The sequence below is a fragment of the Amycolatopsis sp. MEPSY49 genome (assembly GCF_051337345.1).
Lineage (GTDB): Bacteria > Actinomycetota > Actinomycetes > Mycobacteriales > Pseudonocardiaceae > Amycolatopsis.
The window spans coordinates 1,162,052-1,274,923 of sequence record NZ_JBDLYJ010000001.1 but is presented as its reverse complement, the minus strand read 5'-3'; the positions used below and the strand labels follow the sequence as shown (position 1 = coordinate 1,274,923).

The window sequence follows — 112,872 nt, the reverse complement described above, 5'->3', positions numbered from 1 at the left end:
GCAGAGGAAATCCTGGAAGGCGCGAAGACGATCGCCGTCGTGGGCTTGAGCCGCGACCCGGCCAAGGCCGCGCACGGCGTACCGGCGGTCCTGCAGGCGCACGGGTTCCGGATCATCCCGGTCCACCCGACGGCGACCGAGTTGCTCGGCGAGAAGGTCTACCGGTCGCTGAAGGACATCCCGGAGCCGGTCGACCTGGTCGATGTCTTCCGGCCGTCCCCCGAGGCGCCGGGCATCGCGCGTGAAGCCGTGGAGATCGGCGCGAAGGCGTTGTGGCTGCAGCAAGGCATCGTCTCCGCGGAGGCGCGCCGCATCGCCGAAGAGGGCGGGCTCGAGTACGTCGAGAACCGCTGCACCGCCGTGGTGCGCGCGACGGCCGCGATCTCGAAAAACTAGGCGCCGCTCTTCGTCCGGCGGCCTATGCTCCGAGGCGATGACGAACCTGCTCACCACGCCACTGCGGATCCGCACCCTCGACGGCGAAGCCGACGCCTTCGCCACATTCCCCAGCCACGGGCAGCACCCCGGGGTGCTGATGTACCCGGACGGCTTCGGCATCCGGCCCGTGCTGCGGGACATGGCCCGCGAACTGGCCGGGCACGGGTACTACGTGCTCGTCCCCAACTTCTTCTACCGCACCGGCCCGGCACCGGTGCTCGACCTTCCCGAGCACATCGGGGAAGAAGCCCGGCCCGCGATCTTCGCCGAGCTGATGCCCTTGATCGAGGCGCACACCACCGAACGCGTCCGGCGTGACGCCGACGCCTTCCTCCGGTTCCTCCGCACCCGTCCCGAGGTCGGCCCCGGCCCCGTCGCGGTGACCGGCTACTGCATCGGCGGCCTCCTGGCGACGCGCACCGCCGCGGCCCACCCCGACCAGGTGGCCGCACTCGCCGCGTTCCACGCCCCGGTGCAGGCCGCCGGGCCCGACCTGCACCGGCTCACCGCCCGGGTCCACTTCGGCCACGCCGAATCCGACCTGACGCCCGAGGCGCTCGGCGAGCTGAACCAGACTCTGGACGCCGCGGGCATCGACTACACGTCCGAGATCTACCCGGCCACCGTCCACGGCTTCACGATGTCCGACACCGACGCCTTCGACCCCGCCGGTCTCCGGCTCCACTGGGACCGCCTGCTGCCGCTCCTGGCCGGACTCACCTAGGCCGACGCTCCGAAGTGGACAATGCGGTGGTTCCCGGTCTCGGCGACCCAGACCCCGCCCACGCCGTCGTCGGCCATGTCACGTGGGGAGCTGATCGGCTCGGCCGTGTCGGACAGCGCCACGCCCGTGCGGGTGTCGAAGCGGGCCACCCTGCCGGTGTCGTCGACCAGCAGCCGCCCGGCGTGGTCCAGCGCCACCCCCCGCGGCCGGTCCAGCCCGCCGAACTCGCGCACGAACCCGCCCCACCACGAGAACTGCACCACGCGCCGGTTGCCCGTGTCGGCGACGTACACGTGGCCCGCCGCGTCGACCGCGACCGCTTCCGGCGCCTTCAACCGCCCGGCCAGGACGCGGACCAGCGCGCCGTCCCGGGTGAACGCCTGGACGCGGTCGTTGCCGGTGTCCGCCACCCACACCCGGCCGCGGACGTCGACGGCGAGCCCGGACGGCGCGCGGAACTGGCCCGGGCCGGCGCCGGGCCCGCCGAACGCGCGCGGGAGCGCCGCGACTTCACTGGTGGCCACGGCGTCAGGATCGCCGCCCGCGAGCCACGGCGGCCAGTACCGGAACGAGTGTTCAGCGACTGTTCGGCCGTCGCTCACCAGGTCCACCGGGAGCACGTCCGCCGCTCCAGGAAGCTGTACGCGGGCAGCGGCCCGATCCAGTCGGCCTCGACGCCGCCGCGGGCGAGCCCGGTGACCGCGTCGCGCACGACGAGCAGGTCGCCCATCCCGACGAGGAACGCCCAGCGCTCGTCGGCGGACTCGCCCGCCGGCAGCGCCACGGAGTCGCGGGCCCGCTCGGCGACCTCGGAGAGCAGCACGTCGGAACGAGCGGCCCGCCACGCCGAGCCGGGCTCGGTGAACCGCAGGCAGACGTGCACTTCGGCCAGGCCGTCGAGCCGGTCGAGGTCGGCGCGGTAGGTGTCGGCCGCCGGCGCCAGCACGTCGGCACGGACGGCGTCCTCGTCGTCGGCCACCGTGCCGAACCGGACCGGCAGCACCGGCCCGCCCTCGACCAGCGCGGACACCACCGCCAGGTGCGCGGCCGGGTCCGGTTCGGGGTCGCCGACGACCATCGCCAGGTCCTCCCAGCCCACCGTCCGCGGCGCCCGCGGGTGCCCGGCCCGCACGACGCCGTAGAGCTGCAGCGTCACGGCTGGTCGACCGGGACGGCGGACTCCATCGGCACGGCGACCGCCGGCGTCGGCGGCGGAGGCGGGATGAGCCCGGTCGTCTGCCCGAGCCCCTGGGAGATCTGCCCGGGCGCGGGCGTGCTCTGCAGCCGCTGCATGGCTTCGAGGTAGCGGATGTAGGTGTCGACGCTGGCGATCACGATCCGCGCCTCGATCGCCAGCAACTCGATCCCGATCACCGACACGCGGACCGAGGCGTCGATGACGAGCCCCTTGTCGAGCAGGATGTCGAGCGTGTCGGCGAGCCCGCCGCCGGTCTGTCCCGGTCTGGTCACCTAGAACCTTTCGTCGAGAACCGCGCGGAGCTCCTCGAACCGGAGATCGAGCGCGATCAGGGCTTGGCCGAGGTCTTCGACCTGGGCGGGGGTGAGGGTCTCCATGCGCCGCAGCGCTTGGCGTTCGAGCACTTCGCGGAGGACGTCGAGCACGGTGACGACCAGGTGGCCGAGCCCGCGGCCGGCGTCGGCGGGGATCCGGACGGGCTCGCTCATGCGTCGAGCCCGAGCAGCAGCAGCCGCAGGTCGAGCCGGACCAGGTCGATCCCGGCGAGCGAGATGATCACGTCCCCGGTCACGACGGCGCCGCGGTGCACGACCCGGTCGAGCAGGTCGGCCACGGACTCCACGGCGGCGTCAGCCATCGGCCGTCACCCCGAGCTCGACGTCGGTGAACGAGTACGGCGGCCACGGCCCGGACGTCTCCACCGTGGCGCCCGCCGCGCGCAGCTCGCGGGCGAACCACTCGAACTCCGCGTGGAACGCGACCTCGCGCCCGGTTTCGACGAGGTAGGCGGTGTTCACCAGCACGCCGTGCGGCCGCGCCCGCTCGATGCTGTCGGCGGCGTGCCGGCGCAACGCGTTCTGAAGCCGCGCGGCCGCGCCGACGACGTCCTCACGCGCCTGCTGGAGCGCCTTCAGCCGCTCGCGCCGCCGGACCAGGTACTGCGTGCCGGTCAGGCCCGCGGTGTCCGGCCGGGTGGTCGCGGCGGGTTCGGTGTGCCGGACCCGGACGCCCCACTCGCGGTGCCCTTCGACCTCGTCGAGGCAGTCCCGGGCCTGGTCGTAAGCGACCTCCAGGAGCCGTTTCACCGAGGCTTCGCCGTCGAGGACCGTGCCGAACCGCAGCGGCAGCACCGGTTCGTGCCGGAAGACCGCGCGCACGACGGCGTCGTGTTCGCGGGCCAGCTCCGCGAGCGCGCCGTCCACCGGGTCGAGCGTGTCGATCCGGTCGAACCGCGCCGGGCTCACGTCCGAGACGACGACGCCCAGGTCGCGGTAGCCGACGAGCCGGGGCGCCGGACCGAGGTCCAGCCCGTCGCGGTTGCGGGTGATCGCGTAGGCACAGAGCCAGTCGCGGGTGGTCACCGGGGTTCTTCCCTCCCGCTCGGCACGGGCAGCCGAGCCTCGAGTTCGGCGACGCGCGCCGCCAGGTCCAGTTTTTTCCCGGCGCTGCCCGCCAGTTCGCTCCGCGCCGCGTTCGGCGCGAAGAACGGGTCGTTCGTCCACCAGTCCATGCCCATTTCCCGGGCGGTCTGCGCGGAGGCGATGAAGAGCCGGATCCGCAGCGTCAGCAATTCGACGTCGACGACGCTGACGCCGATGTCGCCGGCTATCACCACGCCCTTGTCGAGCACGCGTTCCAGAATGTCCGCCAATGAATCGGACGAAGCGGCCAATCGTGTCACCCTTCCTTTCAGGAATCGGTGGTGCCCCGCGTGAACCGCCGCAGCCGTTCGCACGCGGTCAGCTCACCGGCGGCGTCGACGTCGACCCGGTAGGTGGCCAGCACACTGGTGGAGTCCGGGATCCGGGCCAGCTCGACGACGTCGACGAGCACGGACCAGCCGCCGTCGGCGCGGGTCCGGACCCCGGTCACGGCGTGCGGGGTCATCCCCGTGACCACGCCGAACTGGGCCGTCGCTTCGCGAATGGCGTCGACGGCACGAAGCCGGGAAACGGATTTCCCGGAGGTTTCCGGTATATTGTTGTTTTGGGCAAGGAACGGTTGCGGCGATTCCGTCATCGCTTTCCTGGTCTCGGGTGGGTGCCCACCGTAGCAACGGGCACAACCGCGCGCAGGTGAGCTGCGGCACGGTATTTTTCACCGGTTCGCGGGAACGGCTGGGCGATCTGCGGCAACCGGCGGCGGCAAACGGCGCAACACCCGCACGCCCAGCGGCACCAATTCCGGGATTTCCCCCGGAAGATCACGATCGAGTAACGTCCACCAGCCGGTAGCCGACGCCCCGGACCGTCTCGATGGTCCGGGTGCCGAACGGGACGTCGATCTTGCGCCGCAGGTACCCGATGTAGACCTCGACGACGTTCTCGTCGCCGTCGTAGTGCGCGTCCCAGACGTGGCTCAGGATCTCGTTCTTCGTCAACGCGGTTCCCGGGCGCCGCAACAGGAACTCCAGCAACCCGAACTCGCGCGCGGTCAGCTCGATCCGCGTCTGTCCCCTGTGGACAGTCCGGGCCGAGGGGTCGAGCCGCAGGTCGCCCGCCTCCAGGACGGCGGGGCGGGCCGGCGCGCCGCGGCGCAGCAGCGCGCGCAACCGGGCGATCAGCACGACGAAGGAGAACGGCTTGGACAGGTAGTCGTCGGCGCCGAGGTCGAACGCGTCGGCTTCGTCGTACTCGCCGTCCTTCGCGGTGAGCATCAGCACCGGCGTCCAGTTTTCGGCCGCGCGCAGGCGTTTGAGCACCTCGTAGCCGGACAGCTCGGGCAGCATGATGTCGAGCACGACGACGTCGTACTCCTGCTCGGTGGCCCGCCAGAGGCCTTCGCGACCGGTGTGCGCGACGTCGACGGTGAAGCCCTCGGCGACCAGGCCGCGCCGCAGCGTCTCCGCGAACTCGCGCTCGTCCTCCACGATCAGCAGCCGCACTACTCCTCCTCGGGCAGTTCGAGCACCGGCAGTTCGAGCACGAACCGCGCGCCCGGCTCGTCCGACGCGGCGTAGCGCGCGCTCCCGCCGTGGCGCGCCGCGATGCCCGCGACGATCGGCAGGCCCAGCCCGGTGCCGCCGTGTTCGCGCTGCCGCGACGCGTCGAGCCGGACGAACCGTTCGAAGATGCGGTCGCGGTCGGCTGCCGCGACGCCGGGGCCGTCGTCACTCACCTCGACGACGGCGAGGCCGCCGCGCACCGAGCTGGCCACCCGGATGCGCGTGCGCGCGTGCCCGCGGGCGTTGTCGACCAGGTTCCGCACCGCCCGCCGGAGCTGGGCCTCGCTGCCGCGGACCTTCGCCGGCCCGGCGCGGACCTCGACCTCCAGCGCGCACTCGCCGCGGACCCGCTCGGCCTCGGCGCGCACGATGTCGTCGAGGTCGACCTCGGTGCGCGACGGCCGGTCGGTCGCGTCGTCGGTGCGGGCGAGCATGAGCAGGTCGTCGACGAGCTCGCGCAGCCGCGCGGTCTCGCGGGCGAGCACCGGCACCAGGTCCTGCGCGCTCTCCGGGTGCCGCCCGGAGACGTCGAGCGCGGTGCTGATCGTGGACAGCGGCGAGCGCAGTTCGTGGCTGGCGTCCGCGACGAACCGGCGTTGCGCCGCCTGCGCCGACGCGAGCCGGCCGAGCATCTCGTTGAGCGTCACGGCCAGCCGGTGCACCTCGTCGCCGCCCGGCGGCAGCGGGACGCGGGCGGCGAGGTCGCGCGTCGAGATCTCGGCGACGGTCCGGCGCATCCGCTCGACCGGGCGCAGCGCCGAGCCGACCGCGCGGTAGACGGCCAGGCCGGAGATCGCCAGCAGCGGGATCGCGATCAGGCCGAGCAGCAGCGTCAGCCGCGTCGACGCCTCGGTCACCGGCTCCAGCGACCGCGCCGAGATCACCGTGTACGGCCCGCCCGGCCCGTTGACCTGCTGCGACACGACGCGGTAGTCGTCGCTGTCGCCGTTGAGCCCGAGCGGGAGGGTCTCGATGGCTTCCTGCCCGACGGCCGGGCGCGCGGCGGTCAGCGGCGGGTGCCCGACGATCGCCGGGTCGCTCGCGATCGGCACGCCCCGCGCGTTGAGCACCTGGGTGACGGCCTCGGTGTCGCCGGTGCTGGCGACATCGGAGGCGCTGAGGTCGCGCGCGCCCTCGCGGACGAGCTGGATGGCGACCTGGCGGCCGGTGCTGCGGGCACTCTCGGTGACGCTGCGGTCGAGCGACTCTTCGAGCAGCACCACGACCACCGCGAGCGCGGCGGCGATGGCCAGCGCGAGCGCGAAGACGGCCACCGCGGTGGTCCGCATCCGCACGCCGGTCGCGGCGATCAGTTTCACCAACTCAGCGTAACCACGCGGAGCCGTCGTCACGACCGCCCCAATGTGGCCTTGGTTGCGTCTCGCGCACCGAAGGCCACATTGGTTGCGTGAGACGCACCGAAGGCCACATTGGGGCGCTGGCGGCCAGCCAACAGCAGGGGCGACGAACGGCATGTCGTCACGACGTCCGCCGACGGCGCGCGAGCCGTTCCCCGCGCAGGCGGTCGACCTCGGGCAGTTCCAGCGGCGGCAACGGGTGCCCGGCCGTCCACGCCAGCAGCAGGTCCGCCAGCGCGGGGTTGCGGGCGAGCGCCGGGCCGTGCAGGTACGTGCCGACGACGTGGCCGGTCACCGCGCCTTCGGTGCCGTCGCCGTTGCCGGTGCCGCGCACGACCTGCCCGAGCGGCTCGCTGTCGGCGCCCAGCTTGCTGACGCCGAGGTGGTTTTCGAAGCCGGTGAGCGGCTCTCCGATCCGCGGCGAAGTCGCGACCAGCTCGGAGACCGCCCGCTGCTCGCCGGGCTCGGTGGTGACGTCGAGCAGGCCGAGGCCGTCGTGGTCGACGCCGTCGAGACCGCGGAAGCGGGTGCCGAGCACCTGCAGGCCGGCGCAGACGCCGAAGACGACCGAGTCCGGGGTCAGGGCCCGCCGGTACTTCCGCAGGTGGGCCGCGGCGAGGGCCTGCGCGCCGTCCTCGCCGCCGCCGAGCAGGTAGAGGTCCAAAGTGGACGGCACCGGCTCGCCGAGCCCGACCGGCACGACCTCGGCGTCGAACCCGCGCCAGCGCAGCCGCTGGCAGAGGACCTGCGCGTTGCCGCTGTCGCCGTAGGTGCCGAGCACCTCGGGCAGCAGAAGTCCGATGTGGACGGTCGACTCAGGCACCGGGCAGCCTGCCGACGAGGTCGCGGAAGGCGGTGTAGTTGGCGACGAGCTCGACGCCACCGGGCGGCAGCGCGTCGATCGCGGCGACCGGGTCGGGCTCGGCCCAGTGCGCGACCTCGGCGTAGCAGAGCCGGACGGCGAGGTCGGCGCAGCGCTCACCGGTGACGACGACCTGGCGGCCGCGGAGCCGTTCGAAGTGGACGTCCCAGAGCCAGGACAGGTCGCGGCCGTCGGCTTCCTGGGCGTTGACGGCGACGACGACGGGGGTGTCCTCGTCGAGCACACGCAGCGTTTCCACCCAGCCGGCGGGGTTCTTGGCGAGCATGAGCCGCACGGAGTGCCGCGACCGCCGGATGGTCCGGTAGCGGCCGCCGATGTCGGTGATGGTCCGCAGCCGGGCGGCGGCGGTGTGCGGCGGAACCCCGAGCCGGTGCGCGGCGGCGAGCGCGAAGGCGGCGTTGGCGCGGTTGGCGTCGCCGGGGAGCCGCAGGTCCAGGTCGACGTGGCGGCCGCCGGGGGTGCGGACGAGGTCGCCGTCGAGGGTCCAGGCGGGCTCGGGGCGGGCGAGGCCGCAGGCGCAGCTCCAGTGGTCTTTGGTGTGCGCGATCAGGCCGTCGCAGCGGGGGCAGGCGGTGGAGTCGCCGGTCCAGCGGCGTCCGGTGCCGACCCAGAGTTGCTTGTCGGCGTCGGTCGCCGCGGAGGTGACGAGGATGTCGTCGGAATTGGCGACAATCGTGGTTTCGGGATGGTTTCCGATCGCGTTGCGGAGATCTTTTTCAGTGGCCCGGACCTCGCCGACGCGGTCGAGCTGATCGCGGCTGAGGTTGAGCAGGACGAGAACGGCGGGGTTCAGCTGATCGGCAACCCAGGGGACGTAGGTCTCGTCGACCTCGAGAACGGCGTAGGGCGCTTCGGGGCGCTTGGCCAGGGCGGCGAGGACACCGTCGGGCATGTTGGCGCCATCGCTGTTGGCGGCGACCTCGGCGAGGGCTTCGAGGGCTTTGGTGATCATCAGGGCGGTGGTGGTCTTGCCGTTGGTCCCGGTGACGAGCACGACGGTCCGGTCCCGGCCGACGCGCTGCAGGGCTTTCGGATCGAGGGCGAGAGCGACCCGGCCGCCGATGACACCGCCGTTGCCGAGGCCGGCGTTCCGCGAGAGCCAGGCGGTGAGGCGCCCGGCGGTCACGGACGCGCGGGTACGAAGGGGGCTGCGGGCGGTCACCGGCTGGATGGTGCTCGCTGGGCGCTGTGAGTTTGCTGAGTCCGTGACCCGGGCCACCGGTGGGCGCAGGCCCGCCGAAACGACGTGAATGACTCATTCCTGTCGTCAGGCGACAGGAATGAGTCATTCACGTCACCTGGCCGCCCCCCGTCTCTACTCCCTTCACGGCCCATTCACGAATCTGAACACCACCACTGTCGAACTTGTCGAACGCCGCTGGAACAAGCTCCGCAACCGCCATAGGTAGGAAACTTAACCATCGGAGGTTGTACCAATTAGCATCCACAGGTAACCGCATTATCCTGAGACGTTTCAAGATCTTCCGCCCATACATCGGAGGTGTTACCGTCCAACCCCACCCAGCGGAAATGCGTACCGCTGAGCGGAAACCGGGAACGTCCAACGGAGGGCAGCGTGGGACCGGAGCGCGGGCTGGAGAACAGCGGAACTCTCGAACGCGGGCTCGCGGTGCTCGAGCACGTGGGTCGGCACCAGGAGATTTCCACCAATGCGATCGCGCGGCAACTGGGGCTTTCCCGCAGTGCCGCCTACCGCATCGTCGGCACCCTGAAGAGCCTCGAATACCTCGAAGCCGACCAGGTCACCGGGCGGGTGCGACTCGGCACGCGGCTCGTCGAACTCGGGGCGCGGGCCATGGCCGCCACCGATCTGCACCGCTGTGCGCCCCGGTACCTCGCCTCGCTCGCCGAGCGGTCCGGGGAGACCACCTACCTCGCCGTTCCCGACAACGACACCATGGTCTACGTCGCCACCGAACGCAGTGCCAGCGCCGTCACCCTCGCCTGCCGCCTCGGGACGCGACGGCCGCAGCACGCCACCTCGCTCGGGAAAGCCTGGCTCGCCGCGCTGCCCGAAGCCGATCGGGCCGAACGCGTGCGGCGCATGAAACTCGACTCCCTCACGCTCAAGACGATCAACGATCCCCTGCGCCTGCTCGACGACCTGGCCCGGACCAGCCGCCGCGGGTGGGCGATCGACGAGGTCGAGAACGAGCCGGACGTCGGGTGCGTCGCCGCCGCCGTGCGCGACCACTCGGGACGGCCCATCGCCGCCATCAGCATCGCCGGGCCCGCGCCGCGCGTGCTGCGCCGGCTCGACGAGCTGGGCGCCTCCGTCGCCGGCACCGCCGCCGCCCTGTCGCTGCGGCTCGGATACGTCCGGGGGCAGCGCGCATGACCTGGATCCAGGACTACCAGCCGGCCGGCGGCCTGTGGATTTCCGCGCTGCTCGCCGCGCTCCCGATCGTCGTGCTGCTCGTCGCGCTCGGCGTCGTCCGCTTCTCCGCGCACCTTTCGGCCGCGCTCGCCCTGGTCACCGCGCTCGGCGTCGCGCTGCTGCTGTACCGGATGCCGGCCGCGCTCGCGTTCGACTCCGCGGCCATGGGCGTGCTCTTCGGCGTGTGGTCGGTCGCGTGGATCGCGTTCCACGCCGTCTACTTCCACAACGTCACCGTCGCCACCGGCCGGTTCGACGCCATCAAGCGCGTGCTCGCCGGCTTCAGCGAAGACCGGCGGCTGCAGGCACTGCTCATCGCGTTCGGGTTCGGCGCGCTGCTCGAAGGCGTCGCGGGCGGTGGGTCGCCGATCGCGATCACCGCCGCGATGATGGCCGCGCTCGGGTTCCCGCCGGTGAAGGCCGTCGTGCTGGCGCTGCTGGCGAACACCGCGCCGGTCGCGTTCGGCGGTCTCGGCAACCCGCTGATCGTGCTCGGCCGGCTGACCGCGCCGATCATGCACCTCAAGCAGGACCAGGCGACCGAGCTGTTCTCGGCTGCGGTCGGCCGTCAGGTTCCGGTGCTGGCGCTGATCATCCCCGCGTTCCTGGTCGTCGTCCTGGCCGGTTGGAAGCGCATGCTCGAGGTGTGGCCCGCGGTGCTGACCGCCGGGCTCGCGTTCGCGGCCATGCAGTTCGTCGCGTCCAACTACATCAGCGCGAGCCTGGTCGACGTCCTCGCCGCGCTCACCGCGATGGCCGCGCTGTGGGTCCTGACGCGGTTCTGGCAGCCGGCGTCGGTGTGGCGGTTCGACGGCGAAGAAAGCGCTGTCAAGAACCTGGGCGCGGCGCGGTCCGAACGCGGCGCGCTCTACGCGTGGATGCCTTACATCATTCTGATCCTGGCGATCTTCCTGTCCCGGATCGGCACGATCTTCAAGAACCTCCCCACCTGGCTCGACCTGACGAAGCTGCTGCACAAGGCGGACTGGATCTTCGCCTGGCCGGGGCTGCACAACCACGTCGTCCAGCACCCGCCGATCACGGCGAAGAACGCGCCTTATGCGGCGACGTTCACGGTCGACTTCCTGTTCTCGCCGGGGACGGTCGCGCTGATCGCGGCGGTCATCGCCGGCTTCGCGATGGGTGGCCGGGCGGGCTTGCTGCTCAAGACGTACCGCGAAACGCTGGTCCAGATGCGCTGGGCGCTCGCGACGATCTTCATGATCCTGGCGATCGCGTTCGTGATGAACTACTCGGGCGCGACCCAGACGCTGGGTCTCGCCCTGGCGACGACGGGCGCGGTCTTCCCGCTGTTCTCGGCGTACATCGGCTGGCTGGGCGTGTTCCTGACGGGCTCGGACGCGTCGACGAACAGCCTGTTCGGCCCGATGCAGGTGATTTCGGCCCAGCAGCTGAACCTGAACCCGATCCTGGCCGGCGCGACGAACACGTCCGGCGGCGTGATGGGCAAGATGATCTCACCGCAGAACCTCTCGATCGGCGCGACGGCGATCGGGCAGAGCGGCAAGGAAGGATCGTTGCTGCGGCAGACTTTCCTGTGGTCCCTGCTGCTGACCGCGGTCGTCGGCGTCATCTCCCTGCTGCAGGCGACGATCCTGACGGCGATGATCCCGACGCCCTAGGCTGGGCGGCATGACTTTCGAGAGGCTGGCCGCGTTCGGCTACGAGCTGGGCCTGCTGAAGCGCGTCCGGCGGTCGGGCTGGTGGCACGCGGGGGTCCGCGACCCGGAGTCGGTGGGCGAGCACAGCCTGCGGGCGGCCCAGCTGGCGGCGCTGATCGCGGCGGAGGAGGGGGCGTCGCCGGAGCGGTCGGCGTTCCTGGCGTTGTGGCACGACACGCAGGAGACCCGGACGGGTGATCTTCCGCTGACGGCGGTCGACTACCTGAAGAAACCGGAGCCGCGGGCGATCACGGCCGATCAGACCGACCGGCTCCCGGCCCGCTCGAAGGAACTGGTCCGGGCGGCGGTCGACGAGTACGAGACCCGTGAGTCGGCGGAGGCGTTGTGCGCCAAGGACGCCGACAAGCTGGAGATGCTGCTGCAGGCGCTGGAGTACCGGGACGTCGGGGTGCGGCGCGTCGACGAGTGGATCGAGTCCGCGCGGAAAGGACTGGCGACGGAGACCGCGAAGCGGATCGCCGAAGCCGCGTTGACGCTGTCGCCGATGGCCTGGCGGGACCGCTAGTCGCTCATCGCCGCGGAGCTGATGGTTCCGTCCGCGACGCTGTGCCCGATCAGGCTGTGCGCCTGGCGGAACCGCTTGCGTGACTGGGCGAACAGGTAGCCGTCGGCCAGCAGGACCGCGGCGATGATGAGCGCTTCGAGCCACGCCGGCGCGGTCAAGTTCACGCACACCGCCACCGCGAGCACGGGCAACGGCAGCAGGATGGCGTCGCGGAACTCGCTCTCCGCCTTGAACCGGCTGTACTCCGCGAACAGTTCGGGCTTCGCGACGATCAGCCGCGGCGACACGTGCAGGACCTCGCGCACCGCGTCGATCGCGATCCGGTCCACCTCGTGCGGGTTGACGCCGCGCGGCGTGGCGTCGGAGATCAGCTCTTCCTGGCGCTGCCGGTGCTCCTGCCGGATCCGGCCGCGCATGCGCTCGACGGTCCGGCCGCTCACCGGCCGAACACCACCGCGACGAAGCTCCCCGTCACCTCGCCGATCAGCAGGCACAGCACGCTGATCGCCGCGAGCCGGCCGCCGGTGCCGAACAGCTCCAGCAGTTCCAGCGCCGGCCGAGCCAGCAGCCCGGCCGACGGCGGGTGGTAGTGGCCGATCAGCAGCCAGCCGGCGCAGAACCACATGTAGCCCGCCACCAGCGCGCTGCGCACGTCCCGGAAGCCCGGCAGCAGCGAGGCGAGCATGGCGTCAGCGGCTGACCGCCGTCGCGCGGTCGAGCAGCAACGCCCGCTCGCGCGCGTTTTCCGTCATCTCCGCCGCCCGCCGGTACTCCTGCTCGGCCTCCTCCAGCCGCCCGAGTTTCTCCAGCAGATCCCCCCGGACGCTCGGGAGCAGGTGGTAGTCCTTCAACGCCGGGTCGTCGGCCACCGCGTCGACCACCGCCAAGCCCGCCGCCGGGCCGTGCGCCATCGCCACCGCGACCCCGCGGTTCAGCTCGATCACCGGGGACGGCTGGAGCTTGCCCAGCCCCTCGTACAGCGCCGCGATCCGCGCCCAGTCCGTCTCCGACGCCGTACGCGCACGCGCGTGGCACGCCGCGATCGCCGCCTGGGCCGAATAGGGCCCGTACGCGCCGTCGGCGATCTGCTCCGAGAGCGTCAGCGCCGCCAGGCCGTGCTGGATCAGGAACCGGTCCCAGCGGGTGCGGTCCTGGTCGAGCAGGAGCACCGGCTCGCCGTTCGGGCCGGTGCGGGCCTTCGCGCGCGACGACTGCAGCTCCATCAGCGCGACCAGGCCGTGCACCTCGGACTCGCCCGGCATCAGCCCGGCGAGGACGCGGCCGAGGCGCATCGCCTCCTCGCACAGCGCCGGGCGCATCCAGTCGTCGCCGCGGGTGGCCGAATAGCCCTCGTTGAACACCAGGTAGATGACCTCGAGCACGGACGACAGCCGGGCGACGCGCTCGTCGCCCTCCGGAACCTCGAACGGCACCTTCGCCGCCGCCAGCGCCTTCTTCGCGCGCACGATCCGCTGCGCGATCGTCGACTCGCGGACGAGGAACGCGCGCGCGATCTCGTCGGTGGTCAGGCCGCCGAGCATCCGCAGCGTCAGCGCGACGCGGGCCTGCGTGTTCAGCACCGGGTGGCACGCGACGAACAGCAGGCGCAGCAGGTCGTCCTCGATGTGGTCGTCCAGGCCCGCGTCGAAGTCGGGCAGCACGCCCTCGCCGACCCGCTCGCCGCGGCCGACCTCCTCGAGCTTCTCCGCGTACCGCTCGTTGCGGCGGAACTGGTCGATCGCGCGGCGCTTGGCGATCGTCATCAGCCACGCGCCGGGGTTGCGCGGCACGCCGGACTCCGGCCACTGCTCCAGCGCCGCGACGAGCGCGTCCTGCGCCAGCTCTTCGGCCAGCCCGACGTCGCCGCGGGCCATGCGGGCCAGGCCCGCGATGAGCCGCGGCGATTCGATGCGCCAGACCGTCTCGACCGTGCTCCGGGTGTCCGCAACCGTCACCCGGCCATTCGACAGGGTGATCGGTCGCGGTGCAACCCACTACTCGCTGATGGGGCGGATCTCGATGACACCACCCTTCGCCTCGGGGTTCGGCGCGCGCTTCATCAGCGCGACGACGTCCTCGAGGGATTCCCCGTTCAGCACCCAGATCCCGGCGACGAGCTCCTTCGACTCGGCGAACGGGCCGTCGATCACCTTCGGCTCGGCGTCGCCTTCGAAGAGGACACGCACGCCCTCGGAACTCGGGGTCAGGCCTTCGGCGAGGACGATCCGGCCGTCGTTCAGCAGCTCCTCGTTGAACTTCGACATCGTCTCCAGCTCTTCGCGGCTGGGGCCGACGCCGGCCTCGGACTCGGGGCTGGCCTTGACCATCACCAGGAAGCGCATCACGCCTCCTTGGCGCTCTGCGCGCGAAGCCGTCCTTCCAGCTCCTCGACCTCGGGCGTCATGTTTTCGAAGTCGGACGCCTCGGCGACGCGCCGGATCTCGACGACGCCGGCCTGGCCGTCGGGGTTCGGCATCCGCTTGATCCACTCGACGCACTCGTCGCGGTCGCGGCACTGGAGGATCCAGAAGCCGCCGACGAGCTCTTTGGTCTCGGCGAACGGGCCGTCGACGACCTTGGGGGTCTCCGAGCCCGAGAAGACGACCCGGGCGCCTTCCGAACTGGGCGTGAGGCCCTCGCCGGCGAGCAGGACACCGGCCTTGACCAGCTCTTCGTTGAACTTCCCCATCTCCTCCAGCAGCTCGGCGCTCGGGCCGTGCCCGGCCTCGGACTCCTCGTTCGCCTTGACGATCACCATGAACCGCACCGCGGTCTCCCTTCGCTCGGTTGCTGCTTACGCGTCGAACGGCCGCGCCCCGGATCGACAGCGTCCGCCAAAAACTTTTCGCGCCGGAAAACTAGCAGCTCAGGGCCACTTCGGCGGGACATTTCGGACAGGGCAGAATCGACGCTCGTGGCGGTACTCCCCGACGACCTCTCCTCCGCGCTCGACGACGAGCTGGCCCGGCACCCGTTGTCCCGGCTGACGCAGTCCGTCGACCGCCTGAGCACGCGCTACCGCCAAGGCGACGCGGCGACCTCACCGATCCTCAGCTCCGAAGCCGACGTCGCCGCGTACGCCGGCTACCGCATGCCGGCCACCTACGCCGCCGTACACGCTGTGCTCGCCGAAGCCGCTTTACGCGCGCCCGGCTTCGAGCCGCGGACCCAGATCGACGTCGGCGGCGGAACCGGTGCCGCGGTCTGGGCGGCCGCCGCCGTCTGGCCGTCGCTCACCCGGTGCACGGTCCTGGAGCAGGTCGCCGGGGCCATCGGGCTGGGCAAGCGGCTCGCGGCGGGCGCTTCGCTGCCGGCGGTGCGGGACGCGGAATGGCGGCGCGGGTTCGTCGACCCGGCCGCGCCGGCACCGGACGCCGACCTCGTGACGCTGTCGTACGTGCTCGGCGAGCTGCCGGACGCGACCCGCGCGGACGTCGTGCGCTGGCTGGCCGGGTCGGCCGGGGCGGTCGCGCTGATCGAGCCGGGGACACCGGCGGGCTACGAACGGATCCGCGCCGCCCGCGCGCAGCTGATCGAGCTGGGCCTGCACGTGGTCGCACCGTGCCCGCACGACGCGGCGTGCCCGATCGTGCCCGGCGAGGACTGGTGCCACTTCGCCGCGCGGCTCCCGCGGTCAGGCCTGCACCGGCGGCTCAAGGCGGGGACGCTCGGGTTCGAGGACGAGAAGTTCGCGTACGTCGTCGCTTCGCGGTCGGCGCCGGAGCGCCCGGACGCGCGGATCATCCGGCACCCGAAGAAGCACAAGGGGTGGGTCGCGCTCGATTTGTGCACTTCGTCGGACGGTTTGACGCCGGGGGTGGCCGTCTCGAAGAAGCAGGGCCCGCGCTACCGGGCGGCCCGCGACGCCGAATGGGGGGACGGCTGGTGACGGTCATCGCGGAGATCAGCGTGTCGGCGGACGGGATCGTCGCCGGACCGGAGACGAGCGCGGAACACCGCCTCGGCCGGGACGGCGAGCTGCTGCACGACTGGATCTTCTCCGGCACGGACGCCGACGCCGCGGTGGCGGCCCGGCTGTTCGACGGCACGGGCGCGTTCATCGTCGGCCGCACGATGTTCGAGGTCGGCGAAGAGCCGTGGGGTGCCGACGGGACGTTCAAGAAGCCGGTGTTCGTGGTGACCAACCGGCCGCACGAGCCGGTGGTGAAGGGCCCGACGACGTTCACGTTCGTCACGGACGGCCCGGAAAGCGCCCTGCGGCAAGCTGTCGCGGCGGCGGGTGACGAGAACGTGATGGTGATGGGCGGCGGCACGACGTTGCGGCAGTACTTGCTGGCCGGGCTGGTGGACGAGCTGCGGTTGCACGTGGTGCCGGTATTGTTCGGTGCTGGGGTCCGGCTGTTCGACGCGGAAGTCGGGGCGCACGTGAAGCTGGAGCGCGTAGCCGTCGAGGAGACGCAGAACGCGACCCACCTGACGTTCCGGGTGCTGAACTAAGGCATCCGCACAGTCCGCAGAAAGGCCGGCAACAGCCACGGCCGCGGCCCGCCGATCCGCACGCCCCCGCCCAGCACCGCGCGGACCCGGGAAATCCGGCCGAACATCATCGGCACCAGCACCGCCGGGTCGAACGTCAACCGCACGTCGGCGGTTCCGTCCGGCTCCTCGAAGCGCAACCGGCCGTGCTGCAGCGCCAGCACCGAAGGCGACGTCGACGCCGACCGGAACTCGACCGCGATCCGGCGCGGGGACGGGGTCGCGTCGTCGAGCAGGCGGCCCATGTCGTTGCGGACCATGCCGAACAGGAACAGCTCCAGGAACAGCGCCTCGTGCGCCGCCGGGATCGGCCAGGGGCGGCGGACCGCCCGGGCGATGTCCAGGCCGTGGATCAGCATCTCGTTGACCAGGTGCGCGAGCACCCCGGCCACCGGTACGCGCGAACCGCCCAGCCACCACACCGGCTTCTCCGGGTCCAGGTCCTCGCTGACCAGCAGCACCTCCGCGATGTCCGCGCGCAGCCGCTCGGCCAGCCGCACCGGGTCGCGTTCCGGGTAGAGCTCCAGCGCCAGCGCGTTCATCCGCGAGATCGTGTCGACGCTCGCCGCGTTGATCGGCTCCTCCAAGCCCGGCAAGGGCAGCGGACCGCCGTCGCCGCGGATCATCGCCGGGTACATCAGCGCGATCATGCCGACGTGCGACGCCGTTTCGGCGATCGTCCACTCGCCCAGCGACGTCGCGTGCCCGTAGCGCACGCCGGCCACCAGGTCCGCGAACCGGGCGCCGGTCTCCGGCAGCGCCGCGCGCACCGCCTGCCACTTCTCGAGCGTCACGGATTCGACGGTAGAAGCCCGGACGCCGTCGGAGGATCTCCGACAGTGCGGTTATCTTCGGAACATGATCCGGTTCCTGCCCCGGTCGACCCGGTGGCGGGTCGCCCTCTTCGCCGCGCTCGCGTCGGCGCTCGTCTTCGGCCTCGGGTCCTACTGGTTCGTGTCCGCGCTGCAAAGCCCCCTCGAAAAGAACGCGAGTGCCCGGGCGAGCGACAAGGTCGACACGCTGCTCGCCCTGCTGAATTCGGGGGTCGCCCCCGCCGACGTGCCGCGGCAGTACGCCAAGGGCGGCGGGTACATGATCAGCCGGGAGGCGGCCGACTGCTCGATCGGCCGGGCGAAGCGGTTCTCCGACGACGAGCCGGTCCGGGTCTACGCGCCGGACTGCGTCATCGTCCAGCCGTTCGGCCTGGACGACCAGCTGTACAGCACCGCGCGGACCAAGGACCGCCGTTACGCGGTCTTGGCGGCGGAGAAGCTCGACCCGGTCGGCCTCGAAACCGTCGCCACGGCCGAGCAGGTCCTCTGGGGCGGCGTGCCCGCGGCCGCGCTGCTCGTCGGCGGCGTCGCCTGGTTCGCCGTCCGGCGGTCGCTGCGCGCGGTGGGCGCGATCCGCGCCGAGGTCGACGGCGTGCGCGCGGGCGACCTCGGCCGCCGCGTCCCCGTGCCGGACTCCGGTGACGAGATCACCGAACTCGCCGTGACGATGAACGAAATGCTGGGCCGGCTCGACCGGTCGGTGCGGCGGCAGAGCCAGTTCACCGCCGACGCGTCGCACGAGCTGCGCACGCCGCTGGCCTCCCTGCGCACCCAGCTCGAGGTGCAGCTCGCCCACCCCGACCGGCTCGACTGGCGGCGCAGCTGCGAAAACGCCGTGCTCGACGTGACGCGGATGGAGACCCTCGTCGCGGACCTGCTCCTGCTCGGCAAGCTGGACGCCGAACAGCCGGGCAGCACGAAACCGGTGGCGCTGGCGGACCTGGTGACCGCGCACGGCGAAGCGCGGGACGCCGTCGAGGTGCACATCGAGGCGATGCCGGTGGTGCGTGGCCACGCGGGACGGCTGGAGCGCGTGCTGCGCAACCTCGTCGACAACGCCGAGCGCCACGCGAAGAGCCGCGTCACGATCACGCTCACCGCGTCCGACGGCCAAGCCGTGCTGGCGGTCCAGGACGACGGCCCCGGCATCCCGGCCGAGGAACGCGACCGCGTCTTCGACCGGTTCGTGCGCCTCGACACCGACCGCGCCCGTGAGGACGACGGCGGCGCCGGGCTGGGCCTGGCGATCGCGGCGGAGATCGCCCGGTCGCACGGCGGCTCGTTGCGCGTCGCCGACAGCCCGTCGGGCGCGCGCTTGGAGCTGCGGCTCCCGCTTGCCTGAAGCCGTCTTCAGCTTGCTTAAGCTCCGGTTCAGCGTGGCCCCAAGACGATCCCGCCATGCTGATCGACTTCGCGCCCGCCCCGGCGCGCACGCGCGAAACCCGCGCGGTCCCCTACGTCGTCGCCGCGGTCGCCTTCACCGGGTACGCCGTCTGGTCGCTGCAGCGGCTGCGGACGTTCGACGCGAGCGGGTTCGACCTGGGGATCTTCGAACAGGTCGTCCGGTCGTACGCGCACGGGCACTGGCCGGTGGCGGACCTGCTCGGCGCCGGCGCGCCGGCGCTCGGCGACCACTTCCACCCGATCCTGGCGCTGCTGGCGCCGTTCTACCTGCTCTGGCCGTCGCCCGCGTGCCTGCTCATCGCCCAGGCGTTCCTGTTCGCGCTGTCCGCGGTCCCCGTGACGCGGTGCGCCGTGCAGGTGCTCGGCACCCGCCGGGGCGCGGTCGTCGGCGCCGGGTACGTGCTGTCGTGGGGGCTGCTGTCCGCGGTGAACTTCGACTTCCACGAGGTCTGCTTCGCCGTCCCGATGGTGGCGTTCGCCGCCGAGCACCTGCTGCGCGAACGGTGGCGGGCGGCGGTCTGGTGCGCGCTGCCGCTGGTGCTGGTCAAGGAGGACCTGCCGCTGACGCTCGCCGCGGTGGGGGTCGTGCTGGTGCTCAACCGGCAGCGACGGCTCGGCTGGACGGTGGTCGTCTTCGGCGTGGCCTGCTCGGCGCTGCTGTTCCTGGTCGTGCTGCCGGCGCTGAACCCGGCCGGCGCGTACGCGCACAACGGCGGTTTCAACCCCTTCGGCGGCGCGATCGTCAAGGTCTCGATGCTGCTGGCCCTGCTGGTGCCGACGGCGTTCGCGGCGCTGCGGTCGCCGTTGTTGCTGCTGGCGGTGCCGACGCTGCTGTGGCGGCTGGTCTCGGCGAACGACCGCTACTGGGGCATGGGCTACCACTACAGCGCGGTCCTGATGCCGATCGTGTTCCTGGCGGGTCTGCACGGCGCCCGTCGAGCGGCCCGGCTGCTGCCGGCGTGCGCGTTGGTCGCCGGGCTAGCTTCGCTGGCCCTTCAGGCGGCCCACCTGACGAGCGGCGTCTGGACGCCGGCGCAGCGGGCGGGCATCGAGGCGGTGCTGACGCGCATCCCGGACGGCGCCACGGTGCTGGCGTCGAACCGGCTGGCCCCGCGGCTGACGTCCCGCTGCACGGTGCTGTTCTTCGACGGCGTGACGCGGGAGCGGCCGGAGTGGGTGGTGGTGGCCCGCCCGGAGCAGTCGTGGCCGACGACGCTCGCCACGAAGGCCCTCGCGGTAACTGAACTGGAGGCCACGGGATACCTGCGCGTCGACGAGACGGACTCCGTCGTGCTGCTCCACCGTGAGTAGAAGACACCGCAGCGGTAACCGGCCAGTCGGGGGGCGTGCCGGCCGGTTACCGCCGCACGAAGAAAGAGGGGGCCGCACGCCAGGAATGACGCGCGGCCCCCGGCTTCACCCGATCGAGTGACAAGCGCCCCAAGGCGGCCTTGGTTGCGTCTGACGCACCGAAGGCCGCCTTGGGTGCGTCTGACGCACCGAAGGCCACATTGGGGCGCTTGGGTCAGCCCGGGTCGGCCAGGATGCCGTTGACGTACGAACCCGGGTGCGTCGCCGCGTCCTGGCGGAGGACCGGCAGGTCAGCCGGCCACTGCGCGGTGAGTGCGGAAGTCGAGCCCGGCGGGATCGTGTTCAGCTTCGCCGGCGTCCAGGTCGGCTCGCCGGCCGCCGGCTTGAGGACCGTGATCGTCGCCGACGCCGTCGTCCCGGCCGTCACCTCGTTGTACTTCACGCCGTTGTCGACGCGCGGCAGGTGGTAGACCGGGCCGAACGTCGCGTCGTCCGGGCCGACCAGGTCGACGCCCGGCACGCCGTACAGGCCGCACGTGTGGTCGGTCGTGTTGCGGTAGGTGAGCGGGATGTCGTACTGGCCCGGCGCGTCGTTCTTCTCGGCCGGCTTGCCCAGCAGGACCTCCAGGTCGGCCGTCGTGCAGCGCGGCGTCGCGGTCGACGCCGCCGCGACACCACCGCCGGACCCGCCCGCCGCCGGAGCAACAGCGGCAGCAGCCGGGGCCGGTGCCTGAGCCGCCGTCGACGTCCCGCACGCCGCCAGCGCGAACGCGCCCGCCGCCGTGCCGATCCCCAGCAAGATGCGCTTCATGTGGATTCCACTCCCCGAATTCAGTTGCTGACCGGCGTGACCTGGACGGCGTCGCCCTTCACGGCCGCCCCCGCGGGCCACGCGACGCTCACCGGCTGGCCGTACGGCCCGGTCGGCAGGTCGAACGTCACGAAGTCCGGCGCTCCCGACGGCGTCGCCGCCGAACGCTGGATGATCCGCGACACCGCCGGGTGGCCGTCCCGCAGGTTCACCGGCACGGACTCACTGCCGTCCGGCGTCGCCGAGACGGCCAGCGGCTGCCCGCCGGCCAGGAAGGACACCGCCGTCGGCGCGCCCTCCAGCTTGCAGTTCGTCGTCGGCGCCGCCGCGGTGTAGCTGAGCACGTAGGCCTCGTGCCCGGCGGCGTTCGACGGGTCCGGCGCCACCGACACGCGGACATCCGATGCCCCGCACGGGTGATCGCTCGGCATGGCGTTCGCGGCCCCGGCCGCCAGCACCAGGCCACCGGCCACCAGACCCCCGGTGAGCAACGCGGTCGCAGTGCGCTTCATGGTCATCCTCCCTCGTTCCGTGATCAACTGGACTCACTGGAGGAGATGCCCAGGGGCGGCCCGGGGATGCGCCGGGATGGGGTCGATCACCGGAAAGCAACCCCGGCGAACCCCAAGCGTCGAAAGGAATGTCAGCTGCGGCCGAAGCAGACGAACGGCATCAGCGGCTCGGCCTGGGCCGCGTCGGCCAGGGCACGCGCAGGGGGCGTGCCCGCCGACAGCGCGCGGTGGTAGGCCAGCATGACGCCGCCCGCCGTCCGGTCGTCGACCCGCGCCACGCTCGAAACCACGGTCCGGCTGCCGCCGTAGAGCAACGCCGCCGTGAACCCGAGGACCTCGTCGCCCTCGCGGACCACCGCCTGGCCGACGTCGCACGACGACAGCACCACCTGCTCCGGCGCCGTCGAAAGCTGCTGGACGTCGTAGGCCATCAGCGGCCCGTCGGCCAGGTTGAGCCGGGAGAACAGCACGTTCTCCTGTTCGTGGTGGCCGTGCGCGGCGAAGTGCGCCAGCCGGCAGCCGTCGAACGCCTTGAGCGTCGCCGCGACCGTCGCGTCCGGGCCGGTCAGCACCTCGGCCTCCGGGTAGAGCGGAGCCAGCAGCGAAACCTCGGTCTCCGCGTGGGTCAGGTCCGAGCCCGCGACCAGCAGCGGCGCGCCGGCCGCCCGGCGCGGACGGCGGCCCGCGTCGAGCCAGGCCGACGACGACGGCGTGACCGTCACCGGCCGGCCGTGCAACGTCGGCAGCAGGCCCCACGGGATGGCCGAAAGCGCGCCGGTCGGCACGACGACGACGTCGAGGTCGCCCAGCCGGGAAGCCAGCGGTGCCAGCAGGATCGAGTCGAGGGCCGTGACCTGCGTCCGCACCGACCGGCGGATGACCTGGTCGAGCTTCGCCGGCAGCTGGCGCCCGCACAACGCGTCGAGGTCGCTGTGCAGCCGCGCGACCGGTTCGGCCACGGCCGACGCCGGGCCCAGCTCGATCAGCGCGACCCGGTGGTTCGCGATCACCTGCGCGCACAACGCGCCGTGGTCGGCCAGGAAGCAGACCATCGCGCTGCCGGTTTCGGCGAGCTCGTCGCCGACTTCACGCAGCTTCGCCTCGGGGTGGTCGATGTCCGTGCCCTCGGCCTGCCAGCCCTTGGCGCGGATCTCGCGTTCCAGCGCGGCGCAGCGCTTCACGGCCTGGGCGTCCGGCTTCCCGGACAGCTCACCGGCGCGGATCTGCATCGAGAGGTACCGCAGCTCGGCGACGGCGTCGACGGTCTCGGGGTCCGCGGGCGGGCGCACCGGCCGGAACCGGAACGCCTGCGCGCGCGAACGGTCGAGCCACCGGAACACGACGCCCGGAGAACGCTGGGCCAGCGCGGCGGCGAGGCCCGCGTCGGCGAGTTCCTTGCCCAGCGACGTCGTGCCGGTCTGCAGGTCGATGCTGCCGAACCGGCCGCGGTGGCGCTCCAGCTGCGTCAGCCCGGCGCGCGCGTTCGCGAAGGTGACGCGCCGGTCGCCGCTCGCGGCCCCGAGTTCGGCGAGCGCGAGCCGCCGCACCAGCCGGTTTTCCAGGGGCGCGGTCCGGCGGTCGCGCGGGGCGATGCCGGCGCGGGCGCCGTCGAGGTCGCCCAGGGTGATGCGCGCGCGGGCGGCCAGGAGCGCCGCGATCTCGGCGTCGTTGCGCAGGCCCAGCCCGGTGAGCCGGCCGGCCAGCGCGGTCGCTTCGGCGGCGACGCGGGCGATCCGCCGTCCGGCCGCGAAGTCCGCGCGCAGCACGGTCAGCTGCGCGACCGCGGCCCAGGTTTCGTTGCCGCGACGGCGAAATCGCCGTTCGGCGCGCCCCGCCCAGCTGCGCGCGGTCGCCGGGTCGCCGCTCGCCAGCGCGGCCAGCGCGCGTGTGTGCTCGGCTTCGGCGTGCTCCTGGTTCATCCGCAGCCGCGGGAACTGCTCGAGGGCGGCGTCCAATTCGGCCGCCGCCTCCTGCGGCAGCCCGGCGGCGAGCAGCGCGCGGGCCTTGTCGACGGCCAGCACCGGCAGCATCCCGACGCTCTGTTCGGCGTAGAACCCGCTCGCCGCGTCGAAGTCGCGCAGCGCGCCCGGGATGTCTCCGGTGAGGACGCGCGCCTGGCCACGGCCGTGCGCGGCCTTGGCGAAGATCCGGGCCAGGCCGTCTTCTTCGGGCTGACCGGCGCCGATCTGCTCGCACTGGTCGAGGTCGGCGAGCGCGAGCCGGACGCGCCCCGCGTACTGGTGCAGCATGGCGCGGTTGAGCAGCGTCCGGGCGAGCACGACGAACTCGCCGGCCTGGCGCAGCAGCGGGATCGCTTCGTCGAAGCAGGCCAGGGCTTCGTCCATCCGGCCGATCAGGATGAAGACGAGACCCCGTTGCTGGCGCAGGATCCCGCGCCCGGCGTCCGAGACGAGGACGTCGGCTTCGTCGAGCAGGGCCAGGCCGCGGGTGCTGTTGCCGAGCGCGGTTTCGACGGCGGCGTACGTGCCGAGGACGCGCGTGGCGAGGTCGGGCCAGGCCGGCCATTCCGGCGGCGGTTGCGCGGCGGGCAGGCCGAGCAGCCTTGCGGCAGAACGGATCAGGCGCCCGCCGACGACCGGCTGGCCGTTGTTGGTCGCCGCGACCGCACGCCGATGCAGGTCGCGCACCCGGTCTTCCGCCTTCGGCGACGCGACCACAGGCTGCCCTTCCGGCCGGGGCCGTCCCCCTCGGCCGAGAAGGACGTCCCGGATCGTACCTCCGGGCCGTGGCGGTCCGGGAGTTCTCGCCGGGTGGGCAGATTTTCACTTGTCGGCGCGGCAACCGGGGGCCGGCCGACGACATGAACGACTCTTTCATGTCGCCGGACGACATGAACGACCCTTTCATGACGTCCCGGCACCGGCCCGGACCGCCGGAGTCACAGCTCGACCGCGGGAGTGCTCACCGTCCTCGACCGCCCCAAGGTCCGCACCAGCACCTGCACCATCCCGTGCGGCACCCCGCTCACCGCGAAGCGCCCCTCGGCGTCCGAAGTGGTCGTCAACGGCCCGCCGGCCGTCCGGACCTCGATCGGGTGCTCCGCCGGCGGCGTCAGCCACCCGTCGAGCCGGATCGTCCCCCCGGGCTCGGGGCTCACGTTCACCATGATCGTCAGGCTTTCGCTGTCGAACGTGATCAGCCTGCCCTGCTCCGCGGCGCTTCGCGCGCCCGCCAGTCCCTCCTGTTCCCGGATCCGCATCACTTCGAGGTCGACGTCCTCCAGCTGGATCGCGAACCGGATCTGGTCCACCAGCGTGGCGGGCATCGGGTCGGCGTCTTCCCACAGCTCGCGCAATCCGGCCAGCAGCCGGAAGTCGAGCTCGTCCAACGGCTCGTTCGCGCCGGGTGGTTCGACGGTGGTCACAGCCAATCTCCTTCGCCGTTGGCGAGTAGCTGCTCGCGCAGGCGCGCGAGGCAACGTCCCCTGGTCGGGCCGATACTCCCCCTCGGCATTCCCAGCCGGGCGCCCACTTCGGCGTAGTCCGGCCGGTGCACGAACGCCACGATCCGCAGCAGGCTGCGGCAGCGTTCGGGCAACGTGTCGACCGCGCGCCACAGCCTCGCGCGCTGGTCGTCGCGCAGCACCCCCTCCTCGGGTGCCGGTGACGCTTCGGCGAGCCGCTCCGGAAGCTCCGGCAACGGCCGCTCGACCTGGCGCTTTTCCCCAGTCCGCCAGGCCTCCCGCTTGGTCACGGTGATCAGCCAGCCGGTCAGCGCGACCGGCGAGCGGATCTCCGCGAACGAACCGAGCAGGCGCAGCCACGTCGTCTGCACGACGTCGGCGGCCTGGTCGGCGTCCAGCCCCTGGTCCCGCGCGACCTGCCAGAGCAGCGGCGTGAGCAGGGAAACCAGTTCGTCCAGCGCCGCGCGGTCACCCGACCGCGCGGCGTCGAACAGGGCCGCGACCCGGCTGTGGTCGGTCTTGGCCACGTTCACAGCGAGCCCAGCGCGGTCCAGGCGCGCTTGACGACGGTGTCGCGGTCGACCGTCGCCAGGTCACCCGAGTCGACCAGGGCCTTGGCGATCTCCGCGGCGGCGAGCGGCGCCGCGAACGACGTCCCGTCCCAGACCGCGAAGCCGGCGCTGTAGTCGTCCGGGTCGAAGGACCCGCGGCCGGGCAGCTCGTGGTCGGCGGCCGCGCTGCCGCGGACGTCGTCCGGGTACGTGCTGACGATCCCGGCGCCGGTCGCCCAGCAGCGCACCCACGGGCCTTCGTTCGAGAACAGCGCCCGGCTCGCGCCGGCGTCGGGGTTGAGCGCGCCGACGCTGATCACCTGCGGGCCGCAGCCGCCGCCGAGCGGCTGGTCGGCGAAGGCCGCCGGGTAGAAGCGGCGGGTGGTGGCGTCGTTGCCCGCGGCCGCGACGACCAGCACGCCCAGGGACAGCAGGTCGGCGATCGCCGCGCCGAAGAGGCCGGTGAACGCCACGTCCGCGGAGTCTTCGACGTAGTAGCCCATCGAGAGCGAGACGATGTCGACCATGTCGTCGGGCCGGTGGTTCGCCTGCGCGTTCCGGACGCGGTCGGCCAGCAGGTGCAGCGCCAGCAGCACGTCGGCCTCGTACGCGACGCCGTCGCTGTGCACGACGCGGATCGCGAGGGTGTCGGCCTCGGGGCAGGCCTGCCGGATGATGCCGGCGATGAACAGGCCGTGCCCGGTGTCGGTGTCGATGTCGCCGATCAGCGGCTGGCCGGTCGTCGGCGCGTCCCAGTAGTCCTCGATCAGCTGGGTCGGCACGGTGCCGGAAGCGAGCTCGGCCTGCAGGATCGCCGCCTGGATGTCGGGGGCGACGCGGAGGCCGGAACCGGTGGGCGGCGGGCCGCCGCGGCCGGCCAGCCCGAACCAGCGGTGCGGGCCGATGCCGGTGTCGAGCACGGCGACGACCGGCCGCCGGTGCGCGGGCTTCTCGCTGCGGTAGGGCGGGTCCGCGGCCAGCGTCACCGGGATCCGGTTGGCGCCGTGGGTGCGCCCGTACGAGCTGCCCGCGCCGAACCCGCTGGTCTCCCAGGGCGTGCCGCCGAGGCCGCTGGTCTCCCACGGCACCCCGCCGAACACCGGCGAGGTGAACAGCAGGTGCTCGACGGAGACCCGCGCGACGATCTCCGGGTCGATCTCGGGCTTCTCCCCGGACGCGGCCGAGCGCAGCAGCTGCAGCGCCTTCCAGCAGTCGACGACGACGGGGTCGGAGTCGTCTCGGACGTGCAGCAGCGCGCGGGCGGGCAGGTCTTCGAGCTGCCGGGCGCGGGCGTACCCCTTCGAGTCGCCGCCCCGGTCGGCCGGTTCGGCGTAGATGCCGATGCGGGCGAGCACCCGGTTGATCGCGGCCAGGGTCTCCTGGTCGCGCAGGTACCGGTTGGGGAGCAGGAAGGTGCCCGGCCGGTACACGGTCGTGCGCGGGACCGGCTGACCGGCGGCGACGACCGCCGTCGCCGGGTCGAGCACCCGCGCGCCGTGCCGGTCGAGCAACTGTCTGGGCGGGGTCGGGAGCTCGTTGAGCGTGCTCGCGTCCTCCGCCGCTTCCGCGGTCTCGTCCCGCACGAACTTGACGACCATCGGGTCCACCCTCCGCCATTGATCACTGATGGCACCCGGGAAAGACCCGTGGGCCGCCACTGGGATACGACACCGACATCACGAATGGGTAACGACGACGGCAAACGGGTGAAGACGTATCTGACGGGTCCGGCTCACCCACTTGGCCCCCGGAAGTCACGGATGCCTTCGGGGAGATCAGCATGGTGGTGCTCCGGTCGAGCGCACAGGAAGCGGAACGGCCCGCGCCGGTCCGGGGGCTGGGTGGCCCGTTCACCCCGGACCCGGCCACCGGCGGCGGCTGCTTCGCCGTACCGCTCGACCTGCCGCCAGGGCCCGGCGGCGTCGCGCCCGCGCTGGCGCTGCGCTACACGACCGGCGCGCCGAACGGCGTCTTCGGCGGCGGGTTCGCGCTGCCGCTGCCGCACGTCCGGCTGGCCGACGGCCGCGCGCGCTCCGGCGACGAGGGCAGGCTCGCCCGCCGCGGCGACGGGTTCGTGCTCACCACCCGGTCGGGGGTCCGGCACCTGCTCGGCACGACCGAGGGCGGCCGGTCGGCCGGCACGGCCTGGTACCTCGAACGGACCGAGGACGCGTTCGGGAACGCCGTGGACTTCGGCTGGGCGCACCACAGCGGGCAGGCGTACCTCGCGCGTGTGGCCTACGGCCCGTACGAAGTGGACTTCACCTACGACGAACGGCCGGACGTGCTGCGCTGGGGCCGCGCCGGCACCCTCGTCACGACGGCGTTGCGGTGCACCCGCGTCGACCTGCGGGTGCCGGCGGACGCGCGGCCGCTCGTCCGGCGGTGGCACCTCGGCTACGACGAGGACGAGGTCACCGGCGCTTCGCTCCTGACGTCGGTCGCGCTCACCGGGTTCGACGCGCACGGCGCCGAGGCGGCCGCGCCGGTGCTGCGGCTGGCCTACGCCCGGGCGGAACCGCCCGCGCCGCGGCGGCTCCAGGTCACCGCGCCGGCCCGGGCCGGCGGTGCGGGTGGCGGTGTGTTGCTGCTCGACGACTCCGTGCCCTGCTACTCCCTCGATCCCGTCGACCTCCCGCGCACCGGGCGGCTGAGCGAGATCGACAACGGGCTCGGGCTGCTCACGTCGGTCGAGTACGCGACCGTCGAGGCGGTCCCGGTGGTCCGGCGGGTCACGCGGCACGAGTCCGTCACGGGACAGACCGGCGTGACGGAGTTCGCCTACCACGACGGCTTCGGGCGCGTGGTCCAAGACGAGCTCGGCGACGAGTACGCGCCGACGCTGCGGACCGTGCGCTGGTTCGGCGACGGCGGGCTCCTCGACAAGGAGGAGGTCTACGGTCTCGACGGGTCCACTTTGGAGGATCGGCCGTACTTCCGGGTGGAGCACGCTCGCCGTCCGAAGTGGACTCGTTCCGTGGCGACCGACTTCGAGCGCCGCGAGCGGCCGGTCTCGGTGACCACGACGGAAACGGAATTCGACACCGCCGGCAACCCGGTCCGGGAGGTCGAGACCGTCAAGCGGCCGGGCCGCGAGCCGGTCGTCCGCGACACCCGCACGACGTACGCGACGGCTCCCGAGCGCCGGTTCACCGCGCTGCCCGCGCGCGTCCGGTCGGTGGACGGCGGCGGGAAAGTCCTGTCGGACCGGGTTTTCCGGTACGACGAGCGGCCCGACGGCACCGCCGGTTCCCACGGCCTGCTCACCGCGTGCGAGGAGCTGGCGCTCACCGACGCGCTCGTCGCCGGCGTCTACGGCCCGATCGTGCCGGACTTCCGGCACCACGGCTACCACCGCCGCCCCGGCGAGGACGGCTGGTGGGTGACGACGTTCCACGGGCGGCTCGACACCGTCGCCGGGCTGCGCACGACGACGACCGGGCCGCACGGCCACACCCACGAGGTGCGGTACTCGGCCGACCGGTGCTTCCCCGAGGTGTTCTCGGACCCGCTCGGGAACGTGACGGCGACGCGGTACGACGTCCGCTCGGCACGCGTGTGCGAGGTGACCGACCCGGCGGGCGCGGTGATCACGGTGACGCACGATCCGCTGGGGCGCCCGGAAACCGTGGTGCGGCCGGGTGATTCGGCGGAGCTGCCGACGGTCCGGCACCGCTACGAAGGGGCCCGGGTGACGACCGAGCAGCGGGCGGTGTCCGGCGAGGCCGAGGTGCTGGTGACCTCGGAGCTGCGCGACGGCGCCGGCCGGCTGGTGCAGCGTCGCCACGCGGAACTGCTCGGCGACGTCGTCGACGAGCACCACGAGTACTGCGCGCGCGGCCTGGTGTGCCGGACGAGCCGCGCGTTCCGCGCCGGTTCGCGAGCGGAGGTCTTCGAAGAGTTCCGCTACGACGCGCTCGGTCGTCCACTGGGGACGTCCACATCGGACACTCAGCCGGCGGTCGTGCGGGACTTGCTGGGGCGGGAACTGCGTGACGCGGACGGGGTGGTGCACGCGAGGGACGCCGCCGGCAACGCGGTCGAGACGCGGACCGCGAGCGGCCACACGGTGTACCGCGTGCACGACGCGGCCGACCGGGTGGTCGCGGTGCTGGTCGACGACCCGGGCGGCACGCCGGTCACGACGTTCACCTACCACGACGGCGGGCTCCCGGTCCCGCTCGAAGCGGGCCCGCACAGCTGCGGCCGGCTGGTGCGCGTCGCCGACGAATCCGGCGTGACGCTGTTCGGCTACGACCCGCTCGGCCACCCGGCCGAGCGGCGCTGGCGGCCGGCGCACATCGCCGTCGAGTACCGGCTGGACATCACGCGGCGGGCGGACGGGCGACTGTCCGAAGTGGTCTATCCGGACGCGGGCGACGGGCGGCTGACGGTGCGCCACCAGTACGACGAGGTCGGCCGGCTGGTGAGCGTGCCGGGGTTCGTCGACGCGGTCCAGTACGACCTGCGCGGTCGCCGGACGGCGGTGCACTACGCGAACGGCGTCAGCGAGCTGTTCGGCCCGGCGCACGTCATCACCGGCCCGGGCGGGCTGCTGCGCGAGATCGGGCCCGGCGCCCCCGCGCGGCCGCGGCCGGGCAGCGAGATCCGCGACGCGTTCGACCGGCTGCGCGGGGTGCACGGCGACGACGGCGTCAACGCGTTGTACGGCTACGACCACACAGGCCGCCGGGTCCGCACGCTGACCACGAACGGCACGCACATCCACGAGGTCCTGACCCCGGACGACCTGTACGCCATCGAGGACGGCGAGCTGGTGGTCGTGGTGGCGGGCACGGTCCGCCAGCACGCGGACGGCCACCGGGAGTACCTGCACTTCGACGAGCGCGACGAAGTAGCCCTGATCACCGACGACGCCGGCGCGGTGGTCGCCGAAACGACATGAACGACTCTTTCATGTCGTCGGACGCCCTGAAAGAGTCGTTCATGTCGTCGGGTCAGTCGAGGACGGCCAGGTCCAGGCGGCTGAGGCGCTCGGGGTCGGCGAGGATGTCGATCTCCACGATCCGCCCTCCCGCCACCGTGAAGCCCAGCACCGAGAACGGCCGGCCCTCGCGGGTCGCCACCACGCCCGCCGCGCCGTTGACCAGCGCGTGGCGGACCACGCCGCCGCCCGCGCCCAGCCGGGAGAACGTCAGTGCCTGGTTGGCCACCGCCGCCGGGCCGTGGACCTCGACCGACTCGCCGACGGCACCTCGGTCCGCGCGCAGCACGACCTCCGGGTCCAAGACCGACACCAGCGCGTCGAAGTCGCCGCCGCGGGCCGCCGCCAGGAACGCTTCGACCACTTCGCGCTGCCGGGCGAGGTCCGGGTCCGGGGCGACCGGGGCACCCTGGACGCGCCGCCGGGCGCGGCTCGCCAGCTGGCGGGTCGCCGCCTCGGAGCGGCCGACGATCGGCGCGATCTCCTCGAACGGCATCGCGAACATGTCCCGCAGCACGAACGCCAGCCGCTCGCCCGGCGTCAGCGTGTCGAGCACGACCAGCAGCGCGAGGCCGACCGAGTCCGCCATCAGCGCTTCGTGCTCCGGCCCGGCGTCCTCGCGGCTGACGATCGGGTCGGGCACCACGACGTCCCACGGCTCCTCGCGCCGGGCCTTGCGCGAGCGCAGCATGTCCAGGCAGACGCGCCCGACGACCGTCGTCAGCCAGCCGCCGAGGTTCTCGACGGCGGCCGAGTCGCTCCGGCTCAGCCGCAGCCACGACTCCTGCACGGCGTCCTCGGCCTCGCTCAGCGAGCCCAGCATCCGGTAGGCGACGGACCGCAGGTGGCTGCGGTGGGTCTCGAAGCTGCGGGCCAGCAGGTCCTCGTTCACGGGTCGATCCTTTCGCGGGTGTCACCACCTTGACGTATCCCGCACCGAGGATGTGACAGGTCTGACGACTGCGTCCCGCTGAGCGGCATCTTCCCTTGACGTACGATATATCACCGCATAATCATCGGACCTCTCCGACGAAGGAGAGGCCATGAGAGTCCGAGCCTGCCTCGCCGCGGTCATCGTGCTGCTGGCGACCCTGGTCACCCCCGCGCACGCCGAGCTGTACCACCCGCGCCAGGACTGGCTCCGGGCGTCGACCGCCGGCCTGTTCCTGCACTGGGGCATGTTCACCGCGCCGCGGCACACCGACTGCGCCGCCTGGGAGCACGACGTCACCGCCGGCGGCTGGACGCCGGGCTACTGGATCGACGAAGCGACCAAGCTCGGCGCCTCCTACGTCGTCCTCACCACCTTCCACAGCCGGCTGGGCTACGCGCGGCCGTGGCCGTCGAAGATCCCCGGCAGCTGCTCGACCCAGCGCGACTTCCTCGGCGAGCTGATCGCCGCGGGCAAGGCCAAGGGCGTCCGCGTGATGCTCTACATGACCGACGATCCCCAGTGGCACAACGAAACCGGCCACGAGTCGCTCGACTCGGCCGCGTATTCGGCGTACAAGGGCCACCCGGTCGACCTGACCACCCGCCCCGGCTTCGGCGAGTACAGCTACGACCTGTTCGACGAGGTCATGGACCGCTACGCCGACCTCGCCGGCTTCTGGATCGACAACGACAACGAGTACTGGGAGCAGCACGGGCTCTATGAACACATCCGCGAGAAGCGGCCGTCCTGGTTGCTGAGCAACAACAACGAGGACACGCCGATCATGGACACGGTCAGCAACGAGCAGAAGACCGGCATGACCCCGTCCTACGACTACCCACAAGCGATCTACACGCCGATGCCGCGCCTCACCGAAGCCGACTACAAGCTGCCGACCAACGGCGACTGGTGGTACAGCGGCGGCGACCAGGCCGTCGACTTCCGGCTCTCCACCGGCCGCTACATCACCAACGCGGGCTCGTCCATCAAGTCGCTGATGGCCGAAACCGCCATGCTGAACGGGAAGTTCCCGCCCCAGCAAGAAGCGTTCAACAACTTCATGGCGTCCTGGACCCAGCCGATCAAGAAGACGCTGGAAGGCACCGTGGGCGGCGGCTACATGTACGGCGGCATGCAGCCCGGCTTCTGGAACGACGGCGCCCACGGCGTCATCACCATGAAAGGAGCGACGCAGTACGTGCACGTCGTGACGCGGCCGTCGACGAACCTGGTCCGCTTGCGCGACAACGGCTACCGAGTCACGGGAGTGTCCGATGTGCGCACCGGCAAGCCGATGCGGTTCGCCCAGTCCGGCGGCTATCTGTCCATTCTGGACATCACGGACTGGGACACCTACGACACCGTGTTCCAAGTGGACACTGCCGGTCAGCAGTACTTCTACGACAAGAGCACGATCAAAGCGACCGCGTCGGCGTCCGCACCGGGCCACCCGGCGACGAACCTCACCGACGGCAGCTACCTGAACTACTGGGACGCCGGCGGTCGGCAACCGGTGTCGGTGACGCTGGACCTCGGCAGGAAGCGATCCACGGCGTACCTCGCGGTGCACGAGCGCGAATCGTCGCCGACGGCCGCGCGCGAGTCCTTCGGCCGCGCCGAGGATTCCGCGCGGATCAAGGACTACCGCGTCTATGCCAGCGACGACGGCAAGAACTGGGGCACGCCGGTGCGCACCGGCGCCCTGCCGAGCACTCGCGGGGTTCAGTTCGTCGACGTCGGCGGGGTTCGCGCGCGCTACCTCAAGCTCGAGGTGCTGAACACGTGGTCGGGCCCGCAGGCCAAGCCGTTCTTCCACCAGCTCGCGCTCGACGAGATCGACGTCGCGTACGGCTACCCCGGCCCCCGCGGCGAGGTGCCGCTGGAAGCGGAGTCGTGGCGCAACGGCTTCGAGGGCAGAGCGTTCCCGACGTGGTGCGCGGCGTGCTCGGGCGCGCTCGCGGTCACCGGCCTCGACCGCGGCGCCGTCGTCTTCCGGAACGTCCAGGCCGCGGGGCCGTCCCGGCTGCAGCTGGACACGGCCGGGCCCGGGACGCTTTCGGTGAGCGTGAACGGTGCCGCGCCGGTCACCGTCAACGCCCCGGGCGCGATCGCCGTGCCGTTCAACGCCGGCGCCAACACCGTCAAGGTGTCCGGCACGGCCGCCCTCGACCGCATCGCGGTGGCGCCGCTGCCACCCGAGTCGTACACCCCGAAGACGACGCTGACCGTCGAACCGGCCGGTGTGCAATGGGTTTCGCCAGGGCAGCAGTCCATAAAGGTCACCGCGTCCCTGCGCCTGGATGTCGACGACCCGATCGACCAGGTGTCGCTGGCCCCGGTCGTCCCGGCGGGCTGGACGGTCCAGGGCGCCCCGGTGACCGCGGCGAACCTGCGGCTCGGCCAGGTCCTCAGTGGATCGTGGACGGTGACGGCTCCGGCCGCCCAGGACGTCACCATCCCGGTGACGGCGAACTTCACGACGCTCGGGCGCGCGAAGTCGGTCAGCAAGCCGGTCCAGGTGAAGCCGCGCCCGGCCGACCGGGTGTTCATGCGGGAGGCCGAAGACTCGGCCAACGACATCGGCGACGCCGGAGTCACGAACTGCTCCGCGTGCTCGGGCGGGCAGAAGGTGCGCAACATCGGCGGCAGCGCGGGCGCGGCGGTGACCTTCCCGGACGTCACCGTCGGCGCGGCCGGTCAGTACACCCTGTACCTGGACTTCACCGTCAACGGCGACCGGTCGTACTTCGTGTCGGTCAACGGCGGCGCGCCGGTGGAGGTCAAGGTGGGCGGCGCCGGCAACAGCACGCCGTACACCACTTCGGTCCCGGTGACGCTGACCGCGGGCGCCAACGCGATCCGGATCGGCAACGACCGCGCCGGCGCGCCGGATCTGGACCGGATTTCACTGGGTTAGCTCGCGCAGGACCCGGGCCGGATCGATGTCGACCGCCCGGCCCGGGTCCTCGCCCGCGGCGCTCCAGGCGACGGTCACCCAGAGCTCGGCGTAGTCACCGCGTTCGACGGCCGGCAGCTGCCAGGTGAGCCGGCCGCCGGTCCGCTCGACGGCGTCGCCGCCGAGCAGCCGCGACCAGTACGGCGGCACGTGCTGCCCGGCTCGCGAGCACCGCCGCAGCACCTCGGCGCTGGGACCGCCGACGCTCACCGCCACGTCGGCGGTCTCGGCGGTGAAGGCGCTTTCCCAGACGCGCGCCTCCACCGGCGCGCCGGCCAGTTCGGCCTGGACGACGAACTCGCTGACGTCTTCCCGGGCCAGCACCCGGAAGATCGTGGTCTCGCGGGTCACGCCGGGCTGTTCGGCGGCCGTGGCCCCGGAGAGCACGTCGAGCCGGACGGACTGGTGCCGCCACCGGCACAGCCGCGCGCCCGAACCGAGCCCCCACATGAGCTCGGGTCTCGCGGGCACGTCCCAGCCACCGGCGCGGACGGCGAACCGCACGTCCCCGAGCGGGGTGCCGACGTCGAGCGCCCGCGAAGGCGCCTGCGAGAGGACCTCGGTGTCCAGCATGCAGACATCTTCACCCCGCGCGGAGACACGCGAAAATGCGCTGCGCGAACGTCACCCGTCCGGGGAAGATCGGGCACGTGAACGACGCTGTGAAGCTCCCGCCGGTGGGCGCGGTGGTCGACCGCGACGGCCCGGTCGTCCGGACCCACTACGGCACGCACGGCGAGGTGAGCCACGGGCCGCTGCCCGAGGGCGACCTCGGCGCGCTGGTCGCCCGCCAGGTCGAGGCCTTCGCGCGGCGCGACGAGCCGGTGGTGTGGCCGGTGTACGGCGACGCCCGGCTCGCCGGGGCCCTGCTCGCCGCCGGTTTCGAAGCGGAGCCGGAACGCACGGTGCTCGACTGTCCGATCGGGACGGACGCCACCCCGCTCCCCGGGATCGGGCACGACTGGGCCGCGCACCAGCGGGTCGCCGAACTGGCCGCGGAGACCGGTCCGCACCGCCGTCCGTACGCCGAGTTCCTCGCCGACGCGGCCCACCTCAGCTGGTCGTCCGAGGTCTGCCTCGACGGCGACCGGGCCGCTTGGCTGGAAGAGATCGGGAACGCCATGGTCGTCGGCGGCGTGACCGACCCCGGCTTCGCCGCCGCGCTCGTCGCCCGGGATTGGCGGCTCGCCGGACCGCACCGAGGCGTGCGGTCCTTGCGCGCCGAGGCGACCGCCGCCCTGCGTGAAGCGTTCGAAGCGGCCGGAATGCGCGAGGTCACCACGGTCACCCGCTACCACCTGCCGTCGCCGGGTGAACCCGCGCGGACCCGTCCCGTTCGCCGGCTCTTTTCCGAGCCCGAACACGACGAGATGTGGGCGCGCTTCCACGAGGAGTTCGCCTTCCGACCGGACACGAGGGAGTTCCCGGGCATCACCGAACCGCCGAACTCGGCGACCTGGCACGTCGGCGACCTCGGCGACGCGCAGCTCGACGCGCTTCCCGATATCGTCCACAAGGGACTCCGAGAGTCCGTTGTGGACGGCGAGGAGCTGTACTGGCTCGACTGGCACCACGCCGGCTACCGCTTCGACCCCGCCCGGGTCGACGGCACCGGACCGCGCTGGCCCGGCTTCGTCTTCCCGGACGGGGACTACCACATCTACCTGACCCGCGACCTCCGCCTGGGCACCTTCGGGCACCCGTGGGAGGAAACGGTCTGTGTCTTCGGCGACCTGCTCACGCGGATCGACGCCGAGCTGACCGCCGCGCTCGGCGAGCCGATCCGGCGCTCAGAACCCTGAGGTGCCGTTCGGCGTGCCCAGCCCGGTGGGTCCGTCGTACCCGGCGCCCGCCGTGCACAAGTACGTCCCGCCACAGCTGCCGTTCGAGCCGGACGTCACGTCGTACAGTCCGCCGGTGTGCGCGTACGGGTACGACCCCGACGTCACCGAATTGCCCGCCAGCGCGTACACGCTCGCGATCACCGGCGACGACAGGCTCGTGCCGCCGACCTGCACCCAGCCGTCCGCGCCCTGCGCGAGGCCCAGCGACAGCAGCAGGTCGCACCACGACGAGCTGCCGCAGCTGTTGTACGTGTCGTAGACGCCGAGCCCGGTGGCCGGGTCCGCGACCGCCGCGACGTCCGCGACCGTCCTCTTGGCACACCCGGTGTCGTGCTGCCAGGACGGTTTCGCTTCCAGGGCCGAACACCCGGAGCCGCTGCCCTTCCACGTCGTCTCGGTCCAGCCGCGCGCGGTGCTCGTCGACTTCTTCAGCGTCGTACCGCCGACCGCCGTGACGTACGGCGAGGACGCCGGCCAGCTGACGCCGTAGCCCGAGTCGCCCGAGGACGCCGTGACGGCGATGCCCGGGTGGTTCAGGTGGGCGTCCGCGGCCAGGATCGTCGAGTCCTCGGTGCCGCCGTAGCTGTTGGAGATGGCCACCACGCCCGGCGTGGCCGCGGCCGTGTCGACCGCCGTCATCAGCGGGTCGGTGTCCGGGGAGTTCGCTTCCACCAACAGGATCTTGCAGTCCGGGCAGGTCGCCGACACCGCGTCGAGGTCGAGGCTGATCTCCATCGCCCAGCCGTAGTCCGGCGCGGGCAGCGGGCTCGCCGCGCCGTTCTGGTTGACCTTCTTGAAGCAGCCGTTGGCCGTGGTGCACGGCGAAAGTCCACGCGCGGCGCGGAACTTCGCCAGGTCCGCCTCCGCGGTCGGGGCGTCCTGAGCGTCCACAATGGCCACTGTGCGGCCGTTCGCGTGCAGCCCGCCGAGGTTGTAGGCGGCCTGGATCTCGGCCGGGCCGTAGCCGACCGGGGCGGAGTTCAGCAGCGGGCCGGAGCCCTTCGGCGAGCGGATCGCCTTGCCGAGGCAGTGGAACTTGCCGGAAGTGGCGCAACCGAAGTTCACGACGCCGCCGCTCTTCAGCGGTGCGGCGTCGGCGGGTGCGGCGACGGCCACCGAAAGCGGGGCCGCCACCAGGGAAAGGACGATCAGGGATCGGAACAGCCGGGAACGTGCCATGCTACTCCTCGGTAGGGGACCGGGTGTGGCACGGGATCGTCGCATGTCACTCGTTCGGGGTCACCCGCTTGACGAGTGTTTCTCGGTTCAGTCATTCGCCCACCAGGCGGCGAACCGGACGAACGGTTACGAACCTTCTCACCCAAGCGAGTTATTGGTCCAGACAAGTGTTACCGAAAAGTGACTGAAAGCCCGCTGAGCGGGAGCTACTTTGTTGTGACTCGCAACAAATGGCTCGTGGATCCCCAACGGCGGAGGTGTCACGGCGTGAACCGGACCTTGGACAAGCTTCGACGGCACAGCCCAAGGCTGGCGCTCGTCGCATCGGCGTTGCTGGTGGCGGCCGGGCTGAGTGCCCCCGCCGCCCTCGCGGCCGACGACTACACCCAGAGCGTCAGCCAGCTGAGCTCGACGCAGGTGCAGATCAACTTCACCCCGACCACCCCGGCGCTGTACGTGGACGTCCACTACACCGGCGTCCCGGGCGTCGGCCAGCAGAACGTCCGGATGACCAACGGCTCCGGCACCTGGCGGACCACCGTCAGCGGCCTGAGCAGCGGGAACGTCCTCGACTACTGGTTCACCTACGAGAAGAGCGGCCCGCAGTACGACACCCCGCACTTCAGCTACACCGTCGGCGGCGGCACGACGACGGTCGCGGCACCGACGTTCAGCCCGCCCGGCGGCACGTACTCGAGCGCCCAGACGGTGACGATCAGCAGCGCCACCTCCGGCGCGACCATCCGGTACACAGTGGACGGTTCGACGCCGACCGCGTCCTCGACGCTCTACAGCGGACCGATCAGCGTCCCGAACTCCCGCACGGTCAACGCGATCGCGCTCAAGTCCGGTTCGGCGAACTCGCCCGTGTCGAGCGCGACCTACACGATCGGCACCCAGGCCGGCTGCCCGACGCAGTCCGACACCCCGAACTTCGGGCCGAACGTGCGGATCTTCGACCCGGGCATGTCCGCGGCGACGATCCAGGCCCAGCTGGACACCGACTTCAACAACCAGAAGGACACGCTCACCGCGCAGATGGCGGACCGGCGCGTCGCGCACCTGTTCAAGCCGGGCACCTACAACAACGTGCACGACAACGTCGGCTTCTACACCTCGGTGGCCGGCCTCGGCCAGAACCCGGGCGACGTGCTGATCAACGGTGACGTCACCGTCGACGCCTTCAACGCCTCCGACAACGGCGTCGCGCTGCAGAACTTCTGGCGCTCGGCGGAGAACATGGCGGTCAACCCCTCGGGCGGCAACGAGCGCTGGGCGGTCGCGCAGGCCGCGCCGTTCCGCCGGATGGACGTCCGCGGCGGGCTGCAGCTGTACCCGGCGAGCTACGGCTACGCCAGCGGCGGCTACATCGCCGACACGAAGGTGGCCGGCCAGGCCGCGTCGGTCTCGCAGCAGCAGTGGTACACCCGCGACTCGCAGCTCGGCAGCTGGAACGGCGGCGTCTGGAACATGGTCTTCTCCGGCACCAGCGGCGCGCCGGCGAACACGTTCCCGAACCCGCCGGAGACCACGCTGGCCACGACCCCGGTTTCCCGCGACGTGCCCTACCTCTACGTCGACGGCACCGGCAAGTACCGCGTCTTCCTGCCTTCCCTGCGCACCAACGCGTCCGGCCCGAGCTGGGCGAACGGCAGCACCCCGGGCACGTCGGCGCCGATGAGCCAGTTCTACGTCGTCAAGTCCGGTGACACGGCCGCGTCGATCAACAACGCGCTCGCCGCGGGCTGCAACCTGTTCTTCACTCCGGGCGTCTACCACCTCAACCAGACGCTCAACGTGACCAAGGCGAACACGACGATCCTCGGCATCGGCTACCCGACGCTGGTGCCCGACAACGGCGTCAACGCGATGCAGGTGTCCGATGTGGACGGCGTCCGGCTCAAGGGCCTGCTCTTCGACGCGGGCACGACGAACTCGCAGGCCCTGCTGACCGTCGGCCAGTCCGGCTCGTCGGCGTCGCACGCGTCGAACCCGACGACGGTCCAGGACGTGTTCTTCCGGATCGGCGGCGCGATCGCCGGCAAGGCGACGAACAGCCTGATCGTCAACAGCGCCAACACGATCATCGACCACATCTGGGCGTGGCGGGCCGACCACGGCAACGCGGGCACGTACGGCTGGAACACGAACACGGCCGACACCGGGCTCGTGGTGAACGGCGCGAACGTGCTGGCCACCGGCCTGTTCGTCGAGCACTACCAGAAGTACCAGGTGATCTGGAACGGCCAGGGCGGGAAGACGATCTTCTTCCAGAACGAGATGCCCTACGACGTGCCGAACCAGGCGTCGTGGAACGCGCCGTCCGGAGTCGCGGGGTACGCCGCCTACAAGGTCGCGTCGAACGTGACGTCCCATGAGGCGTGGGGGCTCGGGAGCTACTGCTTCTTCGACACGAACCCGGCGGTGTCCAGCTACCACGCGTTCGAGGTGCCGAACACCAGCGGCGTCCGGTTCCACAACCTGCTGACGGTTTCGCTCAACTACCGCGGCACGATCACCCACGTCATCAACGACAGCGGCGGCGTCACGCCTTCGGGCACGGTGCCGGTCAACGTGGTGAACTACCCGTAACCCAGGTGAACAGCGGCCCCGCACCGGACCCGACCCGGTGCGGGGCCGCTTTTCATGCGACGTGCAGGATCGCGTCGGCGTTCTCGAGCAGTTCCCGGGTGAGCGGCGCGTACCGGTAGTCGGCGTCGTCCCGGGTGCGACCGGACGGGATTTCCGCGGTCAGCTGCCAGGTGTCAGTGCCGCGCTGCAGGCGGCCTTCGAAGGTGTCCGCGGCCGGCTCGCCGAGGCCGAGGGCCTCGCTGTGGCCGAGGCTGCCGGCGATGAACGCGTACCGGTCGCCGAGCCGCGACGCGACGATCGCCCCCGCACCGGACCCCAGGTGGGCGTTGTGCGCGAACACCAGCGTCCGGCCGGGCCGCGAAGTGTGGATGTCCAAGAGGTTCCGGGCCATGATGACCGCGCGGGCGCTCGCAAGGCGGGCGATCCTCGTGTCCCGATCGCCGGGCAGCGCCGACGCCGCGTGGTAACGAAGCAGATCGAGCCCGGCCATCGCGTGGATCCGCGCGCGGCTCGACTCCGGCGTCTCGACGCGGGCGTCGAGGGCCATGAGCAGGTCGTCCGCGATGACCCGCAGCTCACGTGCCTCGGGTGACGCTCCGGGCGACGCGGCCGGGTCGAGGATCGCTTCGGACCGGCTCCACCGTTCGTCGTCGCCGGCCAGGGCGGCGATGTCGACGTCGAGGCCCAGGTGGTCGCGGGCGTGTTCGAGGTAGCGACGCGGGCTGGGCGCGCTGAACATCTCCGTCGGGGCGTCGAAGCCGTGGAAGGTCAGCGGTTCGGCGGCGGCCTCGTTGTACTCGCGCAGCCAGTCGAGCAGCTGCCGGTTGGCGGCCAGTTCGCCGAAGTCGTGCGAGAACCCGCCGTCGAGCGCGGCGACGCGGTCGGTCTCCAGCGCGATCGTCCGGAAGCCGTGCTCGGCGAGCCGGGCGAACAGCTCGTTGCGGATCCGCCCGAAGGCCGGTTCGAAGTGCGTCGGCTCCCCGAACGCGAGCAGTTCGGCGGTGAAGTCCGTGATGTCCATGTGGTTGAATCGTATCCTTGAACACTCAGTTGAGACCCGCTGACCTCGCCCGCGAGCACGGCATCTCCACGCAGGCGGTCCGCAACTACGAGCAGGACGGCTTCCTCCCGCCCGCGTCCCGCACGCCCAGCGGGTACCGGATCTACACGGACGTCCACGCGTCGGCCCTGCGTGCGTTCCTGGCGCTGGTCCCGGCCTACGGCCACGCGACGGCCGGCGGGATCATGACCGCCGTCCACGACGACGATCTCGGCCGCGCGCTGACGCTCGTCGACCGGGGGCACGAGCAGCTGCTCCGCGACCGCGAAACCCTCAACGCGGTTCGGAAGGCCATCGGCCACCTGACCACCGGGACGGCCCCCGAGCCGACGGCGACCGGCTGGTCGATCGGCGAGCTGGCCCACCGCCTCGACGTCACGGCGGCGACCATCCGGGCGTGGGAACGCGCCGGCATCCTCGTGCCGCGCCGCAACCCCGCGACCGGCTACCGGGTCTTCACCGCCGCCGACATCCGCGACGCCGAACTGACGCATCTCCTCAGGCGCGGCGGCTACCCGCTGGAGCACATCGCGACGGTCGTCGAGCAGGTCCGCACCGCCGGCGGCACGGAGTCCCTCGTGGACGCTCTGGAGACCTGGCAGGAGAAGCTGAACGCCCGGGGTGTCGCCATGCTCGACGCGGCGGGCCTGCTCGGCGCGTACCTGCGGTCACGGCCGTGACCTCGGGTGCAGCCGGTCGTACTCGAGGGCGGCCGAGTGCTGGGTGCGCACGGGCAGGGACTTCTCCGCCTCGTCGTCCTCGTTCTCGTGCAGGCCGAGCTGCACGGCCTGCCGGATCTGCTCGCGGTTGTCGCGGACGACGGCGGAGAAGAAGTCGTCGATCCGCGGGTCGACGAGGACTTCGAGCAGCACGCGGAACGACGTGTCGACGACGGTCCGCACGATTTCGTCGTGGAAGGGCAGCCGCTTGAGCTTCCCGAGCTGCGGGTCCTGGGCGATCTTCTCCGCGATGATCGTGCGCAGCTCGTCCTTGTTGGCGTTGAGGGACTTCGCGAGGTTTTCCGGGTAGTTCCCGGTTTCGAGCACCTTGACGACCTCGTCGAGCACGGCGATGGTCACCGGCTTCTTGATCGCCTTCACGATCGGCTCGGACAGCTTGTCGACGAGCCGGTAGGTGAACTGCTCGCCGACGGCCCGGTCCGCGGCCCGCCCGATCCGGACCAGGAGCAGCACCACGCTGACGAACTTGTGCGCGGCCATCGCGGGGTGCGCGACGGGGATCATGGCGAACAGCTCGTACCAGTTGCGCACGAGGAACTTCTTGGCCCACCGCCGTTTCCGCCACCGCCAGAGGAACTCGAGCAGGAAGACGCCGCAGATCCCGCAGTCGACGTAGAAGATCACCAGGCCGGCGTCCCGCGCCGGCGGGCTCAGCAGCATGAACCCGAGCAACCCGACCGATCCGGCGGCGAGGACGAGCATGATCCAGTCGTCGGCCCGCACGTTCCCGGGCAGAACCCCGCTGTTGAGCTCCGGCTCACGGGTATCGCGAAGGGTGACCATGCCCGATGATGGCACGCACCGCGTTGATCAGCCGGTTCGCCGTCGTGTCGCGGACCAGGACCGGCCCGTCCACGCCGAGGTGGGTCCGCAGAGCGTGCCGGACGAGCTCGCCCACCGGCTCCCCGCGGTGCCGCCGCACGGGCGCCCGGGTGATCGCCGCCTGCCGCAGGACGTCGGCGGCGGTGCCCGTCACGGCGTCCAGGGCGCCGGCGATCCCGGACGCGCTCCGGCGGTCGCGCAGCGCCGTGCTCACGCTCGTCAGCACGATCGGGTGCCCGCCGCAGCGCTCGACGAGCCGGCGCACGGCCGCGAGCTCGACGGGGTCCGCCGACCCGGCGATCTCCGTGTACAGCGCGGTTCCTTCGTCCTCGGTCAACCCGCCGAGGTCGACGACCGGAGCGGGCCACCCAGGGTGGCCCGACCTCGTCGTGAGCACCGTCCGGACGTACGACGTCGGCATCACCAGCTCGTCGAGCACGGCGGCCGGCAGGTCCGGCGGGACGTCGTCGATGACCCACAGCTGCGGCTTCCGCGCGGCTTCGATGTGCCGGGCGACCAGGTCCCGGACCTCTTCCGGCGAGCGGTCGCCGACGTCGGCGCCGAGGTCCGCCGCGATCACGCGCAGGTGCGCGTGGAACCGGGTGAGCGCGCCCGCGGGATCGTCCGTTCCGAACAGGTCCAGCCACCGCACCCCGCCGGGGAAGGCATCGCGGAAGAGGAAGGCGTACTGCTCGGCCAGGCTGGTCTTCCCGAGGCCGGCGGCCCCGCGCACGACGGCGAGCGCGGCCGACGTCCGCGGGGTGGTGGCCGGCAGGTCGCGGGCGTGCAGGGCGCTGTGCACCGCCCAGAGCTCCCGGTACCGGCCCACGAACCGCCGGGGCCGCAGCAACCGGGGCAGCAGCGGTGCCGTGCTGCGCACCGCGCCCAGCGGGGTGTCCGCCGCCCGGACCATCTCGGCGACGCGGTCGGCGATCCGGGCCAGGTCCTGCTCGGTGCGCGGCCGGCCGAAGTACGCGGCGTCCGCCAGTTCGACCGGCGCGATGTGGTTCCCGTCGGGCTCGGGGTTGACCACGAGCACCCGCCGCCGGGGATCGCCGGAGCGCTGCGCCGCGAGAAAGGCGGACGTCAGTTCCCATTGGCACGCGTACCGGTCCGGGAACCGCCGTGAATAGTAGGCGAGCAGCACCTTCGACTCGGCGAGGGCGGAGACGAGCTTCTCGGTGACGCCGTCGAACCGGTCGATTCCCCGATCCCGGAAAACCCGCAGCCCGGCGGCGCGGAGAGCGTTTTCGAGGGCGTTCACCTCGGCGGTGTCCGACCAGGTGAAGCTGAGGAAGACGTCATAGGGGCGCATCCAACCTCCTCGCGGTTAACAGCGCCTGCGGAGATAATGCTTTTTTCGGAGGTCGCCCCATTCGCGCGACACGTTACCGGCGCCACGCCGCTTGACCGGATCGTCACCGGTTCAACAGCGACCGGTGAAAGCGGGGAAAAAGCGGTGCGAGAAGTGTCTTGGTTCTGTCGCGTTTCCGGCGCGGAATTCCCCCGCCGGATAGGGCATCGTGGAAGAAGACGCGCACGGCGAGGAGGAGCATGACGCGGTCAGCCGGCCGGCTGCCAGCCCACCCCGTAGGACCTCGCGGGCTGGAGGCCGTGGAACTGGGTGCGCACTTCGCCCGCGCTGTCGAGGAACAGCGGTTTGCGGGCAGGCACCGGGTCGCCCGCGTCCTTGGAGAGGTCGCCGTCGATGCGCCAGATCCGCTGCGGCGGCTCGTTCCGGTCGAACCGGACGTTGAGGTCGAAACTGTCGCACGGGAATTCCGGCGTGCAGCAGTAGAACGGCGCGGGCAGCGCTTCCAGCCGGATGCGGAAGAAGAATTCGTGCTGGTCACCGGCGTCCAGCGGCCTTGGCGGCCGCAGCCGGAACGCCACCCGCGTGGACGACACCAGCCGCTCGGAATGCACCTCGCCGCCCGCGACGACGTCGATGCCGAGCCGGGACAGGTCCGGCGCGGCGGTCGTGCTGGCGGGCCGCGCGAGGGAGACGCCGTGCTCGATCTCCTCGAGCCCGGCGACGTGGCTGACGATGCGCCGGGTTTCGAAGACCTCGGCCGCGGGCCCGGTGAAGGTCAGCCGGACCGCCAGCGCCGACGTGTGCCACGGGTCCTGGCTGTTCGACGGCACGCCACCGAACGCCGCCGGCGACTGGTAAGCGGTTTCGGCGATCAGGTACAGGACGTCGTCGGCCCGGCGTTGCATCGTGCGGACGTTGCGGTCGGCCCCGCTGCCCAGCAACTCGAGGCGCGCGGTGTAGCGCTCGTTCGCGCCGGTGCCGAAGCCGAGGACGATCCGCGCCGTTTCCCGCTGCGATTCGGGCAGCTTTTCGATCAAGGACACGAGCGTGGCGACCACTTTCGCGCGCACCGTTCCCGGCGCGTCGTCTTCGCCGACACCGCACACCTCACGCAGCGCTTCGCCGACGCCGGCCGGCAGGTTCTTCGCTTGGACACCCAGGCCTTTGCGAAGCAGTTTCAGCTCCGTTGAGAGAGCGTTGATCTTCGCTTCGGCCGCCTCCTGAGCCAAGCCGCACCTCCGTCTTGGTCGCTGCGGGGGAGTGTACTCATGGTGCTCCGCCGTGCCCGCGCCGTCACCCGTTTCCGGCCGGTTTCCGGAACGAGGAAACAGCGCAGGTCGATCCGGTAGCCGCGGTTTCCTCTTGACCGGCAACGGGAAACGCCTGTCCGCGCCGGATTCACCGGGTGATGCTTGTTCCGCCGAAACCGTTCGGCGGAACAAGGAATCCGATCCGGAAAGGGGAAAGCGATGCACACGCACTTCGTCATCGTGCTGAGCCAGCTGGTCTCCCTGCTGGGCTGACCGGAACCGGCCGGCGGGCCCGGGCCGCCGGTCACACCTTCCCCCCGTTCGCCGAACACAGGATGATTGACCGATGCCGGACTTTGGAGCGGAATTGAAACGTCGACGGACCTCGGTCGGCATGTCACTGACCGGACTCGCGGCGGCCGTGCATTTCACCAAGGGCTACCTGAGCAAGGTGGAGAACGGCAAGACCCGGGTGAACCGGGAGCTGGCCAGGGCCTGCGACGAAGCACTCGGCGCCGGCGGCGAACTGCTCGCCCTCGTCACGGAACCGGGATCGCCCGCGCGGCGCAGCGCGGGCGGCATCGCCGGCTTGCCGGACGCCGGCCGCTACTTCGTCGGCCGGGAAACGGAACTCGACGCGCTTTCCGCGCTGCTGCTCGACCCGGACGACGCCCGGGTCGGCGTGGTGCACGGAATGGCGGGCGCGGGCAAGACGGCGCTGGCCGTCGCCGCGGCCCGGCGGGTCGAGCGGTCCTTCCCGGACGGCTGCCTGTTCTTCGACCTCCGGGGACACACGCCCGGCGCGGCCGAGCTGTCCGCCGGCGAGGCACTGGGCCGGTTGCTGCGGCTGCTGGACGTCTCGGCCGATCAGCTGCCCGCCGACGAGGACGGCCTCGCCAACCTCGTCCGCGACCAGCTGCGCGGCCGGCGGATGATGCTGGTGCTGGACAACGTGCGGTCCGCCGAGCAGATCCGCGCGATCGTCCCGGGCGAGACGTCGTCCCGGATCCTGGTGACCAGCCGGGGCCGGCTCCCCGCGCTCGACGACGCCTGGCACTTCCCGGTCGACGTGCTGCCGCTCGCCGACGCCGTGAGCTTGCTGCGGTCCGTCGCGGGTGACCACGCGCCGGGCGACGAGAGCGTCGCGACCGAGATCGTCCGGCACTGCGGGCAGCTCCCGCTCGCTGTCCGGATCGTCGCCGCCCGGTTCGTCGCGGGCGGCTGGACGGCGGCCCGGCTGCGCGACCGCCTCGCCGACGGAACGACCCGCCTCGGCACGCTCGACGACGGCGAGCGCAGCGTCGCGACGGCGTTCGCGGTGTCGTACGAGTCCCTGCCCGGCGACCAGCGGCGGCTGCTCGGCCTGCTCGCCCTGCACCCCGCGACCGCGGCGGAGATCGCGGCGGTCGAAGCGCTGGCGGGCCTCGGCCCCGGCGAAGCGGACCGCCTGGTCGACCGGCTGCACGACGCCCACTTGGTCGTCCGCGACGAGCGCGGGTACGTCGAGCTCCACGACTTGATGCGGATGTTCGCGTCGACGCACGCGCTGCCGGGCGTCGAGCCGGAGGACCGCGCGTCGGCCATGGGCCGGCTCGTCGACCACGCGCTCATGACGACGCTGGCGGCCGACGAACTGGCGGAGCCATACCGGTTCCGCCCGGCCACCGGCCTCCCGTCGGCGGCGGGTACGCCGTTCACGGACGCGGACGGCGCGCTCGGCTGGCTGGCCGCGCAGTGGCCGACGCTGGTGGAGATCGTCGATTCCGCGTTCCGGCACGGATTTCACGACCGCTGCTGGCAGCTCGCGTTCGTGCTCCGCGCGTACTTCTTCCGCGAGAAACTGTTCGAGCCGTGGATCCGCACGCACGAACGAGCCCTCGAGGCAACGCGCGCGATCGACGACGCGAGCGCGACCGGCATGATCCTCAACAACCTGGGTATGGCCCACGTGGAGTCGGGACGTGTCGACGAGGCGATCCGCTTCCACGGGCGGGCACAGGAGTGTTTCGAGCGGGCGCGGGACGACCGCGGCGCGATCGACGCGTTGTCGAGCCTGGCGTGGGCGCGGCTGTATCGGGGTGAGGCGGAAGCGACGTTGACCGATTTGACGGCGGTGCTGGCCGTTTATCGCCGGACCGGGCGGACGCGCAACGTCGTAATCGCGCTTCGCGGTATCGCACTCGCTTCGACGGTGTTGGAGCGGTTCGAATCCGCGCTGTCGAGTGCGCGGGAGGCGGTTCAGCTCGCTCAGCTGCCGGTGGACCGGGTGATGTCGGTCAATTGTGAGGCGTGGGTGCGGTTCCGCGCGGGGCAGTGGCCGGAGGCGGAGAGTTGTTACCGGCGGGCGGCCGAGTTGGCGGACGACGCGGGGAGCGAGTACGAGAAGGCGCGTGCGTTGACGGGGTTGGGGAACACGGCGGCGGGCCGCGGCGACCGTGGGGCGGCGGATCGCTGGTGGACGGAAGCGGCCGCGTACCGGGTCACGTTGGATCCGCGAGTGCTCGGCGAGGCCGAGTACCGGGATCGCGCAGCGGTCGGCTGAAGTTGCGCTGGGCCGAGCCGGGGCTCGCGGGTTACCGCGGGCCCCGGCTCATGCCGTCCCCCGCGACGTTTCCCCGCCCAAACCGTTTCCGGCAACGGAAACGGCTTGTCCCCCACCCCAGCGAAAGCGCACCATCTATACAGTTCCGAATTTCCGCGACCACCCCGCGGAATCGCCGAAATCCCCGTTGATCCGGGAAATCCCGAGGAGCGAGTCATGATGGTCGTCTGTTCGTTTTCCGCCCTCTTCCGCGCCGCGCTTTTCCTCGTCGCGGTGGCACTCGTCGCCGGCGTCTCGCTCGCCGGGCCCAGCGCTCCCTCCGGCACGCCCGGTCAGGGGCCCGCCGTCGCCACCTCCGAACCCGTCGAGCACTGACCTCAGGTGGCGGAGAGGTGCTCGACCAGTTTCGCCAGCTGGTCGGCGTACCGCTCCACGAACTCCGGGGAGTCCGGCGCGGTCCGCGTCAGTCCCTCGGCCACGTGCGGCAGGGTCACCGGCGCCATCGCGGCCGCCATCAGCAGCACCGTCAGGCACTCCGGGTCGACCCACTCCGGCAGCCGGCCGTCGGCCTTCATCGCCGCGATCAGCTCCACCGTCCCGGCCAGGCGCTGCGTCCTCGGCGCGTGGTCGGGATCCGTCTCGGCGCCCTCGTACTCCAGGCCCGACCACGCCACCAGCCGCATCCCGTCGCGGCTCGACAGCGCGTGCCGCCGCACCTGTTCGGCCAACGGCACGTCCGGCGCGACCAGCTCCCGCTGCTGCTCGGTCCACTGCTCCGACAACGCCCGGTACAGGCCCTCTTTGCCGTCGAAGTAGTACGAAATCAGCTGCTGGTTCACCCCCGCGCGGCCCGCGATCGACGCGATCCGCGCGCCCGCGTAGCCCTTCGCCGCGAACTCGGCGCCCGCCGCCTCCAGGATCAGCCGGCGGGTGCGTTCCGGATCCCGTTGGCGCTCCTGGGGTTTCGGCGAACGGCGTGGCTTCGAGGCGGTCACGCCGCGACTATACGTCAACCAGTCACTTGACTCTGCGGAACAGAAGGGTGACGAGCGGGCAGCGCCGCCGTCAGCGCGAGCGCCAGCACCAGCACACCCGCGCTGACCGCGAGCGCGCCGGCCGTCGCGGACGCGTACCCGCCGTCGAGCCGGGTGAAGAACACCGTGCCGAACACCGCGATGCCGGTCGCCGTGCCGAGCTGGACGGTGGTGTTCACGACGCCGGACGCCGCGCCCGCCTGCTCCGGCCGGACCTCCGCCATCGCCGACGCGAACAGCGCGTTCAACACCGCGCCCATCCCCAGCCCGACGCCGATCACCGGCCCCAGCAATGCCCACCCGCTCAGCGCCGCACCCTGCGACAGCACCAGAACGGCGACCGCGACCAGGCTCGCCAGCAGCACCGCGACGGCGCCCGCGGCGAACGACCGCCCGAGCGACGGCGCGAGCCGCATGCCCAGGACGTTGCCCGCGACGATGCCGAGCGTCGACGGCGCGAACGTCACCGCCGCTTCCCACGGCGAGAACCCGAGCCCCAGCTGCAGGTGCAGTGTCAGGACGAAGAACACGCCGACGCCGGTGTTGACGCAGAACAGGACCGCCTGCCCGCTCGCCAGCCGCCGCACCAGGTTCGGCGGCACCAGCGGTTCGCCGCCGCGACGCGCCTGAACCCGTTGGTACAGCGCGAAAACACCGAACAGCGGGACGGCGGCCACCAGCAGCACGACCGACCACGCCGGCCAGCCCAGCTCGCGGCCCTGCACCAGCGGGTAGAACACCGCGAACAACCCGGCGGTCAGCAGCGCGAGGCCGCCCAGGTCCAGGCGGTGCCGGAGGAACCCGGGCCGGCTCGGCATCGTCGCCACCGCGCCGGCCAGCGCGAGCACGCCGATGGGCACGTTCACCAGGAAGATTGCCCGCCAGCCGGTGCCGAAGAGGTCGGCCTGGGTCAGCGCGCCGCCGAGCAGCGGACCGGCGAGCCCGCCGACCGGGAACGCGCCCGCGTACCAGGCCATCGCCTTCGGCCGCTCGCGCTCGTCGAACTCCGCGTGGATGAATGAAAGCACCTGCGGCACCATCAGCCCGGACCCGACGCCCTGCACCACGCGCGCGGCGATCAGCACGCCGACGTGCCCGGCGAGACCGGCGGCCAGCGACGCCGCGGTGAACACGAGCATCCCGGCCACGAACAGCTTCTTCGTGCCGTGCCGGTCGCCGAGGCGGCCGCCGGTGATCAACGTCAGCGCGAACCCGAGCGCGTAGCCGGCCGAAATCCACTGCAGCGCGGCGTCGCCGGTGCCGAGCTCCCGTTGGACGGTCGGCAGCGCCACCGCCACGATCTGGTTGTCGATCATGTCCACCAGGACGGCCAGTACCGCGACCGCCAGTGCCCACCACCTGAGCGCGTGCTTCCCCACGACGTCCCCCTTGCTCCACGAGTGAACTCGACGCAGCAAGCATCAACCAGTCGACCTACTCTGTCAACCAGTTGTTTGATTCAGTTCGTCAGCGGGGTGACTATCAGCCTTCGAGCACCTCCCGCAGCTTCCGGGCGAACGCCTCGGGCTGGCCGGCGTAGCCGAACTCGCCGCCGAGGAAACCGCCGTGGTGGCTGGGGAAGACCGTCGCCTCCTGGCCGAGGCGGGCGGCGGTGGCGAGGGCGGCGCGCCCGGTCATGACGTCGACGGACTCCTCGCCGACGGCGATCACGATCCGCGTCGGCGCCGACGTCAGCGCGTCGACGTCGAGCTGGTAGGCGGAGACGGCCAGCGAGCGATCGGTCATGAGCGGGTCGTCGCGGCGGCCGTCGTCCTCGGTGGGCATGCCGAACTGGGCCGGGTCCGGCGCGGGCAGGGCGAAGTAGTCGTCGGTGAACTCGCCCTTCCACGAGGTCATGGCGATGAAGGCCGCCATGCCGGCCCCGAAGCCCCGCGCCTGGTAGGCGTCCCGGAAGCCCTTCCCGGCCCGTTCGGCCGCGTCGGCGTCAGGCAGCACCTCGATGATCGGCGGTTCGTGCGCGACGAGCGTGCGGACGTCGTCGGGGTACGCGGTGACGAGCGCGAGCGCGGCGACCGCGCCCCCACTGCTCCCGAACACCTCCACCGCGCCGACGCCAAGCGCTTGGATGACGCCGTGGATGTCACCGGCCTGGGTGGCGGGGACGTGGTCTTCCCGGCCGTCCTTGCGGACGCTGCGCCCGAGCCCGCGCGGGTCGTAGGTGACGACGGTCCGGTCGGGGAAGAAGGACGCCAGCGTGCTGAACCCGGTGGCGTCCATGGGTTGCCCGACCATGAGCAGGGGTGGCCGCGGACTGTCGGCGGGCGCGGGGCCGTGGACGTCGTAGACGATGTCGGCCTCGGGTGTTTCCAGTGTGTGCGTGGCCATGGTGCCTCCCCATTTCGGACGTTGGGGGCAGCGTAAACCGGGGCACCGACAGTTTTCGGTGGTCGCGCGCCGTGGTGTCGATCCACGTGGGCGGGGCGTATGAGACCCCGCTGGTTGCCGAACCGCGCGCGTGGCGCGCCGACGCGCCTGGCAAAACGAGCGGCCGGTGGGCATCGAACCCACTGCTCCGGTTTGGAAGACCGGTGTGTCCGCCGAGTTCACCACGGCCGCGGGCGCGCTCGCGTCCACCGCATCCGCGGCGAAGACGAGCGCAGGAAAAAGGCACAAAAAAGCCGCCCGGATCGATTGCTCGACGGGCGGCTCCTTGACGTGGCGGCGTACTACGCCAGCACGAGGAGCCTTCGAAGATTGTGTTCTCGCATGAAAAACATCATCACCCGACCGGCCGAACGGCGTCAACGCATTAACTGACCAGCCCGGTGCGGTACGCGTACACGACCGCCTGCACCCGGTCCCGCAGGTCCAGCTTGGTCAGGATCCGCGACACGTACGTCTTCACGGTCTCCTGGCTGATCACCAACGCGGCAGCGATCTCACTGTTGGACAACCCGTCGGCGATCAACCGCAGCACTTCCAATTCCCGCGGCGCCAACGCGACTTCCGCGGACGAAGCCGGCCGGATCCGCGCCGCGTACTTCCCCACCAGCCGGCGCGTCACCTCCGGGTCCAGCAGCGCCGCGCCGGTCGCGACCGTGCGGATCCCGTGCAGCAGCTGCGCCGGCGGGGCGTCCTTCAGCAAGAACCCGCTGGCGCCCGCGCGCAACGCCTCGTAGACGTACTCGTCGAGGTTGAACGTCGTCACCACCAGTACCTTCACCGGCTGCGCGACCCCCGCGCCGGCCAGCAGGCGGGTCGCCTCGATGCCGTCCAGGACCGGCATCCGGACGTCCATCACCACGACGTCGGGCTGCAACGAGCCCGCGAGGTCGACCGCCGTGCGGCCGTCGCCGCATTCGCCGACCACCTCGAGGTCGGCCTGGGCGTCGATGATCGTCGCGAAGCCCGTGCGGATCAGCGCCTGGTCGTCGCAGACCAGCACCTTGATCACGACGCCCTCCCCGCGGGAATCCTGGCCTTCACGACGAATCCGCCCTCGCGACGCTCCGCGGTGAACTCCCCGCCGAGCACGTCGACGCGTTCCCGCAGCCCCGCCAAGCCCCGCCCGCTCCCGCGCAACGCCGCCCGGCCCGCGGGGGCGCCCCCGTTTTCCACGCTACCGGACGGCACCGACAGTTTCGGCGCCCCGGAAGTCACCTCCACGACGATCTCGCGAGCGCCGTGCTCCACGCGGACGTCGGTGCGGCTGCCGTGCGCGTGCTTGAGCGCGTTCGTCAGCGCCTCCTGGACCACGCGGTACGCCACCGCCTCCGCGCTCCCCGCCGCCGCGGGCGAGCCGACCTCCGTGAACTCCACCGGTTGCCCCGCCCGCCGCGTCTGCTCGACGAGCGTCTCCAACGAGCCGGCCGACGTCCGCGGCTCGGTGCCGTAGTCGGGGTTGAGCAGGTCCAGCAGGTGCCGCAGGTCCGTGATCGCCAGCCGCCCGGTGTCGGTGATCGCGGTCAGCGCCTGGTCGAGCCGCTCCGGCGCCGCGGTCAGGTAGCGCGCCGCCTCCGTCTGCACGACCATCGCCGTCACGTGGTGGGTCACGACGTCGTGGAGCTCGCGCGCGATGCGGGTGCGTTCGGCGGTGCGAGTCGTCTCGGCGACGTGGTGGCGCTGGACCGCCTCGGCCGCGCGCGACTGCCGCAGCCACGCGCCGATGCCCCACGCGAGGGCGAGCGCCAGGTAGAACGTCACGAACCCGGTGACGCCCTCGGCCGATCCGTGCCGGGAGAGCGCGAACGCGAGCGGGACGTACGCCGCCGAAGCGACGGCCACGGTCGTCCACCGGAAGCGTTCCAGGTGGGCGGCCGTGCTCATCAGCGCGATCGGCAGCGCGGTGCCCGCCACCGTGTGGTAGCCCCAAAGCTGGTCGGCGGCGAAGCCGGCCGACACGAGCGCGAGGCTGACGGCCGGCCACCGCCGCCGCAGGGCCAGCGGCAGGCTCTCGACGGCGATCACCACCAAGGCCAGCGCGTCCATGGGCCGCGTCGGCAGGTCGCCGACCTGCGTGCCGTGGCCGTCGAGGGCCGGGATCAGCGCCAGGCCGCCGATCAGCAGCGCGAGCGCGAGGTCCCGGACCAGGACGTCGAGCCGCCGCCAGAGGTCGATCACGCGACGACAGTAGCGGTCGCGGCCGTGCGTCCGCGGAGCGGAACGATGTGACCACGCCGGCGGGCGAGCACCATGAAGACGGCCGTCGCGACGACGCCGGCGACCACCGAGTAGAGGCTCGCCTCGGGCCCGAACTCCCCGCCCGTGAGCGCGGCCGGGCCGGAGGTGACGGCGTGGAGCAGGCCGTCGGGGGCGTCGGTGCCCGAGACCCCGGTGCCGAAGATCCCGCCCTCGGCGAAGTTCCACGCGAAGTGCAGCCCGATCGGCAGCCAGAGGGTCCGGGTGGCGGCGTAGGCGGCGGCGAGCATGCCCCCGGCCTCGACGGCGATGGCGACGGCGCCCCAGAACGTGGCGTGGGCGTTGAAGAGGTGCGAGAGCCCGAAGAGCAGACCGGTGAGCGTCAGCGCGAGCCAGGTGCCGGTCCACCGCTCGACGAACCGGAAGAGGATGCCGCGGAAGAGGAGCTCTTCGGTGACGGCGGCGGCCGCGCTGAACCCGAACAGCGCGAGGGCCCCGCCGACGGAACCCCAGCCGAGCACGTCGTAGCCGCCGACGAGGGCGATGTTCCCGATGACGCAGGCGAAGAGCCCGAACCCGATGACCAGCCCGCGCCCGAGAGCCGCGTTGTTCTTGGTGATTTCGGCCGGAACGCGGTCCTCGGTCCTGCGGACGATCCACCGGTAGGCGAACACGGCGAGCGCGGCGCTGCCGAGCCCGAGGACGAGGGTGAGCGGCGTGTTCCACTGCACGGCGCTGACGACCAGGCCGCCGGCGAGGGCGACGACCGCGACGGTGACGAGCTGCAAGAACAGTCGCACGACGACTCCTTAGCGAGAACCCGCGGCAGGGGCGCCGCGGCCGAGGAGAACGCTAAGGATTCCGGCGCCGCGGAACGTCACCGTGGAGTGGACAGTTGCCCGTAGCTCGCGCGGGGGACAAATTCGCGAAGATGGCCGCATGGACGACGACGTGACGCCCGGCAAGGTGCTGTCGAACCGCGTGATCGCCTGGTGCGCGGCCGGACTGGTGGTGGTCGCGGCCGGGATCGGGTGGCCGCTGCTCTCCGTGTACGGCCTCGGGCTGGAGGCGATCCGGACCGTCGGCACGATCGTGCTCGGCGCGGGTGGCGCCGTGGGCCTGCTGCTGGCCGCGCGCAGGCAGCAGACCGCCGAGCAGGACCTCGTCGAGAAGCGCCGCGATCTCGCGCACAAGGAGCACGTCCAGCGGCACACCGAGGCCGTGGCCGCCGAAACCCTCGCCCACCAGCAGCGCATTTCCGCGGCGACCGAAGCCGACGCCGCCGAGCGCCGGATCACCGAGCTCTACGCGAAGGCCGTCGAACAGCTCGGTTCGGACAAGGCCGCGGTCCGGCTCGGCGGGCTGTACGCGCTGGAGCGGCTCGCGCAGAACAACCAGGCGCAGCGGCACACCGTCATCAACGTGCTGTGCGCCTACCTGCGGATGCCGTACGAATCCGGCCAGGAGCAGGAAAAGCACGTGCGGATCGCCGCCCAGCGGATCCTCGCCCAGCACCTGCGCCCGGGCTCGGACTCCCGCTCCGACGCCGACGCGTTCTGGCCGGACGTCGACCTGGACCTCCGCGGCGCGACGCTCTTCGAGTTCCAGTTCCAACGCTGCCGCGTCCGCTCCGCCCAGTTCACCGACGCGAAGTTCGACGGCGACGCCGATCTGGGCGGCACGGCGTTCCTCGAACGCGCCGACTTCGACCGCACCACCTTCACCGGCAGTGCGCGATTCAGCGACGCGACCTTCGTCAAGGGCGCCCGGATCCGCACGGCGGAGTTCCAGGGCAAGGCCCGCTTCCGGGGCACGGACTTCCACGAGGAGGCCCGGTTCACCGGCACCCGGTTCCTCGGCAACGCCTGGCTCGGCGGGGCCGGCTTCCGCGCCGACGTCTGGTTCACCCAGACGCACTTCGAGCAGGACGTCCGCTTCGAAGGCGCGGTGTTCCGGGGCAGCGCGCGCTTCCACGACGCGACGTTCGCCTGGCCGGCCGAGCGACGGCAGAAGATGTTCCGAAACGTGTGGATCCGCCCGTCGAGCCGCTCGCAGTGGCCACCGGGCTGGACACCGGTCGCCGCGACGGACCGGCCGGCGCCGGACCCCGACGGCGGCTGGCGGGAACTGCGGTACGAGGAGCTGTGACTCTTTCAAAACGTTCAGGGCCGGAAGCGCGTGCGCTTCCGGCCCTGAAACGTGGGTGAGCTACTTGCCGAGGAGCTTGGTCGCCGACTCGAGGGTGCTCGGGCCGTGCTGGGTCACCGGGGCCGTGACCGCGCTGGTGTTGTAGCGCCCGCCTTGGGTCAGCGGTGTGCTCCCGGCCAGCTTGGTCAGCCCGGTGAGCGAGGTCAGGTCGGACGCCCCACCGAGCGCCGGCACCTGCGTCGGGAGGAGTCCGTTGGCGCTCGGCAGCAGCGCGCCCAGCAGCGGGAGACCCGCCGCGGGCGCGTCCGCGCGCCGGTTGTCGGACGTGCTCAGGCCGGTGACCCGGGTGCCCGCGGTGGGGTTGAGGGGCTGGGTCGTGACGGTCCCGTGCAGCGGCAGCCCGCCGTCGATCGGCGTGATCGTCCGGTTCGGCGCCGTGTCCGCCGTCGCCGTCAGCGGCAGCGTGATCGGCAGCTCGGTCGCCGCCAGCTCGCTGCCGAGCGGCGCGTTGAGGTCGTGTTCGGGCAGGTCGCCGGTGACCTCGGTGCTCGGCGCCACTTCGTGCTGGAGCAGGTGCAGCGGCACCGTGTGCAGCACCGCGGCGGGCGCGGGAGCCTCGGTGGCCGGGGCGGGACGCTGCTGGCTCGCCGCGGGCAGCACCGTGTCCGCGGAAGCGGCACCGGCGCCCACCATCAGCAGGCCGCCGCTCACCAGTGCGATCTGCAGGGTCCGCTTGGTCTGAATGCGCATGACAAATACTCCTTCGAGAAAAAGAATGGGGGGAAAAACGGCCGGAAGTTCGGCGCGCGTCAGTCCGGCGTGACGCCGGGCTGGATTTCCGCCGATGCCACGGCTCGGTGCAGCACGCCGTGCTCGCGGTGCGACGGCTGCGGGTGTTCCGCGGCCGCTTCCTGAATCGCGTCACCGCAATTGCGGTCGTGACCGGCGGTGAGGCCGGCGCTGGCCGCCCCCGCGCAGGACGGCAGCCACGACTGCCCGTCGAGTCCCCCCGCACCGTGCTCGGACCGGTGGTCAGCGTGCGGCTGGCTCCCCACCGCCGCGCGAACCGGGATCGCCGAGGAGAGGGCGGCGAACCGTTCCCGCGGGCCACTGCTCGCCGACGCGCGCGGAGCGTCCGCGGACCGTGCGACATCGGCACCGGCGACGGGCTTTTCGACGTGGTCGCGCGGGCCGTCGGCCGGCGGAACCAGCGCCGTCACGGCGGTGCGCCCGACCTCGACGACGGTGGCCGGGACCGCAGCCACCACGCGGGTCGCGAGCCGGGCCGTGTGCGCAGCTGCTCCAGACAGCTCGCGCACTTCGTCCAAGACGGGCGCCGCCGCCTGCCGCACCACGGGAAGGGAACCGGCCGACGCGATCGGCCCGTCCGCGACGTCGGTGACGGTGCTGGCCGACGCCGTGGCCGTCAGCCAAGCGATCGCGCAAGCCGCGGCGGCTCCGCCGACCACGACCAGCGCGCGCCCGAGGAGCCGACCGGCGTTCACCGTGTCGCCTCCCCGCCGCATCCCACTGGTCACGATCGCTTCCCGCCCGTTTCACCGACTCGTCTGCCTTCGGCGGTCAATCACGCCGATTCGGCCGCTCCACCATAACCACGCGCCATTCACCACGTTCGCATTACCCCCGATTAAGCACGGCGCCGACCAGCGGGAACTCACCCGATTCAGCTACAACACCATGGAGTTTCGGCGATTTCCCGGAACACGATCGAGGGTTCGGCGCATGAATCGCGACGACGGCGTGCACCCTTGCCCCCGACGACGCTTTCCCCCACGTCGTCGTTCCGCGTTTCATTCTCATCCGAGGAGATCTCCATGATCAAGAAGATCGGCCTGGTCACCGCCGCCCTCGCTGCCGGCGCGTTCCTCACCGGCGGGATCGCCGCCGCCGACACCCCCGGCTACGGCGGCGACGAGTTCGGCGAGGCCGGCCTGGTCAACCTGCACAACACCGACGTCCTGCACAACCTCAACGTGACCCCGGGCGTCTGCGGCAACAACGTCAACGTCCTCGGCGTCCAGGTCCCGATCCAGGACTCGCTCAACGGCATCGGCGTGCCGATCCTGTCGCCGGGCGAGCACGAGGCGAGCGGCGAGAACCCGGAAAACTGCGCCGCGGGCGCGATCACCGACGGCGGCACCAGCCAGGGCGACTGACCGATCCCTGGGGGCGGGCACCGAGGTTGCCCGCCCCCAGTGGGTGTCACCCGAGACGGTGCCATCGGCCGCGAATCCGTTCCCCGCACCGTTCCCGGGGCACTCCCCGGCGGCACGACCAACCGGAAACCGGCTCTAGGACAGGAGAATCGCCATGCGACGCATCACTGCCACGATCGGTGCCTTGGCTCTGACGACGGGAGTCCTCCTCGGAGCGACCGGAACGGCCTCCGCGCAAGCGGAACCCACGCCGGGGGTGCGGTGCGTGGGCAGCTCGCTCGCGATGTGGGCGACCAACGCCCTCTGCGTGGTCGACCGCCAGTACCCGATCCTCATCGTCCCCTGACGGCCGCCGGACGGGCCGCTGATCACCCGACGATGGTGATCTCGGCCCGGAACCGGCTCGCGTTCAGCCCCTCGGTGTCCACGGCGACGTACCAATGGCCGTCGAGCGGCACGGTGACGTCGAACGGCCGGTGCGTCGCGACCCCACCGATCATCCGGTAAGCAATTCTCTTTTTGTACGCGTCGATGTTGGATTTCGTCATGAGCCGCACATTCGCCATGACATCGAGTTCAACGCGCACGACGGTCGCTCTTTTGAGCCACCCGAGGTCGAAAACCGTTGCGTCGGCGGACATCACAAACCCCCGGGGAGACGAGTTCTCTCCTCCGCTCGGCTGTTTCAACCGGAGGCTGGGCAATACACGTGCGTCTCACCAGAGTCGACCATCAAGATCGCGGTGTTACAGATTCCGATCGAGTCGGCAGCCGACCCGATCGGTACTTCTTCTGAGCCGCCAAGGGGGCTCGAACCCCTGACCTTCTGTTTACAAGACAGATGCTCTACCAGCTGAGCTATAGCGGCCTGGTACCCAAGGCACCGACCCCAGTGTATCGGCCCCGCCCCGACACCCTGTCAAGAGGCAAGATCACCAGCTCCAGGCCACTATGGAGCAACGTGGTCAACGCCACTGCAACGATGGACACACCCCCGTCGATGCACCCAGAGGACGACAGGACGAGGAGGTGGATCTTGAAGATCGACGGCAACGGGCACGGCACGACCAGATGGCCTCTCCTCGAACCGCCCGAGCAGAAACCGCGGGCCCACCGCCCGAACCTCCTCAAGCGCCGCCCCTGGCACGTCCTCGAGGCCCCCACCGGCGAGTTCCCCGCCGTCGACGCCGAGGAGGCCATGGGGCCTCAGCTGCCCGACGAGGCCACCGTCAACTTCGTGCTCGACCTCTCCCTGCGCATCGGTGAGGTCCAGATGGCCAGCGGCGCCGGGGCGTCCGACGTCACCGCCACCATCATCGCCATCGCCGGCGCCCTCGGGCTGCCGCACTGCGAGGTGGACGTCATCTTCACCTCGATCACCGTCACCTGCCACCGGGGCAGTGACCTCTCGCCCGTCACCGCGCTGCGCGTCGTGCGGAGCCGGAGCCTCGACTACACCCGGCTCACCGAGACCGAGAAGCTCATCCGGCAGATCGTCCGCGGGAACGTCGGTGCCGAGCAGGCTCAGCAGGAGCTCGAGCGGATCACGCAGGCCTCGCACCCCTACCCGCGCTGGGTCGCGACGCTCGCCTGGGGCGGGGTCGCCGCCTTCATCACCCTGCTGCTCGGTGGCGGCCTCGACATCGCGCTCGTCGCCTTCGTCATCTCCGGCGTCATCGACCGCATCGGGCGGTTCGTGAACCGCTACGGCCTGCCCTTCTTCTTCCAGCAGGTCATCGGCGGCCTGGTCGCGACGCTCTCCGCCATGGCCATCGTCAGCATGAACGTCCTGACCACCGACAAACCGACGCTGGTCGTCGCCGCCGCGGTCACCGTGCTGCTGTCGGGCCTCTCCACCGTCTCCGCCGTGCAAGACGCCATCACCGGCTACAACGTCACCGCCGCCGGGCGCACCATGGAAACCGCGCTGATGTCCGCCGGCCTGATCGCCGGGGTCGTGCTCGCCCTGCGGATCGCCGTCATGCTCGGCCTGCCGCGCACCCCGCTGCCGGACGTGCCGACGTCGACCGCGCTGCAGCTGCCGATGGTCGTGCTCGGCGGGGCCGGCGCCGCCGGCTGCTTCGCGCTCGCCAGCTACTCCAAGATGCGCGCGATGCTGGTCGCCGCGGCCGCCGGAGGGATCGGGGCCGCCGTCTACGGGTCGCTGATGCTCGCCCAATTGGACGGTGTCAGCTCGTCCGCGATCGCCGCGACGCTCGTCGGGTTCTGCGGGGGCGTGCTCGCGCGGCGACTCGGCGTTACTCCACTGGTGGTCGCCGTGTCCGGGATCACTCCGCTGCTTCCGGGCCTCTCGACCTACCGTGGTCTGTATCAGATCGGGGTCGAGCCCAGTGGCAACATCTCGACGCTCATGACCGCCGTCGCAATCGGGCTTGCGCTGGCAGCGGGCGTGGTACTCGGGGAATGGCTCGCCCAGCCGGTGCGGACCGGCCTGGGCAGGCTCGAGCGGCGGTTCGCCGGACCACGCATGGCTGGTCCGCTCGAACCGACCGAACGAAGCTTGGAGTAACGCTGCGGTCACCGGCTGTTCATCGCTCACGCGATAGGGTTTCACTCTGGGGCCGCGACCCAGGACGCGAGGAGCAGCAGCTGTGAGTGACAAGGAGAACGGGAACCAGGCCGACTTCGTCGTAGTGGCGAACCGGCTACCGGTGGACCTCGAACGCACGTCGGACGGTGAACGCCGCTGGACGGCCAGCCCGGGTGGGCTCGTCTCCGCGCTGGAGCCGTTCCTGCGGTCGCGAAAGGGCGCCTGGGTGGGCTGGCCGGGCATCCCGGACGTCGACGTCGAGGAGTTCGACGACGACGGCCTGGTGCTGCACCCCGTCTCGCTCAGCGCCGACGAGGTCCGCGACTACTACGAGGGCTTCTCCAACGCCACGCTCTGGCCGCTCTACCACGACGTCGTCGAGCGCCCGGTGTTCGACCGGGCGTGGTGGAACAGCTACGTCAAGGTGAACCGCCGGTTCGCGAAGGCCAGCGCCGACGTCGCCGCCCAGGGCGCGACCGTCTGGATCCAGGACTACCAGCTGCAGCTGGTGCCGGCGATGCTGCGCGAGCTGAGACCGGACCTGCGCATCGGCTTCTTCCTGCACATCCCCTTCCCGCCGGTCGAGCTGTTCATGCAGATGCCGTGGCGCGCCGCGCTCATCCGCGGCCTCACCGGCGCCGACCTGGTCGGCTTCCACCGCCCCGGCGGCGCGCAGAACTTCCTCTGGCTGTGCCGCCAGCTGATCGGCCTCGAGTCGACGCGCGGCGCGGTCGGCGTCCGGTCGCGGCCGGGCACCATGCAGGTCGGCGACCGGACCGTCCGGGTCGGCGCCTTCCCCATCTCCATCGACGCCGCCGGCCTCGACAACCTCGCCCGGACCAAGGGCGTCCAGGAGCGCGCCGCGCAGCTGCGGCGCGACCTCGGCAACCCGAAGATCGTGATGCTCGGCGTCGACCGCCTCGACTACACCAAGGGCATCGACCTGCGCCTGCAGGCGCTGCACGAGCTGCTGCACGAGGGCAGGCTGCAGCCGGACGACGTCACGTTCGTCCAGCTCGCCACCCCCAGCCGCGAGCGCGTCGAGCACTACCAGCGGATGCGCGGCGAGATCGAGCAGATGGTCGGCCGGATCAACGGCGAGTTCTCCCGCGTCGGCCACCCGGTCGTGCACTACCTGCACCAATCGGTCGACCGCACCGAGCTGGCCGCCTTCTTCACCGCGGCGGACGTCATGGTCGTGACGCCGCTGCGTGACGGCATGAACCTCGTCTGCAAGGAGTACGTTGCCGCCCGGCACGACCTCGGGGGCGCGCTGGTGCTGTCGGAGTTCGCCGGCGCGGCCGCCGAGCTCTCTAGCGCATTCCTCGTCAACCCGCACGACCTGGACGGGGTGAAGGACGCTTTGGTAGCTGCCATTACGCTCGACCCGGCCGAGGGCCGTCGCCGGATGCGCGCCATGCGTCGCCAGGTCCTCACTCATGACGTCGACCGATGGGCGCGCTCGTTCCTCCAGGCCTTGGGCACGGAGGCGGTCGACTGACTGAGGGTTATTCGGGTTAGGCCGCCGCAACGGGCCGCAGCCGGTGCACCGGCTGTAGCTTGCGGCGGCCGACGGCTGAATAATCCTCACTTGTCCCCCCGACCCCATGCACGAGCTCCTGAGGAGGAGTGTTGACTGCCGAGGCCCTGCCCGCCGAGCTGCGGCGTGCGATCGTCCAGATCGCCCGCACGCCGCGCCTGCTGGTCGCTTGCGACTACGACGGCACGCTGGCACCCATCACCCTCAACCCGGACGAGGCACGTCCGCTGCCGGAGTCCGTGGGCGCCCTCAGATCGCTCGCCGGGCTGCACGAGACGACGACCGCGGTCATCTCCGGCCGCGCCCTGCGTGACCTGGCGACGCTGTCGCGGCTGCCCTCCGAGGTGAACCTCGTCGGCAGCCACGGCTCGGAGTTCGACATCGGCTTCATCCACGCCCTCGACGAGAAGGCGCGCGACCTGCACCGGCGGCTGGAGGCCGAGCTGGAGCAGCTCGTGCTGGACGTCCCGGGCGTGTCGCTGGAGGTCAAGCCGGCCAGCATCGCCGTGCACGTGCGCCGCGCCGAGCACGAGGCCGGGCGCCGCGTGCTCGCGGCCGTCCACTCCGGACCGTCCACATGGGAGGGTGTGTCGACCACCGACGGCAAGGAGGTGGTCGAGCTCGCGGTCGTCCAGACGGACAAGGGCCGCGCGCTCGACATCCTGCGCCACCAGGTCGGCGCGACCGCGGCGATCTTCCTCGGCGACGACGTCACCGACGAGAAGGCCTTCGCCCGCCTGTCCGGCCCGGACCTGGGCATCAAGGTCGGCGACGGCGAGACGCTCGCCGGCTTCCGGGTGCCGGACACCGTGGACGTCGCGCTGGTGCTCGGCTTCCTGCTGGAAGAGCGGCGCAACTGGCTCTACGGCGAGTCGGCGCCGCCGATCGAGCGGCTGTCGATGCTGGCCAACGAGCGTTCGGTCGCGCTGCTGACGCCGGACGCGAAGCTGACCTGGCTCTGCCACCCCGGCCCGGACGCGCCCGCCGTGTTCGCCGACCTGCTCGGCGGCGAGGGCGCGGGCCACTTCTCCATCAAGCCGCACCGCAACGGCCTGCCGCTTGGCCAGCGCTACCTGCCGAACACGATGACGGTCGAGACGCGCTGGTCGCGCCTGCTGGTCACCGACTACCTCGAGCCGGAGAGCCCCCAGCACCGGACCGATCTCGTTCGCGTGATCTCGGGCGAGGCGGTGGCGAGCGTCAAGTTCGCGCCGCGCCCCGAGTTCGGCGGCGTGCCGGTGAAGCTGGAGATCGTCGAAAACGGCCTGCGGGTGCTCGGCACGTCCGAGCCGTTCGTGCTCTATTCGCCGGGCGTCGAGTGGACCCTCACCTCCGACGGCCTGCACGACACCGCCAGCGCGCTGGTCCAGCCGACGCCGACCCAGCCGGTCGTGCTGGAGCTGCGCTGCGGCACCACCGACCTCGGCCCGCACGAACTGTCCGAAGTGGAGCGACGCGACCGCGCCGGCCGCTACTGGAGCGAGTGGACGTCGAAGCTGCAGCTCCCGACCGTGCAGACCGACCTGGTGCTGCGTTCGGCGCTGACCCTGCGCGGCCTGGTCAACACCGACACCGGTGGCGTGCTCGCCGCGGCGACGTCGTCGCTGCCGGAGGAGATCGGCGGCGTCCGCAACTGGGACTACCGCTACTGCTGGATCCGCGACGCCGCGATGACCGTGCGGGAGCTCGTGCACCTGGGCTCGATCGAGGAGGCCGAGGGCTACCTGCGGTGGCTGCACGGCGTGCTCGCCACGCTGGCCGGCCCGGAGCGGCTGCACCCGCTGTACACCTTGGCGGGCAGCGTGATCGGCGCCGAAGCGGTCATCGAATCGCTGCCCGGTTATGCCGGTTCTCGCCCGGTTCGCGTCGGCAACCTGGCGAACCACCAGGTGCAGCTGGACGTCTTCGGCCCGGTCGTCGAGCTGGTCGGCACGCTGGCCGCGGCGCGCAGCGACCTGCGCGACGAAGACTGGCAGCTGGTCCGCGCGATGGCGGAAGCCGTGACGCGGCGCTGGAACGAGCCCGACCACGGGATCTGGGAGGAGCGGCACGTGCCGCGCCACCGGGTCTACTCCCGCGTCATGTGCTGGGTGACCATCGACCGCGCGATCAAGCTCGGCGAGCAGTACGGCCGCGAGATCCCCGGCAACTGGCAGGGATTGCGCGAGGAAATCAAGCACGATGTCCTCACGCACGGCTGGAACGACGAGGTCCAGGCCTTCACCACGGCTTACGACGGCACGGACCTCGACGCGGCGTCGCTGTTCGTCGGGCTGACCGGCCTGATCGACCCGGCCGACGAGCGGTTCCAGCAGACGGTGACCGCGATCGAGGCGGAGCTGCGCAGTGGGTCCACTGTGTACCGTTACCGCCGCGACGACGGCCTTCCCGGCGGTGAGGGCGGGTTCCACATCTGCGCGGCGTGGCTGATCGAGGCGTACCTGCTCACCGGGCGGCGCACCGAGGCGCAGGAGCTGTTCGACCAGATCGTCGCGGCCGCCGGCCCGACGGGGCTGCTGCCCGAGCAGTACGACCCCATCGCGGAACGGTCCCTCGGCAATCATCCGCAGGCCTATTCCCACATCGGGCTGATCCGGTGCGCCAACTTGCTGGCGGCCAGTTAGCCCTTTCGGTCTGAATCTCCGTGGAGGCCACCGCGAGGAACCCCGAGTTCCTTATGGTGGCCTTCACGGCGTTCGGAGGTGAGGTGGATGCAGGGCACTTCCGGGCAGGTCGAGTTCGTGCCGCTGCCACCCCGGTTCGCCGAGCGGGTGCGCGCGGGTTCGGTGGTCGTCGGGTGCTCGATGATCGCCGCGATGGTGCTGCTGTTCGGTCTCCAGACGTTCCTGGAGAGCCTCACCCACGGCCACGCCCTGCCGGAGTCGCTGATCGGGAAGGCCGCGGTCGTGCTGCCGCCGCTGGGCGTGCTGGCGATCGCGGTGCTGGTGCTCTCGGCACGGCGTTGCCTGCGCGGTGACTACCTGGTGGTCGCGACGGCGGCGTCGGCGCGCACCGCGCTGCTGTGCACGTACGTGCTGACGCTCGTGCTGATTCTCGGGCTCTTCGCGGCCTCGATCGTGCTCCGGCTGCGGCCGGACGTACTGACGACGCTGGCCACCTTCGCCTTCGCCACGTTGGGGTACGTGGCCGGGATGTTCTTCGTGCGGCCGTCGGTGCAGACGCTGCGGAAGTTCAGCGATCACCCGATTTGGTGAGGAAGGCCGACCAGGCGGCGGGGCTCAGGTGCAGTTCGCCGTCGGGAGCCTTGGAGTCCCGCACGGCGACGGGCGCGCCAAGCGCCACCTCGACACAATCACTGCCCTGGCCATCTGTGCTGTAGCTGCTCTTGACCCACCGTGCGTCTACAGTGGACACCGCAGCCTCCCGCTCAGAGCCGTTCGATCAGCGCGATCGAGTCCTCCGCGTCCAAGGCCCGATCGGCGAAATCCTTGAAGGCCAGCTTAGCAGCGGCGACCTCCCCCTCCTTCTCAACGTGAACTGAGCCGAAGATGTGCTCGACGTAGGCGATGTCCGGCTCCTGGGGGTCATCGAAGCTCGCGATGATGAGGTTGCCGTTCTGACCCGCGTAGGCACCGACATCCTCCGGCACCACTTGGAGGGTCACGTTCGGCAGCTGAGCCCGCTCGATCAGGTGCCGCAGCTGCTCCTTCCTCTCCGCCTGCCCCAGGATCGGCCTGCGAAGCGCGTACTCGTCGATGATCGCGTGGAACCGCAGGATCGGCGGGTCGGTGAGCCGCAGCTGCCTCAGCAGCCGCACGGTGACCTGGTTCTCCAGCACCTTCGGCTTCATCTGCACCCGCGCCGCGGCGAAGACCTCGCGCATGTACGCCTCGGTCTGGAGCAGTCCGGGGATGTAGCCGAACTGGAAGACCTTCACCGCGCTCGCCTCGGCCTCGATCGGCAGGAACCCGCGATTCCCCACCCCGTAGTGGTGCCACCAGCCCTTCTCCTTGGCGCGGTCGTAGGCGGCGATGTACTCGTCCCAGTCCGAAACGACCACGTTGTACCGGTCCAGCAGCGCGCGAAAGTCGTGGTAGGGCGGCAGGTACCCCATCTCGATGCGCGACATCTTGCTCGTCGACATGCGCAGCGGCGCGCCGGCTTCGTCCTGCGTCATGCCGAGCCGTTCGCGCATGCGCTTCAGCTGACGCCCCATCTGCCGGGCGGGCAGGTTCGGCTCACCCACGGTGTCTGACCCCTCGGAACCACATGGGCACGGATAGTAAGGCCCGGGTCCGGCAATCTGGGATTCCCACGTGCAGAAGTTTCTTTGCACAACTTTCTTTGCACGGCTACAGTGGGGCCATGACCAGCGCTCCACCACCGGAAGAACTGGACCCGGACGTCCTCAAGGCCGTCACGCACCCGTTGCGCCGCCGGATACTCGGCGTGTTGTCCGCGGGCCCGGCCACCGCCACGAAGCTCGCCCGGACGCTCGGCGAGAACACCGGCGCGACCAGCTACCACCTGCGGGAGCTGGCGCGGTTCGGGTTCGTCGAGGACGTCCCTGAGCTCGCCAAGGGCAAGGAACGGTGGTGGCGGACGCGGCCGCGGGACATCCGGTGGCCGCGCCGCAGTGCGCAGAGCGCCGAATCCCGCGTGCTGTTCGACGACATGCAGCGCCAGGGGTTCGAGGACGACCTCGAAAAGCTGAACCGGTTCGCGGAAACGCGCGAAGGGCTGCCCGGCGACTGGCCGGACGCGCTGCTCTACGCGCGTGGCGGCACGTGGCTCACCGCGGAGGAACTGAAGCAGTTCTGGGACGACTACATGGAGCTGTTCCGCCGGTACTGGCGGCCCGAGGACGACCGGTCACCGGAAGCGCGGCGCGTGCTCGTGCGCCTGCTCGCGTTCCCGGATCCAGGGGAAAAAACATGACAGGGGATCTCACATGCGAAGAGGGGCTCTACTACTGGCCGGGGTGATCCTGGCTGTCACGGCGTGGGCGCCACCGGCTTCGGCCGACGCGAGCGACGTGACTTTCACGAACGGCGGAGTGACGTTGCACGGCAGCGTCGTCGCACCGCCCGGGGGAACGAAACTGCCGGGGCTGGTGATGGTCCACGGCTCGGGGGAACACAGCCGCGAGGACTACCGAGACCAGGCGGAAGCCTTTGCGCGGCAAGGAATAGCGACGCTCATCTACGACAAGCGGACCGAGGGGTATTCGCAGTTCTCGCGGTCGTACTCGACACTGGCGGACGACGCGCTGGCGGCCGTCGAGGCGTTGCGGAAACGGCCGGAGGTGGATCCGTCACGGGTCGGCGTCTGGGGGTTGAGCGAAGGCGGCTGGGTGGCACCGCTGGCAGCTTCCCGGTCCGCTGACGTCGCTTTCGTCGTGACACTGGGGGCGAACGGCGTGGAGCCGTCGCGGCAACAGGCGTGGGCGATCGAGAACCAGCTGCGGCGCCTGGGAATGGACGGCTCGATGGTCCGGATGGCGTCGTCGACGATGATGCGCCAGCTGGTCGGCGGCGGCGTGTTCCCGGAGGCGTACTACGACCCGGTGCCGGTGCTGAAGAGCCTGCGCCAGCCGGTACTCGGGCTGTGGGGCGCGAAGGACGTCCTGACGCCGCCGGGGGAAGCGGTCCGGATCTTCCAGGAGTCCGTGGGCAGGTACACGTTGCGGGTGTTCCCGGACGCGCAGCACCAGCTGCGCCGCACGACGGACGGCTACGACAAGCTGCCCGGCTACGCGCCCGGGTACTTGGAGCTGGTGGGCACGTGGGTGCACGACCTGCCCACAGCTTCTTCGGCTGATGCACCGCCTTCGCAGGACCGGCCGAGCACCGCGGTCACCTCTTTGAGGTGGTACGAGTCGACGTGGCTCCAGCTGGCGGTGCTGGTGTTCCTGCTGGTGGCGTTCGGTTTCGCCCTGCGCCGCGGCACCCGCCGGCTGGGCGTGACCGGGTTGCTGACGGTGATCGGGTTCCTGGTGGTCGACGTGCTGATCCAGACGTCGATGGGCAAGAGCCTCGGCCCGGTGGTGCTGGGCCGGCCGTTGCCGTGGCTGGCGGTACAGCTGCTGGCGGTGGGCACGGTGGCCGCCACCATCGCCACGGCGGTGACGTGGTGGCGGCACCGAACCCCGCGTCTCGGCGTGGCTCTGGCCGGCGGCGTGGTGTTCGTCCCCTGGGCGGTTTATTGGGGACTGCTGGGGATCTAGGCGGAGTAGCCCTTCGGCGGGATCAGCGTCGCGAGCTGGTCGAAGCTGAGCCAGTAGATCTGGTTCCCGCCGAAGCTCGCCGGATCCGCGATCTTGACGGTCATGTCCGAGCTGTCGTAACCGATGATCGTGAAGTAGTGGTAGATGGTGTAGTTCGGGTAGCCGGGCGGGTGGTTGTTCGCCGGCGCGACGATGTTGGCGACGATGGCGTAGCCGTTGTCGATGTCGAGGGTGATGTCGCGCCAGAGCAGGTCGCGCTGGGCCTGGGTGGGCGGATCGTTCGGCATCTCTTTGGTTTCGTACCAGGAGGTGCCGAGGTCGGCGTTGAGGACGCCGGTGACCTGCCCGATCCAGTCGGTGCCGTTGGTGGTGGTCCCGAGCTGCGCGGCGAGAGTGCCTTGGCTGGGCAGGTTCCCGGTCCTCGCCGACATGGCGATCCGGGTCGCGGCGGGGCCGCACCAGTAGCCGGTTTCCTGAACTTGGTACTGGATGTTGAGAACGGCTTCGGTACGGGCTTGGGCAACGGCAGGCAGCCCGACGAGCCCAAGGGCGGCGACGAGCGCGACGAAGCCGGCGCGGAATCTACGCATGACGATCCTTCCCCAGTTGTGACGCCGGTTGGTTGGCGTCTCACGAGGATGATCGCGGGGCGGGGTGGGGTCCGTCTCTCACCCCGCCCCGGATGGATCACGCCGAAAGGTGGTCTTTGACCTGTTTCAGCCACTCGAGGCAGGTCAGGCCATCGCGGGCGGGGTCGTAGCTGGCCCAGCCCTCGACGAGCCAGATCCGGTGCGCGACGACGTCGTCCATCCCCGCGGCGAACAGGGCATCCAGCTCGGCCACGATGGCCTGCTTCTCGTCGTCCAGGCCCCCGTAGACGTCATCGATGAGGTCGAGCGGCGTGTCGGCGTCCAGGTCGTAGTCCTGGTGGAATTGCTCGGCGAGCTCGAGGAGCGCGTCGAAGGGAGGCGTCGCCTCCACCGGGAGCGCACTGGTCCTGGCCTGCACCTGCCGGGCGAAGGGCCGTAGCGCGACCTGCCGCAGTTCGACCAGCTCGGCCATGGCGGTCTCCGAAGCCGCCAGTTCCGGGTAGGTGACCACCAGCTCGTACCCGTCGCCTCGAGCAGCTCGCCAACCATCCGGGACCGCGCTGTCGAGGACCTCGAACACACTGGTCGCGTACCACTCGGGCTGCCTGTGCTCGTTGCGGACGAGGAACGCCGGGCCCTTCTCGAACAGCGCGAACCCGTAGACCTCGTATTCACGGCCGCGAGTCAGCTGAAATTCGGGTGGACGGATGAAGGTCAAGCCATAGTCCGGCGCCACCCGCTGACCGCCGGATTCGGCGGTGCACTTCGTGATCATCGCAACTCCATCAAAGCAGGTTGCCGGGACCGCGTGGTCCCGGCAACCCGTGCAGATCCGTCTTGTCAGTTCAGGTAACTGGTCTTGATGTAGTAGCCGTCCGGCAGACTCGGATTCCGGACGAGCACGGTGATGGCGTGTGTCGGTGTTTCATGCGCCACTCCGTTGACGAGAATCCGCCCTTCCGACCCGGTGACGGGCGTGGTGATCGTCAATGGCTTCGTGCCGTTCACCTTCCAGTCCGCGATCTTGGCGGCGTTTCCGTCGAGGTTCTTCTGCGTGATCCGCTCCGCCGTGGGCAGGTCGTTGAAGGTCGACGATCGCCCGATCTTGCGCGCTGCCAGTTGGGCATCGGTGCGGCCCACATGCTTGGCGATGGCGTGGCCGCCCGCGGCCTCGTGGTAGCCGAGGTTGCAGTTGTGGACGAGCAGCTGCGCGTCGGTGATGTAGTAGTTGTGATCACCTTCGACCTCGAAGTTGTAAACCGTGGTCGGCGCCCGGGCGCTCGTGATCCCGGTGATCGCCTGCTCTTCACCGCCGAGCGTGGTAAGCCGGTCGCCCACGCGAAGCTCGCCGGCATCCGTCCAGCCCTTGCCGACCACCCAGAACGGGTGCTGTGGGGTGACCTGCAGCGACGTTCCCGTGGTGGTGACGGTGAGGATCTCATCGGCGTGCTTGGAGAACAGGCCGACCACACCACGCAGCTCCGAGCGCCCGGTGGTGAGGTCTCGAGCCCAGACGTGGTCACCGACCGCGATCCGCTCGATCGGCACCTGGCCGTGCTCGGTGGCGACGGTCGTGCCCGCCGGGAAGCAGTTGCACGCGACGCCGGTCGGCACTCCCCTCGGCGGCTTGGCCTTCCACTTGCCGCCCGGTCCGATCGTGAAGTCCGCGAACGACGCCAAGAGCAGGAACGCCATCGGGTCGTCGTTGCCCGCGGGATCCGGCCCACCGGCGCCCATGCCCAGCACCGCCGCCTCGAAGGTGCTGTTGCACAGGTCCGAATCCTCTCGGCAGGCATCGACCAGGAGGTAGAAGATGCCGGTCCGCGGGTCGGCCCACGGGTACTCGGCGGAGAAGTACTTCTCCTCGTCGCCGGCCAGCAGCCGCAGCAGGATCGGGATGAGCCGCTGCAGGTCGGGTGAGTCCTTGCCCAGTCCGACACCGTTCAGGTAGTAGACCCCGGTTTCCGGGTCGTAGAACAAGACCAGACCGTGGCCGTAGTCGATCTCGTCGAACGCGTCGGGCAGCGGCAAGGGAGGGCGACCCTGCGCCGCCTCGTCGGCGGCCTTGTCGGCGGCGTCCTGGTCGGCCTTGCGCTTCGCTTCCTCCGCCCGGTCGGCTGCCTTCCCGGCCTCGATCGAGCTGTCCAACGCGTTCTTCGCCGCCTGCGCGACGTTGTCCGCGTGGATGCGGGCATCGTCGGCCGCCGCTTCCGCCTTGGTCGCGCTGTCCTCCGCCCGGCTCGCCGCGTCGCGCGCGGCGGCGGCGTCGCCCTCGGCCCGGCTGGCCGCCGACCGCGCGGCGGCCGCGTCACCTTCCGCCGCCGAAGCCGCCCGGCCCGCGATCGCCGCGTCGTTGCTCGCCGCGTTGGCCGCGTTCCTGGCCCGGACCGCGTCGGCCTTCGCCTGCGCGTCCGCCTGGGCGGCCCGGCCACTCGCGGCCCGGGCCGCGGCACCGTCGACGGCCGCGTCCGCGGCGGCTCGCTGGGCTTCGGCCGCCGAGTTCGCGGCCGCCGACGCGGACCGCGCGGCCGCCGCGGAGGCGTCGTACGCCGGCTTGATCTCGCCCGCCGCCCGGGCCGCCGCGTCCGCCGCCGCCTGCGCCGCGACGAGAGCCTCGTCCGCGCGGGTCTTGGCCGCCTGGGCCTGCTGGTCGCCGACCAGCTTCGCCTGCTGGGCGACCAGCACGGTGAAGTCGGCCGCGATGTCGGTTCCGCTGAACGGCGTCGCGACGCTGATCGCGGTGTTGGCCGGGTCGGTGATCGCCTGCGACGACGACCTTGCGGCCATCGCGGCATTGACCGCGAGGTTCGCCTGGGTGGCCGCGGACACGGCTTCGTTCGCCGCCGCGTCGGCCTCCGCCTTCGTGCGATCGGCCGCGAAGAGCGCCTGCATCGCCTCGCCGGACGCCTGCTCCGCCAGCGCGGTGGCCGTCCGGGCGGCCTCGGCCGCCTTGGCCTCGTTCGCCGTGGCGTCCGCCGCCGCGGCCTCGGCCCGCAACGCCGCGGCGTGCGTCGCCGCGGCCTCGGCTTCGGCCTTGCGTGCCGCCGCGTCGGCGCGTGCCGCCGCGGCCTGCGCTGCCTGCGCGGCTGCCCTGGCGCGGGCTGCCGCACGGGTGGCTTCGGTGGCCGCCCCTCGCGCACCCGCCGCCGCGCCCGTCGCGGTGTTCGCCGCTCCGCGCGCCGCGGTCGCCGCGGTGCGGGCCGTGCCGGCGTCCTGACGCGCGCGGGTCGCCGCGTCACGGGCCGGCTGTTCGTAAGCCCCGCCCCGGGCCGCGGCCGCGCCCGCTTCGAGAGCGGCCGCACGGGCATCGGAGGCCAGCTGAGCCGCTTCGGCCGCGTACGCGCGATCGCGCGCACGGCGTGCGTTGTCTTCTTCGCCGCGCGCCTTGATTTCGAGATCCGCGGTGATGCCGTCCTGGATCCGGGCGTCGTCGAGCGCGCCGGCCGCGATCCCGGCTTGGCGGTCGGCTTCCCGGCGAGCCGAGTGGGCGGTCGCGGCCTGCTGGTCCGCGCGCAGGCGGGCCGAGTGGGCGTTACCGCGCTCGCGTTCGGCCGTCGCCCGGGCTGCCGCCGCGTTCGCCGCTTCGCGTTCGGCGGTGATCCGGGCGTTCTTGGTCCGTTCGGCCGCGGCCCAAGCCTCGCCTTCCGCCTGTTCGGCGGCGATCCGCGCGGCCTTGGTGCGAGCGGCCGCGTCCTTCGCGGCGTCCGCCTGGACCTTGGCGGCGTCGGCGATCTTGGCCGCCGCGCGAGCGTGCTCCTCGGCGTGCAGCCGCCACTGCTTGGCTTCCTCGGCGTGCCGTTCCGCCTCTTCCTGCGCGTTGCGGGCCTGGTCGGTGTAGGCCGTCGCGTCGATCGCGTGCTGCGCGGTCTCGGAAGCGGACACCGCGGCCTGGGCCGCGTCGGCCATGCCCGTCGCCATCTGCGCCCACTGGACGCCGTAGGTCAGACCGGTGTCGACCAGGATGTTCGCTTGAACCTGAGCCGTCGCCGCCGCCTGCTGGGCGTCGGTCGCGGCCTGCCGGGCGTAGCCGAGCTGACGCGCCACTTCGTTCTTCACGTCGTCGAACGCCGACGGCGGGTGCTGACCACCCGCCTTGTTCGCGACCAGGATCTGCTCGGCGCGACGGGCTTCGGTACCGGCCGAAACGAGCGCGTTGGCGGCCCGCTCGAGCGCGCGGACGCCGTTGCCGTGCGCGACCAGCAGGTCGTGGCGCGCCTGCGCCGCCCGTGCTGCGCGTTTGGCCAGGTCGGAAAGGTCCTCCGCGGCCTTGATCCGGGCTCGCTCGGCCTCGATCTGCTGTTCACGGGCTTCCGCGTCGGCCTTGGCCGCGTTCAGGTAGCCGGTCGCCAGGAAGGCTTCGATCGCGGCATCGCCGCCGAGGAGGGCCTGCTCGGCCGCCGCTTTCACGGCCGGTCCGCCGGCGCCGGTGAGGAGCTGGACGCGGGAGCGGTTCTGCGCCGCCCTGGTCTGCGCGTCCTGGGTGACCTGGTCGTCGCGCTGCTTGGCGACGTCCTTGCCGTACGCCAGGAAGAGCCTGCGATCGGAGTCGCTGCCCGCCAGCACCCGGTCGACTTCGGCGTTGAAGTAGGGCCCACCGGTACCGCGCATCGGCTCGATGAGGGCGCGGTCGGCCGCGGCCTCACGGGCTTTGCGCTCGGCCGCGCGGTGCTGGGCTTCGACGAGCCCGGTGTCGAGGAACGCCATGATCGCCGGGCCGCCCGCGGCCAGCGCGGCCTTGGCGGCGTCCCGGACCTCGGGGTCTTCGGCCAGCTCGGCGTTGTCGGCGACGAGCTGGCGGAACCGCGGGTCACCCCAGTCCGGCACGCCGGTCTGGCCGTCCCACGGCTGGTACAGCTCCTCGGGCGGACTGTCCGACGGCACCGGGTCATCTGCGAGCTGTGCGGCGACCGGCGCCGCCGCGAGCGGGTGCGGCGCGGCGGCGGACGGCTGCAGCAGCCCGGCCAGCAGGGTGACGGCCAGCGCGCCCGCCACCGCGGATCTCTTCAGGTTCACGACTCTCCCCAAGACGTCGCGGGGCCCGGCACCCGGAGGTGCCGGGCCCCGCCGTTCGTTGACCGATCAGTGCGGGCCGCTAGGCCGTTCCGACGCAGCGCGAGCGGCTGTCGGTGACGACGCCGTCGGACTTCCGGACGGAGACCGAGCCGCCCTGGAAGTTCTGGCAGATCGCGGTGGCCGTCTCGGCGGGGTCGGCCGCCGGGTAACCGAGGTAGGAGCGTTCCCAGTCCAGCGCCCGCCAGCGGTCCTTGACGCCGCCGGAAACGGGGTGCGCTCCGGTCGTGCTCGTCCAGTAGATCGACCCGCCGCCGGCGAAGTGGTTGTACCGGCCGCCGCCGGCCGGGGTGGACGTCTCGTCGATGGTCGGTGCGCCGAAGGCGGCCGAGTGCAGGAGGTCGCGCTCGTTGTACTTGGCCAGGATGTTGCCCTCCAGCTCTTTCGCGCCCGTGGCGGTGGACCAGACGAGACGGCCCTTCGTGAAGTCGCGGTACCGCAGGGAACCGTCGATGACCTCGGCCGCCACCGGGTCGCCGACGCGCGCGCGGACGGCGTCGTCGTTGAGCCAGCGCCGCTGGATCGCCGAGCTGGTGGCGTTCTCGCCGTCGACGCGCCAGAGCCGGTCCACGTCGTAGAGGCTCGCCGCGTCGTACGGGTGCGCGCCGCTCTTGTCCGCGGCGTAGAGCAGGCCGCCGTAGTGCCGGAGGAACCGGCCGGGCGCGCTCTTCGACTCCAGGGTGACCGTGCCGGCGTCCGTGCCGGGCCGCGCGCACCAGGTGGCGTCGGACCGGAACCGGTCCGAGCCGTCGCTCGCCGCCGCCAGCACCTTGAAGTCGAGCTGCCGGAGGTAAGTGCCCGAGCTGGTGACCGACTCGAAGGAGTGGCAGTCGAAGTCGGCGAGGCCCGGCACGACCTTCCAGCTGAAGGGGACACCGTCGGCCGGCTGGGGAGCGGCCGGCCCGAAGTCGATGACGGCCTGCGAGCCCGTCGTCGCCCGGATGTGAGCGCCGCGGGACCCCGGGGTCTGGGCGCTCAACGACTGCCGGAGCACCGCGTCCTCGTACTGGCCGATGCGCAGGAACCGGTCGACCACGCCGGCGTCCCCGGCCAAGGCGACCGTGGCCGCCGCCACCAGCGCCGGGTGCACCCCGCTGTTCTCGGCCTTCACCTTGAGCTCGTTGAGGCGCTTGCGGTCGGCGTCCGCCTTCTTCTGCAGCGCGATGGCGATGTCCCGCCGGTTCGCTTCGTAGATGCCGGTGTCGATGAACGCCTTCCAGTCGGCCGCGTTGCTGCTGCGCAGAGCCGTCTCGGCCGCGATCGCGACCTCCGTACCCGGCGTCGCCCGGTTCCAGATCTCGCGCACGAAGTTCTCGTCGGACAGCACCAGCACGCTCTCGGTGGCGACGATGCCGAGCACGGCGGCGGCGTTCGCCTTGGCGTTCCGGGCCGCGATCCGCGCCTTCTCCGCTTCGCTGGCGGCCTGGTCGGCGTCGATCGCGTCCTGCTGGTCCTGGGCGTGCGCGGTGACGATGCCGTTGAGCAGGAACTCCTTCTGCGCCGCTTCGTCACCGCCGAACGCGGTCAGCGCGGCCGCCTTCACCTTCGGTCCGGTGGCCCGCTGCCAGAGCGCGTAGACGAAGTCGCGGTAGCTCTGCACGAGCAGCTCCGGCTCCGCGGCGATCCCGATCGTGGCCGCGGCGTGCTGCTTCAGCTCGCGGGCCTGCCGCGCGATCTCCGCATCGCGGATTTCGTTGACGTCGTCGCGTTTCTTGGCCTCGTGGACGCCGGTCTTGATCCACTGCGTGCACTCGAGGTCGGTGCCCGAGAAGGCGAGTTCGGCCGAAGCCCGGACCTCGCTGCCCGTGGCCTGCCGCCACAGCGCGATGACGAAGTTGCGGTCGTTGAGCACCAGGAGGTCGTCGCCGGCCAGGATGCCCAGCACGGCGGCCGCCCGGACCTTGTCCTCCATCGTCGATTCCGGCGCGGCGGCCGTGGCCGCGCTCGCGGCCGGGACCGGGACGGCCGCGACGGCAGGTACCGGCACCCCGGTGAGCCCGCCGGCCATGGCCAGGGCGACGGCCGCTGCGACCGCCAGATTCGTTCGCCTTCTCATGTTCCCCTCGAGTGGTGTCGTGCGCGATCCACGCGGACGCGCGGTTCCACCGGTCCCGCGGTGAGCGGGACCGGAGAGAACGGAAACGGTGCGGTCAGCCGGCCGCGCGGACCCGCTGTTCGCCGTCAAGCGCCTGCTGCAGCAACGAAGTCCAGTAGGCGGCTTGCTGGACGGCGAAGTCGCGCTCCACGGTCCAGTCGGCTTCCGCCGCTCCGGCCGGACCGGCCACGGCGGCCCAGTTCGGCCCGGTGGCGGCGTTCGCGGCGGCGGTGACCGCCGCCCAGTTCGCCGCCTGCGCGTCGGTGACCCGGCGCGCGTCGTCCCAATAGGACAGTGCGGGGGCGGTCTGCCTGCCGACGGCCTGCCAGGCACCGACGGCGTTGGCGCGAGCCTGTTCGGCCAGCTCGGCCGAGGCGTTCTCGGCGGCCTCTTCCGCGGCGGTGGCGTCGGCCAGCAACCCGGCGACCGTGACCCGCCAGCGTGCGTCGTCGTCGGCGGATCGCTGCCGGAAGGATTCGAGGTCCAGCCGGGCGCCGAACGCCCATCCGCTGGCGAAGAACTCGACGAGATCGTCGTCCGTGGCGCCGGCGCGCACCGCGTACGCCGCGCTCACCCGCACCTGCGCACCCGGGTCGCGCTCGGCGATGTCCCGGACGAAGGCGCGGTCGGCGTCCGAGAGCGCCTTGGCCTGGTCACCCCGGGCTTGCCGAGCGGCCGCGTCACGCTGCTTCGCCGCTTCGAACCCGCCGTTGGCGAAGAGCTCGCGATCGGCGTCGTTCCGGCTGCTCACGGCAAACTGCGCCGCGGCGTGGACTTCGGGCGCGAACTCGGCGGTGAAGGCCGCGAGAACCCGCTTGGCGAAGTCGGCGTTGCGCGCCTTCCGCTCAGCGGACAGCCGGACCGCGTAGTCGTAGCCGGAGGTCAGGAACTGGGCGATCGCGGCGTCCGGGTCGCTCGACAGCAGGGCCTGCCAGGCCGCGATCCGGACGAGCGACCGCGGATCGCGCTGCGCCAGGTACTGCACCCACACGCGGTCCGCCGCCGGAGTGGCCGCGACCGCCGCCGCACCGGGAGCGCTGCCGGCCGCGAGCGCGGCCGACGGGCTCAGGACCGACACGGCCACCGTGAAACAAGCACTGCAAAGCAACGCGCGGACGCGCATGGATTCCCCTCCCCCGCACCCGCCCCTCCCGGCCGGGTCGCTCTCCCAACCTAGAAAGGCGCCCGACCCGGATCAATTGAGATCAAGGTCATACTCCCGACATTCCGGTAGTCCGTAACGAAGTGCGCGCACCAGGCGAAAGAAGTGGTCCAGTCCTTTTCCGCCGAATGCGCGACTCGCCGTGCCGACCAGGGCCGGCGATCGCCGCGGGCGCCCGGGCCCCGGCCGGGGCCATCTCGAACGGACCACGACGAAGGTAGGTTCGCCCGTGAACGCTCGCGCGCGCTGCGGGCAACTGGGGGCATGCAGGTGATCCACGAGGGATCGGAGATCTGGGGGCACGACCGCCCGGACCTGGGCGGAACCGAGCCCGGGCCGGCGTTCGGGCGGCTCTTCGACGCCCATGCCGCCGCGCTACGGCGCTACCTCGCCCGGCGCGTCGGGCCCGAACCGGCCAACGACCTCGTCGCCGAGACCTTCCTCGTCGCGCTCCGGCGGCGGGAGTCCTACCGGCCCGAACTCGGCACCGCGCGCTCCTGGCTCTACGGCATCGCCACCAACCTGCTGCGCCACCACGTGCGGTCCGAGCTGCGCGGGCTGCAGGCCACCGCGCGGCTCGCCCGCGCCGGGGACCACAGCCACGCCGCGCACGACGGCCGCGTCGCCGAGCAGGTCGATGCCCAGGTGCGCGCCGCGCAGCTCGCCGGCGCGCTCGCCAAGCTCAGCCCCGCCGACCGCGACACGCTGCTGCTGGTCTCGTGGGCCGGGCTCGAACCGGCCGAGGTCGCCGAAGCCCTCGGCATCCCGCCCGGTACCGTCCGGTCCCGGCTGCACCGGATCAGACGCTGGCTCAGGACGAACGCCCCGGCTCAAGAGGAGGTGCAGGACCTTGCGTGAAGACAACGTCCGGAAGATCTGGTCCGACGCCGAACTCGACGCGGCGCTGGCCGACCTGCACGACGACGTCGACGAGGACGACAGCCTCGCCTTCGCCCGCGCGTCCCTGATGGCGGCGGCCGGTACGACCGAAGCGCCACCCCGGCAGCGTCGCCGCGGGAGCTGGCGGTGGATCGCGGTGGCCGCGGCCGTCGTCACGCTGGTGGGCGGCCTCGGGATCGTCGTCTCGCTGCGGCCGCCCGCCCCCGAGCCGGCCCAGCCCGCCGCGCAGCTCGCCGACCTCGACCGGCCGCTCGCGCCCGGCGAATTCCACTACACGCAGAAGCTCGCGTGGGTGACCCAGATGACCTTCGGGCGGCCGTCGAAGTTCCAGCAGATGGTCGAGCTGTGGATCCCCGCCGATCCCACCGGCGTCTGGCACCGCCGCACGAGGTGGACGGGCGGGATCACCGGGCTGGACCCCACCTCGCAGGCCAAGGTCCACCTCGACCGGGCCCCCCTCGACGAGTACGGACCCGGTGGCGTGTTCCCCAGCCAGCCGCCCGTGAACTGGGTCGCGCCCGACGCGTCGTTCGTCGCCTCCTTGCCCCCCGACCGCGCGCAGGTGGCCAAGGCCCTGCTCCGCGACAACCGCGGGGGCCCGGCCGAATCGCTCACGATGGTGCGCAGCGTGCTGGCGCTGGGCCTGGTCCGCAAAGACGTCCGGTTCGCCCTGCGGGACGCGCTGATCGCGATACCCAGCGTCCACGCCGAGCCGGCGCACACCGCCGACGGGCGCCCCGCGACGGTCATCGTCGCGAAGGACACGGGCCAGCGCCTGTACCTCGACCCGTCGACGGCCCAGCTGCTGGCCGCGGCCGACGGCGTGTTCTCGGTGACGGAGCATTCCGGCAACGTCCCGCGGAGCACGTCGCCGCCGCCGCCGAGCTCCGCGGGGTTCCCGTCGACGACCGTCACGACGACCACGGAAATCCCGTTGTTCCCGCCGAACCCGCAGAAGTTCGGGGAGCCGGACGCGGTCTACTCGTACGCGATCACCCGGACCTCCGGGTGATCAGCGGGCGTGGCCGGCCGCGTTCAACGCGTCTGCGACGTTCGCCACCTCCAATACGCGGATTCCCGCCGGCGGCTTCCCGGAGTCCGGCGGGACGAGGGCGTGCGTGAAGCCCAGCCGCGCGGCCTCCGCCAGCCGGCGCCCCACGCTCGGCACCCGGCGGATCTCGCCGGCCAGCCCGACCTCGCCCACCGACACCAGCCGGGGCGACAAAGCGACGTCTTCGAACGACGACGTCAGGGCCAGCACCAGCGCCAGGTCGATCCCCGGCTCGGTGATCTTCATGCCGCCGACGGTGGCCGTGTAGACGTCCTTGTCGCCCAGCTTCAGCCCGCCGCGCTTCTCGAGGACGGCCAGGACCATCGCCACGCGCGCCGAGTCCAGCCCGCTCACCGCGCGCCGCGGCTGCGGTGCCGACGTCGACGACACCAGCGCCTGGACCTCGCCCAGCAGCGGCCGCTTGCCTTCGAGGGAGACGGTGATCGCCGTGCCGGGGACCGGCTCCGCCGTGCGGCTGATGAACAGCCCGGACGGGTCCGGGACGCCGACGATGCCTTCTTCCTGCAGCTCGAAGCAGCCGATCTCGTCGGCGGCGCCGAAGCGGTTCTTGATGCCGCGGACCATCCGCAGCGTCGAGTGCTTGTCGCCCTCGAACTGCAGCACGACGTCCACCAGGTGTTCGAGCACGCGCGGGCCGGCGACCGAGCCGTCCTTCGTGACGTGCCCCACCAGGACCACGGGCAGGCCGCGCTCCTTGGCCAGCGCGACGAGCCCGGACGTCACCGCGCGCACCTGCGTGACGCCGCCCGGCGAGCCGTCCACCTGCGGGGACGCCATCGTCTGCACCGAGTCGACGATCAGCACGCCCGGCTTGACGTCGTCGACGTGCCCGAGAATGGCCGAGAGGTCGCTCTCGGCGGCGAGGTACATGCGGTCGTGGACGTTGCCCGTTCGCTCGGCGCGCAACCGGACCTGACCCGCGGACTCCTCGCCGGTGACGTACAGGGACCGGTCGACGGTCTTCGCCCACTGGTAGGCGACTTCGAGCAGCAGGGTCGACTTGCCGACGCCGGGCTCACCGGCGAGCAGGACGACGGCGCCGGGGACGAGGCCACCACCGAGCACGCGGTCGAGCTCGGAAACGCCGGTGCGCCGGGCGCGCGCGGCTTCGACGTCGACCTCGCCGATCGGCCGCGCGGGCGCGCTGGGCGCCCCGGCGGCGACGCGCTGGATGGCCGGCCTGGCCGGTGCCCCGCGTTCCTCGAAGGAGCCCCATTCCTGGCACTCCGGACACCGGCCCAGCCACTTGGCCGCTTCGTACCCGCAGCTCCCGCAGCGGAAGGTGGTCCCTTTCTTCACCCCGCGAGGCTATCGGCGACCACCGACAAAACCGGGGACCTACTCCTTGACGTGCGCCGGAGCCGCGACCGGCAGCTCCACGGTGACCGGGCCCGCGTTCTGGAACACGAACGTCACCTTGATCGTCTGCCCCGGCCACAGCGGCTGCTTCAGCGCCGGCAGCTTGACCGTGGCCTGGCCGACCTTCTCGGGCGCCGTCGGCGTCGCGGCCGGGCCGGACGACGGGACCTCGGACGTCGACGACGCCGTCAGGCTGCCGGGCGTGTTCGTCTCCGACTTGGTGGGCGTGGAGCTCGAGCTCGACGAGGTGCCCGTGGACGACGGCGCGCTCGGCGGTGTGGTCTGCACCTCATTGGTGGACTCGACGGCGTCGTCCGGGCCGATCACCAGCGAGTGCGCCGCGACGACGGCCTTCGAGCCGCTCACGGTCGCCTGGGTGCCGTCCTCGGTCGTCACCGAGACGAGTGAGTCGTCCTGGGCGCCGGTGTTCACGATCGTCAGCGTGAGCGACGGGGTCGCGCCGGCCGGGTAGCCGGGACCCGACGTCGGGTACTGCACCGCGGCGTCACGCAGGACAATGGTCTTGACCTGGGCATACGTGCCGTTGACGGCGGGCTGCTGCGTGTCGGTCTGGGTGATCTGGCCGGCCCCGCACCCGGCGAGCACGAGCGCGGCACCGAGCGCCAGCACGCCCGCGCCGAGCACGCGACGATTCTGCAGCCTCACGTCGCAGTCCTTCCAGTTTCACGGCCTCGTTCCCGCGAAGACTAGCCGGGCGCGATCTCCCGGGCGGAACCGGTCCGCGTTGCGCCCAAGATCAACCGTCCACAAAGGATTTCGTACCACGTCGGGAAACGCGTCCCGGTCACCTGCATGAGCATGGGCCTCCGACGTTTGTCAAGCCCCGCTCAGGCCGCTGACCTGCGAGGACGAGTCCAGCCCGCTAGGTGGGCACTGGCGGACCGTGCTAGGATGGAGTCAGCGAAAGGGGCAGAGGACACATGGTTTTCAAGGTCGGAGAGACCGTCGTCTACCCGCACCACGGTGCCGCACTCATCGAAGCCATCGAGACCCGTGTGATCAAGGGCGAGGAAAAGAAGTACCTCGTCCTCAAGGTCGCGCAAGGGGATCTCACGGTTCGCGTGCCCGCTGACAACGCCGAGATCGTAGGCGTGCGCGATGTCGTCGGGCAAGAAGGACTGGACAAGGTCTTCGACGTTCTGCGTGCTCCGCACACCGAGGAGCCAACCAACTGGTCTCGTCGGTACAAGGCCAACCTCGAGAAGCTCGCCTCCGGCGATGTGAACAAGGTGGCCGAAGTGGTGCGCGACCTCTGGCGGCGAGAGAAGGACCGCGGGCTTTCGGCAGGCGAGAAGCGCATGCTCGCCAAGGCGCGGCAAATTCTGGTCAGCGAGCTCGCGCTCGCGGAGGGCACCGACGAGGACAAGGCTGAAGTCCTCCTCGACGAAGTTCTGGAAACCGCGACGGTCTGAGAATCTTATTCTGGTCAGGACGGCGCGACGGACCGCAGGCGGCCCGCCTGCAGCAACTTTTGCGCCGGCCGACGGCTGAATAAGGTTCTGAGCCCACAGGCGTCTGCTCGACGGGCGGGCGGATGCCTCTACGATCGCGAACCGATGAACGTCGTCGCGATCGTGACCGTCGCACATCATGCCTCCGACGGAGAGCTCGCTCTCACGCCGGTCCATGGTGAGGCGCTACTCACGCACACCGTGCGGGGGCTGCTCGGCGTACCGGAGATCGATCTGGTGCTCGTGGCGGCCCCCCAGCGGTGTGCTTCGTCGTTTTCCGAGGCCGTTCGCGGCCTGGACTGCCGGGTCGTCCCCGGCTCGCTCCGGCAGGCCTTCGCCGCCGTCGAGCCCGATCTTCCCCGTGACTCAGTTGTACTCCTCCACGACGCTCTGCGTGCCTTCATTCCTGCGGAGACGGTGCGTGACATCATCACTGCGGTGGGTGACGCTCCGGTAGTCGTCCCGGTGCTGCCGATGGCGGACACGGTGAAGGTGACCGATTCGTCCCTGATCGTCGGAACCGAGGACCGCGCGCGGCTGCGCACGGTCCAGACACCGATCGGCTACACGCTGTCGGCGTTCCTCTCGGCGACCGACCCGTGGGACGTGGCCGGCGCGGCGCTGGTGGACGGCCACCCGGACGCGATGCGCGTCACGACGGATTTCGAACTGTCCCTGGCCGAGGCGATCGCGGCGGCACCGAAGAACGAGGAGACGCTGTGAGGATCGGCAACGGGGTCGACGTCCACCCGGTCGAGGCGGGCCGCGAGTGCTGGATGGCGGGGCTGCTGTGGCCGGGGGTCGACGGGTGCGCGGGCCATTCGGACGGCGACGTGGCAGCGCACGCCCTGTGCGACGCGCTGCTGTCGGCGGCGGGGCTGGGTGACCTGGGCGCGGTGTTCGGCACGGGCGACCCCCGGATGGACGGCGCTCACGGGGCGGACATGCTCGTCGAGGTCCGCGAGCTGATCTCGGCGGCGGGCTGGCGGGTCGGGAACGCTTCCGTGCAGATCGTGGGGAACGCGCCGCGCGTGGGGAAGCGGCGCGAGGAGGCGCAGAAGGTGCTGTCGGAGGCGGTCGGCGGGCCGGTGAGCGTGTCCGGGACGACGTCGGACGGCTTGGGGCTGACCGGGCGCGGCGAGGGGATCGCGGCCTTCGCGACGGCGCTCCTGCTGGCTCGGACGTAGTGAATGACTCATTCATGTCACCAGACGACGTGAATGACTCATTCATGTCGCCAGACGACCAGGGTCCCGGCAAAGTCAGGTCAGCGCGGCCGATCCGGTCGCCCGCACGTCATGAACGGGTCGTTCACCTCGTCAGACGACATGAACGACCCTTTCATGACATCGCCGCGACGCCGAGCAGACCGCGCGGCCACGACTTTGCCGGAGCCCTGTCGCCAGGAGACGTGAATGACTCATTCATGTCGCCAGACGACCAGGGTCCCGGCAAAGTCAGGGCAGCGCGGCCGATCCGGTCGCCCGCACGTCATGAACGGGTCGTTCACCTCGTCAGACGACATGAACGACCCTTTCATGACATCGCCGCGACGCCGAGCAGACCGCGCGGCCACGACTTTGCCGGAGCCCTGTCGCCAGGTGACGTGAATGACTCATTCATGTCATCCGGAGCGACGGAATAGGGCCCAACCCGCGCCCGTTCGGCGTGATATGGCCCTCACCCTCTCGGACGCCGTCCGCGCGCTGATCGACGGGAAGAACTTCGCCACCGTCGCCACCCTCGATCCCGACGGTGGCCCGCAGACTTCCGTCGTCTGGATCGGCCTCGACGACGGCGACCTCGTCTTCAGCGCGACCGAGGACCGCCGGAAGGTCCGCAACCTGCGTCGCGACCCCCGCCTCAGCGTCTCCATCACCGACGCCGCCGATCCCTACCGCCACACCCAGCTGCGCGGCACCGCCACGATCACCCCCGACCCCGGCAAGGCGCTCCCGAAGACCCTCAGCCAGAAGTACCTCGCGCAGGACCCGCCACCCGAGAGCGAAGACACCGAACGCGTCATCGTCCGGCTCAAGGTCGACAAGGTCGCCGGCAACGTGAAATAGGGTCCGGACCATGTTCAACGAAGCCACCAAGGCCCTGCTCGACGGCGCCAACTACCCCGTCGTCGCCACCACGAACGCCGACGGCTCGCCGCAGAGCTCCGTCGTCTGGGCGAAGCGCGACGGCGACACCGTGGTCTTCGTGACCGTCCAAGGCCGGCGCAAGGAACGCAACATCCGGCGCGATCCCCGCGTCTCGCTCTCCGTCTTCGACCTGGCCGACCCCGAGAACTACGTCGAGATCCGCGGCCGCGCCGAGGTCACCGTCGAGGGCGGCCGCGAGCTGAACGACGAGCTGGCCCGCAAGTACACCGGCGACGTCTTCCCGCCCGAGCCGCCCGAGGTCGTGCGCGTGCTCGTGCGCGTTTTCCCCGAACACATCACAGGGCATTCGGCCTGAGAGTCCCGATAGGCTGGAAACCATGACGATCAGGGCCGTGTTGTTCGACTACTCCGGCACGCTCTTCCGGCTCGAGCAGGACGAGTCCTGGCTCACCGAACTGACGAACCACGAAGGTGAGCCGCTCGACATCGAGGCGCAGGCCGAGCTGATGCGCCGGATGACCGCCCCGGTCGGGCAGGTCGTCGAGCTGGACGCCGAGCACGTGCACGCCTGGCGGGAGCGCGACCGCGACCCCGTGCTGCACCGGAAGGTCTACCTCGAGGTGCTCAAGAAGTCCGGCGTCCCGCACTTCGACCAGGCCGAAGCGCTCTACAACCGGCTCATCGATCCCAGCCAGTGGACGCCGTACCCGGACACCGAAGCCGCGCTGAAGGCGGCGTCCGAGCGGGGCCTGAAGGTCGGCGTGCTGAGCAACATCGCCTTCGACATCCGGCCGGCCTTCACCGCGCGCGGGTGGGACGCCTACGTCGACGAGTTCATCCTGTCCTTCGAGGTCGGCGCCATCAAGCCGGAGCTGGAGATCTTCCGCAAGGCCGTCCAGGGCCTCGGCGTCCCGGCCACCGAGACGCTCATGGTCGGCGACAGCGAGGAGGCCGACGGGGGCGCCCGCGCGCTCGGCTGCGAGTTCGCGCTGGTCGACCCGCTGCCCACCGCCGACCGGCCGGACGCCCTGCTCACGGCGTTGCGCACGCACGGCGTCGGCTAGGGGCTGCGACCTCGCTCACGCCCACCCCGTACCCTTTCAGGGTGGCCCTACACCTTTTCGACACAGCGACCCGGAGCGTGCGGGAGTTCCACCCCGTCCGTAGCGGAACGGCGTCGATCTACGTGTGTGGTGCCACCGTGCAGGGCGTTCCGCACATCGGGCACGTCCGCGGTGTCCTGAACTACGACGTCCTGCGCCGCTGGCTCGTCCACAGTGGACTGGACGTGCTGCTGGTCCGCAACGTCACGGACATCGACGACAAGATCCTGACCAAGGCCGCCGAGCACGAGCGGCCCTGGTGGGAGTGGGGCGCGACGCACGAGCGCGCCTTCGAGGCCGCGTACGAGCAGCTCGGCTGCCTGCCGCCGTCGATCAACCCGCGCGCGACCGGGCACGTCACCCAGATGGTCGAGCTGATGGAACGCCTCATCGAGAGCGGCCACGGCTACGTCGCGGACGGCGACGTCTACTTCTCGGTCAAGTCGTTCGACGAGTACGGCAAGCTGTCCGGCCAGGTCCTCGAGGACGTCCAGCAGGGCGAGACGCCGACCCGCGGCAAGCGCGACCCGCGCGACTTCACCATGTGGAAGAGCGCGAAGCCGGGCGAGCCGTCGTGGCCGACGCCGTGGGGCAACGGCCGGCCGGGCTGGCACCTGGAGTGCTCGGCGATGGCGACGGCGTACCTCGGCGCGGAGTTCGACATCCACGGCGGCGGCATCGACCTGGTCTTCCCGCACCACGAGAACGAGCGCGCCCAGTCGAACGCGGCGGGCGACGCCTTCGCGCGGTTCTGGCTGCACAACGCCTGGGTGACCATGTCGGGCGAGAAGATGTCGAAGTCGCTCGGCAACACCGTGTCGATCCCGTCGATGCTGGAGCGCTACCGCGCGCCCGAGCTGCGCTACTACCTGGTCCAGCCGCACTACCGCTCGACCATCGAGTACTCCGACGGCGCGCTGTCGGAAGCCGCGCAGGGCTACCGGCGGATCGAGACGTTCCTGCGTCGCGCCGCGCAGTCGGGCTCCGTCGGAATCGGCACGATCCCCGAGGCGTTCGCGAACGCGCTCGACGACGACCTCGCGACCCCGCAGGCGTTCGCCGTGGTCCACACCACGGTCCGGGACGGTAACGCCGCCCTCGACGCGGGCGACACCCCCAAGGCACTCGAATTCGCCGCGGCCGTCCGCGCGATGACCGACGTGCTCGGCCTCGACCCGCTGTCCGCGCGCTGGTCCGAGGCGGGCGGTTCCGACACGCCCACCAAGGACGCGCTGTCCCGGATCGTCGAAGGGCTGCTGGCCGAGCGCCAGCAGGCCCGCGCCGAGAAGGACTTCGCCCGCGCGGACGCCGCCCGTGACCGCCTCGCGCAGGCGGGCATCGTGGTGGAGGACACCCCCAACGGTCCTCAGTGGACAGTCAAGTCCGACTGATCCCGTTACACAGCAAGGAAACTTTCACCATGGCAGGCAATTCGCGGCGCCAGGGCGCGATCCGCAAGACGGGCACCAAGAAGGGTGCCGTCGTCGGCTCGGGCGGTCAGCGCCGCAAGGCCCTCGAAGGCAAGGGGCCGACCCCGAAGGCGGAGGACCGCCCCGGGCACAAGGCCTACCGCCAGGCGAACGCCCAGACCAAGCGCGACCAGGCGCGGCAGAAGAAGGCCGACAAGCCGGAGCTGATCGCCGGGCGCAACCCGGTGGTCGAGGCGCTGCGCGCGGGCGTCCCCGCGACCGCGCTGTACGTCGCGCTGAACATCGAGATCGACGACCGCGTGAACGACGCCGTCCGGCTGGCCGGCGACAAGGGCATCTCGATCCTGGAGATCCCGCGCGAGGAGCTTGACCGCAAGACGAACCGGGCCGTGCACCAGGGCCTGGGCCTGCAGGTCCCGCCGTTCGAGTACGCGCACCCGGACGAGCTCATGGCCGCCGCCCGCAACTCGGGCGAGGTGCCGCTGTTCGTCGCGCTCGACGGCGTCACCGACCCGCGCAACCTGGGCGCGGTGATCCGCTCGGCGGCCGCGTTCGGCGCGCACGGCGTGCTGCTGCCGGAGCGGCGCAGCGCGGGCATGACGGCGGTGGCGTGGCGCACGAGCGCCGGGACGGCGGCGAAGCTGCCGATCGCGGTGGCGACCAACCTCACCCGCCAGCTCAAGGCGTGGGCGAACGAGGGCCTGATGCTGGTCGGCCTGGACGCCGACGGTTCGGTGGACATCGACGAGCTGGAGCTGGCGGCCGACCCGCTGGTCATCGTGCTGGGCTCGGAGGGCCGCGGGCTGTCGCGCCTGGTCCGCGAGACGTGCGACGCGACGGTGTCGATCCCGATGGCGGCGGGCGTGGAGTCGCTGAACGCGTCCGTGGCGGCCGGCGTGCTGCTGGCGGAGGTGGCGCGCCGCCGCCGTGCCGCCGGTCGGGTCTGACCGCACCACCCGGTCGGGTTAAGGTCACCATCGGATAAAGCCGAGGGGACCCGATGTCGTTCGTATCGCCACTGTTCCTGTGGTACTTCATGCCGGCGGTGCTCGTCGCCGTGCTGGTGTGCCCGCGGAGCTGGCGCAACGGCATCGTCGCGGTCGGCAGCCTGCTGTTCTACACGATCGGCGCGGGGCCGTTCGTGTTCCTGCTGCTGGGCTGCATGGTGGTCAACTTCCTGGCCGGCCCGCTGCTGGCCCCGAACCCGTTCGACGTGAACGGCGTCCGGCGGCGCCGCATCCTCATCGCGGTGGTGTCGCTGGACGTCGCGGTGCTGCTGATCTGGAAGTACGCGGGCTTCGCGACGCAGCAGATCGCGGCGGTGGCGCACTGGTTCGGCGGCAGCGTGCCGGTGGCGAGCCTGGTGGTGCCGATCGGCATCTCGTTCTACACGTTCCACCACATTTCGTACGTGGTCGACATCTACCGCGGCGAGCGCCAGGCGTTGCGCAACCCGGTGGCGTTCGCGGCGTACATCGCGATGTTCCCGCAGCTGGTGGCGGGCCCGATCGTGCGGTACCGCGAGATCGCCGACCAGCTCCCGCAGCTGCGTTCCCACCGCCTGGACGACATCGCGGCGGGCTTCCCCCGGTTCGCGTTGGGGCTGTGCAAGAAGACGATCATCGCGGACTCGCTGAGCCCGTTGGTGGAGGCGTGTTTCAAGGTCCCGCCGGACGAGATGACATTCGCGACGGCGTGGCTCGGCGCGATCGGCTACACGCTCCAGCTGTTCTTCGATTTTTCGGGCTACTCGGACATGGCGATCGGCCTGGGCCGCATGCTGGGCTTCCGGCTCCCGGAGAACTTCGCGCGGCCGTATTCCTCGGTGACGATCACGGAGTTCTGGCGCCGCTGGCACATGTCGCTGTCCCGCTGGTTCCGCGACTACGTCTACATCCCCTTGGGCGGCAACCGGAACGGAGCGGCCCACACGTACCGGAACCTGTGCATCGTGTTCGTGCTGACGGGTTTCTGGCACGGAGCGCAGTGGACGTTCCTGGTGTGGGGCTGCTACCACGGAGCGCTGCTGGTGATCGAGCGCCGGTTCGGCTTCGACCTGGACCCGTCGTCCCGCTGGCCGCGGCTGGCCCGCCGCGCGTTGACGATGTTGCTGGTGGTGTTCGGCTGGGTGTTCTTCAGGTCGGCGGACCTGGGCCACGCGCTGTCGATGATCGGCCACATGCTGATCCCGGACTTCAACGGCCTGGGCGCGGGGGTGGAAGAGGCGTTCACGAACCAGCGGCTGGTGTTGCTGCTGGCGGCGCTGGCGGTGTTCCTCTTGCCGGCCCACCCGGTGACGGGACCGCTGCTGGAGTCGTCCCGCAGCCGCCCGGCCACGGCATTGCGCATCGGCGTGATGACGGTGGGCTTGGTGTACGCGGCGATCCTGATCGCGACGGGCACGTTCAGCCCGTTCCTGTACTACCAGTTCTGAGCGGAGCCGAAGGATGAGCGAGCCGATCGACCTGGCCAAGGTGCCCGGCGTGATCCCGTACGTGGACAACCACGACGGCCCCCGCCGTCTCCTCACCGTCGACATCCCCCACCTGGGCCACACAGTCCGCGCCTACGCCCCGATCGCCAGCATCGACGGCCGCCAATACATCGTCTCCTGGGGCGCCGTCACCTTCGAAATCCCCGGCGACCGGAACGTCCACGTGAGCGTCCACCTGCACACGAACAGCGGCTACGAGCACACCATCACGCCGTTCGCCTCGACCGTCCTCCCTCCGCACCCCGCCCCCGTCCGGCTGCTCGCCCAGTTCACGCCGAGCCACGGCCCGCAGGGTGCACTCGTGCCCGTCGGCTGATGCTCGCGACGCGGTACCTCTTCCTCACCCGCCACGGCGAAGCGGCACCCACCGGCGACCTCACCGAAGCCGGCCGGCGGCAAGCGCTCCTGCTCGGCCGGCGCCTCCGCGAGATCCCGATCAACGCCGTCCACCACGGTCCCCTTCCGCGCGCGAGCCAGACCGCCGCGCTCATCGCCACCCAGCTCCCCGGCGTCCCGATCTACGTCGACAAAGCGGCCGACGACTTCGTCCCCTACACGCCGATGCGCGAGGAACTCCCCGAAACCTCGGGCGACCTCCTGCACGCCTTCACCCGGCAACTCCCGCCCGCCGACGAAGAGCTCGCCGCCGAGGCCGAGCGGCGGTTCGCCGGGCCCGTGCCGGGCGCCGAGACGCGGTACGAAGTGCTCGTCACGCACAACTTCCTCGCCGGCTGGCTGGTGCGCGCCTCGCAGGACGCGCCGCCGTGGCGGTGGCTCGCCCTGAACCACGCCAACGCCGCGCTGACCGTCATCCGGTACTCGCCGGGACGGCCCGCCGCATTGCTGACGTACAACGACGTCGCGCACCTGACCGCGGATCTGCGCTGGACGGGCTTCTCACCCGACTTTTACCTTCCGTAACCGGCGAACGCGGAGCGTTGCCGCGCAGGAAAACCAGGCTCGCCCGAATGGCCGCACCTGTCAGGATGGCCGGATGAGTCCCGTCCTGTCGCCGACCTCCAAACGGCTGAGCGACTACCTCGCCGCCGACGCCGTCGTCGATCACGAGCACCCCGCGATCCGCGCCCGCGCAGACGTTCTCCGGACGGCCGGGGACGATCCCGTCACGTACGCCGAGGCCGTATTCCGGTTTGTCCGGGATGAGGTCGACCACGTGATCGACGCGCGCGATCCGCGCGTCACCTGGCGGGCGTCGGACGTCCTGCGCGAGCGCGTCGGGATCTGCCACGCGAAGGCGCACCTGCTCGCCGCTTTGCTGCGCGCACAAGGGATTCCGGCCGGGTTCTGCTACCAGGAGCTGTCCGCGCTGCACGGGCTGAATGCCGTGCACCTGCTCGGCAAATGGGTGCGCCTCGACGCGCGCGGCAACCGGACGGGCGCGGGCGGGGAGTTTTCGCTCGACGCGGAAAAACTGGCCTGGCCGGTGGACTTCGCGCGCGGCGAACGCGATCACCCGGAGATCCACCCGGCCCCCGCGCCGGTCGTCGTGGAGTTCCTGATGACCGCCGAACCCGGGCCGGACTGGTACGAAAAGGGGCTCCCGGCCACGCTCTGAAGCCGGTTTTCCGCGATTTTCGAAAACCGGGCCAAGCTGGTTAATTATTGCCGAGAGTGACGCCTGTCCGTCCGTCCTGTCCCCCGAACTTCTTATTTCGCGCGCCCCGATTGGCGCGTAAAGTGACTCCCCGCGCTCGAACAGACACTTTGCGCATACGTCCGTTCGGGTGGCACGAGGGAGGTGAAGCACGTGGTCGCGGACGGCGGACCCCGCCGCCGTACCCCACTGCAGGAGATCTTCTGGACCAGGACGAGCTTGCTCCTCACGGTGCTCGTCGTCGTCGCCGGCCTCAGCCTGTGGCTCGCCGGCCTGATGGACCCCGGCACCGGGAAGAACCTGGTGACGTCGCTGGGCACCGGCACCCTGATCTCCGCGATCGTGGGGTTCGGCACCACGCTGATCACCGCCAGCGCGTCGCAGAAGGCGCTGGTGACCCCGGTGATCGAGGAAAGCAGGCGCGCGCTGGAGGACCTCAGCGCCGAATACCGCGCGCTGAACAAGGAGTTCTTCCCCACCGACGTCTTCGAGGCGACCACCGACCCCGACCCCGGCTTCAACCGGTTGCTGATGGCCGACCTCAACGCGACCCGGCAGTACTTCTTCCGCGGCTTCTCCGGGCGGCACGCGGCCGCCCGCCTGTTGCTTTCCCGCACCGAACGGGAGCTCCGGGCCGTCATCGCCGACCCGCGGGACGCGAGTTCGATCAGCGGGCGCGCCCGCTACCTGCTGCGCCGCGAGGCGGGCGACGTCGACTCCGAACAGATCCAGACCCGGCTCGACGAAGAGATCCGGATCGGGCTCGTCGGCCTCTTCCTGGCGCGCAGCCGCTGCGCGCAGGTCGACATCACCGTGGTCGCCGACCCGCCGCTGGACCGGCTCGAAATGTTCGACGACAGCGTGTGGGTGTCGCTCTACAGCGACGTCCGCGGCGCCACGAAGCTGTACCCGCGGTCCCTGCGGTTCACCGAGGGTTCCTTCCTCTACAACATGGAGCGCGCCGAGTTCGTGCGCGTCTCGCAGTCCCGGACCGGCCGCCACTTCCGCATCACGTCCGCGACGACGCGGACGGATTTCCTGGCGCTGTTCGAAAAGATCACCGGATCCCCCCTGTCCGAGGAGCAGTTCCGCGAGCTGGAAGGCAAGTTCCACGCTTTCCGCGCGGAGTTCTCCGAAGTCGCCGAGCTAGGGAGCTGACCTTGCTCACCCGCCTGTCCCCCCTTTCCGAACTGGCCACGCGCCTGCGCGCGGCCGAGTTCCCCCTGGCCGCCGGCTGGCGCGCCGTCGACGAGTGGTTCCGGCCGTGGGCCGCCCAGCCCGGCCTGCGGGACGAACTGCGTTCCCAGTTGCGCGCGTTGACCACCGCGGAATCCGTGAAAATCCTGCGCTCGTCCCGGGAAACGACCACGCACTTCGCCTGGTGCCTGCTCGATTCGCCGTCCGACCCGTTTTCCTTCTGGCTGCACGAATACAAGGCGCAGGAGGACTGGCGGGAGGGATACGCGGATTCCGTGCACAACCACAGGTACCACTTCTGCACCACCATTCTCCGTGGTGACTACCTGCACGAGAGATACGAGACGACGATCGACGCCGGAACCGGGCTGATCGCGGCCGCGCGGCTGCGGCGCCGGACGTTGTGCCAGGCCGGAGCCTGCGCCACCATGCTGGCCGACGAATTCCACCGCATCCCCGAAGCGGCCGACGGCACGATGACGTTCCTGGTGAAATCACGCCCGGTGAGCAGTTTCAGCCTTTCATTCGATCCCGCCACGGGAATCGGCCATCGTCACGTTCCGGTAGAGGTCCGATTGGGGGAATTGGCCGACCGCATCTAGCTACCCACCGGCGTCACGGCGCTTACCATTACTCCACCCGTCTGAACACCACGGCCGGGATCGGAGAGGTGTATGCGCACGCAGGAAAGCACGATCGACCAACTCATCGTCGACGCCGTCGCGAACCGGGTTCACCGGCTCTGCCGCCGTTACGCGGAGCGGCTGCCGTTCCACGGCTGGCACCACGTGAGCTTCGTCCGCGCGAAGGCGGCCGGCTTCGCCCAGCACAACGGGGCCGACCGCGCGGTGGTCGAGGTGGCGGCGCTGGTGCACGACGTCAACTACCTGGTGCTCCGCAACTCGCCCGCGGCGGCGGGCCGGAGCCTGCGGCTGGAGATCCTCGCGGAGTGCGGGGTGCCGGCCGGGGTCGCCCGGTGGATCGACGAGATCGTCGACGAAGCCGAGATGGCCACGCGCGGCCGTGACATTTCGCTGGAGGCACAGGCGCTGAGCGACGCGGACACGTTGTTCAAGGCGCTGCCCGTGACCCCGGTGGTGCTGGCGCACCGGTACCTGCGCGAGAACGGGCTGAGCCTGCGCGAGCTGGCGCACAAGATCGTCGGCGAGCAGTGCGACGTCCACGACGAGGGGTACTACTTCTACAACCCCGAGGCGGCGGCCACGTATTCGCGCTGGGCGACGGCGAACCTCCAGCTGTGGCAGTGCATCAAGGAGGCGGTCGACGACCCGACGGTGGCGGAACTGCTGGACGCCGTCCACGCCGTCGACGCGCTGGCGTCCTAGGTCTGGCCGTAGCCGCGCAAGAGGTCGACGACCTTCGCCACCTCGGGCGGCGGCAGCAGGGCGGGCCGGCCGGCACCCTGGGCGAGCAGCCACACCCGGCAGGCCCACTCGAGCTGCTGGGCCCGGTGGTACGCGGCCTCGAGGCCGTCGCCGTAGGTGAGGGTGCCGTGGTTGGCCATCAGGCAGCCGCGGCGCCCTTCGAGCGCCTCCAGCACCGCCGTCGCCAGCTCCGGCGTGCCGTACGTGGCGTAGCGCGCGACGCGCACCGAAGGGCCGATCGTGGCGATGATGTAGTGGATCGGCGGCACCTCGCGCACGAGGGTGGAGACGGCGGTGGCGTGCGGCGAGTGCGTGTGCACGACGGCGGTGACGGGCTCGCTGTCGGGATCGCGCACGTCCCAGTAGACGGACAGGTGCATCGGCAGTTCGCTGGTCGGCTTGAGCGAGCCGTCGACGACCTGGCCGCCGAGGTCGACGACGGGGACGTCGGCCGGGTTCATGCTGGAGTAGGGGACGCCGGTCGGGGTGACGGCGACGAGGTCGCCGGCCCGGACGGAGACGTTCCCGGAGGTCCCGACGACGAGGCCGTCCCCGACCATCCGCCGCGCGTAGGCGCACACGGCGGCCCGTTCGGTCTCGAGGAGCATGCGGCGGGTCCGTTCTCGTGGTGATCGGCAGCTGAGCTGAACACTGCCAGCCATCGACGAGCTTCGGCCACCCCCGGGCCCCGCAGACAAGCCCCCGCCCATCCCCGGCAGGGCTCCGGCAAAGTCGTGGCCGCGCGGTCTGCCCGGGCGTCGCGGCGATGTCATGAAAGGGTCGTTCACGTCGTCTGACGAGGTGAACGACCCGTTCATGACGTGCGGGCGACCGGATCGGCCACCCCGGCCCCGCAGACAAGCCCCCGCCCATCCCTGGGGGGGCGTCCCCTGTCCAGTCTATCGCGTCTGACCTGCGAAAACAGGCGCGCCGGAAATCTGTGGACAACCGGATCCGATGTGGATAACTCCACCCACCGGAATTGGCCCGGCGCCTCCCGGTGATCCGGGAGGCGCCGGCGTCTGGGGAAAGGTCAGGCCTTCGCCGGAGCGGCAGGCGCGGGCGCGGCCTTCGCGGCAGGAGCCGGAGCCGGCTTGCGGTCCCCGTTCTCCGCGGCAGGCTCCGGAGCCAGCAACCGCATGGCCTCCTGCACCGCGACATCCGTGGCCGCGATCCGCTCGGCGACCTTCGACCGCAGGTCCAAAGCCAGCTTCCGGTTCCGGTCGGCCTCCGCCTGCTGGGACCGGGCCGAAGCCAGCGCGGCTTCCGTCTCGTGCTTCTTCCGGGCGATCTCCTCGTCGAACGCCTTCTTCTTCGCGGCGTACTCGTCGTCGAACGCCTTCTTGCGAGCGGCCAGCTCCTCCGAAGCCTTCCGGTCCGCTTCCTCCCGCAACGAAGCCGCCGCGGCCTCGGCCTTGGCGTCCGCTTCCTTGCGCGCCCGCTCGGCCGCCGCCGCCAGCTCGACCCTCTTCGCGCCCGCCGCCGCGTTCAGCTTCTCGATCTCGCCCTTCGCCTCCGACAGCAGGCGCGCGCGCTCTTCCTCCGCGTCCTTCGCCAGCTTGTCGGCCGTGCGGCGGGTCTCGTGCGCGTACTTGTCCGCCTGGTCGCGAGTCGACGCCGCGTCCGCCTCCGCTGCCGCGCGCAGGTCCGCGATCTCCTCCTCGGCCAGCTGCATCATCATCCGGACGCGCTCGGCCATCGCGCCCGCGCCGGACGGGCTCGAGCTCATCCGGGCCAGCGCCGCCTTCGTCTCGGCGAGCTCCTTCTGCGCGTACGCGAGGGCCTTGGAAAGGTCCGACGACGTCGCGACGGCCTCGTCGCGGCTGCGGGCGGTTTCCCGGAACTCCTTGGTCAGCTCGGCGAGGCGTTCGTCGACCTGACGCTGGTTGTAGCCGCGGACACCCACGGCGAACTGGGCTGTCTTCGGAGCGGACTGGGGCTTCTCAGGCGCGACCATCGCGCCACCTTAATGAGCCGGGGCCCACCAGGACGTACCGCCAAACGGATGCATCACGGATATTGGAACCCCTGGTGACGCATGGCATCCTGACCTTGTTGACCAGCGGTTAACGGCGAGGAGGCCACTTTGGACATTCCGGCGATCCTCGCGGACATCGGCGCGCACTGGCCCGTCTACGCCACCATGCCGCTCATCGCCGCCCTCATCGGCTACCTCACCAAGCGCGTCGCCATCGAGATGATGTTCCGGCCGCTGGAGTTCAAAGGCATCAAGCCGTTCTTCGGCTGGCAGGGCGTCATCCCGGCGAACGCGCGGCGGATGGCCGCCACGGCCGTCGACCTGCTGACCCGCAACCTCGTCGACCCGCGGGAGATCTTCAGCCGCCTCGATCCGGAGGAAATGGTCAAAGAGCTCGAAGCGCCCCTGCTCAAGGCCGTCGAAGACGTCACGCGCGAAGTCATGGAGACCTACCAGCCCCGGCTCTGGGAGATGCTGCCGTCGCGCGCGCAACGGCTGCTCGTCGACCAGGTCCGCGCGCAGGCCCCGCAGGTCGTCAAGCGGCTGCTGCGGGAGGTCTCGACCAACATCGACGACGTCCTCGACGTCAACGACATGCTCATCGGCGCCATGGTCCGCGACAAGTCGCTGACCTGCCGGCTGATCCGGGAGGTCGCCGCGCCCGAGTTCAAGTTCATCGCGCGCTCGGGGATCTGGTTCGGGTTCGTCATCGGGCTCGTCCAGTTCGTCGCCTGGGCGCTGACGAAACAACCGCTGATCATGCCCATCTTCGGTTTCGTCACGGGCTTCGTCACGGACTGGCTCGCGCTCAAGATGATCTTCTACCCGCGCGAGCCGCGCGGGTTCGGCTTCTTCCGCTGGCAGGGCATGTTCCAGAAACGCCGCCAGGAGGTCGCCGCCGACTACGGCGCGTTGATCGCCGACGAGGTCCTCACCGTCCGGAACGTCCTCGAGGCCGTGCTCACCGGGCCGCGCGCGGACAAGCTGTTCGCGCTCGTCACCCGCGAGGTCCAGCGCACGATCGACGCGCAGGTCAGCCTGGCCAAGCCGGTCGTCGCCCTCACCATCGGCGGCCGGCAGTACCAGGAGATGAAGCGCGCGGCAGCCGCCAAAGCGATCGAATACCTCCCCGAAACGGTGAAGCACGTCGAAAGCTACGCCACCGGCGCGCTCGACGTCCGCAACACGATCGTCGAGAAGATGCGGCAGCTGACCCCACTTGAGTTCGAAGGCATCCTGCGCCCCGCCTTCAAGCAGGACGAATGGAAGCTGATCGCCGTCGGGGCGGTCATCGGTGGCCTGGTGGGTGAACTCCAGGTACTCCTCCTGCTGCACTGATCACGGGCCGATAGCGTGCGCGGGTGGACTTCGGCACGCACTGGCAGGTGTACGTCACCATGCCGTTCATCGCGGCGCTGATCGGCTACGTCACCAAGCGCGTCGCCATCGAAATGATGTTCCGGCCCCTCGAGTTCGTCGGCGTCAAACCCTTCGGCTGGCAGGGCGTGCTGCCGGCGAACGCCGAGCGCATGGCGGCGACGGCCACCGAGATGCTGACGACGAACGTCGTCGACCCCAAGGAGATCTTCGCCCGGCTCGACCCGGCGCAGGTCGCGAAGGAGATCGAGCAGCCGCTGCTGCGGGTCGTCGAGGACGTCACCCGCGAGGTGATGGAGACCTACCAGCCGCGGCTGTGGGAGGTGCTGCCGAACGGCGCGCAGCAGCTGCTGCTCAAGCGCGTCCAGGCCGAGGCGCCGAAGGCGATCACCAAGATCATGCGGGAGATCGCCGACAACATCGAGGACGTCCTCGACCTGCAGCACATGGTCGTGACGAACCTCGTGCGCGACAAGGCCCTGCTCAACCGGCTGATCCGCGACATCTCGCGGCCCGAGATGCGGTTCATCGCGCGCTCGGGCATCTGGTTCGGGTTCATCCTCGGCTGCGTCCAGCTGGTGGTCTGGGCGCTGACGAAGTCGCCGATCGTGCTCCCGCTGTTCGGCCTCGGCATCGGCTGGCTCACCGACTGGCTGGCCCTGAAGATGATCTTCCTGCCGCGCGAGCCGAAGCGGTTCTTCGGGCTCTACACCTGGCAGGGCATCTTCCAGAAGCGCCGCGACCAGGTCGCCGCCGACTACGGCGACATGATCGCGCGCGAGATCATCACCATTCCCAACCTGCTGGAAGCCGTGCTGCGCGGGCCGAAGTCCGACAAGCTGTTCGCGATGATCACCCGCGAGGTGCAGAAGACGATCGACGCGCAGGCCAGCGTCGTCAAGCCGTTCGTCGCCATCGCCGTCGGGACCAAGAAGTTCCAGGAGATGAAGCAGACGGCGGCCGCGAAGGCCGCGGAGCGCGTCCCGGAGACGATCCGGTACGCCGAGAACTACGCGATCAACGCGCTCGACGTGCGCAACACGATCGTCGACCGGATGAAGAAGCTGAGCGCGCTGGAGTTCGAGCAGCTGCTGCGGCCGGCGTTCCGGCAGGACGAGTGGAAGCTGATCGCCGTCGGCGCGGTGATCGGCGGGCTCGTCGGCGAGTTGCAGGTGCTCGCGCTGCTCGGGTAGCCGGTACGGTTCCGTTCTCGGCATGAGGAGGTCGGAGTTGGCCGCGGTCCTGCACGACCTCGCGCTGCACTGGCCGGTGTACGCGGCGATGCCGTTCATCGCGGCGCTGATCGGGTACGTCACCAAGCGCGTCGCCATCGAGATGATGTTCCGGCCGCTGGACTTCATCGGGATCCCGCCGCTGCTGGGCTGGCAGGGCGTCGTCCCGAAGCACGGCGGGCGGATGGCGGCCGTCGCGACCGAGCTGCTGACGGCGAACCTGCTGGACCTGCGCGAGGTCTTCGGCCGGATCGACCCGGTGATCATCACCAGCGAGCTGGAGCAGCCGCTGCTGCGCGCGGTCGACCACATCGCGCGCGAGGTGCTCGCCGAGCACCACCCGCGGCTGTGGGAGGTCATGCCGACGCTGGCGCAGGAGATGCTGATCAAGCAGGTCCAGGCGTCGGCGCCGCGGCTGGTGCGGGAGTTCCTCGACGACGTCCGCGAGAACCTCGACGAAGTCCTCGACGTCCAGCACATGACGGTCCAGCGGCTGACGCGCGACAAGGCGCTGCTGGTCCGGCTGATCCGCGAGACGTCCCGGCCCGAGATGGCGTTCATCGCGCGGATGGGCATCTACTTCGGCTTCGGCCTCGGCCTGATCCAGACCCTGGTGTGGGCGGTCACGCGCGAGCCCCTGGTCCTGCCGGTCTTCGGCGGCGCGATCGGGCTGTTCACCGACTGGCTGGCGATCAAGCTGATCTTCGTCCCGCGCGAGCCGGTCCGGCTGGGCCGGGTGATCTTCCAGGGCAAGTTCCAGCGGCGGCGCGCGGAGGTGGCGCGGCAGTACGGCGAGCTGATCGCCACCGAGGTGCTGACGGTCCAGAACCTGCTGGACGCGGTCCTGCGCGGACCGCGCGCCGACCGGCTGGCCGCGCTGGTGGAGCACGCCGTCTCAGCCGCGGTGGACTCGCAGGTACCGCTGTCCCGGACGCTGGGCGGCACGCGGCTGAAGGAGATGAAGCACGCGGCGGCCCGGAAGGCGCTGGAGCAACTGCCGGACACCGCGCGGTACGCCGAGGGGTACCTGACCGAGGCGATGGACGTCGCGAAGATGATCGAGCAGCGGATGCTGGCGTTGACGCCTCTCGAATTCGAGGGACTCTTACGGCCCGCGTTCCGGCAGGACGAATGGAAGCTGATCGCGGTCGGCGGGGTGATCGGCTTCGTGGTCGGCGAACTCCAGGTCCTGCTTATGCTGGGCTAACTTTGCGTTCGCACATTCACTTTCCCTAGGAAAGATGCGTCCAGGGGCCCTTCGGACGCATCTTTCGTAGCGAAAGTGAGGTCTTCAGGCGGCCGCGACGAGGGCCGGTTCCACAGTGCGGACTCGGGTGCGGCGGTCGCGCTGCCAGGCGATCACCCGGCAGACCACGTAGATCAAGAACGAAATCGCCGTCACGAACGCGCTCACCGGCAGCCCCGGCGCCAGCGACAGCACGATTCCGCCGATCGCCGCCACCTCGGCGAAGACCACCGAAAGCACCGTCGCCTTCCACGGTGACGCCGTCACCCGCGCAGCAGCCGCGGCCGGTGTCACCATCAACGCCACCACCAGCAGCGACCCGACGACCTTCACGCTCAACGCGGTCGAGATCCCGACCAAGAGCGCGAACACCACGGTCAGCGTTTTCACCGGCACCCCGCGCGCCACGGCCACGTTCCGGTCCACCGAAGCGAACAGCAACGGCCGGTACACCAGCGCCAGCACCGCCAACACCACCACCGACGACACCACGAACAACGTCAGGTTCGTCGAGTCGATCGTGATGATCTGGCCCGTCAAGATCCCGAACTTGTTCCCGGACCGTCCTTTGTAGAACGACAGGAACAGCACGCCCATGCCGAGACCGAACGACAGGATCACGCCGATCACCGAGTCGCGGTCCGCGTCGCGCGCACCCAGGATGCCCAGCAGCAGCGCCGCCACCACCGCGCCGATCAGCGCGCCGTACTCGACGCCGATCCCGAGCAGCAACGCCGCCGCGCCGCCCGTGAACGCCAGCTCGGACGTCCCGTGCACCGCGAACGACATCCGCCGCATCACGATCAGCGGGCCCAGCACCCCCGCGACCAGGCCGAGGATCAACGCGGCCAACAACGCCGTCTGGACGCCGGGGAGCTCGGTGATCAGCTCCCACGTCTTGCCGAAGTCGAACAGATCCAAGACTCAGCCCACTTGCTCTTCGACGTCGTGTTCGTGGTGGTGCGGCTCCTCTTCGCACAACGCGCTCTGCGCGCCCGCGATGTGGATCTGCCCGCCCACCTTCAGCACCTCGACGCGGGTGCCGTACAGCTCCGACAGCGTCTCGGTGGTCATGACCTCGTCCGGCTTGCCGATCCGGAACTGGCCGTTGACCAGGTACAGCACCCGGTCGACGAACGGCAGCACCGGGTTGATCTCGTGCGTCACGAACAGCACCGCCGTGCCGGCCGTGCGCCGCCGGGAGTCGATCAGCTCGCTGATCGCGCGCTGGTGCGCCAAGTCCAGGGACAGCAGCGGCTCGTCGCAGAGCAGCACCTCGGGGTCGCCGACCAGGGCCTGCGCCACCCGCAGCCGCTGCTGCTCGCCGCCGGACAGCCGGCCGACCGGCTGCTTCGCGTAACGCGTCGCGCCCACCGCGTCGACCGCCGCCGCCACCTGACGACGCCGGGCCGCCATGCCGAACAGCCCGGGCCCCCAGCGGTGCCCGTCGAGGCCCAGCCCGACCAGGTCGACGCCGCGCAGCGTCAGCGACTCGTCGATCGCGCGCTGTTGCGGGATGTAGCCGACCTTGCGGTTCGCGCCGCCCGGGCGGCCGCCGGCGATCTCGACCGAGCCCGCCGACAGGCCCTGCATGCCGAGCAGCGCCTTGAGCAGGCTGCTCTTGCCGGAGCCGTTCGGGCCGAGCACGGCGAGGAACTCCCCCGGCTCGACGACGAGGTCCAGCCCCGACCAGAGGGTCCGGGGTCCGAACGCGAGCCCCGCCCCGCGGACCCGGACCGCGGGGCGTACGTCGTCTGAGACGGGAGCCATGCCTACTTCAACGCTCCTGCCAGCGCGTCCACTTCCCCGGTCATCCAGCCAATGTAGTCGGTCACACCCTGCGGCAGCGTCTCGGTCACGTCGACGACGCCGATCCCGGCGGCCTTCGCCTGCCCGACGACGTCCTGGGTCAGCGGGGTCACCGTCTGCGCGTTGTTGATCAGCGCCTTGACCTGCTTGGTGGCGATGAGCTGCTTGTACTCGTTCACCGCGGCGGCCGGGACGTCGGTGTCGTTCTCGACGGCGTCGGAAAACGCCTTCGGCGTCGCGTCCGTCAGCTTCGCGCTCTCCAGCAGGTAGTGCGCGACCGGCTCGGTGACGACGACCTTCGTACCCGGGTGGGTGGTGCCGAGCTCGCCGAGGCGCTTCTCGAGCGCGTCGACCTTCGCCTTGAACGCCGTCGCGTTGTCGGTGAACGCCTGCTTCGACGCCGGCTGCAGCTCGCCGAGCTGCGCCGCGACCTGGTCGGCGACCTTGTCGACGCCCGGCAGGTCGTACCAGACGTGCTCGTTCTCGTCGCCGGTCGCGGCGATGTCGTAGGCGACGAGCTTCTTCGCGTCCCCGGCCTGCGCGGTGAGCTTGTCGAAGAACTCGTCGTAGCCGCCGCCGTTGGAAAGCAGCAGCTTCGCGTCCTTCGCCGCGAGGGCGTCGTCGGCGGTCGTTTCGTACGAGTGCGGGTCGGCCGAGGGGTCGTGGATGATCGACTTGACGTCCACCTTGTCCCCGCCGACGGCGCTGACGACGCTGCCCCAGACGTCGGTCGAGGCGACGACCTTGATCTTTTCGGACCCGCCGGACTGGGCGCCGCCGTCCGAGCCGGACGTTCCGCCGGAGCACGCGGCCAGCGCGAAGACGGACAGGGCCGAAGCGGCGGCGAGCACGCTCCTGGTGCGGCGGGAACTCATCTGAAGAACTCTCCTGACGGCACTGAGACGCTAATGGAAACCGTTGTCAGATTCACCTTACCCCATCCGGATGACTTCCTGGCCATCCGATCCCGGTTTGGTGTATGCGTCTTCATGCATGCGGATCGAGACATCGACCACGCGGGGTGTCTCTTCAGGAAAACGATCTGAACCGTTACGGTTTGCTGATGGGACGTCCTATTCGCACCCGGAGGCAGGCGACGCTGGCGTCGCTCGCGGCGGAGCTCGGTGTGTCCAGGACCACGGTGTCCAACGCCTACAACCGGCCGGACCAGCTGTCCCCGGAACTGCGCCGCCGGGTCCTCGAGACCGCGCGGCGACTCGGCTACCCCGGCCCCGACCCGGTCGCCCGCTCCCTGCGCACGCGCAAGGCGGGCGCGGTCGGCCTGCTGCTCACCGAGAACCTCTCCTACGCCTTCCGCGACCCCGCCGCCGTCGGCGTGCTCGAAGGACTGGCCCTGGCCTGCGAAGACGCCAGTGTCGGCCTGCACCTGGTGCCCGCCAGCCCGGGCCGTGAAGACGTCGCCGCAGTGCACCGGGCTGGTGTCGACGGCTTCGTCGTCTACTCCGTCCCGGACGACGACCCGCACCTGGCCGCCGTGCTGGAGCGCCCGGTGCCGACGGTGATCATCGACCAGCCCAGCCTCGAAGGCATCGACCGCGTCGGCCCGGACGACGCGGCGGCGGTCGGCAAGATCGCCGAGCACCTCGTGACACTGGGCCACCGCCAGGTCGGCGTGATCTGCATGCGCCTGGCCCGTGAGCGCAACGACGACTTCGTCTCCCCGGCCCGCCAAAGCGGCGCGCACTTCCACGTCCAGCGCACCCGGCTGGAAGCGCTCGCCGTGGCGTTCTCCGCGGCGGGCGTCGACTGGGCCGGCGTCCCGGTGGTCGAGCGCTTCGACCACACGGTGGACGACGGCGCTTCGGCCGCGCGCCAGCTCCTCGACGCGTATCCGCAGATCACGGCCGTGATCTGCACGTCGGACATCCTCGCGCTCGGCGCGATGGCCGAGGCCGAGCGGCGGGGGCTGCGGGTGCCGCAGGACCTGACCGTCACCGGATTCGACGGCATCGCCGAAGCCGAGCGGATCGGCCTCACCACGGTCCACCAGCCGGTGCTCGAGAAGGGCAAGACGGCCGGCCGGCTGCTGCTCGGCTCGGCCGAGCGGAGCGCGCCGAAGGTGATCACGCTGCCGACCGAGCTGCGCGTCGGCCGCACGTCGGGACCCCCTAGAACGGTCGAGGAGCCCTGGTTCGGGGGCTGACCCGTGACATAGCTCGTAGTGCATTGCTCGGACGGGTACCCACCAGGTCAAATGGAGTGGCACGCCCGCGCCGCGGGGCCACTGGCCGGAAGGTGACCGATGACCTCGATCGACGTACTGCTCAAGCGCAACCAGGAACTCGGCGAGGTGACGCCCGGCGACCGGTCGTCCCCGAAGCCGTCGCTCCAGGTGGCCATCCTGACCTGCATGGACGCCCGCATCCGGGTGTTCGAGCTGTTCGGCCTCCTGCAGGGCGAGTCGCACGTCCTCCGCAACGCGGGCGGCGTGGTGACCGACGACATGATCCGCTCGCTGGCCCTTTCGCAGCGCAAGCTCGGCACGCGCGAGGTGCTGGTCGTCCAGCACACGGAGTGCGGCCTGTCGATGGTCACCGAGGACGACTTCAAGGACGAGCTGGAGAGCGACACCGGCCTGCGGCCGACGTGGTCGGTCGAGGCGTTCCGGAACGTGGAGAACAGCGTCCGGACGTCCGTCGAGCGCGTGCGGCGGAGCGCTTACCTGCCGCACACGGAGAACGTCCGCGGGTTCGTCTACGACGTCAAGACCGGGAAGCTCACCGAGGTCAAGTAACGCTAGTCTCCATTCAGATGTTCATGACATCCGAATGGGGACAGCATGCGTGTACTCTTCGCCGGTCTGGCCTCGCCCGGCCACACCTACCCGATGGTCCCGCTCGCGGTCGCGGCGCGCGACGTCGGACACGAAGTGCGCTTCGCCGCCGGTGAGCACGTCCACGCGCCGCTGAGCCGGCTCGGGTTGAACCCGTTCCGGCCCGCGGACTCGTTCTACGAGATCTACGCCGAAGACCTCGAACCGGACCTGATGCGGCTGCGGCCGGACCTGGTCGTGCACGGGTGGGGCGTCCCGGAGGTGGCCGTCGCCGCGCGGCGCGCGGGGATCCCCGCTCTGTGGCACGGCTTCGGCCGGCTGTTCCCCGACGGGATCGGGCTCGAGCGCCCGGACGGCGGGACGCACCTGGACATCTGCCCGCCATCCCTGCAGGACACGAGCTTCCTGGCGACCGCCGATCGGATCGTCCTGCGCCCGGTGCCCTTCGCCGAGCCAGGCGACTTCCGGGGGCCGCTGATCTACCTGACGCTCGGCACCGCGTTCGGCACGTCGGAGGTCCTCACCACGGCGATCGAGGGGCTGGCCCGGCTCGGCACGCACGTCGTGGTGGCCACCGGCGGGGTGCCCCTCGGCCCGCTGCCGGACAACGTCACCGCCCTGGCCTGGGTACCGCAGGCGGCGGTGATCGAGCACGCCGACCTGGTCGTGCACCACGGCGGCAGCGGCACCACCCTCGGCGCGCTCGCCGCCGGCGTCCCGCAGTTGCTCCTGCCTCAGGGTGCCGACCAGTTCGCCAACGCCGACGCGCTCGTCGCCTCGGGTGCGGCACTGCGGCTTCTGCCCGGCGAACTGACCGCGGAGGCCGTCGCCGAACAGGCCCGGAAGGCGTCCTCCCGCCGGGACGCGGCCCGCGCGATCGCCGCGGAGATCGCGGAAATGCCGTCACCGGACGAGGTCGCCCGCGAGCTGCCGAAGCACGCGAAGTAGCCTCCCGGCGTGGCTGTGGACGCTGACGTACTGCTCGACTGGTTCTCCACGCACGGCCGGGACCTGCCCTGGCGCGAGCCGGACTGCTCGGCGTGGGGCGTGCTCGTCAGCGAGATCATGCTCCAGCAGACGCCCGTCGCCCGCGTGCAGCCGATCTGGCACGAGTGGCTGGCCCGCTGGCCGGTGCCCTCGGCGCTGGCCGCGTCGAGCCAGGGTGAGGTCGTGCGGGCCTGGGGCAAGCTCGGCTACCCGCGGCGCGCCCTCCGGCTGCACGAAGCCGCCGGCGTCATCGCGCGCGAGCACGGGGACGTCGTTCCGTCCGATGTGGACACTCTGCTCGCGCTGCCCGGGATCGGCGCCTACACGGCGCGCGCCGTCGCCGCGTTCGCCTACGGCCTGCGCGCGCCGGTGGTCGACACCAACGTGCGGCGGGTCGTCGCGCGGGCCGTGCACGGGGCCGGGGACGCCGGGCCCGCGTCGAACACCCGGGACATGGCCGACGTCGAGGCGCTGCTGCCCGCCGAAGACGCGCCCGCCGCTCGCTTTTCGGCGGCGATCATGGAACTGGGTGCCCTGATCTGCACCGCGCGTTCGCCGCGGTGCGCGGACTGCCCGATCTACGACGAGTGCGCGTGGCAGCTCGCCGGCCGGCCCGAGTACGCCGGCCCGGCCAAGCCGGTGCAGAAGTTCGCCGGCACCGACCGGCAGGTCCGCGGCCTGCTGCTGGACGTCCTGCGCGGCAGCGAAGGCCCCGTCGAAAAAGCGCGGCTCGACCTGGTGTGGCACGACGGCGGCCAGCGCGACCGCTGCCTGGACTCCCTGCTCGCCGACGGCCTGCTGGAGCAGACCAGCAGCGGCCTCTTCGCTCTCCCGGGCGAACACTGACGCGCTACAACCAAAGTTGGTCAATAGTTGTCATAGGCGCGCTTCGGAGCTACCTTTCCCGCATGGTCACTGTTGACCGCCGGACCCTGTTCAAAGCGGGGATGACCGCGACCGCGGCCGGCGCACTGGGGATGACGACCACGGGGACGGCCGCCGCGGCCGTGCCGACACCGACGATCCACGGTTGCGCCGAGTGGGGCGCGCGGCCCGCCTCGGGGCCGATCGTGGTGGAGAACCACAAGCCGACCTACATCGTCGTGCACCACGCCGTCGATCCGCCGATGAACAACGACTTCTCGCTGGCGCGCGCGTTCTACGTCTCGCGGTACATCCAGAACCTGCACATGGACAAGAACGGCTGGATCGACAGCGGCCAGCAGTTCACGAACAGCCGCGGCGGGTTCGTCACCGAAGGCAGGCACCGCAGCCTGGAGATCCTGCGCGGCGGCACGCAGCACGTCCAGGGCGCGAACGTCGGCAACCACAACAGCGAGGTCATCGGCATCGAGAACGAGGGCCTCTACAGCACGGTCGACGTGCCGCAGGCGCTGTGGGATTCGCTGGTCGGCCTGGTGGCCTACATCGCGCACCAATACGGCATTTCGCCCGAATTCATCAAGGGCCACCGCGACTTCAACTCGACCGAGTGCCCCGGCACGGTGCTCTACAACCGGCTGCCGGAGCTGCGGACGGCGGTCGGCCGCGTCCTCGGCGTCTCGGTCGCGCGCGCCGAAGCGGCGTGGCCGCTGCTGAAGCCGGGCGACACGGGTCGCACGGTGCAATTGGCACAGCAGTTCCTGCGCACGTCCGGGTACGACGTGCCGACCGACGGCGTGTTCGGTAAGTCCACAAAGGACGCCGTGGCCGCTTTGTCCGTTCAGGCCGGACTACCGCGCCACACGTGCACCGCGACGAAGGCGACCGACGAAACGGGCTTCCTGGGCGCGGACGTCTGGCCCCTGATCGTCCCGTCCGACCGCTCCACCGCAGCCTGGCGATCCGACCTTTCCCAAATCTAACCTCCCCCACACGGGTGCCAAACCCGCATCTTTCCCCGAGAAAGATGCGGGTTTAGCGCAGCAAGAGGTCGGATAGGAAGGCTTCGACGGCGCCGCGGTACGTCTCTGGGGCTTCGTCGTGGGGTAAGTGCGCTGAGCCGGGGACCACAAGGTGCTTCGCGCCGGCGACGCGTGAAGTGACGAGCGCTTGCTGGCCCGGCGGCATCGCCGTGTGCTCGCCCTCGACCAGCAGCAGCGGGCAGCGGATCGCGTCGACGACGTCCCAGTAGTCCCGCCGGCCCCATTCCGCCGCGATGACGTACAGGTCCTCGAGGTCGGCGACCAGGTGGAACCCGTCGGAACGCTCCTCGACGCAGTCCGCGAAGTACTCGCCCGCGTCGCCGAAGAACTCGCGGACGTGGTCGAGCGACTTGAACGGCACCGGCCAGCTCTCGAAGTACCCGCGCCACGTCTCGACGGTCCGGCCGCGCTGGTCCGGCGCGAAGTCCTCGGAGACGACCGCGCGCACCAGCTCCGGGTACTTCGCGGCGGTCGCCCACGCGTGCAGGCCGCCCATCGAGTGCCCGATGAGCACGGCCGGCCCGGCTTCCAGGGTCCGCAGCGCGTCGGCGACGTCGTCGGTGAACCGCTCGGTCGTCCACGGCCCGACGCGTGGCGCGCTGCCGTGACCGCGCGCGTCGAGGCCGTACACCGCGCCATAGGGCCGGAGCCACTCCGCGACCCGCCACCACGTCCGCGCGCGGCCCATCAGGCCGTGGAGCAGAACGATCGGCACACCGGTGCCGCCGAAACAGAGCACGCGGCCACCATAATGGCTGGTGCGAAGCGTGACCGAGTGATCGCAATCCATCACCTATGGTGGTGGGATGCGCCGCCGACTCGCCGCCCTCGCCGTCTGCGCCGCGGTGGTCCTCGCCGCGGCGTGCAGCGGTGACGCCGTCACGGCGCCGCCCCCGCCGCCGCCCATGCACCCGGTTCCGGGCGCGGCCGGCGCCGGTGATCCGTATTACCCGGACGACGGCAACGGCGGCTACGACGCCCTCGGCTACCAGGTGGGCGTGACGTACGACCCGCCGAGCGGCCACCTCGACGGCGACACGACGGTCACCGCGAAGGCGACCCAGGACCTCAGCCGGTTCGACCTCGACCTGCGCGGCCTCGACGTCCACAGCGTCGAAGTCGACGGGCAGCCGGCGCACTTCACGCGCGAAAAGGCGTTCGAGCTGGTCGTCACGCCGGCGTCGCCGATCCGCGCCGGGACGACGTTCCGCACGCGGGTGCGCTACGGCGGCGACCCGGCGAAGACCCCGCACGACGGCGGCAGCGAGAACGGCTGGCAGCACTCGGCCGACGGCGGCGCGTACATGGTCGGCGAGCCGCACTCGGCGGCGTTCTGGTACCCCGTCAACGAAACCCCGCGCGACAAGGCGACGTTCACGCTGACCGCGCACGTCCCGGCCGGCTGGACGGTCATCTCGAACGGCCGGGAGGGCCCGCCGGGGACGTGGACCGAGCCGAACCCGGTCGCGAGCTACCTGACGACGATCGCGATCGGCAAGTTCAGTGTCGACAGGTCGACGTTGAAGGACGGCACCCCGGTCGTCTCGGCGTACGCACCGGGCGCCGAGGCCCGCCGCGCGATCGGCGACCGCCTGCCGGAGGTGCTCGGGTTCCTGAGCGGCAAGTTCGGCCCGTACCCGCAGTCGGCGGCCGGCGGGATCTTCCTGAACGAGGACGTCCGCTTTTCGCTGGAGACGCAGACCCGGCCGACGTACGCGAAGTGGGCCGACCTGCCGACGCTGGTGCACGAGAACGCCCACGAGTGGTTCGGCGATTCGGTGTCGCTTCGCAATTGGTCGGACATCTGCTTGAACGAGTGCTTCGCGTCGTACGCGCAGTGGCTGTGGGCGGAGCGCGAAGGCCAGAGCCTCGACGACCGCTACCGCGCGGCGATCGAAATCACCCGCGGCAGCACGGACTTCTGGGCCCAGAAGCTGGTCGGCATGGGCCAGGGCCACGAGTTCGAGGGCGTCTACAACAAGGGAATCCTCGCGCTGCACGCATTGCGACGGCAGATCGGCGACCCGGCGTTCGACCGGCTCCTGCACGACTGGCCGGCGCGGTACCGCCACGGAAACGCGAGCTGGGCCGACTTCGAGAAGATGGCTTCGTCGGTGAGCGGGCAGAACCTGAAGCCGTTCTTCGACGAGTGGTTCCGGGGGACGAAGCTCCCCGCGGACGCCGACCTCTTCCCCGGCTCACTGCGCAGCTGAGCTGCCCAGCAACGACCGCGTCAAGGCGCTCCGCGCGTCCTGCATCTCGCGCAACGCCGTCGTCAGCTCCTCGTCGCCCACCACGACGTCTTCGTCCGGCCGGAGCGCCAGCGACCGAAGTGCCGCGCGCCGCAGCAGTTCCTTCGCGAACGACGCCGTGACGCCCTCGGTGGCCTCGACGATCGGGGCCAGGTCCGCCGTGAGCTTCAGCCCGCGCGCATAGAGGCGCAGCAGCGCCTCGCGACCCGCCGCGTCCGGCAGCGGGATCTCGACGGCCAGGTCGACCCGGCCCGGGCGGTCGGCCAACGCCCGCTCCAGCGCGCCCGCGCGGTTGGTCGTCAGCAGGAACGTCACGTCGGCGTCGCCGCCCACGCCGTCCATCGCGTCGAGCAGGGTGAACAGCAGCGGGTGCGCGTCCGGGCCGTAGCTGCGGTCCTGGGCGATCAGGTCGACGTCCTCCACCACGACGACGCTGGGCTGCAGCCGCCGGGCCAGCGCCGCCGCCTTCGCCACGAACCGCATCGCCGTGCCGGTCAGGATGACCACCGTGGTGCCCGGCAGCCGGCTCATCAGGTACCGGACGGTGTGCGTCTTGCCGGTGCCGGGCGGGCCGTGCAGCAGCAGGCCGCGCTTGAGGTGCTGCCCGGCGGCCAGCAGCCGCTCGCCGTGCTCCGCGATGCCGACCGTGTGCCGCTCGATCGCGTCGAGCACGCCTTCGGGGAGCACGACCTCCTCGCCGGTCAACGTGGGGCGCGGCAGGAACGTCAGCAGGTCGTTGCCGCGGTTTTCGCTGGCCCCGAAGGCCAGTACCTGCCCGCGCAGCACGTCGTGGCGGGCCATCAGGCGCTCGACGCGGTCGCGCACCTCGGTCGCGATCGCGCGTGACGTCGCCAGCACCTCCAGCCGCGCCTCCAGCTGACCCCACTGCGGGTTCGCGCCGCGGATCGCGAGCAGCACCGGTTCCCCGCCGGGCGCGCGCGTGCCGACGAGCCCCAGCTGCACCGCCTCGGTCGCGTCCTCGGGGCCGGTCGCCGTCGTCGTGTAGTCGACCGAGCCGAGCTCGAACGTGCCCTGCTTGCGCGCGATCACGAGCATCCCGATCAGGTCCTCGTGCGTGCGCTGGCCGCCCGCGATGCCGAACCAGCCGACGTCGGTGCCGTGCTCGGCGAGGTAGGCGTCGACCCCGCGCTGGATGTTCGCGTGCTCCCACATCGGCCAGTTGCGGGTCACGACGACCACCCCGGGCAGCGGCCCGACGTGCGCGGTCACGCGGTCGATCAGCTCGTTGCCCGCGCTCCCGGACACGGAGTCCGCGGTCGCCCGGATGATGCGCTGCAAGTCGGCCGCGAGGTCCCGCTCGGTGCTCCCCATGTGATTCACAGTGGCACGGATCACACCCGACGGCCAACTAGGGTGGAGGCATGAGTGTCGTGAAGATCAACGCGATCGAGGTACCCGAAGGCGCCGGCCCCGAGCTGGAGAAGCGGTTCGCGGCGCGGCTGCACTCCGTCGACCAGCAGCCCGGCTTCCTCGGGTTCGAGCTGCTGCGCCCGGTCTCCGGCGAGACGCGCTACTTCGTCTACACGAAGTGGGAGACGGAGGAGGCCTACCAGGCGTGGGCCAAGGGCGGCCCGGCCGCGGCGGCGCACTCGGGCGAGCGCGCCAAGCCCGTGTCGACCGGCGCCAACCTGCTCGAGTTCGAGGTCGTCCTCGGTTCGCAGCCGGGTGAGTGACGCTCTCGAACGGGCCGCGGAGCTGCTCGACGGCGCCGGCGCGCTGCTGATCTGCGCCGGCGCCGGGATGGGCGTCGACTCCGGGCTGCCGGACTTCCGCGGCGGCGAAGGGTTCTGGCGCGCGTACCCGCCGTACGCCCGGCTCGGGTTGCGGTTCGAGGAGCTGGCCGACCCGCGCCACTTCGCCGACGACCCCGAGCTGGCCTGGGGGTTCTACGGGCACCGGCTCGACCTGTACCGCAAGACCGTGCCGCACGAGGGTTTCCGGCTGCTGCTCGGCTCGGCCCCGTCCGTGCGCGTCTTCACGTCCAATGTGGACGGACAGTTCCAGAAGGCGGGTTACGAGCACGTCGCCGAGGCGCACGGCTCGATCCACCACCTGCAGTGCCTTTCCGGCTGCAGCACCGAAATCTGGTCTGCTGCCGATGTCGAGGTCGAGATCGACCCCGAAACCATGCGAGCCGTGCCACCGCTGCCGTCGTGCCCGCGGTGCGGTGGGTTGGCGCGGCCCAACATCCTGATGTTCGGGGACTTCGACTGGGTGCCGGACCGCAGCCAGGCCCAGCTCGACGAGCTGACGGCGTGGCGCCGGACGGCTCGCGACCTCGTCGTGGTGGAACTGGGCGCGGGCCAGGCGGTCCCGACGGTCCGCCGCTACAGCGAACTGGCGAGCGCGGCGAGTGGGGCGCTGATCCGGATCAACCCGCGTGAGCCGGAGATCCGGCACGGGCGCGGGGTGTCCATCCCGGCCGGCGCCCTGGAAACGGTGCGAGTTCTCGTGAGTGGGGAACAGGGTTAGAACACTGTTTCCCACTCACGACGGGGTCACGGCAGGCGCACTTCGGCGAACACCGCCCGGTGGTCGCTGCCCGCGACGTCGAACACGCGGTAGTCCTGGACCGCCGCTCGGTTGTCGACGACCACGTGGTCGATCGTCACCACCGGGGACGAAGACGGCCAAGTCGGCGTCAACCCCGCGCCGCGCTCCTCCGCCGCGTCGTTGTAGCCGCGGGAGAGCACCGTGCGGAACGCCGCGTGGTCCAGCGTCGCGTTGAAGTCGCCCGCCAAGATGCGCAGGCCGTGCTCGCCCGCCGCGCGGGACAGGTCCTTGATCTCGCGCTCCCACTGCGGCGTGTCGACGTCCGGGGAGATCGGGTGGACGGCGACGATCTCGGCCACCACGCCGTCGCCGAGGTCGGCCTGCGCGCCCGGCTGCTTGGCCGCCGAATCACCGGTCAGGTTGACCTCCTTCAGCGGGAAGCGCGACACGATCCCCGAGCCGAACGCGCCGGGCGCGGGGTGCAGCACGCGGTACGGCAGCAGCTGGAACAGCCCGGCCGCGGTCAGCCCGTCGACCACGCGCGGCGTCATTTCGACCAGGTTCAGCACGTCGATCCGCTGCTCGCGCACCAGGTCGACGACGGCCTTCGGGTCCGCCTGGCCGTAGAGCAGGTTCGACGCGAGCACGCGCAGTGTCTTCCCGTGCACTTCGCGCTGATCACTCGCCGACAGCCGTGGCACGACGAGGACGGCCAGCGCGACCGCCAGCACCAGCGCGGTCCCGCCGACCCACCAGCGCCGCAAGGCCAGCGCCAGCCCGCTGAGCAGCAGGCCCGCGGCCGCCACGAACGGCGTAAGTGACAACGCGACGAGGGTGTACCAGTCGCCGTCGTAGCCGATCAGGCGCAGCGCGGCCAGTCCGGCCAACGGCACCAGCAGCACCACCAGCAAGGCCGTGACCAGCGGGTTCTTCCGCCGGACGCGCGTCTCTTCCGCAACGGTCATGGTGCCGAGTATGCCGAGCCCACGCGCACGGGGCCCGGCCGCCGACAACTCCTCCACAAGATCTCCACCAGCCGCTGCCAGCGCCTGCCAGCGCGCTGTGCGCGTGCTGCCAGCGCACCCGGTCAGAGTGTCCTCAGAACGCGACAGCGAAGGAGGACGCCCATGTCGCACGCGATCCAGGCCGAGGGCCTGGTCAAACACTTCGGGGACACCAAGGCGCTGGACGGGGTGGACCTCGAGGTCCCGTTCGGCCAGGTCGTCGGGGTGCTCGGCCCGAACGGCGCCGGCAAGACGACCGCCGTCCGGATCCTGGCCACCCTGATGAAACCGGACGCCGGCAGAGCCACCGTCGGCGGTTTCGACGTCGTCACCGATCCCGTCCGGGTCCGCAGCCTGATCGGGCTCACCGGCCAGTACGCGTCGGTCGACGAGGACCTCAACGGCATCGAGAACCTCGTCCTCATCGGACGGTTGTACGGCCACTCCCGCGCCCAGTCCAAAGCCCGCGCCACCGAGCTGATCGAGCGGTTCGAGCTGACCAAGGCGGCCAAGCGGCCGATCCGGACGTACTCGGGCGGCATGCGGCGGCGGCTCGACCTCGCCGCCAGCCTCGTCGGCCGGCCCGAGGTGCTCTACCTCGACGAGCCGACCACCGGCCTCGACCCGCACGCCCGCAACGAGGTCTGGGACGTCGTCCGCACGCTCGTCGCGGAGGGCGCCACGGTACTGCTGACCACGCAGTACCTCGAAGAGGCCGACCAGCTGGCCGACAAGATCACCGTGTTCGACCACGGCCGCGTCGTCGCCGACGGCCGCGCCGACGAGCTCA

111 protein-coding genes and 2 tRNA genes (2 of these 113 only partly in view) are annotated in these 112,872 nt (G+C 71.2%); 54 read left to right on the top strand and 59 right to left on the bottom strand.

From position 1 onward, the window contains the following. Positions 1-396 carry the 3' portion of a CoA-binding protein gene (locus ABFJ78_RS06355; RefSeq protein ID WP_436384769.1) on the top strand. 6 nt of this gene lie to the left of the window's left edge, so 396 of the gene's 402 nt are visible here — the last part of the coding sequence; its start codon lies beyond the left edge, outside the window; the stop codon is at positions 394-396. Positions 397-433: 37 nt separating this feature from the next. Further along, complete coding sequence (locus ABFJ78_RS06350) at positions 434-1,162, top strand: dienelactone hydrolase family protein (RefSeq protein WP_436384768.1); 729 nt, start codon at positions 434-436, stop codon at positions 1,160-1,162. Here ABFJ78_RS06350 and ABFJ78_RS06345 read toward each other — a convergent pair. The 12 genes from ABFJ78_RS06345 to ABFJ78_RS06290 all read right to left on the bottom strand — a co-directional run bounded on the left by ABFJ78_RS06345 (position 1,159) and on the right by ABFJ78_RS06290 (position 8,707). Next, positions 1,159-1,686 (bottom strand): NHL repeat-containing protein, encoded by a 528-nt coding sequence (locus ABFJ78_RS06345; RefSeq protein ID WP_436384767.1) that lies wholly within the window; start codon positions 1,684-1,686, stop codon positions 1,159-1,161. The two genes, ABFJ78_RS06350 and ABFJ78_RS06345, sit on opposite strands and share 4 nt — an antisense overlap. A gap of 74 nt (positions 1,687-1,760) precedes the next feature. Then, positions 1,761-2,318, bottom strand: coding sequence for a GvpL/GvpF family gas vesicle protein (locus ABFJ78_RS06340; RefSeq protein WP_436384765.1), 558 nt, complete (start codon positions 2,316-2,318; stop codon positions 1,761-1,763). Next, complete coding sequence (gvpJ, locus tag ABFJ78_RS06335; RefSeq protein WP_436384763.1) at positions 2,315-2,632, bottom strand: gas vesicle protein GvpJ; 318 nt, start codon at positions 2,630-2,632, stop codon at positions 2,315-2,317. Before gvpJ (ABFJ78_RS06335) ends, ABFJ78_RS06340 begins: the two co-directional genes overlap by 4 nt. Then, the gene (gene gvpK, locus ABFJ78_RS06330) at positions 2,633-2,848 is read right to left on the bottom strand and encodes a gas vesicle protein GvpK (protein ID WP_436384761.1); all 216 of its coding nucleotides are present in this window, start codon (positions 2,846-2,848) and stop codon (positions 2,633-2,635) included. Beyond that, on the bottom strand, positions 2,845-2,997 hold the full coding sequence (gene gvpJ, locus ABFJ78_RS06325; protein WP_436384760.1) for a gas vesicle protein GvpJ: 153 nt from the start codon (positions 2,995-2,997) through the stop codon (positions 2,845-2,847). The genes gvpK and gvpJ (ABFJ78_RS06325) overlap by 4 nt, the downstream gene beginning before the upstream one ends. Next, a complete protein-coding gene (locus ABFJ78_RS06320; RefSeq protein WP_436384758.1) occupies positions 2,990-3,721 on the bottom strand; it encodes a GvpL/GvpF family gas vesicle protein in 732 nt (243 codons plus the stop codon). Before ABFJ78_RS06320 ends, gvpJ (ABFJ78_RS06325) begins: the two co-directional genes overlap by 8 nt. Further along, entirely contained in the window at positions 3,718-4,041 is a 324-nt protein-coding gene (locus ABFJ78_RS06315; protein WP_436384757.1) for a gas vesicle protein, read from the bottom strand. The genes ABFJ78_RS06320 and ABFJ78_RS06315 overlap by 4 nt, the downstream gene beginning before the upstream one ends. An 8-nt stretch (positions 4,042-4,049) precedes the next feature. Continuing rightward, positions 4,050-4,379: a gas vesicle protein gene (locus ABFJ78_RS06310; RefSeq protein ID WP_372670052.1), complete on the bottom strand. Its 330-nt coding sequence runs from the start codon at positions 4,377-4,379 to the stop codon at positions 4,050-4,052. A 184-nt stretch (positions 4,380-4,563) separates the two neighbouring features. Continuing rightward, a complete protein-coding gene (locus ABFJ78_RS06305; RefSeq protein ID WP_372670050.1) occupies positions 4,564-5,244 on the bottom strand; it encodes a response regulator transcription factor in 681 nt (226 codons plus the stop codon). Further along, positions 5,244-6,623, bottom strand: a complete 1,380-nt coding sequence (locus tag ABFJ78_RS06300; RefSeq protein WP_436384755.1) for a sensor histidine kinase — start codon at positions 6,621-6,623, stop codon at positions 5,244-5,246. The genes ABFJ78_RS06305 and ABFJ78_RS06300 overlap by 1 nt, the downstream gene beginning before the upstream one ends. Before the next feature lie 160 nt (positions 6,624-6,783). Further along, entirely contained in the window at positions 6,784-7,485 is a 702-nt protein-coding gene (locus tag ABFJ78_RS06295) for a type 1 glutamine amidotransferase (RefSeq protein WP_436384753.1), read from the bottom strand. Next, positions 7,478-8,707 (bottom strand): MurT ligase domain-containing protein, encoded by a 1,230-nt coding sequence (locus ABFJ78_RS06290; RefSeq protein ID WP_436384752.1) that lies wholly within the window; start codon positions 8,705-8,707, stop codon positions 7,478-7,480. Before ABFJ78_RS06290 ends, ABFJ78_RS06295 begins: the two co-directional genes overlap by 8 nt. A gap of 414 nt (positions 8,708-9,121) precedes the next feature. Between ABFJ78_RS06290 and ABFJ78_RS06285 the strand changes: the two genes are divergently transcribed. From ABFJ78_RS06285 to ABFJ78_RS06275, 3 genes are read left to right on the top strand one after another with little or no spacing between them, the layout of a single operon-like run. Further along, positions 9,122-9,904 carry an IclR family transcriptional regulator gene (locus tag ABFJ78_RS06285; RefSeq protein ID WP_086674550.1) on the top strand — a complete coding sequence of 261 codons (783 nt, stop codon included), beginning with the start codon at positions 9,122-9,124 and terminating at the stop codon, positions 9,902-9,904. Beyond that, positions 9,901-11,586: an L-lactate permease gene (locus tag ABFJ78_RS06280; RefSeq protein WP_436384751.1), complete on the top strand. Its 1,686-nt coding sequence runs from the start codon at positions 9,901-9,903 to the stop codon at positions 11,584-11,586. Before ABFJ78_RS06285 ends, ABFJ78_RS06280 begins: the two co-directional genes overlap by 4 nt. A 10-nt stretch (positions 11,587-11,596) precedes the next feature. Continuing rightward, positions 11,597-12,151, top strand: a complete 555-nt coding sequence (locus tag ABFJ78_RS06275; RefSeq protein WP_436384750.1) for an HD domain-containing protein — start codon at positions 11,597-11,599, stop codon at positions 12,149-12,151. Here the strand turns inward: ABFJ78_RS06275 and ABFJ78_RS06270 are convergent. From ABFJ78_RS06270 to ABFJ78_RS06250, 5 genes are read right to left on the bottom strand one after another with little or no spacing between them, the layout of a single operon-like run. Continuing rightward, positions 12,148-12,591, bottom strand: a complete 444-nt coding sequence (locus ABFJ78_RS06270) for a hypothetical protein (RefSeq protein WP_436384749.1) — start codon at positions 12,589-12,591, stop codon at positions 12,148-12,150. The genes ABFJ78_RS06275 and ABFJ78_RS06270 overlap by 4 nt on opposite strands. Beyond that, positions 12,588-12,836 (bottom strand): hypothetical protein, encoded by a 249-nt coding sequence (locus ABFJ78_RS06265; protein WP_436384748.1) that lies wholly within the window; start codon positions 12,834-12,836, stop codon positions 12,588-12,590. Before ABFJ78_RS06265 ends, ABFJ78_RS06270 begins: the two co-directional genes overlap by 4 nt. Before the next feature lie 4 nt (positions 12,837-12,840). Further along, complete coding sequence (locus ABFJ78_RS06260) at positions 12,841-14,106, bottom strand: RNA polymerase sigma factor (protein ID WP_436384746.1); 1,266 nt, start codon at positions 14,104-14,106, stop codon at positions 12,841-12,843. A gap of 39 nt (positions 14,107-14,145) precedes the next feature. Further along, positions 14,146-14,493 carry a YciI family protein gene (locus ABFJ78_RS06255; protein ID WP_436384744.1) on the bottom strand — a complete coding sequence of 116 codons (348 nt, stop codon included), beginning with the start codon at positions 14,491-14,493 and terminating at the stop codon, positions 14,146-14,148. Further along, positions 14,493-14,918 (bottom strand): YciI family protein, encoded by a 426-nt coding sequence (locus ABFJ78_RS06250; RefSeq protein ID WP_436384743.1) that lies wholly within the window; start codon positions 14,916-14,918, stop codon positions 14,493-14,495. Before ABFJ78_RS06250 ends, ABFJ78_RS06255 begins: the two co-directional genes overlap by 1 nt. Positions 14,919-15,065: 147 nt before the next feature. On the opposite strand from ABFJ78_RS06250, the gene ABFJ78_RS06245 reads away from it, so the two are divergent. Together ABFJ78_RS06245 and ABFJ78_RS06240 are read left to right on the top strand one after the other, a co-directional pair. Then, the gene (locus ABFJ78_RS06245; RefSeq protein WP_436384742.1) at positions 15,066-16,040 is read left to right on the top strand and encodes a small ribosomal subunit Rsm22 family protein; all 975 of its coding nucleotides are present in this window, start codon (positions 15,066-15,068) and stop codon (positions 16,038-16,040) included. Beyond that, the gene (locus ABFJ78_RS06240; protein WP_436384741.1) at positions 16,037-16,609 is read left to right on the top strand and encodes a dihydrofolate reductase family protein; all 573 of its coding nucleotides are present in this window, start codon (positions 16,037-16,039) and stop codon (positions 16,607-16,609) included. The genes ABFJ78_RS06245 and ABFJ78_RS06240 overlap by 4 nt, the downstream gene beginning before the upstream one ends. Here the strand turns inward: ABFJ78_RS06240 and ABFJ78_RS06235 are convergent. Continuing rightward, complete coding sequence (locus ABFJ78_RS06235) at positions 16,606-17,442, bottom strand: maleylpyruvate isomerase family mycothiol-dependent enzyme (RefSeq protein ID WP_436384739.1); 837 nt, start codon at positions 17,440-17,442, stop codon at positions 16,606-16,608. The genes ABFJ78_RS06240 and ABFJ78_RS06235 overlap by 4 nt on opposite strands. A gap of 64 nt (positions 17,443-17,506) precedes the next feature. Here ABFJ78_RS06235 and ABFJ78_RS06230 point away from each other — a divergent pair, with 64 nt between their 5' ends. Both ABFJ78_RS06230 and ABFJ78_RS06225 read left to right on the top strand, forming a co-directional pair. Then, positions 17,507-18,823 carry a sensor histidine kinase gene (locus tag ABFJ78_RS06230; RefSeq protein ID WP_436384738.1) on the top strand — a complete coding sequence of 439 codons (1,317 nt, stop codon included), beginning with the start codon at positions 17,507-17,509 and terminating at the stop codon, positions 18,821-18,823. A gap of 56 nt (positions 18,824-18,879) precedes the next feature. Continuing rightward, on the top strand, positions 18,880-20,196 hold the full coding sequence (locus ABFJ78_RS06225) for a DUF2079 domain-containing protein (RefSeq protein WP_436384737.1): 1,317 nt from the start codon (positions 18,880-18,882) through the stop codon (positions 20,194-20,196). A gap of 214 nt (positions 20,197-20,410) precedes the next feature. Here the strand turns inward: ABFJ78_RS06225 and ABFJ78_RS06220 are convergent, their stop codons facing one another. The 6 genes from ABFJ78_RS06220 to ABFJ78_RS06195 form a co-directional block, all read right to left on the bottom strand. Then, on the bottom strand, positions 20,411-21,007 hold the full coding sequence (locus ABFJ78_RS06220) for a DUF4232 domain-containing protein (protein ID WP_436384736.1): 597 nt from the start codon (positions 21,005-21,007) through the stop codon (positions 20,411-20,413). A 20-nt stretch (positions 21,008-21,027) separates the two neighbouring features. Continuing rightward, the gene (locus ABFJ78_RS06215; protein ID WP_436384735.1) at positions 21,028-21,519 is read right to left on the bottom strand and encodes a DUF4232 domain-containing protein; all 492 of its coding nucleotides are present in this window, start codon (positions 21,517-21,519) and stop codon (positions 21,028-21,030) included. A gap of 131 nt (positions 21,520-21,650) precedes the next feature. Beyond that, entirely contained in the window at positions 21,651-24,167 is a 2,517-nt protein-coding gene (locus ABFJ78_RS06210; protein ID WP_436384734.1) for a CHAT domain-containing protein, read from the bottom strand. 251 nt (positions 24,168-24,418) lie between these two features. Beyond that, positions 24,419-24,904, bottom strand: a complete 486-nt coding sequence (locus tag ABFJ78_RS06205; RefSeq protein WP_436384733.1) for a hypothetical protein — start codon at positions 24,902-24,904, stop codon at positions 24,419-24,421. Next, positions 24,901-25,476 carry an RNA polymerase sigma factor gene (locus ABFJ78_RS06200; protein WP_436384732.1) on the bottom strand — a complete coding sequence of 192 codons (576 nt, stop codon included), beginning with the start codon at positions 25,474-25,476 and terminating at the stop codon, positions 24,901-24,903. The genes ABFJ78_RS06205 and ABFJ78_RS06200 overlap by 4 nt, the downstream gene beginning before the upstream one ends. Next, positions 25,473-27,092 carry a S8 family serine peptidase gene (locus tag ABFJ78_RS06195; protein WP_436384731.1) on the bottom strand — a complete coding sequence of 540 codons (1,620 nt, stop codon included), beginning with the start codon at positions 27,090-27,092 and terminating at the stop codon, positions 25,473-25,475. The genes ABFJ78_RS06200 and ABFJ78_RS06195 overlap by 4 nt, the downstream gene beginning before the upstream one ends. Before the next feature lie 182 nt (positions 27,093-27,274). On the opposite strand from ABFJ78_RS06195, the gene ABFJ78_RS06190 reads away from it, so the two are divergent. Next, positions 27,275-30,400 (top strand): SpvB/TcaC N-terminal domain-containing protein, encoded by a 3,126-nt coding sequence (locus ABFJ78_RS06190; RefSeq protein ID WP_436384730.1) that lies wholly within the window; start codon positions 27,275-27,277, stop codon positions 30,398-30,400. 52 nt (positions 30,401-30,452) lie between these two features. Here ABFJ78_RS06190 and ABFJ78_RS06185 read toward each other — a convergent pair whose 3' ends face one another. Next, positions 30,453-31,331: a sigma-70 family RNA polymerase sigma factor gene (locus ABFJ78_RS06185; protein ID WP_436384729.1), complete on the bottom strand. Its 879-nt coding sequence runs from the start codon at positions 31,329-31,331 to the stop codon at positions 30,453-30,455. Between the two features lie 151 nt (positions 31,332-31,482). Here ABFJ78_RS06185 and ABFJ78_RS06180 point away from each other — a divergent pair, with 151 nt between their 5' ends. After that, positions 31,483-34,290 carry an alpha-L-fucosidase gene (locus tag ABFJ78_RS06180; RefSeq protein WP_436384728.1) on the top strand — a complete coding sequence of 936 codons (2,808 nt, stop codon included), beginning with the start codon at positions 31,483-31,485 and terminating at the stop codon, positions 34,288-34,290. Here the strand turns inward: ABFJ78_RS06180 and ABFJ78_RS06175 are convergent. Beyond that, complete coding sequence (locus ABFJ78_RS06175; RefSeq protein ID WP_436384726.1) at positions 34,279-34,902, bottom strand: hypothetical protein; 624 nt, start codon at positions 34,900-34,902, stop codon at positions 34,279-34,281. The genes ABFJ78_RS06180 and ABFJ78_RS06175 overlap by 12 nt on opposite strands. Before the next feature lie 77 nt (positions 34,903-34,979). Between ABFJ78_RS06175 and ABFJ78_RS06170 the strand changes: the two genes are divergently transcribed. Continuing rightward, positions 34,980-36,131 (top strand): DUF2716 domain-containing protein, encoded by a 1,152-nt coding sequence (locus ABFJ78_RS06170; RefSeq protein WP_436384724.1) that lies wholly within the window; start codon positions 34,980-34,982, stop codon positions 36,129-36,131. Here the strand turns inward: ABFJ78_RS06170 and ABFJ78_RS06165 are convergent. Then, positions 36,120-37,352: a S53 family peptidase gene (locus tag ABFJ78_RS06165; RefSeq protein ID WP_436384723.1), complete on the bottom strand. Its 1,233-nt coding sequence runs from the start codon at positions 37,350-37,352 to the stop codon at positions 36,120-36,122. The two genes, ABFJ78_RS06170 and ABFJ78_RS06165, sit on opposite strands and share 12 nt — an antisense overlap. A gap of 267 nt (positions 37,353-37,619) precedes the next feature. Here ABFJ78_RS06165 and ABFJ78_RS06160 point away from each other — a divergent pair, with 267 nt between their 5' ends. Further along, on the top strand, positions 37,620-39,944 hold the full coding sequence (locus tag ABFJ78_RS06160) for a chitobiase/beta-hexosaminidase C-terminal domain-containing protein (RefSeq protein WP_436384721.1): 2,325 nt from the start codon (positions 37,620-37,622) through the stop codon (positions 39,942-39,944). 52 nt (positions 39,945-39,996) lie between these two features. On the opposite strand, the gene ABFJ78_RS06155 is transcribed toward ABFJ78_RS06160, so the two are convergent. Beyond that, the gene (locus ABFJ78_RS06155) at positions 39,997-40,965 is read right to left on the bottom strand and encodes an erythromycin esterase family protein (RefSeq protein WP_436384720.1); all 969 of its coding nucleotides are present in this window, start codon (positions 40,963-40,965) and stop codon (positions 39,997-39,999) included. A gap of 29 nt (positions 40,966-40,994) precedes the next feature. On the opposite strand from ABFJ78_RS06155, the gene ABFJ78_RS06150 reads away from it, so the two are divergent. Continuing rightward, complete coding sequence (locus ABFJ78_RS06150; RefSeq protein ID WP_436384718.1) at positions 40,995-41,684, top strand: TioE family transcriptional regulator; 690 nt, start codon at positions 40,995-40,997, stop codon at positions 41,682-41,684. Here the strand turns inward: ABFJ78_RS06150 and ABFJ78_RS06145 are convergent. The 3 genes from ABFJ78_RS06145 to ABFJ78_RS06135 all read right to left on the bottom strand — a co-directional run bounded on the left by ABFJ78_RS06145 (position 41,673) and on the right by ABFJ78_RS06135 (position 45,110). Continuing rightward, positions 41,673-42,527 carry an ion transporter gene (locus ABFJ78_RS06145; RefSeq protein WP_436384716.1) on the bottom strand — a complete coding sequence of 285 codons (855 nt, stop codon included), beginning with the start codon at positions 42,525-42,527 and terminating at the stop codon, positions 41,673-41,675. The two genes, ABFJ78_RS06150 and ABFJ78_RS06145, sit on opposite strands and share 12 nt — an antisense overlap. After that, entirely contained in the window at positions 42,502-43,881 is a 1,380-nt protein-coding gene (locus tag ABFJ78_RS06140; RefSeq protein ID WP_436384715.1) for a TIR domain-containing protein, read from the bottom strand. The genes ABFJ78_RS06145 and ABFJ78_RS06140 overlap by 26 nt, the downstream gene beginning before the upstream one ends. 248 nt (positions 43,882-44,129) lie before the next feature. Beyond that, positions 44,130-45,110 carry a hypothetical protein gene (locus ABFJ78_RS06135; RefSeq protein WP_436384713.1) on the bottom strand — a complete coding sequence of 327 codons (981 nt, stop codon included), beginning with the start codon at positions 45,108-45,110 and terminating at the stop codon, positions 44,130-44,132. Positions 45,111-45,477: 367 nt separating this feature from the next. Here ABFJ78_RS06135 and ABFJ78_RS06130 point away from each other — a divergent pair, with 367 nt between their 5' ends. Both ABFJ78_RS06130 and ABFJ78_RS06125 read left to right on the top strand, forming a co-directional pair. Continuing rightward, positions 45,478-47,673 (top strand): NB-ARC domain-containing protein, encoded by a 2,196-nt coding sequence (locus tag ABFJ78_RS06130; RefSeq protein ID WP_436384711.1) that lies wholly within the window; start codon positions 45,478-45,480, stop codon positions 47,671-47,673. Between the two features lie 216 nt (positions 47,674-47,889). Further along, a complete protein-coding gene (locus ABFJ78_RS06125; RefSeq protein WP_436384709.1) occupies positions 47,890-48,048 on the top strand; it encodes a hypothetical protein in 159 nt (52 codons plus the stop codon). Between the two features lie 2 nt (positions 48,049-48,050). On the opposite strand, the gene ABFJ78_RS06120 is transcribed toward ABFJ78_RS06125, so the two are convergent. The 7 genes from ABFJ78_RS06120 to ABFJ78_RS06090 all read right to left on the bottom strand — a co-directional run bounded on the left by ABFJ78_RS06120 (position 48,051) and on the right by ABFJ78_RS06090 (position 54,106). Further along, positions 48,051-48,668 carry a TetR/AcrR family transcriptional regulator gene (locus ABFJ78_RS06120; protein WP_436384707.1) on the bottom strand — a complete coding sequence of 206 codons (618 nt, stop codon included), beginning with the start codon at positions 48,666-48,668 and terminating at the stop codon, positions 48,051-48,053. 14 nt (positions 48,669-48,682) lie between these two features. Continuing rightward, entirely contained in the window at positions 48,683-50,086 is a 1,404-nt protein-coding gene (locus tag ABFJ78_RS06115) for an MFS transporter (protein WP_436384705.1), read from the bottom strand. Positions 50,087-50,189: 103 nt separating this feature from the next. Beyond that, complete coding sequence (locus ABFJ78_RS06110; RefSeq protein ID WP_436384704.1) at positions 50,190-51,053, bottom strand: alpha/beta fold hydrolase; 864 nt, start codon at positions 51,051-51,053, stop codon at positions 50,190-50,192. A 158-nt stretch (positions 51,054-51,211) separates the two neighbouring features. Beyond that, positions 51,212-51,284, bottom strand: a tRNA-Gly gene (locus ABFJ78_RS06105). 193 nt (positions 51,285-51,477) lie between these two features. Further along, complete coding sequence (locus ABFJ78_RS06100; RefSeq protein ID WP_436384702.1) at positions 51,478-52,122, bottom strand: response regulator; 645 nt, start codon at positions 52,120-52,122, stop codon at positions 51,478-51,480. Then, complete coding sequence (locus ABFJ78_RS06095) at positions 52,119-53,288, bottom strand: sensor histidine kinase (protein WP_436384701.1); 1,170 nt, start codon at positions 53,286-53,288, stop codon at positions 52,119-52,121. The genes ABFJ78_RS06100 and ABFJ78_RS06095 overlap by 4 nt, the downstream gene beginning before the upstream one ends. Continuing rightward, positions 53,285-54,106, bottom strand: coding sequence for a CPBP family intramembrane glutamic endopeptidase (locus ABFJ78_RS06090; protein WP_436384700.1), 822 nt, complete (start codon positions 54,104-54,106; stop codon positions 53,285-53,287). The genes ABFJ78_RS06095 and ABFJ78_RS06090 overlap by 4 nt, the downstream gene beginning before the upstream one ends. A 139-nt stretch (positions 54,107-54,245) precedes the next feature. Here ABFJ78_RS06090 and ABFJ78_RS06085 point away from each other — a divergent pair, with 139 nt between their 5' ends. After that, positions 54,246-55,454 (top strand): pentapeptide repeat-containing protein, encoded by a 1,209-nt coding sequence (locus ABFJ78_RS06085; protein WP_436384699.1) that lies wholly within the window; start codon positions 54,246-54,248, stop codon positions 55,452-55,454. Positions 55,455-55,514: 60 nt separating this feature from the next. Here the strand turns inward: ABFJ78_RS06085 and ABFJ78_RS06080 are convergent, their stop codons facing one another. Beyond that, positions 55,515-56,204: a hypothetical protein gene (locus tag ABFJ78_RS06080; protein ID WP_436384698.1), complete on the bottom strand. Its 690-nt coding sequence runs from the start codon at positions 56,202-56,204 to the stop codon at positions 55,515-55,517. Positions 56,205-56,263: 59 nt separating this feature from the next. Next, positions 56,264-56,959 carry a hypothetical protein gene (locus tag ABFJ78_RS06075; protein ID WP_436384696.1) on the bottom strand — a complete coding sequence of 232 codons (696 nt, stop codon included), beginning with the start codon at positions 56,957-56,959 and terminating at the stop codon, positions 56,264-56,266. A gap of 330 nt (positions 56,960-57,289) precedes the next feature. Here ABFJ78_RS06075 and ABFJ78_RS06070 point away from each other — a divergent pair, with 330 nt between their 5' ends. Together ABFJ78_RS06070 and ABFJ78_RS06065 are read left to right on the top strand one after the other, a co-directional pair. Then, positions 57,290-57,631, top strand: coding sequence for a hypothetical protein (locus ABFJ78_RS06070; protein WP_436384695.1), 342 nt, complete (start codon positions 57,290-57,292; stop codon positions 57,629-57,631). 154 nt (positions 57,632-57,785) lie between these two features. Then, positions 57,786-57,977: a hypothetical protein gene (locus ABFJ78_RS06065; RefSeq protein WP_436384694.1), complete on the top strand. Its 192-nt coding sequence runs from the start codon at positions 57,786-57,788 to the stop codon at positions 57,975-57,977. Between the two features lie 22 nt (positions 57,978-57,999). Here the strand turns inward: ABFJ78_RS06065 and ABFJ78_RS06060 are convergent, their stop codons facing one another. Both ABFJ78_RS06060 and ABFJ78_RS06055 read right to left on the bottom strand, forming a co-directional pair. Then, entirely contained in the window at positions 58,000-58,272 is a 273-nt protein-coding gene (locus ABFJ78_RS06060) for a DUF1883 domain-containing protein (RefSeq protein WP_436384693.1), read from the bottom strand. Positions 58,273-58,426: 154 nt separating this feature from the next. After that, a tRNA-Thr gene (locus tag ABFJ78_RS06055) sits at positions 58,427-58,499 on the bottom strand. 168 nt (positions 58,500-58,667) lie between these two features. On the opposite strand from ABFJ78_RS06055, the gene ABFJ78_RS06050 reads away from it, so the two are divergent. From ABFJ78_RS06050 to ABFJ78_RS06035, 4 genes are all read left to right on the top strand, one after another. Continuing rightward, the gene (locus ABFJ78_RS06050) at positions 58,668-60,161 is read left to right on the top strand and encodes a threonine/serine ThrE exporter family protein (RefSeq protein ID WP_436384691.1); all 1,494 of its coding nucleotides are present in this window, start codon (positions 58,668-58,670) and stop codon (positions 60,159-60,161) included. 82 nt (positions 60,162-60,243) lie between these two features. Beyond that, entirely contained in the window at positions 60,244-61,683 is a 1,440-nt protein-coding gene (locus tag ABFJ78_RS06045) for an alpha,alpha-trehalose-phosphate synthase (UDP-forming) (RefSeq protein WP_436384690.1), read from the top strand. A gap of 131 nt (positions 61,684-61,814) precedes the next feature. After that, the gene (gene otsB, locus ABFJ78_RS06040; RefSeq protein WP_436384688.1) at positions 61,815-64,346 is read left to right on the top strand and encodes a trehalose-phosphatase; all 2,532 of its coding nucleotides are present in this window, start codon (positions 61,815-61,817) and stop codon (positions 64,344-64,346) included. A gap of 87 nt (positions 64,347-64,433) precedes the next feature. Continuing rightward, the gene (locus ABFJ78_RS06035) at positions 64,434-64,937 is read left to right on the top strand and encodes a hypothetical protein (protein ID WP_436384686.1); all 504 of its coding nucleotides are present in this window, start codon (positions 64,434-64,436) and stop codon (positions 64,935-64,937) included. Here the strand turns inward: ABFJ78_RS06035 and ABFJ78_RS06030 are convergent. Further along, positions 64,915-65,025, bottom strand: coding sequence for a DUF397 domain-containing protein (locus ABFJ78_RS06030; protein ID WP_436385400.1), 111 nt, complete (start codon positions 65,023-65,025; stop codon positions 64,915-64,917). The genes ABFJ78_RS06035 and ABFJ78_RS06030 overlap by 23 nt on opposite strands. A gap of 85 nt (positions 65,026-65,110) precedes the next feature. Then, positions 65,111-65,929, bottom strand: a complete 819-nt coding sequence (locus ABFJ78_RS06025; protein ID WP_436384685.1) for a helix-turn-helix domain-containing protein — start codon at positions 65,927-65,929, stop codon at positions 65,111-65,113. Between the two features lie 119 nt (positions 65,930-66,048). Here ABFJ78_RS06025 and ABFJ78_RS06020 point away from each other — a divergent pair, with 119 nt between their 5' ends. Together ABFJ78_RS06020 and ABFJ78_RS06015 are read left to right on the top strand one after the other, a co-directional pair. Then, positions 66,049-66,621 carry an ArsR/SmtB family transcription factor gene (locus tag ABFJ78_RS06020; RefSeq protein WP_436384684.1) on the top strand — a complete coding sequence of 191 codons (573 nt, stop codon included), beginning with the start codon at positions 66,049-66,051 and terminating at the stop codon, positions 66,619-66,621. 43 nt (positions 66,622-66,664) lie between these two features. Further along, complete coding sequence (locus ABFJ78_RS06015; RefSeq protein WP_436385399.1) at positions 66,665-67,909, top strand: alpha/beta hydrolase family protein; 1,245 nt, start codon at positions 66,665-66,667, stop codon at positions 67,907-67,909. Here the strand turns inward: ABFJ78_RS06015 and ABFJ78_RS06010 are convergent. From ABFJ78_RS06010 to ABFJ78_RS05990, 5 genes are all read right to left on the bottom strand, one after another. Continuing rightward, a complete protein-coding gene (locus ABFJ78_RS06010) occupies positions 67,906-68,499 on the bottom strand; it encodes a C39 family peptidase (RefSeq protein ID WP_436384683.1) in 594 nt (197 codons plus the stop codon). The two genes, ABFJ78_RS06015 and ABFJ78_RS06010, sit on opposite strands and share 4 nt — an antisense overlap. Before the next feature lie 97 nt (positions 68,500-68,596). Next, positions 68,597-69,274, bottom strand: coding sequence for a contact-dependent growth inhibition system immunity protein (locus ABFJ78_RS06005; protein ID WP_436384682.1), 678 nt, complete (start codon positions 69,272-69,274; stop codon positions 68,597-68,599). A gap of 65 nt (positions 69,275-69,339) precedes the next feature. Then, positions 69,340-73,512 (bottom strand): polymorphic toxin-type HINT domain-containing protein, encoded by a 4,173-nt coding sequence (locus tag ABFJ78_RS06000; protein WP_436384681.1) that lies wholly within the window; start codon positions 73,510-73,512, stop codon positions 69,340-69,342. 79 nt (positions 73,513-73,591) lie between these two features. After that, positions 73,592-75,625, bottom strand: coding sequence for an AbfB domain-containing protein (locus ABFJ78_RS05995; RefSeq protein ID WP_436384680.1), 2,034 nt, complete (start codon positions 75,623-75,625; stop codon positions 73,592-73,594). Positions 75,626-75,719: 94 nt separating this feature from the next. Then, entirely contained in the window at positions 75,720-76,742 is a 1,023-nt protein-coding gene (locus ABFJ78_RS05990) for a hypothetical protein (protein ID WP_436384679.1), read from the bottom strand. A 348-nt stretch (positions 76,743-77,090) separates the two neighbouring features. Between ABFJ78_RS05990 and ABFJ78_RS05985 the strand changes: the two genes are divergently transcribed. Both ABFJ78_RS05985 and ABFJ78_RS05980 read left to right on the top strand, forming a co-directional pair. Continuing rightward, positions 77,091-77,684 (top strand): RNA polymerase sigma factor, encoded by a 594-nt coding sequence (locus ABFJ78_RS05985; protein WP_436384678.1) that lies wholly within the window; start codon positions 77,091-77,093, stop codon positions 77,682-77,684. Then, positions 77,677-78,738 (top strand): CU044_5270 family protein, encoded by a 1,062-nt coding sequence (locus ABFJ78_RS05980; protein WP_436384677.1) that lies wholly within the window; start codon positions 77,677-77,679, stop codon positions 78,736-78,738. Before ABFJ78_RS05985 ends, ABFJ78_RS05980 begins: the two co-directional genes overlap by 8 nt. On the opposite strand, the gene radA is transcribed toward ABFJ78_RS05980, so the two are convergent. Both radA and ABFJ78_RS05970 read right to left on the bottom strand, forming a co-directional pair. Then, positions 78,739-80,097: a DNA repair protein RadA gene (radA, locus tag ABFJ78_RS05975; RefSeq protein ID WP_436384676.1), complete on the bottom strand. Its 1,359-nt coding sequence runs from the start codon at positions 80,095-80,097 to the stop codon at positions 78,739-78,741. 39 nt (positions 80,098-80,136) lie between these two features. Further along, positions 80,137-80,823: a hypothetical protein gene (locus ABFJ78_RS05970; RefSeq protein ID WP_436384675.1), complete on the bottom strand. Its 687-nt coding sequence runs from the start codon at positions 80,821-80,823 to the stop codon at positions 80,137-80,139. 275 nt (positions 80,824-81,098) lie between these two features. Here ABFJ78_RS05970 and ABFJ78_RS05965 point away from each other — a divergent pair, with 275 nt between their 5' ends. From ABFJ78_RS05965 to ABFJ78_RS05895, 15 genes are all read left to right on the top strand, one after another. Beyond that, positions 81,099-81,590, top strand: a complete 492-nt coding sequence (locus tag ABFJ78_RS05965) for a CarD family transcriptional regulator (RefSeq protein ID WP_004559016.1) — start codon at positions 81,099-81,101, stop codon at positions 81,588-81,590. Between the two features lie 144 nt (positions 81,591-81,734). Next, positions 81,735-82,352, top strand: a complete 618-nt coding sequence (locus ABFJ78_RS05960) for an IspD/TarI family cytidylyltransferase (RefSeq protein ID WP_436384672.1) — start codon at positions 81,735-81,737, stop codon at positions 82,350-82,352. Continuing rightward, positions 82,349-82,816, top strand: a complete 468-nt coding sequence (gene ispF, locus ABFJ78_RS05955; protein WP_360484381.1) for a 2-C-methyl-D-erythritol 2,4-cyclodiphosphate synthase — start codon at positions 82,349-82,351, stop codon at positions 82,814-82,816. The genes ABFJ78_RS05960 and ispF overlap by 4 nt, the downstream gene beginning before the upstream one ends. 486 nt (positions 82,817-83,302) lie before the next feature. Next, positions 83,303-83,698, top strand: coding sequence for a PPOX class F420-dependent oxidoreductase (locus tag ABFJ78_RS05950; RefSeq protein WP_436384671.1), 396 nt, complete (start codon positions 83,303-83,305; stop codon positions 83,696-83,698). 10 nt (positions 83,699-83,708) lie between these two features. Further along, positions 83,709-84,095 (top strand): PPOX class F420-dependent oxidoreductase, encoded by a 387-nt coding sequence (locus tag ABFJ78_RS05945; RefSeq protein ID WP_436384670.1) that lies wholly within the window; start codon positions 83,709-83,711, stop codon positions 84,093-84,095. A gap of 22 nt (positions 84,096-84,117) precedes the next feature. After that, positions 84,118-84,804 carry an HAD family hydrolase gene (locus ABFJ78_RS05940; protein ID WP_436384669.1) on the top strand — a complete coding sequence of 229 codons (687 nt, stop codon included), beginning with the start codon at positions 84,118-84,120 and terminating at the stop codon, positions 84,802-84,804. 41 nt (positions 84,805-84,845) lie between these two features. Beyond that, positions 84,846-86,234 (top strand): cysteine--tRNA ligase, encoded by a 1,389-nt coding sequence (gene cysS, locus ABFJ78_RS05935; RefSeq protein ID WP_436384668.1) that lies wholly within the window; start codon positions 84,846-84,848, stop codon positions 86,232-86,234. 29 nt (positions 86,235-86,263) lie between these two features. Further along, a complete protein-coding gene (gene rlmB / locus ABFJ78_RS05930; protein WP_436384667.1) occupies positions 86,264-87,220 on the top strand; it encodes a 23S rRNA (guanosine(2251)-2'-O)-methyltransferase RlmB in 957 nt (318 codons plus the stop codon). A gap of 53 nt (positions 87,221-87,273) precedes the next feature. Next, positions 87,274-88,707 carry an MBOAT family O-acyltransferase gene (locus ABFJ78_RS05925; RefSeq protein ID WP_436384666.1) on the top strand — a complete coding sequence of 478 codons (1,434 nt, stop codon included), beginning with the start codon at positions 87,274-87,276 and terminating at the stop codon, positions 88,705-88,707. Positions 88,708-88,720: 13 nt separating this feature from the next. Further along, positions 88,721-89,083: a hypothetical protein gene (locus ABFJ78_RS05920; protein WP_436384665.1), complete on the top strand. Its 363-nt coding sequence runs from the start codon at positions 88,721-88,723 to the stop codon at positions 89,081-89,083. Then, on the top strand, positions 89,083-89,688 hold the full coding sequence (locus ABFJ78_RS05915) for a histidine phosphatase family protein (protein WP_436384663.1): 606 nt from the start codon (positions 89,083-89,085) through the stop codon (positions 89,686-89,688). Before ABFJ78_RS05920 ends, ABFJ78_RS05915 begins: the two co-directional genes overlap by 1 nt. A 73-nt stretch (positions 89,689-89,761) precedes the next feature. Then, a complete protein-coding gene (locus ABFJ78_RS05910; RefSeq protein WP_436384662.1) occupies positions 89,762-90,343 on the top strand; it encodes a transglutaminase-like domain-containing protein in 582 nt (193 codons plus the stop codon). 183 nt (positions 90,344-90,526) lie between these two features. Further along, positions 90,527-91,540 (top strand): hypothetical protein, encoded by a 1,014-nt coding sequence (locus ABFJ78_RS05905; RefSeq protein ID WP_436384661.1) that lies wholly within the window; start codon positions 90,527-90,529, stop codon positions 91,538-91,540. 2 nt (positions 91,541-91,542) lie between these two features. After that, complete coding sequence (locus tag ABFJ78_RS05900) at positions 91,543-92,181, top strand: hypothetical protein (RefSeq protein ID WP_372669913.1); 639 nt, start codon at positions 91,543-91,545, stop codon at positions 92,179-92,181. A 72-nt stretch (positions 92,182-92,253) separates the two neighbouring features. Beyond that, positions 92,254-92,925, top strand: a complete 672-nt coding sequence (locus ABFJ78_RS05895) for an HD family phosphohydrolase (protein WP_436384659.1) — start codon at positions 92,254-92,256, stop codon at positions 92,923-92,925. Here ABFJ78_RS05895 and ABFJ78_RS05890 read toward each other — a convergent pair. Next, positions 92,922-93,572, bottom strand: coding sequence for a class II aldolase/adducin family protein (locus ABFJ78_RS05890; protein WP_436384658.1), 651 nt, complete (start codon positions 93,570-93,572; stop codon positions 92,922-92,924). The two genes, ABFJ78_RS05895 and ABFJ78_RS05890, sit on opposite strands and share 4 nt — an antisense overlap. 425 nt (positions 93,573-93,997) lie before the next feature. Continuing rightward, the gene (locus tag ABFJ78_RS05885; protein WP_436384657.1) at positions 93,998-94,921 is read right to left on the bottom strand and encodes a hypothetical protein; all 924 of its coding nucleotides are present in this window, start codon (positions 94,919-94,921) and stop codon (positions 93,998-94,000) included. A gap of 129 nt (positions 94,922-95,050) precedes the next feature. Here ABFJ78_RS05885 and ABFJ78_RS05880 point away from each other — a divergent pair, with 129 nt between their 5' ends. Genes ABFJ78_RS05880 through ABFJ78_RS05870 form a run of 3 tightly spaced genes read left to right on the top strand, consistent with a single transcriptional unit; the run spans position 95,051 to position 98,758 of the window. Further along, on the top strand, positions 95,051-96,280 hold the full coding sequence (locus ABFJ78_RS05880) for a DUF445 family protein (protein WP_436384656.1): 1,230 nt from the start codon (positions 95,051-95,053) through the stop codon (positions 96,278-96,280). A gap of 59 nt (positions 96,281-96,339) precedes the next feature. Next, positions 96,340-97,512, top strand: coding sequence for a DUF445 domain-containing protein (locus ABFJ78_RS05875; protein ID WP_436385398.1), 1,173 nt, complete (start codon positions 96,340-96,342; stop codon positions 97,510-97,512). Between the two features lie 37 nt (positions 97,513-97,549). Further along, positions 97,550-98,758, top strand: a complete 1,209-nt coding sequence (locus ABFJ78_RS05870; RefSeq protein WP_436385397.1) for a DUF445 domain-containing protein — start codon at positions 97,550-97,552, stop codon at positions 98,756-98,758. An 84-nt stretch (positions 98,759-98,842) separates the two neighbouring features. Here the strand turns inward: ABFJ78_RS05870 and ABFJ78_RS05865 are convergent, their stop codons facing one another. From ABFJ78_RS05865 to ABFJ78_RS05855, 3 genes are read right to left on the bottom strand one after another with little or no spacing between them, the layout of a single operon-like run. After that, positions 98,843-99,718 (bottom strand): metal ABC transporter permease, encoded by an 876-nt coding sequence (locus ABFJ78_RS05865; protein ID WP_436384655.1) that lies wholly within the window; start codon positions 99,716-99,718, stop codon positions 98,843-98,845. A gap of 3 nt (positions 99,719-99,721) precedes the next feature. After that, on the bottom strand, positions 99,722-100,567 hold the full coding sequence (locus ABFJ78_RS05860; RefSeq protein ID WP_436384654.1) for a metal ABC transporter ATP-binding protein: 846 nt from the start codon (positions 100,565-100,567) through the stop codon (positions 99,722-99,724). A gap of 2 nt (positions 100,568-100,569) precedes the next feature. Then, positions 100,570-101,481, bottom strand: a complete 912-nt coding sequence (locus tag ABFJ78_RS05855; protein WP_436384653.1) for a metal ABC transporter solute-binding protein, Zn/Mn family — start codon at positions 101,479-101,481, stop codon at positions 100,570-100,572. Positions 101,482-101,669: 188 nt separating this feature from the next. Here ABFJ78_RS05855 and ABFJ78_RS05850 point away from each other — a divergent pair, with 188 nt between their 5' ends. The 5 genes from ABFJ78_RS05850 (at position 101,670) to ABFJ78_RS05830 (ending at position 106,252) form a co-directional block, all read left to right on the top strand. Then, complete coding sequence (locus ABFJ78_RS05850; protein ID WP_436384652.1) at positions 101,670-102,770, top strand: LacI family DNA-binding transcriptional regulator; 1,101 nt, start codon at positions 101,670-101,672, stop codon at positions 102,768-102,770. Between the two features lie 99 nt (positions 102,771-102,869). After that, a complete protein-coding gene (locus tag ABFJ78_RS05845) occupies positions 102,870-103,361 on the top strand; it encodes a beta-class carbonic anhydrase (RefSeq protein WP_436384651.1) in 492 nt (163 codons plus the stop codon). A gap of 45 nt (positions 103,362-103,406) precedes the next feature. Then, positions 103,407-104,348, top strand: coding sequence for a glycosyltransferase (locus ABFJ78_RS05840; RefSeq protein ID WP_436384650.1), 942 nt, complete (start codon positions 103,407-103,409; stop codon positions 104,346-104,348). Between the two features lie 9 nt (positions 104,349-104,357). Continuing rightward, positions 104,358-105,233: an A/G-specific adenine glycosylase gene (locus tag ABFJ78_RS05835; RefSeq protein ID WP_436384649.1), complete on the top strand. Its 876-nt coding sequence runs from the start codon at positions 104,358-104,360 to the stop codon at positions 105,231-105,233. A gap of 62 nt (positions 105,234-105,295) precedes the next feature. Then, the gene (locus ABFJ78_RS05830; RefSeq protein ID WP_436384648.1) at positions 105,296-106,252 is read left to right on the top strand and encodes a peptidoglycan recognition protein family protein; all 957 of its coding nucleotides are present in this window, start codon (positions 105,296-105,298) and stop codon (positions 106,250-106,252) included. Positions 106,253-106,304: 52 nt separating this feature from the next. Here the strand turns inward: ABFJ78_RS05830 and ABFJ78_RS05825 are convergent, their stop codons facing one another. Further along, positions 106,305-107,051, bottom strand: coding sequence for an alpha/beta fold hydrolase (locus tag ABFJ78_RS05825; protein ID WP_436384647.1), 747 nt, complete (start codon positions 107,049-107,051; stop codon positions 106,305-106,307). A 67-nt stretch (positions 107,052-107,118) separates the two neighbouring features. Here ABFJ78_RS05825 and ABFJ78_RS05820 point away from each other — a divergent pair, with 67 nt between their 5' ends. Then, positions 107,119-108,525: a M1 family metallopeptidase gene (locus ABFJ78_RS05820; protein WP_436384646.1), complete on the top strand. Its 1,407-nt coding sequence runs from the start codon at positions 107,119-107,121 to the stop codon at positions 108,523-108,525. Here the strand turns inward: ABFJ78_RS05820 and ABFJ78_RS05815 are convergent. Next, positions 108,511-109,896: an AAA family ATPase gene (locus ABFJ78_RS05815; protein WP_436384645.1), complete on the bottom strand. Its 1,386-nt coding sequence runs from the start codon at positions 109,894-109,896 to the stop codon at positions 108,511-108,513. The genes ABFJ78_RS05820 and ABFJ78_RS05815 overlap by 15 nt on opposite strands. Before the next feature lie 50 nt (positions 109,897-109,946). On the opposite strand from ABFJ78_RS05815, the gene ABFJ78_RS05810 reads away from it, so the two are divergent. Continuing rightward, on the top strand, positions 109,947-110,258 hold the full coding sequence (locus ABFJ78_RS05810; RefSeq protein WP_436384644.1) for an antibiotic biosynthesis monooxygenase family protein: 312 nt from the start codon (positions 109,947-109,949) through the stop codon (positions 110,256-110,258). Beyond that, complete coding sequence (locus ABFJ78_RS05805; RefSeq protein ID WP_436384643.1) at positions 110,251-111,057, top strand: SIR2 family NAD-dependent protein deacylase; 807 nt, start codon at positions 110,251-110,253, stop codon at positions 111,055-111,057. The genes ABFJ78_RS05810 and ABFJ78_RS05805 overlap by 8 nt, the downstream gene beginning before the upstream one ends. A gap of 26 nt (positions 111,058-111,083) precedes the next feature. Here the strand turns inward: ABFJ78_RS05805 and ABFJ78_RS05800 are convergent, their stop codons facing one another. Next, the gene (locus ABFJ78_RS05800) at positions 111,084-112,100 is read right to left on the bottom strand and encodes an endonuclease/exonuclease/phosphatase family protein (protein ID WP_436384642.1); all 1,017 of its coding nucleotides are present in this window, start codon (positions 112,098-112,100) and stop codon (positions 111,084-111,086) included. Positions 112,101-112,205: 105 nt separating this feature from the next. Between ABFJ78_RS05800 and ABFJ78_RS05795 the strand changes: the two genes are divergently transcribed. Next, a protein-coding gene (locus tag ABFJ78_RS05795; RefSeq protein ID WP_436384641.1) for an ATP-binding cassette domain-containing protein crosses the window boundary here: on the top strand, positions 112,206-112,872 show its 5' portion. It continues 320 nt past the right edge of the window; the window shows 667 of its 987 coding nt (coding positions 1-667); the start codon lies at positions 112,206-112,208; the stop codon falls past the right edge of the window.

Bases quoted from the DNA above. Each gene is read 5' to 3' on its own strand.
- ABFJ78_RS06265 (WP_436384748.1), bottom strand. From the start codon at position 12,836: ATGCTCGCCTCGCTGCTGCCGGGCTTCCGGGACGTGCGCAGCGCGCTG.
- ABFJ78_RS06220 (WP_436384736.1), bottom strand. From the start codon at position 21,007: ATGAAGCGCATCTTGCTGGGGATCGGCACGGCGGCGGGCGCGTTCGCG.
- ABFJ78_RS06065 (WP_436384694.1), top strand. From the start codon at position 57,786: ATGCGACGCATCACTGCCACGATCGGTGCCTTGGCTCTGACGACGGGA.
- ABFJ78_RS06350 (WP_436384768.1), top strand. From the start codon at position 434: ATGACGAACCTGCTCACCACGCCACTGCGGATCCGCACCCTCGACGGC.
- ABFJ78_RS06035 (WP_436384686.1), top strand. From the start codon at position 64,434: ATGCAGGGCACTTCCGGGCAGGTCGAGTTCGTGCCGCTGCCACCCCGG.
- ABFJ78_RS06275 (WP_436384750.1), top strand. From the start codon at position 11,597: ATGACTTTCGAGAGGCTGGCCGCGTTCGGCTACGAGCTGGGCCTGCTG.
- ABFJ78_RS05965 (WP_004559016.1), top strand. From the start codon at position 81,099: ATGGTTTTCAAGGTCGGAGAGACCGTCGTCTACCCGCACCACGGTGCC.
- rlmB (WP_436384667.1), top strand. From the start codon at position 86,264: ATGGCAGGCAATTCGCGGCGCCAGGGCGCGATCCGCAAGACGGGCACC.
- ABFJ78_RS06180 (WP_436384728.1), top strand. From the start codon at position 31,483: ATGAGAGTCCGAGCCTGCCTCGCCGCGGTCATCGTGCTGCTGGCGACC.
- ABFJ78_RS05830 (WP_436384648.1), top strand. From the start codon at position 105,296: ATGGTCACTGTTGACCGCCGGACCCTGTTCAAAGCGGGGATGACCGCG.
- ABFJ78_RS05845 (WP_436384651.1), top strand. From the start codon at position 102,870: ATGACCTCGATCGACGTACTGCTCAAGCGCAACCAGGAACTCGGCGAG.
- ABFJ78_RS05875 (WP_436385398.1), top strand. From the start codon at position 96,340: ATGCCGTTCATCGCGGCGCTGATCGGCTACGTCACCAAGCGCGTCGCC.
- ABFJ78_RS06145 (WP_436384716.1), bottom strand. From the start codon at position 42,527: ATGGTCACCCTTCGCGATACCCGTGAGCCGGAGCTCAACAGCGGGGTT.
- ABFJ78_RS06020 (WP_436384684.1), top strand. From the start codon at position 66,049: ATGACCAGCGCTCCACCACCGGAAGAACTGGACCCGGACGTCCTCAAG.
- ABFJ78_RS05850 (WP_436384652.1), top strand. From the start codon at position 101,670: ATGGGACGTCCTATTCGCACCCGGAGGCAGGCGACGCTGGCGTCGCTC.
- ABFJ78_RS05985 (WP_436384678.1), top strand. From the start codon at position 77,091: ATGCAGGTGATCCACGAGGGATCGGAGATCTGGGGGCACGACCGCCCG.
- ABFJ78_RS06165 (WP_436384723.1), bottom strand. From the start codon at position 37,352: ATGGCACGTTCCCGGCTGTTCCGATCCCTGATCGTCCTTTCCCTGGTG.
- ABFJ78_RS06060 (WP_436384693.1), bottom strand. From the start codon at position 58,272: ATGTCCGCCGACGCAACGGTTTTCGACCTCGGGTGGCTCAAAAGAGCG.
- ABFJ78_RS05885 (WP_436384657.1), bottom strand. From the start codon at position 94,921: ATGGTCGCGCCTGAGAAGCCCCAGTCCGCTCCGAAGACAGCCCAGTTC.
- ABFJ78_RS06310 (WP_372670052.1), bottom strand. From the start codon at position 4,379: ATGACGGAATCGCCGCAACCGTTCCTTGCCCAAAACAACAATATACCG.
- ABFJ78_RS05915 (WP_436384663.1), top strand. From the start codon at position 89,083: ATGCTCGCGACGCGGTACCTCTTCCTCACCCGCCACGGCGAAGCGGCA.
- ABFJ78_RS06280 (WP_436384751.1), top strand. From the start codon at position 9,901: ATGACCTGGATCCAGGACTACCAGCCGGCCGGCGGCCTGTGGATTTCC.
- ABFJ78_RS06190 (WP_436384730.1), top strand. From the start codon at position 27,275: ATGGTGGTGCTCCGGTCGAGCGCACAGGAAGCGGAACGGCCCGCGCCG.
- ABFJ78_RS06080 (WP_436384698.1), bottom strand. From the start codon at position 56,204: ATGCGCATTCAGACCAAGCGGACCCTGCAGATCGCACTGGTGAGCGGC.
- ABFJ78_RS06225 (WP_436384737.1), top strand. From the start codon at position 18,880: ATGCTGATCGACTTCGCGCCCGCCCCGGCGCGCACGCGCGAAACCCGC.
- ABFJ78_RS06130 (WP_436384711.1), top strand. From the start codon at position 45,478: ATGCCGGACTTTGGAGCGGAATTGAAACGTCGACGGACCTCGGTCGGC.
- ABFJ78_RS05960 (WP_436384672.1), top strand. From the start codon at position 81,735: ATGAACGTCGTCGCGATCGTGACCGTCGCACATCATGCCTCCGACGGA.
- ABFJ78_RS06215 (WP_436384735.1), bottom strand. From the start codon at position 21,519: ATGAAGCGCACTGCGACCGCGTTGCTCACCGGGGGTCTGGTGGCCGGT.
- ABFJ78_RS06155 (WP_436384720.1), bottom strand. From the start codon at position 40,965: ATGGACATCACGGACTTCACCGCCGAACTGCTCGCGTTCGGGGAGCCG.
- ABFJ78_RS06010 (WP_436384683.1), bottom strand. From the start codon at position 68,499: ATGCGTAGATTCCGCGCCGGCTTCGTCGCGCTCGTCGCCGCCCTTGGG.
- ABFJ78_RS05815 (WP_436384645.1), bottom strand. From the start codon at position 109,896: ATGGGGAGCACCGAGCGGGACCTCGCGGCCGACTTGCAGCGCATCATC.
- ABFJ78_RS05890 (WP_436384658.1), bottom strand. From the start codon at position 93,572: ATGCTCCTCGAGACCGAACGGGCCGCCGTGTGCGCCTACGCGCGGCGG.
- ABFJ78_RS06140 (WP_436384715.1), bottom strand. From the start codon at position 43,881: ATGCGCCCCTATGACGTCTTCCTCAGCTTCACCTGGTCGGACACCGCC.
- ABFJ78_RS05840 (WP_436384650.1), top strand. From the start codon at position 103,407: ATGCGTGTACTCTTCGCCGGTCTGGCCTCGCCCGGCCACACCTACCCG.
- ABFJ78_RS06125 (WP_436384709.1), top strand. From the start codon at position 47,890: ATGATGGTCGTCTGTTCGTTTTCCGCCCTCTTCCGCGCCGCGCTTTTC.
- ABFJ78_RS05950 (WP_436384671.1), top strand. From the start codon at position 83,303: ATGGCCCTCACCCTCTCGGACGCCGTCCGCGCGCTGATCGACGGGAAG.
- ABFJ78_RS06195 (WP_436384731.1), bottom strand. From the start codon at position 27,092: ATGGTCGTCAAGTTCGTGCGGGACGAGACCGCGGAAGCGGCGGAGGAC.
- gvpK (WP_436384761.1), bottom strand. From the start codon at position 2,848: ATGAGCGAGCCCGTCCGGATCCCCGCCGACGCCGGCCGCGGGCTCGGC.
- ABFJ78_RS05855 (WP_436384653.1), bottom strand. From the start codon at position 101,481: ATGAGTTCCCGCCGCACCAGGAGCGTGCTCGCCGCCGCTTCGGCCCTG.
- ABFJ78_RS05860 (WP_436384654.1), bottom strand. From the start codon at position 100,567: ATGGCTCCCGTCTCAGACGACGTACGCCCCGCGGTCCGGGTCCGCGGG.
- ABFJ78_RS06230 (WP_436384738.1), top strand. From the start codon at position 17,507: ATGATCCGGTTCCTGCCCCGGTCGACCCGGTGGCGGGTCGCCCTCTTC.
- ABFJ78_RS05920 (WP_436384665.1), top strand. From the start codon at position 88,721: ATGAGCGAGCCGATCGACCTGGCCAAGGTGCCCGGCGTGATCCCGTAC.
- ABFJ78_RS06175 (WP_436384726.1), bottom strand. From the start codon at position 34,902: ATGCTGGACACCGAGGTCCTCTCGCAGGCGCCTTCGCGGGCGCTCGAC.
- ABFJ78_RS06070 (WP_436384695.1), top strand. From the start codon at position 57,290: ATGATCAAGAAGATCGGCCTGGTCACCGCCGCCCTCGCTGCCGGCGCG.
- ABFJ78_RS06110 (WP_436384704.1), bottom strand. From the start codon at position 51,053: ATGGCCACGCACACACTGGAAACACCCGAGGCCGACATCGTCTACGAC.
- ABFJ78_RS05910 (WP_436384662.1), top strand. From the start codon at position 89,762: ATGAGTCCCGTCCTGTCGCCGACCTCCAAACGGCTGAGCGACTACCTC.
- ABFJ78_RS05995 (WP_436384680.1), bottom strand. From the start codon at position 75,625: ATGAGAAGGCGAACGAATCTGGCGGTCGCAGCGGCCGTCGCCCTGGCC.
- ABFJ78_RS05895 (WP_436384659.1), top strand. From the start codon at position 92,254: ATGCGCACGCAGGAAAGCACGATCGACCAACTCATCGTCGACGCCGTC.
- ABFJ78_RS05820 (WP_436384646.1), top strand. From the start codon at position 107,119: ATGCGCCGCCGACTCGCCGCCCTCGCCGTCTGCGCCGCGGTGGTCCTC.
- gvpJ (WP_436384760.1), bottom strand. From the start codon at position 2,997: ATGGCTGACGCCGCCGTGGAGTCCGTGGCCGACCTGCTCGACCGGGTC.
- ABFJ78_RS05925 (WP_436384666.1), top strand. From the start codon at position 87,274: ATGTCGTTCGTATCGCCACTGTTCCTGTGGTACTTCATGCCGGCGGTG.
- ABFJ78_RS06255 (WP_436384744.1), bottom strand. From the start codon at position 14,493: ATGCGCTTCCTGGTGATGGTCAAGGCCAGCCCCGAGTCCGAGGCCGGC.
- ABFJ78_RS05810 (WP_436384644.1), top strand. From the start codon at position 109,947: ATGAGTGTCGTGAAGATCAACGCGATCGAGGTACCCGAAGGCGCCGGC.
- ABFJ78_RS05940 (WP_436384669.1), top strand. From the start codon at position 84,118: ATGACGATCAGGGCCGTGTTGTTCGACTACTCCGGCACGCTCTTCCGG.
- ABFJ78_RS06005 (WP_436384682.1), bottom strand. From the start codon at position 69,274: ATGATCACGAAGTGCACCGCCGAATCCGGCGGTCAGCGGGTGGCGCCG.
- ABFJ78_RS06085 (WP_436384699.1), top strand. From the start codon at position 54,246: ATGGACGACGACGTGACGCCCGGCAAGGTGCTGTCGAACCGCGTGATC.
- ABFJ78_RS05945 (WP_436384670.1), top strand. From the start codon at position 83,709: ATGTTCAACGAAGCCACCAAGGCCCTGCTCGACGGCGCCAACTACCCC.